The 101719-nt window shown below is 64.4% G+C and carries 83 protein-coding genes and 4 pseudogenes; 35 read left to right on the forward strand and 52 right to left on the reverse strand.

Annotated elements, in window-relative coordinates; translation table 11 throughout:
• Positions 1–19 precede the first annotated feature (19 nt).
• Positions 20–1411, reverse strand: a complete 1392-nt coding sequence (hpnO, locus tag ASG57_RS28745) for an aminobacteriohopanetriol synthase HpnO (RefSeq protein WP_024339755.1) — start codon at positions 1409–1411, stop codon at positions 20–22.
• Positions 1412–1552: 141 nt separating this feature from the next.
• Between hpnO and ASG57_RS28750 the strand changes: the two genes are divergently transcribed.
• Positions 1553–2209 carry a DUF2147 domain-containing protein gene (locus ASG57_RS28750; protein ID WP_024339754.1) on the forward strand — a complete coding sequence of 219 codons (657 nt, stop codon included), beginning with the start codon at positions 1553–1555 and terminating at the stop codon, positions 2207–2209.
• On the opposite strand, the gene hpnN is transcribed toward ASG57_RS28750, so the two are convergent.
• On the reverse strand, positions 2177–4765 hold the full coding sequence (gene hpnN / locus ASG57_RS28755; protein WP_024339753.1) for a hopanoid transporter HpnN: 2589 nt from the start codon (positions 4763–4765) through the stop codon (positions 2177–2179). The genes ASG57_RS28750 and hpnN overlap by 33 nt on opposite strands.
• Positions 4766–5233: 468 nt before the next feature.
• Between hpnN and ispH the strand changes: the two genes are divergently transcribed.
• A complete protein-coding gene (ispH, locus tag ASG57_RS28760) occupies positions 5234–6160 on the forward strand; it encodes a 4-hydroxy-3-methylbut-2-enyl diphosphate reductase (protein ID WP_024339752.1) in 927 nt (308 codons plus the stop codon).
• 35 nt (positions 6161–6195) lie between these two features.
• Positions 6196–7356, forward strand: coding sequence for an adenosyl-hopene transferase HpnH (hpnH, locus tag ASG57_RS28765; RefSeq protein WP_024339751.1), 1161 nt, complete (start codon positions 6196–6198; stop codon positions 7354–7356).
• Positions 7357–7458: 102 nt separating this feature from the next.
• Here hpnH and ASG57_RS28770 read toward each other — a convergent pair whose 3' ends face one another.
• From ASG57_RS28770 to ASG57_RS28795, 6 genes are all read right to left on the reverse strand, one after another.
• Positions 7459–8208 carry a phosphorylase gene (locus ASG57_RS28770; protein WP_024339750.1) on the reverse strand — a complete coding sequence of 250 codons (750 nt, stop codon included), beginning with the start codon at positions 8206–8208 and terminating at the stop codon, positions 7459–7461.
• A complete protein-coding gene (gene shc / locus ASG57_RS28775; RefSeq protein WP_024339749.1) occupies positions 8205–10187 on the reverse strand; it encodes a squalene--hopene cyclase in 1983 nt (660 codons plus the stop codon). The genes ASG57_RS28770 and shc overlap by 4 nt, the downstream gene beginning before the upstream one ends.
• A 64-nt stretch (positions 10188–10251) precedes the next feature.
• Positions 10252–11508, reverse strand: coding sequence for a hydroxysqualene dehydroxylase HpnE (gene hpnE, locus ASG57_RS28780; protein ID WP_024339748.1), 1257 nt, complete (start codon positions 11506–11508; stop codon positions 10252–10254).
• The gene (gene hpnD / locus ASG57_RS28785; protein WP_024339747.1) at positions 11508–12347 is read right to left on the reverse strand and encodes a presqualene diphosphate synthase HpnD; all 840 of its coding nucleotides are present in this window, start codon (positions 12345–12347) and stop codon (positions 11508–11510) included. Before hpnD ends, hpnE begins: the two co-directional genes overlap by 1 nt.
• Entirely contained in the window at positions 12337–13221 is an 885-nt protein-coding gene (hpnC, locus tag ASG57_RS28790) for a squalene synthase HpnC (RefSeq protein ID WP_024339746.1), read from the reverse strand. Before hpnC ends, hpnD begins: the two co-directional genes overlap by 11 nt.
• A 187-nt stretch (positions 13222–13408) precedes the next feature.
• Complete coding sequence (locus ASG57_RS28795; RefSeq protein WP_057198524.1) at positions 13409–13642, reverse strand: hypothetical protein; 234 nt, start codon at positions 13640–13642, stop codon at positions 13409–13411.
• 458 nt (positions 13643–14100) lie between these two features.
• On the opposite strand from ASG57_RS28795, the gene ASG57_RS28800 reads away from it, so the two are divergent.
• Positions 14101–14598 carry a hypothetical protein gene (locus ASG57_RS28800; RefSeq protein WP_024339744.1) on the forward strand — a complete coding sequence of 166 codons (498 nt, stop codon included), beginning with the start codon at positions 14101–14103 and terminating at the stop codon, positions 14596–14598.
• A 217-nt stretch (positions 14599–14815) separates the two neighbouring features.
• On the forward strand, positions 14816–14995 hold the full coding sequence (locus ASG57_RS38870) for a hypothetical protein (protein WP_024339743.1): 180 nt from the start codon (positions 14816–14818) through the stop codon (positions 14993–14995).
• Between the two features lie 31 nt (positions 14996–15026).
• On the opposite strand, the gene ASG57_RS28810 is transcribed toward ASG57_RS38870, so the two are convergent.
• The 4 genes from ASG57_RS28810 to ASG57_RS28825 form a co-directional block, all read right to left on the reverse strand.
• A complete protein-coding gene (locus ASG57_RS28810) occupies positions 15027–17393 on the reverse strand; it encodes an efflux RND transporter permease subunit (RefSeq protein WP_024339742.1) in 2367 nt (788 codons plus the stop codon).
• Positions 17394–17599: 206 nt separating this feature from the next.
• Positions 17600–18385 (reverse strand): ethanolamine ammonia-lyase subunit EutC, encoded by a 786-nt coding sequence (eutC, locus tag ASG57_RS28815; protein WP_024339741.1) that lies wholly within the window; start codon positions 18383–18385, stop codon positions 17600–17602.
• A 6-nt stretch (positions 18386–18391) separates the two neighbouring features.
• Positions 18392–19978 (reverse strand): B12-binding domain-containing radical SAM protein, encoded by a 1587-nt coding sequence (locus ASG57_RS28820; RefSeq protein WP_024339740.1) that lies wholly within the window; start codon positions 19976–19978, stop codon positions 18392–18394.
• A 143-nt stretch (positions 19979–20121) separates the two neighbouring features.
• Complete coding sequence (locus tag ASG57_RS28825; RefSeq protein WP_024339739.1) at positions 20122–21504, reverse strand: ethanolamine ammonia-lyase subunit EutB; 1383 nt, start codon at positions 21502–21504, stop codon at positions 20122–20124.
• A 309-nt stretch (positions 21505–21813) separates the two neighbouring features.
• On the opposite strand from ASG57_RS28825, the gene ASG57_RS28830 reads away from it, so the two are divergent.
• The 3 genes from ASG57_RS28830 to ASG57_RS28840 all read left to right on the forward strand — a co-directional run bounded on the left by ASG57_RS28830 (position 21814) and on the right by ASG57_RS28840 (position 25723).
• On the forward strand, positions 21814–23553 hold the full coding sequence (locus ASG57_RS28830; RefSeq protein WP_024339738.1) for a methyl-accepting chemotaxis protein: 1740 nt from the start codon (positions 21814–21816) through the stop codon (positions 23551–23553).
• Between the two features lie 453 nt (positions 23554–24006).
• Positions 24007–25452 (forward strand): permease, encoded by a 1446-nt coding sequence (locus tag ASG57_RS28835; RefSeq protein WP_024339737.1) that lies wholly within the window; start codon positions 24007–24009, stop codon positions 25450–25452.
• A 31-nt stretch (positions 25453–25483) separates the two neighbouring features.
• Positions 25484–25723, forward strand: a complete 240-nt coding sequence (locus ASG57_RS28840) for a thioredoxin family protein (RefSeq protein WP_024339736.1) — start codon at positions 25484–25486, stop codon at positions 25721–25723.
• 80 nt (positions 25724–25803) lie between these two features.
• Here ASG57_RS28840 and ASG57_RS39750 read toward each other — a convergent pair.
• The 8 genes and pseudogenes from ASG57_RS39750 to ASG57_RS28885 form a co-directional block, all read right to left on the reverse strand.
• Positions 25804–26823, reverse strand: a pseudogene (locus ASG57_RS39750) (SDR family NAD(P)-dependent oxidoreductase).
• 464 nt (positions 26824–27287) lie between these two features.
• Complete coding sequence (locus ASG57_RS28855) at positions 27288–28502, reverse strand: acyl-CoA dehydrogenase family protein (protein ID WP_024339735.1); 1215 nt, start codon at positions 28500–28502, stop codon at positions 27288–27290.
• A gap of 57 nt (positions 28503–28559) precedes the next feature.
• Complete coding sequence (locus ASG57_RS28860; protein WP_024339734.1) at positions 28560–29771, reverse strand: ABC transporter substrate-binding protein; 1212 nt, start codon at positions 29769–29771, stop codon at positions 28560–28562.
• 81 nt (positions 29772–29852) lie between these two features.
• The gene (locus tag ASG57_RS28865; protein ID WP_024339733.1) at positions 29853–30464 is read right to left on the reverse strand and encodes an HdeD family acid-resistance protein; all 612 of its coding nucleotides are present in this window, start codon (positions 30462–30464) and stop codon (positions 29853–29855) included.
• Positions 30465–30652: 188 nt separating this feature from the next.
• Positions 30653–31279 (reverse strand): GTP cyclohydrolase I FolE, encoded by a 627-nt coding sequence (gene folE / locus ASG57_RS28870; RefSeq protein ID WP_057198526.1) that lies wholly within the window; start codon positions 31277–31279, stop codon positions 30653–30655.
• Between the two features lie 119 nt (positions 31280–31398).
• Entirely contained in the window at positions 31399–32289 is an 891-nt protein-coding gene (locus ASG57_RS28875) for an alpha/beta fold hydrolase (protein ID WP_057198528.1), read from the reverse strand.
• Positions 32290–32396: 107 nt separating this feature from the next.
• On the reverse strand, positions 32397–33224 hold the full coding sequence (locus ASG57_RS28880) for an HD domain-containing protein (protein ID WP_024339731.1): 828 nt from the start codon (positions 33222–33224) through the stop codon (positions 32397–32399).
• Between the two features lie 210 nt (positions 33225–33434).
• Entirely contained in the window at positions 33435–34334 is a 900-nt protein-coding gene (locus ASG57_RS28885) for a LysR substrate-binding domain-containing protein (RefSeq protein WP_024339730.1), read from the reverse strand.
• Positions 34335–34484: 150 nt separating this feature from the next.
• On the opposite strand from ASG57_RS28885, the gene ASG57_RS28890 reads away from it, so the two are divergent.
• The 5 genes from ASG57_RS28890 to ASG57_RS28910 all read left to right on the forward strand — a co-directional run bounded on the left by ASG57_RS28890 (position 34485) and on the right by ASG57_RS28910 (position 39608).
• Positions 34485–35636, forward strand: a complete 1152-nt coding sequence (locus ASG57_RS28890) for an ABC transporter ATP-binding protein (RefSeq protein ID WP_024339729.1) — start codon at positions 34485–34487, stop codon at positions 35634–35636.
• Positions 35629–36576 (forward strand): carbohydrate ABC transporter permease, encoded by a 948-nt coding sequence (locus tag ASG57_RS28895; RefSeq protein ID WP_024339728.1) that lies wholly within the window; start codon positions 35629–35631, stop codon positions 36574–36576. The genes ASG57_RS28890 and ASG57_RS28895 overlap by 8 nt, the downstream gene beginning before the upstream one ends.
• On the forward strand, positions 36573–37409 hold the full coding sequence (locus ASG57_RS28900; protein ID WP_024339727.1) for a carbohydrate ABC transporter permease: 837 nt from the start codon (positions 36573–36575) through the stop codon (positions 37407–37409). Before ASG57_RS28895 ends, ASG57_RS28900 begins: the two co-directional genes overlap by 4 nt.
• Before the next feature lie 26 nt (positions 37410–37435).
• Complete coding sequence (locus ASG57_RS28905; protein ID WP_024339726.1) at positions 37436–38716, forward strand: ABC transporter substrate-binding protein; 1281 nt, start codon at positions 37436–37438, stop codon at positions 38714–38716.
• A gap of 67 nt (positions 38717–38783) precedes the next feature.
• The gene (locus ASG57_RS28910; RefSeq protein WP_024339725.1) at positions 38784–39608 is read left to right on the forward strand and encodes a phosphodiesterase; all 825 of its coding nucleotides are present in this window, start codon (positions 38784–38786) and stop codon (positions 39606–39608) included.
• A 165-nt stretch (positions 39609–39773) separates the two neighbouring features.
• Here ASG57_RS28910 and ASG57_RS28915 read toward each other — a convergent pair whose 3' ends face one another.
• The 12 genes from ASG57_RS28915 to hpaR form a co-directional block, all read right to left on the reverse strand.
• Positions 39774–40016 carry a hypothetical protein gene (locus ASG57_RS28915; RefSeq protein WP_024339724.1) on the reverse strand — a complete coding sequence of 81 codons (243 nt, stop codon included), beginning with the start codon at positions 40014–40016 and terminating at the stop codon, positions 39774–39776.
• Positions 40017–40037: 21 nt separating this feature from the next.
• Positions 40038–40370: a hypothetical protein gene (locus tag ASG57_RS28920; protein ID WP_024339723.1), complete on the reverse strand. Its 333-nt coding sequence runs from the start codon at positions 40368–40370 to the stop codon at positions 40038–40040.
• Positions 40371–40792: 422 nt separating this feature from the next.
• On the reverse strand, positions 40793–41059 hold the full coding sequence (locus ASG57_RS28925) for a hypothetical protein (RefSeq protein WP_244490948.1): 267 nt from the start codon (positions 41057–41059) through the stop codon (positions 40793–40795).
• A 219-nt stretch (positions 41060–41278) separates the two neighbouring features.
• On the reverse strand, positions 41279–42091 hold the full coding sequence (locus tag ASG57_RS28930; RefSeq protein WP_024339722.1) for a nickel-binding protein: 813 nt from the start codon (positions 42089–42091) through the stop codon (positions 41279–41281).
• Between the two features lie 179 nt (positions 42092–42270).
• Entirely contained in the window at positions 42271–43149 is an 879-nt protein-coding gene (locus tag ASG57_RS28935) for a transglutaminase family protein (RefSeq protein WP_057198530.1), read from the reverse strand.
• Positions 43146–45671 carry a circularly permuted type 2 ATP-grasp protein gene (locus tag ASG57_RS28940; RefSeq protein ID WP_024339720.1) on the reverse strand — a complete coding sequence of 842 codons (2526 nt, stop codon included), beginning with the start codon at positions 45669–45671 and terminating at the stop codon, positions 43146–43148. The genes ASG57_RS28935 and ASG57_RS28940 overlap by 4 nt, the downstream gene beginning before the upstream one ends.
• 27 nt (positions 45672–45698) lie before the next feature.
• Complete coding sequence (locus tag ASG57_RS28945) at positions 45699–48968, reverse strand: transglutaminase family protein (RefSeq protein WP_024339719.1); 3270 nt, start codon at positions 48966–48968, stop codon at positions 45699–45701.
• A gap of 177 nt (positions 48969–49145) precedes the next feature.
• A complete protein-coding gene (locus tag ASG57_RS28950) occupies positions 49146–50450 on the reverse strand; it encodes a methyl-accepting chemotaxis protein (RefSeq protein WP_024339718.1) in 1305 nt (434 codons plus the stop codon).
• On the reverse strand, positions 50428–50946 hold the full coding sequence (locus tag ASG57_RS28955; RefSeq protein ID WP_024339717.1) for a PAS domain-containing protein: 519 nt from the start codon (positions 50944–50946) through the stop codon (positions 50428–50430). Before ASG57_RS28955 ends, ASG57_RS28950 begins: the two co-directional genes overlap by 23 nt.
• A gap of 244 nt (positions 50947–51190) precedes the next feature.
• On the reverse strand, positions 51191–52714 hold the full coding sequence (locus ASG57_RS28960) for a UxaA family hydrolase (RefSeq protein ID WP_024339716.1): 1524 nt from the start codon (positions 52712–52714) through the stop codon (positions 51191–51193).
• Between the two features lie 92 nt (positions 52715–52806).
• Positions 52807–53583: an HpcH/HpaI aldolase family protein gene (locus ASG57_RS28965; RefSeq protein ID WP_024339715.1), complete on the reverse strand. Its 777-nt coding sequence runs from the start codon at positions 53581–53583 to the stop codon at positions 52807–52809.
• 114 nt (positions 53584–53697) lie between these two features.
• Entirely contained in the window at positions 53698–54216 is a 519-nt protein-coding gene (hpaR, locus tag ASG57_RS28970; RefSeq protein ID WP_024339714.1) for a homoprotocatechuate degradation operon regulator HpaR, read from the reverse strand.
• 110 nt (positions 54217–54326) lie between these two features.
• Here hpaR and hpaH point away from each other — a divergent pair, with 110 nt between their 5' ends.
• The 6 genes from hpaH (at position 54327) to ASG57_RS29000 (ending at position 60722) form a co-directional block, all read left to right on the forward strand.
• Entirely contained in the window at positions 54327–55133 is an 807-nt protein-coding gene (gene hpaH / locus ASG57_RS28975) for a 2-oxo-hept-4-ene-1,7-dioate hydratase (protein WP_024339713.1), read from the forward strand.
• Positions 55134–55163: 30 nt separating this feature from the next.
• Entirely contained in the window at positions 55164–55562 is a 399-nt protein-coding gene (locus tag ASG57_RS28980) for a 5-carboxymethyl-2-hydroxymuconate Delta-isomerase (protein WP_024339712.1), read from the forward strand.
• Positions 55555–57093, forward strand: a complete 1539-nt coding sequence (gene hpaE, locus ASG57_RS28985; protein WP_024339711.1) for a 5-carboxymethyl-2-hydroxymuconate semialdehyde dehydrogenase — start codon at positions 55555–55557, stop codon at positions 57091–57093. The genes ASG57_RS28980 and hpaE overlap by 8 nt, the downstream gene beginning before the upstream one ends.
• Positions 57094–57215: 122 nt before the next feature.
• Entirely contained in the window at positions 57216–58199 is a 984-nt protein-coding gene (hpaD, locus tag ASG57_RS28990) for a 3,4-dihydroxyphenylacetate 2,3-dioxygenase (protein WP_024339710.1), read from the forward strand.
• Entirely contained in the window at positions 58199–59068 is an 870-nt protein-coding gene (locus ASG57_RS28995) for a fumarylacetoacetate hydrolase family protein (RefSeq protein ID WP_024339709.1), read from the forward strand. Before hpaD ends, ASG57_RS28995 begins: the two co-directional genes overlap by 1 nt.
• A 25-nt stretch (positions 59069–59093) precedes the next feature.
• Positions 59094–60722: a thiamine pyrophosphate-dependent enzyme gene (locus tag ASG57_RS29000; protein WP_024339708.1), complete on the forward strand. Its 1629-nt coding sequence runs from the start codon at positions 59094–59096 to the stop codon at positions 60720–60722.
• Here ASG57_RS29000 and ASG57_RS29005 read toward each other — a convergent pair.
• The 5 genes from ASG57_RS29005 to ASG57_RS29025 all read right to left on the reverse strand — a co-directional run bounded on the left by ASG57_RS29005 (position 60700) and on the right by ASG57_RS29025 (position 65714).
• A complete protein-coding gene (locus ASG57_RS29005; RefSeq protein WP_024339707.1) occupies positions 60700–61941 on the reverse strand; it encodes an MFS transporter in 1242 nt (413 codons plus the stop codon). The two genes, ASG57_RS29000 and ASG57_RS29005, sit on opposite strands and share 23 nt — an antisense overlap.
• A 53-nt stretch (positions 61942–61994) precedes the next feature.
• A complete protein-coding gene (gene alkB, locus ASG57_RS29010; RefSeq protein ID WP_024339706.1) occupies positions 61995–62648 on the reverse strand; it encodes a DNA oxidative demethylase AlkB in 654 nt (217 codons plus the stop codon).
• 9 nt (positions 62649–62657) lie between these two features.
• Complete coding sequence (locus ASG57_RS29015; protein ID WP_024339705.1) at positions 62658–63404, reverse strand: 2OG-Fe(II) oxygenase; 747 nt, start codon at positions 63402–63404, stop codon at positions 62658–62660.
• Positions 63405–63685: 281 nt separating this feature from the next.
• Complete coding sequence (locus ASG57_RS29020; protein ID WP_024339704.1) at positions 63686–64372, reverse strand: DUF2848 domain-containing protein; 687 nt, start codon at positions 64370–64372, stop codon at positions 63686–63688.
• Positions 64365–65714 carry an amidase gene (locus ASG57_RS29025; RefSeq protein ID WP_057198532.1) on the reverse strand — a complete coding sequence of 450 codons (1350 nt, stop codon included), beginning with the start codon at positions 65712–65714 and terminating at the stop codon, positions 64365–64367. The genes ASG57_RS29020 and ASG57_RS29025 overlap by 8 nt, the downstream gene beginning before the upstream one ends.
• A 178-nt stretch (positions 65715–65892) precedes the next feature.
• Here ASG57_RS29025 and ASG57_RS29030 point away from each other — a divergent pair, with 178 nt between their 5' ends.
• The 4 genes from ASG57_RS29030 (at position 65893) to ASG57_RS29045 (ending at position 69739) form a co-directional block, all read left to right on the forward strand.
• Complete coding sequence (locus ASG57_RS29030; RefSeq protein WP_024339702.1) at positions 65893–66306, forward strand: Zn-ribbon domain-containing OB-fold protein; 414 nt, start codon at positions 65893–65895, stop codon at positions 66304–66306.
• A 3-nt stretch (positions 66307–66309) separates the two neighbouring features.
• Entirely contained in the window at positions 66310–67449 is a 1140-nt protein-coding gene (locus ASG57_RS29035) for a thiolase C-terminal domain-containing protein (RefSeq protein ID WP_024339701.1), read from the forward strand.
• Positions 67450–67585: 136 nt separating this feature from the next.
• The gene (locus tag ASG57_RS29040) at positions 67586–68500 is read left to right on the forward strand and encodes an SDR family NAD(P)-dependent oxidoreductase (protein ID WP_024339700.1); all 915 of its coding nucleotides are present in this window, start codon (positions 67586–67588) and stop codon (positions 68498–68500) included.
• A gap of 126 nt (positions 68501–68626) precedes the next feature.
• Complete coding sequence (locus ASG57_RS29045; protein ID WP_024339699.1) at positions 68627–69739, forward strand: SMP-30/gluconolactonase/LRE family protein; 1113 nt, start codon at positions 68627–68629, stop codon at positions 69737–69739.
• A 69-nt stretch (positions 69740–69808) separates the two neighbouring features.
• Here the strand turns inward: ASG57_RS29045 and ppc are convergent, their stop codons facing one another.
• From ppc to ASG57_RS29070, 5 genes are all read right to left on the reverse strand, one after another.
• Positions 69809–72607 carry a phosphoenolpyruvate carboxylase gene (ppc, locus tag ASG57_RS29050; RefSeq protein ID WP_024339698.1) on the reverse strand — a complete coding sequence of 933 codons (2799 nt, stop codon included), beginning with the start codon at positions 72605–72607 and terminating at the stop codon, positions 69809–69811.
• A gap of 127 nt (positions 72608–72734) precedes the next feature.
• Positions 72735–73139: a YccF domain-containing protein gene (locus ASG57_RS29055; protein WP_024339697.1), complete on the reverse strand. Its 405-nt coding sequence runs from the start codon at positions 73137–73139 to the stop codon at positions 72735–72737.
• 110 nt (positions 73140–73249) lie between these two features.
• Positions 73250–74044 (reverse strand): enoyl-CoA hydratase/isomerase family protein, encoded by a 795-nt coding sequence (locus tag ASG57_RS29060; RefSeq protein ID WP_024339696.1) that lies wholly within the window; start codon positions 74042–74044, stop codon positions 73250–73252.
• A gap of 110 nt (positions 74045–74154) precedes the next feature.
• Positions 74155–75699 (reverse strand): acyl-CoA synthetase, encoded by a 1545-nt coding sequence (locus ASG57_RS29065; RefSeq protein WP_024339695.1) that lies wholly within the window; start codon positions 75697–75699, stop codon positions 74155–74157.
• A 134-nt stretch (positions 75700–75833) separates the two neighbouring features.
• Complete coding sequence (locus ASG57_RS29070; RefSeq protein ID WP_024339694.1) at positions 75834–76643, reverse strand: crotonase/enoyl-CoA hydratase family protein; 810 nt, start codon at positions 76641–76643, stop codon at positions 75834–75836.
• A 106-nt stretch (positions 76644–76749) separates the two neighbouring features.
• Here ASG57_RS29070 and ASG57_RS29075 point away from each other — a divergent pair, with 106 nt between their 5' ends.
• Together ASG57_RS29075 and ASG57_RS29080 are read left to right on the forward strand one after the other, a co-directional pair.
• A complete protein-coding gene (locus ASG57_RS29075) occupies positions 76750–77622 on the forward strand; it encodes an SDR family oxidoreductase (RefSeq protein WP_024339693.1) in 873 nt (290 codons plus the stop codon).
• Positions 77623–77780: 158 nt separating this feature from the next.
• A complete protein-coding gene (locus ASG57_RS29080; RefSeq protein ID WP_024339692.1) occupies positions 77781–79358 on the forward strand; it encodes a fatty acid--CoA ligase in 1578 nt (525 codons plus the stop codon).
• Positions 79359–79526: 168 nt separating this feature from the next.
• Here ASG57_RS29080 and ASG57_RS29085 read toward each other — a convergent pair whose 3' ends face one another.
• Positions 79527–80801, reverse strand: a complete 1275-nt coding sequence (locus ASG57_RS29085) for an acyl-CoA dehydrogenase family protein (RefSeq protein ID WP_057198533.1) — start codon at positions 80799–80801, stop codon at positions 79527–79529.
• A gap of 211 nt (positions 80802–81012) precedes the next feature.
• Here ASG57_RS29085 and ASG57_RS29090 point away from each other — a divergent pair, with 211 nt between their 5' ends.
• Positions 81013–81792, forward strand: a complete 780-nt coding sequence (locus ASG57_RS29090; protein WP_024339690.1) for an enoyl-CoA hydratase-related protein — start codon at positions 81013–81015, stop codon at positions 81790–81792.
• Positions 81793–81939: 147 nt separating this feature from the next.
• On the opposite strand, the gene ASG57_RS29095 is transcribed toward ASG57_RS29090, so the two are convergent.
• The 3 genes from ASG57_RS29095 to ASG57_RS29105 are packed head-to-tail and all read right to left on the reverse strand — an operon-like array spanning position 81940 to position 84092.
• Positions 81940–82317, reverse strand: a complete 378-nt coding sequence (locus ASG57_RS29095; RefSeq protein ID WP_024339689.1) for a DUF6285 domain-containing protein — start codon at positions 82315–82317, stop codon at positions 81940–81942.
• A 3-nt stretch (positions 82318–82320) separates the two neighbouring features.
• Entirely contained in the window at positions 82321–83307 is a 987-nt protein-coding gene (locus ASG57_RS29100; RefSeq protein ID WP_024339688.1) for a phosphotransferase family protein, read from the reverse strand.
• On the reverse strand, positions 83304–84092 hold the full coding sequence (locus ASG57_RS29105) for an enoyl-CoA hydratase/isomerase (protein ID WP_057198535.1): 789 nt from the start codon (positions 84090–84092) through the stop codon (positions 83304–83306). The genes ASG57_RS29100 and ASG57_RS29105 overlap by 4 nt, the downstream gene beginning before the upstream one ends.
• A gap of 167 nt (positions 84093–84259) precedes the next feature.
• Between ASG57_RS29105 and ASG57_RS29110 the strand changes: the two genes are divergently transcribed.
• From ASG57_RS29110 to ASG57_RS29130, 6 genes and pseudogenes are all read left to right on the forward strand, one after another.
• Positions 84260–85039 (forward strand): SDR family NAD(P)-dependent oxidoreductase, encoded by a 780-nt coding sequence (locus ASG57_RS29110; protein WP_024339686.1) that lies wholly within the window; start codon positions 84260–84262, stop codon positions 85037–85039.
• A gap of 108 nt (positions 85040–85147) precedes the next feature.
• Positions 85148–85528 (forward strand): VOC family protein, encoded by a 381-nt coding sequence (locus ASG57_RS29115; RefSeq protein WP_024339685.1) that lies wholly within the window; start codon positions 85148–85150, stop codon positions 85526–85528.
• 297 nt (positions 85529–85825) lie between these two features.
• Positions 85826–87103, forward strand: a complete 1278-nt coding sequence (locus ASG57_RS29120; protein WP_024339684.1) for an acyl-CoA dehydrogenase family protein — start codon at positions 85826–85828, stop codon at positions 87101–87103.
• Positions 87104–87217: 114 nt separating this feature from the next.
• Positions 87218–87835, forward strand: coding sequence for a flavin reductase family protein (locus ASG57_RS29125; protein WP_024339683.1), 618 nt, complete (start codon positions 87218–87220; stop codon positions 87833–87835).
• A 21-nt stretch (positions 87836–87856) separates the two neighbouring features.
• Positions 87857–88111, forward strand: a pseudogene (locus ASG57_RS39515) (GNAT family N-acetyltransferase); the annotation flags it as partial.
• Positions 88112–88123: 12 nt separating this feature from the next.
• On the forward strand, positions 88124–88582 hold the full coding sequence (locus ASG57_RS29130) for a GFA family protein (protein ID WP_057198542.1): 459 nt from the start codon (positions 88124–88126) through the stop codon (positions 88580–88582).
• Positions 88583–88730: 148 nt separating this feature from the next.
• Here the strand turns inward: ASG57_RS29130 and yghU are convergent, their stop codons facing one another.
• The gene (gene yghU / locus ASG57_RS29135; protein ID WP_024339681.1) at positions 88731–89606 is read right to left on the reverse strand and encodes a glutathione-dependent disulfide-bond oxidoreductase; all 876 of its coding nucleotides are present in this window, start codon (positions 89604–89606) and stop codon (positions 88731–88733) included.
• A 372-nt stretch (positions 89607–89978) separates the two neighbouring features.
• On the opposite strand from yghU, the gene ASG57_RS29140 reads away from it, so the two are divergent.
• Positions 89979–91112, forward strand: a complete 1134-nt coding sequence (locus ASG57_RS29140; RefSeq protein WP_024339680.1) for a nitronate monooxygenase — start codon at positions 89979–89981, stop codon at positions 91110–91112.
• 141 nt (positions 91113–91253) lie between these two features.
• The gene (locus ASG57_RS29145) at positions 91254–92762 is read left to right on the forward strand and encodes an acetyl-CoA acetyltransferase (protein ID WP_024339679.1); all 1509 of its coding nucleotides are present in this window, start codon (positions 91254–91256) and stop codon (positions 92760–92762) included.
• Positions 92763–92891: 129 nt separating this feature from the next.
• Here ASG57_RS29145 and ASG57_RS29150 read toward each other — a convergent pair whose 3' ends face one another.
• The 3 genes from ASG57_RS29150 to ASG57_RS29160 all read right to left on the reverse strand — a co-directional run bounded on the left by ASG57_RS29150 (position 92892) and on the right by ASG57_RS29160 (position 98805).
• A complete protein-coding gene (locus ASG57_RS29150) occupies positions 92892–94988 on the reverse strand; it encodes a methyl-accepting chemotaxis protein (RefSeq protein ID WP_057198537.1) in 2097 nt (698 codons plus the stop codon).
• Positions 94989–95227: 239 nt separating this feature from the next.
• Positions 95228–96922, reverse strand: coding sequence for a methyl-accepting chemotaxis protein (locus ASG57_RS29155; protein WP_024339677.1), 1695 nt, complete (start codon positions 96920–96922; stop codon positions 95228–95230).
• 233 nt (positions 96923–97155) lie between these two features.
• The gene (locus tag ASG57_RS29160) at positions 97156–98805 is read right to left on the reverse strand and encodes a methyl-accepting chemotaxis protein (RefSeq protein WP_156402847.1); all 1650 of its coding nucleotides are present in this window, start codon (positions 98803–98805) and stop codon (positions 97156–97158) included.
• Here ASG57_RS29160 and ASG57_RS38205 point away from each other — a divergent pair.
• Positions 98774–99079: a hypothetical protein gene (locus ASG57_RS38205; RefSeq protein ID WP_155248466.1), complete on the forward strand. Its 306-nt coding sequence runs from the start codon at positions 98774–98776 to the stop codon at positions 99077–99079. The two genes, ASG57_RS29160 and ASG57_RS38205, sit on opposite strands and share 32 nt — an antisense overlap.
• An 18-nt stretch (positions 99080–99097) precedes the next feature.
• On the opposite strand, the pseudogene ASG57_RS29170 reads toward ASG57_RS38205, so the two are convergent.
• A pseudogene (locus ASG57_RS29170) lies at positions 99098–100946 on the reverse strand (methyl-accepting chemotaxis protein).
• 505 nt (positions 100947–101451) lie between these two features.
• Positions 101452–101719 (reverse strand): annotated as a pseudogene (locus ASG57_RS29175) (methyl-accepting chemotaxis protein); the annotation flags it as partial.

Here is a 101719-nt window from a genome sequence, read left to right on the forward strand (position 1 = left end):
GTTCAGCCTCGGCTCGACCTTACGCCGACCTTCGCACGGCGTTGTCCACCAGCGTCTTGCCGAGCGACCAGATCGCACCCGGGACCTTGTGGCTGCCGGCGATCACGTCATCGAAGGCGCGCTCGATCCAGCTGCAGTCTTCCTCGGTGATGGTGAGCGGGGGCAGTAGCTTGATGGTGTGGCTGCCGTGACCGGCCACCTGCGTCAGGATCTTGTGGTCCTTGAACAGCGGCACGGTGATGAGCTGGCAGAACAGGCCCTTATTGGCGGTCTCAAGCACGTTCCAGGAGGCGCGCAGGCGCAACGATTTCGGCGGGCCGAACTCAACGCCGATCATGAGGCCCTTGCCGCGCACTTCCTTCATCAGCTCGTAGCCGGGCACCATGCGCGTCAGCGCGAGGCGCAACTCGGCACCGCGCTTTGCCGCTGATTCGATCAGCTTCTCGGACTCCATGACGTCCAGCGTGGCGATGCCCGCGGCCATGGCGAGGTCGTTCTTGGAGAAGGTGGAGCCGTGCACCACCGCGCGGTCCATCTGGTTGAAGATCTTGTCGAAGATGGCCTTGCGCGTCAGCACGGCGCCGACCGGCACGTGGCCACCCGACAGCGACTTCGACAGCAGCACCATGTCGGGCTCGACGTTCCAGTGCTCGACCGCGAGAAAGCGGCCGGTGCGACCCATGCCGGTCTGGATCTCGTCTGCAACGAACAGCGTGCCATATTTCTTGCAGAGCGCGGCGGCGCCGGGCAGGAACTCGTCCGTCGGCATGTTCACGCCCTTGCCCTGGATCGGCTCGACCACGAAAGCCGCGACCTCACGGGAGGCCAAAGCCTTTTCCAGCGCGGCCAGATCGTTGAAGGGGATCGGGGTGCAGCCCGGCAGCAGCGGCTCGAAGCCGGTCCGAAAATTCGAATCGCCGGTCAGCGACAGCGCGCCATAAGTCAGGCCGTGATAACCGTGGGCACAATAGACGATGCCGGGGCGGCCAGTGGCACCGCGCGCAAATTTGATCGCGGCCTCGACGCATTCGGCGCCGGAATTGGCGAAGAACGCCTTGTCGAGATAGGGCACGTATTTCAGCAGCCGTTCGGCCAGCACGCCGGCCAGCGTCGAGACGTCGAACTGGACCAGATTGGGCAGATCGGCATCGAGCACGCTCTTGAGCGCCTCTCGCATGACGGGATGATTGCGCCCGATGGCGAACACGCCAAAGCCGGACAACAGGTCGAGATAGCGAGCGCCCTCGCGATCGTAGAGGTACTGCCCCTGCCCCTTCTGGAAGCCGACATCGTAGCCGATGGTCTTGAGCACCCGAACGAACTGTTCGTTCAGATACCGGTTATGCAGGGTGCTGCGCTGGGCCTGACGGTCCGCGAAAAGCTGAGACATGTCTGGATTTGGGCTGTGCATCCGCTACATACTTCGATTGAGGGCCGTTTCGTCAACTGAAAACGGACCGCTACAGAAACGGTCTGTGCGGCCTTTTGCCCTTTTTCGGACCATCTTCGCAAGCACAGCTTTTAAATCATGTTGCACTGCCAAGGAACCATCATGCGTTTAGCCCTTTGCACCGGACTAATACTGGCTGGCGGTTACACCTGCCTGACACCCGCGCTCGCTGCTGACCCGACCGGGGACTGGCGGGTCGCCGATGGCGTTGCCAACATTCGGGTCGCCCAATGCTATGGCAGCATGTGGGGCGCGGTTTCCTGGGAAAAGCAGCCCGGTGGGCGCGACGAGAACAATCCGGATGCCTCGAAAAAGAACAGGCCGACGCTGGGCATGGCAACCCTGATCGACATGAAGAAGAAGCCCGGCATCGATCAGTGGGAAGGCCAAGTCTACAACGCCAAGGACGGCCAGCTCTACAGCGCGACCATCACGCCGGCTGGTCCCGATCAACTCGAAATCAAGGGCTGCGTGATGGGCTTCTTGTGCGGCGGCGAGACCTGGACCCGAGTGAGCCCGCCAATCCCCGCCAGTCCGGCTAACGCCATGGCCAAGGGCGCGCCGAAATCCAGCGGCGCTGCACCGAGGGCCCAAGGGGCCCAACAAGGAGCGCAAGCAGCCCAAGCCACGACAGGCGCCACCGCGCCTGCGCCTGCAACTCCGAAGGCCGCCGGTACAGCCAAGTCCGGTCAGAAGAACGCCGCCGACCCGGTCGGCGACATCTGCCTACTCCCGGAGATCGCGCGGTTTGCCCATTAGGGCCGGCTGGAACAGCAGGACAGCGGCGAGCGTCGTAACCAGCGAGAGTGCCAGTAGCTTGCCCATGCTGGACGTGCCGGGATGGCTCGACAGCCACAGGCTGCCAAACGCAGTCGCCGTCGTCAGCGCGCTGAAAAAGATCGCGCGCGTCAGGCTGGTCTGGAGCAGGTTTGTCCTGCCAGAGCGCCAAGCCACGACATAATAGATCTTGAAGGCGACGCCGACGCCGAGCAGCAGCGGAAGCGCGACGATGTTGGCGAAGTTGAGCGGCAGCCCAATCAACACGCAAATCTCGAGTGTCACCGCACCGGCGACCAGCAGCGGCACCAGCGTCATCAGCACGTCGACGAAGCGTCCCAGCGTGATCCACAGCAGGAGCCCGATCACCAGCAGCGCGTAGATGCCGGCGTGGATGAACGCCTTCACCACGGTGTCGCCTGATTTCAGGATCGACACAGGTCCGCCGATCGCGGTCGGCTCGGCCGCGAGCACCGCCGCCGCGAATTTGCGCAGCGTTTCGTTGTCGTTGGGATCTCCCTTGGGCAACGCTTCGACGCGGATGATGCCATCCTTGCTCTTCCACCCGCTGACGAGACCGGGCGGCAAGGATTGCAGGGTGACCGGCTCGGCCTGCATCGCGTTCCTGAGTTGGTTGAACACGATCTTCATCGGCGTGACGAATACATCCTGCGCCCTGTTGCGCGTAGTCTCGTCGCTATTGGCGAGCTTCTCGAGCGCGTCCGCCAATCGGCGCGAGGCAACTGCCCCCGGTCCCTTCGCGTCGCCTGCTGTTCGGCGCAGAGTGTCGACCGAAGATTTCAACGACTCGACGTTTTCCTGGTCCGTCGGTGGCGCGTCGATCTGCTCGGGGTTGAGCGCGGGGTTCAGCACCTTGGCGCCCTGCGCGAGCAGCTTCAGCTTCGGGCCCTGGTCCTGCGGCACGAAGCTGTTGAGCGACATCACCCTGAGCACCTCGGGCACCTTCTCCAGCCTCGCCTCGACTTGCTTTGCCTGCTCCTCAGACGTGACCATCACATTGATGGCATTCGCGCCGGTGTTGGGATCCTTGCGCAGGTCGAGGAAGGTCGCAATCGACTCGGCGTGCGGGTTACGCAGATTCATCGGATTGAAGTCGAACTTCATGAAATAGAGCAGCGGCATGCCGCCAAGCGCCAGCAGCAGCGTGCCCCCGACGATCAGCACGCGGTGCTTCTCCAGGAAGTGATCGAGCGGCGCCAGGAAGGCGTAGCCGACGGGCTCCGGCTCGCCGGGCGGGTTCAACAGCTTCAAGAGCGCCGGCAGCACGGTGATCGAGGAGATGAACGCGACCAGCATGCCGACACCGGCGATCTGGCCGAGTTCCGAAATGCCCTTGTAGTCGGTAGGCATGAAGCAGAGGAAGCCCGCTGCGGTAGCCATCGCCGCCAGCGACAGCGGCACCGCCGAACGCTTGGCCGCCAGCACCAGCGCCCCCGTGAGATCATCGTGCTTGTAGCGCTCGGAGCGATAGCGCACGCTGTACTGAATGCCGAAATCGACGCCGAGGCCTACGAACAGCACCGCGAACGCGATCGACAGCAGATTGAGGGAGCCGACCATCATCAGGCCCGCAGCGGTCGTGATCGCAAGTCCGACGAAGAGGTTGACGAAGACGGCGAAGATGATCTTCGCCGAGTGCAGCGCCAGCCAGAGGATGAGCAGCACGACGAGGATCGTGCCAATGCCGTTGACGACGGCGCCTTCCTGTACGGTGGCGTATTCCTCGTTGGCGATCGGGACCGGGCCGGTCAGCCGCACTCGCGCCTGATACTTGTTTGGAAAATCGAGGTCGGCCGCCGCTTTCCGGATCGCCTCGGTCGCATCCTTGCCGGGCTCCAGTGCGTTGTAGTCGAGGATCGGCTTGAACTCGATGAAGGTGCGCTTGTCCGAATCCTTCAACGGCTCGTCGCTGACGAGTTCGCGCCAGGAGAAGCTGGCATTGCCCTTGTTGAGCACGGTCTCGACCGTCTGCGCGATCAGATTGAAGGGCCGCGCGGTGTTGTCGAGCTTGACCTGGCCGCGCTTGACGCCAGCAAGTCCTGTTTCCAGCGCGCCGGTCAGGCCGCGGATGGAGGGATCGCCGGCCATGATCTCGATCAGCGGCGCGGCGGCTTCGAATTGGCCGGTGATCTTGGCGACTTCTTCCGTCGGCAGGAACAACAACCCATTTTTCTCGAAGAACTCGCCGCCGCCGAGTTGCTGCATCGACTGGAAGTTGGTCTTGTCGTCCTTCAGCCTGGCATAGAGCGCGTCTGTTGCCGCGCTCGCCATTTCCGGCGTCCGGGCCTCGACCACAGCGAGGATCGTTTCGTTCTGATCGAACGCTTTGTCGAATTGCTGGTCGCGCTTGCGCCAGTCGAGATTCTGAGAAATCAGCGAATTGATGTCGGTGTTGATGGCGAAGTGGCGCGCGGCGTAATAGCCCGCTCCGACCGACAGCAGGAGCCCGAGAACGACGACGAGGGAGGCAAACCGGGTGCAAGCCCTGACGATGGCGACGACGACGCTTTGCAGCACTTCTTTTCTTTCTGCGGTTAATAGCTTGCCGGAAACGCCCGCTGTTTATCGGAGTTCCCGGGCGAAACCTATTGCTGTTTTGAGTGGGTCTCGCCGTCGGGAGGTTCGAGGTAAACGGCGGGAGACCGTGGCAAAAAATCATGCGGGGGCGGTCGGTATAGCCCGGCACTTGAGGCGGGAAAGTGACGAAACATTCCGCACGAAACGCCACGCGCTCAAGCGAGCCCCTCTCCTTACTATAATACCGCAAATGCAATCCAGCCACGGTTCTCGGGGTTATCCGACCTTTCCTCATTGCCGATTTTTTGACACAAAGTATTGCGCCTCCATGCGCCGGCGCCCCAAATGAGGTGAAACGCTACCGCCTGCGCGAACCGATGGTGCGGATATTGCTGGTCATTGGTTAGTATTGGGGTGCCGCCGGGACTTTAGGAAAGCAATTGGTGCAACTTGCGTAATGGGCGTCCAATGGAGGTTTATCTGGCGCAACCGCGCGGCTTCTGCGCGGGCGTCGTGCGTGCGATCGAAATCGTGGAGCGGGCGCTGGAGAAGTATGGCCCGCCCGTCTACGTGCGCCATGAGATCGTGCACAACAAATACGTCGTCGAGAACCTGAAGAACAAAGGCGCGATCTTCGTCGAGGAACTCTCTGAGGTTCCACCGAAGGCCGTGACGGTCTTCAGCGCCCATGGTGTGGCCCGCAGCGTCGAGGAAGAGGCGACCGCGCGGGATCTTCCGGTGCTCAATGCCACCTGCCCCCTGGTCACGAAAGTTCACAATCAAGGGAAGCGCTACGTCGCCAAGGGCCGTACCCTGATCCTGATCGGCCATACCGGTCATCCCGAGGTCGAGGGCACGATGGGCCAAGTCCCGGGGCCAGTGCAGCTTGTCCAGAGCGTTGAAGAGGTTGAGGCGCTGACGCTGCCAGCGGATACGCCAGTGGCCTACATCACTCAGACCACCCTGTCGGTCGACGATACCAAAGACATCATCGCGGCCCTTCACGTCCGCTTTACAGACATTCAAGGTCCGGATATCCGGGATATCTGCTATGCGACACAGAACCGCCAATCTGCGGTAAGGGACTTGAGCAAGCTGGTCGACGTGATCTTGGTGGTAGGCGCTGCCAACAGCTCGAATTCGAACCGGCTTCGCGAAATCGGCACCGAGGCCGGCGTCGCGAGTTATTTGATTGCCGATGGCAGTGAGCTCAATCCGGAGTGGTTGAAAAATGCCAGGACCGTCGGCGTCACCGCCGGCGCTTCGGCGCCCGAGGTACTCGTGGATGACGTGATCGAAGCGATGCGGCGGATTGGACCAGTGAAGGTCTCGGTACTGCCGGGCCGCGAGGAAAACATCGAATTCCGGCTTCCGGCCCAGCTGGCCGCGAGCTGACCCACCCGAATTCAAAGCCCAGAAAGAAACCTGTAATGGCTATCCCGTTCTTCAAGGAAATGCGTATCGGCGGCTATTTGCTCAAGCAGAGACTGCTTGGCCGCAAACGCTATCCGCTCGTGCTGATGTTGGAGCCGCTGTTTCGCTGCAACCTTGCCTGCGTCGGCTGCGGCAAGATCGATTATCCGGATGCGATCCTCAACCGCCGCATGACGGCGCAGGAGTGCTGGGACGCGGCCGACGAGTGCGGCGCGCCGATGGTCGCCATTCCCGGTGGCGAGCCGCTGATCCACAAGGAGATCGGCGAGATCGTGCGCGGCCTCGTCGCGCGCAAGAAGTTCGTCTCACTCTGCACCAACGCGCTGCTGCTGGAGAAGAAGCTCGATCTGTTCGAGCCCTCCCCTTACCTGTTCTTCTCGGTGCATCTCGACGGCCTGCGCGACCACCACGACAAGGCGGTGTCGCAGAAGGGCGTGTTCGACCGCGCCGTCTCGGCGATCAAGGCGGCCAAGGCGCGCGGCTTCACCGTCAACGTCAACGCCACCATCTTCGACGGCCATCCGGCCGAGGAGATCGCCAAGTTCCTCGACCTCACGGTCGAGCTCGGCGTCGGCGTCTCCATGTCGCCGGGCTACGCCTACGAGCGCGCGCCGGACCAGGAGCACTTCCTCAACCGCACCAAGACCAAGAAGCTGTTCCGCGACGTCTTCGCCATGGGCAAGGGCAAGAAGTGGAACTTCATGCATTCCGGGCTGTTCCTGGACTTCCTCGCCGGCAACCAGGAGTACGAGTGCACGCCGTGGGGCATGCCCGCGCGCAACATCTTCGGCTGGCAGAAGCCCTGCTACCTGCTCGGTGAAGGCTACGCCAAGACCTTCAAGGAGCTGATGGAGACCACCGACTGGGACTCCTACGGCACCGGCCGTTACGAGAAGTGCGCCGACTGCATGGCCCATTGCGGCTACGAGCCGACGGCGGCGACCGCAGCGCTCAACAACCCGCTGAAGGCAATGTGGGTGGCGCTGCGCGGCGTCAGGACGACCGGCCCGATGGCGCCGGAGATCGACCTCTCCAAGCAGCGCCCGGCGCAGTACATCTTCTCGGAGCAGGTGCAGAAGAAGCTCTCCGAGATCCGCAAGGACGAAGCGGCCGCGGCGCAGGCGAAGACGGCGCAGAAGGCTTCGACTGCGGCCTGAGCGCGGGATGGCATCTAGCCACCCCGGGCTGCGGACACCAAAAGAGAAGGCCCGATCGCCAACGGCGACCGGGCCTCTTCTTTGTGAGCTTGAAAGCGCCGTTCAGGCGGCCTTGGAGACCAGTACTTCGCTCTCGACCAGCTCAGTGCCGATCAGATGGTCGCGGCAGCCGCGCAAAGACCGCAGCGCGCGATTGAAGTCGATGCCGGTCGAGACCAGCGCATGCAGCGTTGCCGGATTGCGGACGACGCCGCGCAGCACGGCCGCGAGGTCGATCTTGCCGTTCGGCTTGATGGCGGCGCGGGCGAGCGCGGGCAGCGCGCGATGGGCGGGGTCGCTGATGACGCGGACCGCGGCGAAAGGCAGCCCGGCCTCGGCGGCGTAGGCGGCCGCGATGTGGCTTTCCATGTCGACGGCGAAGGCACCCGTCTCCGAATGGAGCGCCGCCTTGCAGGACCGGCCCGTGACCACCTCCTCGGCGCCGGCGAGGCTGCCGCGCACGACGCGGCGGCGTCCCGACGTCAGGCGCTCGATGAGGTCGTCGCCGAGCGAGAGCCCGGCCGCCCAGCGGGTGTCGCCGGAGAGCACTTCGGTCGCCAGCACGACGTCGCCGGAGCGCAAGCTCGGGTCGAGGCCGCCGGCCACGCCGAACGAGATCACGCCGCGAATCGTTTCAGGGTCCACCACCGTCAGCAGCGCCCGCAATTGGGCCGGGCTGCTGGATGAGCAGATGACGGCCATTCCAGGCCCCGCCGCGATGCGGGCCTCCTGAACCAGTCCAGTCACAATCAATATTGGCCGCGGATCGATGGAATTACCCGCGGTAAAATAGTCCCCCGTCCCCAAAGTCACATTCCGACCCCTACCACCCTGCTGTTGGTGTTCCGCAAGTTCCGATACCGCGCCAACGCCCACAGCGGAAAGAACTTTGGGTAACCATGATACCGTAGATAGAACACGCGGGGGAAGCCTGTGGCGGTGTACCGCTGCTCGTCCCACAGTCCTTTTTTGTTTTGTGTTGCAATCAGGTACTCCACCCCGCGGGCGACGGCCGGGTGATCAACCTCGCCGGCCGCCATCAAGGCAAGCAAGGCCCATGCCGTTTGCGAGGCGGTTGAGGGGGCGGGCTCCCAGCCGTTGTAGTCCAGCCGGTAGCTGACCGCATCCTCGCCCCAGCCGCCGTCCTCGTTCTGGATCGAGGCCAGCCAATTGGCGGCTTTGCGGATCATGGGGTCCTTGTGATCGACCCCGGCCATGTTGAGCGCGCACAGCACCGACCAGGTTCCGTAAATGAAGTTCATGCCCCAGCGGCCGTACCAGGATCCCTCCGGGTGCTGGGTCTTCCGCAGGTAGGCGATCCCGTCAGCCACGTGCTTGCTGGTCTTCTCGGTCTCGCCGAGCTGGGCCAGCATCGAGATGCAGCGCGCGGTGACGTCCTCGGTCGGCGGGTCGAGCAGCGCGCCGTGGTCCGAGAACGGGATGTTGTTGAGGTAATATTCGAGGTTGTTGACGTCGAAGGCGGCCCAGCCGCCGTCGTCGCTCTGCATGCCCTCGATCCACTCCCGGCCGCGGGCGATCGCGGCGTCATAGCCGGTCGCGCCGTGCTCCCGGCGCATGCGGTCCATCGACATCACCACGACGGCGGTGTCGTCGAGATCGGGATAATGCGCGTTGTTGTACTGGAAGGCCCAGCCGCCAGGGCGGACGTTGGGCCGCTTCACCGCCCAGTCGCCCTTCACCTCGAGTTCCTGTTTCGGGAGCAGCCAGTCGAGGCCCTGCTTGGCCGCCGGCACCGCCTTGTCGCCACCGGCTTCCAGCAGCGCATGAGCGGTCAGCGTGGTGTCCCACACCGGCGAGACGCAGGGCTGGCAATAGGCCTCCTCGCCGTTGATGACGAGCAGCTTGTCGATGCCCCGGCGCGTGATTGCGCGCGGTGGATAGTTCTCGTCCTTGCCGAGCGCGTCGTACATCATCACGATGTTGGCCATCGGCGGATAGATCGCGCCCATGCCGTCCTCGCCGTTGAGGCGCTCTTCGGTGAATGCGAGCGCTGCGTCGATGGCGCGCTTGCGCAGGCTCTTCGGAAACATCGGCTCGACAACACGCAGGATCGCGTCGAGCGAGCGGAACAACAGGAACCAGGCCATGCTCTGGTGCGGTGCCTTCGCGGTCATGCCGATCGAGCGCGGGTCCTGGAGAAACAGCTCGTCGATGCCGACACCCTTCGGATTCCTCGCGCGCGGCTTGAGCGCCGCGATCACCATCAGCGGCACCATGGTGGTGCGCGCCCAATAAGAGATCTTGTTCAGATGGAACGGCGACCAGAACGGCAGCAGCACGATCTCTACCGGCAGCACCGGCACCGCGCGCCAGCTCACGACGCCGTACATCGCCAGCGTGAAGCGGGTGAAGACGTTGCTGTGGATCGCGCCGCCGCGCGCGCGGATCGCCTCGCGCGCGCGCACCATGTGCGGGCTGTCAATGGAATCGCCGATCATCTTCAGCGCGAAATACGCCTTCACGCTGGCGCTCATGTCGAACTCGCCGTCATGCACCAGCGGCCAGCCGCCATGGGCGCCCTGGATGCGGCGGAGATAATTGCCGATCCTGGCCTCGAGCACGGGATCGACCGGCTCGGCGAGATGATGCCGCAACAGAACGTATTCTGCGGGAATCGTGGCATCGGCCTCGAGCTCGAACACCCAATGGCCGTCGGGCTGCTGGAAGCCGAGGACGCCTTCGGCCGCCGATGCAATGCTCGATTCCAATACCTTCGAATCCAAACCCTTCGAGTTCAATGCCTCGCGGCTGGTCGCGTTCACGGAATCCATGTCGCTCGATTGCTCCGATAGTCCATTGAAATTGACCGGGACATTCACCCGTCAGGGCCGCTACTCAGGATCCTTTGGCGGCCAGAACCAGATCGGCGGCGCGATCGCCCGACCGCACCGATCCCTCGATGGTTGCAGGCAATCCCGTAGCAGTCCAGTCGCCGGCAAGAAACAGGTTTTTCAGCGCGGTGACCGGTCCCGGACGCAGGGCGTTCTGCGCCGGCGTCGCCGCAAATGTGGCACGGCGCTCGCGGACGATCTGCCAGGGAGGCAGTTCGCCGGATACACCGCCCGCCTTGCAGACATCATCCCAGATCGCCTGCGCGAGTTCCTCGCGGGGTCTGTCGACCAGACGGTCGCCGTTGCTGATGGTGACGGAGAGCCGGTTCGGGAACGCGAACAGCCATTCCACGACGCCGCCGATCACGCCGAGGATGGGCGGCGCGCCCGGCGGCGGCTCAAAACGGAAGTGCGCGTTGACGATGGCGCGGAATTCGGTCGGCGTCTTCACGCCGGGCAGCAGGCTGGAGGCGGCGCGCGGCGGCACCGCCATCACGACGACATCGCCGTCATCGAGCTGGATCACATCGTCGCCGCCGAAATTCAGCGCACTGGCCTTGCCGTCGCCGGTGGCAAACGAGCGCAGCTCATGGCCGAGTTGAACAGTGTGGCCGCGCTCAGCCAGGAACTTCACCGCGGGCTCGATCAGCACCGCGCTGAGGCCATCGCGCGCAATCAGCGGACGGCAGGCCTGCCCACCCGCAAGCAGCGTCTCGCGCACGATCGCGCCAGCGAGCCCGGCCGAGCCCTCGGGTGGGTCGACGTTGAGCGCCGCCAGCAGCAGCGGCTGCACCAGGCGCTGATAGAGCACGCCTTCTGTCGGAATGCATTTGCCGACCAGCGTCTCCTCCGATGCCCAGACCAGCGGCGCCAGCTTGAGGTAGTCGGTGAGGCCGGTATCGGGAACGCGGCGACTCTCGTCGAGCACCCAGGTCGGCAGCCGGCCATCGCCGAGATCGATCTGCCAGCGCTGTCCGGTCTTGATGTCAACGAAGGGAAACTGCGCACGCTCAGGACCGACAAGGCCCGCCTCGGTGCCGATCGCACGCGCATAGGCGCGGGCATGGTTGTTGCCCGACAGCAGCAGATGATTGCCGTTGTCGATGGTGAGGTTGGTGGCGCCGTCGAAATAGGAACGGCAACGGCCGCCGGCCTGGTGCGTCGCCTCGTGCACGGCGACCTTGAAGCCGGCATTGGCGAGCCGCACGGCGGCGGAGAGGCCGGAAATTCCGGCACCGATGATGTGCGCTGTGTTTTGCATCAGATGAAAGCGTAACGAAGCAGGATCAGGACCCGTGTGACCTTCGACACACGCACCGGCTCGCGCGGCGCGGTGAAACCGCGCGCGATCAGCAGGTCCAGGATGGAATGATAATATTTCGACATAATCCGCGGGGCGCGCACGACGCGGCGCTTGTTGCGGTTCATGATCTCGTCCGCCTTCTCGAAATGCGCCTTGGCCCGCTGCGTCAGCGGCATGCAGACCTTCGGCAGCGCGCGCTCGGCGATGACGCGGTTCGGATCGCTCGAGGTGATGCCGGCATGCAGCAGCGCCTCGCGCGGCAGATAGAGCCGGCCAAGGCCGGCATCCTCGTCGATGTCGCGCAAGATGTTGGTGAGCTGAAGCGCACGGCCCAGATGGTAGGCGAGCTGGATGCCCTCCTCCTCCGGCAGGCCAAAAACCCGCACAGACAGCCGCCCCACGGCGCTGGCGACGCGGTCGCAGTACAGATCCAGCGTCGCCATGTCGGGCGCGCGGATGTCCTGCGGCACGTCCATCTCCATGCCGTCGACGATCGCGAGGAAATCATCGCGCTTGAGGCCGAAGGTCTTCACCGAGGCGACGTAATCCTTCAGCCGCGGCGGCGGATTGCCCCGATAGAGAGCATCGATGTCGTTGCGCCACTCCTGAAGCGCGGCAAGCCGCTCCTCACGCGGGCCGTCGGAATCGGCGATGTCGTCGACCTGCCGGCAGAAGCTGTAGATCTGGAACATCGCTTCGCGCTGATCACGCGGCAGGATTCGCATCGCGGCATAAAACGAGCTGCCGGATGCAGTCGAGCCGTAATTGGCGCCGGGCGTGGTCGCCTCAAGCGTCATGTGCAGTCCCCGGTCTGGAAATGGCCTTGCGTCCGATCGCGCGGCGGCCGACTTCGCCGATCATGCCGGCGAGGCTGAAGGTGAGAAGCTCGAACTTGTTCAAATGCACGCGCTCGCGCAGGGGATCGCGCACTTTCAAGAGGCGCACGATACGATCGGCATAGGCCTGGATCACCGCGACGTCGATGCCGAGGCGAAAATCTCGGATCTCCGTGCTCAGCGACTTGCTCTGCTTGAGCAACGCCTCGTTGCGCGCGGCAAGCCCCTGAAGGCACGCCAGCATCGCCGGCGGCGACTGCGCAAGCCCGAGCTGCTCGACCGAGGCTCCGCTCGCGGCCAGCGCATCGCGCGGCAGGTAGACGCGGTTGAGCTCGCGGAAATCCTTGCCGCAATCCTGGAGGTGGTTGTTGATCTGCAAGCCTGCACAGAGCGCGTCCGATGCCGCCCAGGTCGAGGTGCTCTCGCCATGGACGTCGAGCATGAAGCGGCCGACCGGCATCGCCGAATAGCGGCAATAATGGATGACCTCGTCCCACGTCTCGTAACGCAGCTTGGTCACGTCCATGCGGAAGGCGATGAGCACGTCGAGCGCATGGCGCGGCGCCATGCCGCGCTCGGCCAGCGCGCGGCGCAGGATGACGGCCTCGGCCTGGGTGTCACCCTTGCCGAGCAGTTCCGCCTCAAGCAGATCGAGATAAGCGAGCTTCTGGTCAGGGGGCAGCGTCGCGTGATCGGCGATGTCGTCGGCAGTGCGAACGAAATTGTAATACGCGAGGATCAGAGCACGATGACGCGGATGAATGATCCAGGACGCGACGGGAAAATTCTCGTCGCGGTCACCCTTACCGGATCGCAATTCGCTCGCAGAGGTCATCGAGGGCTGGTTTACAATCGTGGACAGGAAGGCTTTTCGCTCGCGCGGGCTCATGCCGGCGATGCCGCCGCGGCCCCCATATAGGGGAATACGGCCGCAAAACCAATCCTGTCGCTCGATGGCCGCCCTTGCGGATCGTGCCCGGAAAGGCGGCCCCGGGGACCGCCCTTGTGGGCCAGTGGCCGACTTACTGGTTGTGGTTCTTCAGGACTTGGTCGCAGGCCTGCGAGATCTTGCTCCGGTTCTCCTTGAGGCAGGCCAGGATGGTGAAATCGCCCTGATCAATGACCGGGCGGCAGAACTTCTGCACGTCGCGCGTGCAGGCCTTCTGCTCGGCGTCCGTGCCGCGTCCTGCCTGGGCGAATGCCGCCGTCGGAAGGGAGGCCGACAGCAGGGTGAGAGCGACGAGAAGCTTACGCATAGTATTCCTTCATTCTGACGGCAGAATCGCACCAATCCCGGGCTGCACAGGGCGGAGGGCCGGAACGGATTGTTCTGATGGCGAGTCGCCGCGGGAGGTGCGGCCCAGAGAAGTCACAAGCACTGGCAAATGCGGCCAAATTGGTGCCGCGCCCACCGAATCAAGTCTTCCCCGCGCCCTCCTTGGCAGATGTAAGCGATTGATACTACGTCGTAATTCAGAGACATCGCATTTTACTGCACGGCTGTTGCAGAGCTGCATCTCTCGGCGCCCCCGTCCCGGCGGAAACACGTCGAAACACGGTATATCGCCAGGCCCAGGCATGGCGCGAGGCGCCGTGAACCACCATCTCTGGCAGTCCGGCTTTGAACCTGACAATGGCTCGGAGCACTAAACTTTCGATGTGGCGAGACGTTCTCACTGGTAGGCGAACGTCGTTCCAAAATGGGATATTTGCGATGACATTCTTTGGGCGATCTGGACTGGCACTCAGGACGGCCGGCATCGGGGCGGCGCTGCTCTTCTCAGTTTCGGCGAGCCATGCTCAGTCGTCCGGACCGTTTGCCGGTTTCGACGGCGCGTGGACCGGCACCGGCACGGTTTCATTGTCCGACGGCTCCACCGAGCGCATCCGCTGCAAGGCGGACTACAAGGTCGCCGGCAGCGGCCTCAACCTGAAGCAGGCGCTGAATTGCGCATCGGACAGCTACAAGTTCAATCTAACCAGTGACGTGACCAGCCAGGGCGAACGCATTTCCGGCAATTGGAGCGAGTCGAGCCGCAACATCTTCGGCAATCTCCAGGGCACCGCCGGTGGTGGCCAGATCGACGTGTTCGTCGAAGCCAACGGTTTTGCCGCCAACCTGTCGCTGCGCACCAACGGCACCAAGCAGACGGTGCAGATCTCCTCCAAGGGCGAGATCCGCGGCGTCAACATCACGATGACGAAGGGCTGACCTCCTTCTGACGTCGAGGGAATGAGCCTCCGGTTCTCACGAGCCGGGGGCTTTTTGCTGGCGAACAGGCAGCCTTCGTCCGTGAAGCCGTGTCTCGTGCTTTGCCTCTCATGCAAGGACGAAAGCCTGCTGCATCTGCCGGAGGCAGTGACCCAGACTATAGCGACTTCAACTTCGAGATCGACGCACCTACCCGCAAGCCAAACCCGATCCGCACATGGGACGCTCGTTCGGTGTGTGCTGGGACGGCGTGTTTCAGAAAGCCCAGTCCGAAGCGGACAAAATGGCCCTGTTCAACCACACGGGCGTGCTCTACCTGCTGAGCCTGCGGGAGCAGGACTACGCCCCGGGCGACTTCAAGTTCGATCGTTGCGGCATCATTCGGATCGAGGCGTGAGCGCGCTGGGCAGCGTCGGCCGACCCGCCGCTCAAATCGCCGGCTTGTTGGGGCCTTGAAGCTTGTCGTGCAGATTGATCAACCACATTGCCGTCGGCCTGAGGATGAAGAGGTCGGCAACGAGCGCCATGACCATCGAGAAAGCGCTCAGCCAGCCGAACAGCCGCAGCGACGGCAGGTCGGAGAACACGGTGACGACGAGGCCGCAGGCCAGCACCACCGTGGTCAGGATCAGCGCCGGGCCAACCAGCACGGTGGCGCGCTCGACCGCCAGCGCCGAGCCGACGCCCGGCTTGTTCTCCAGCCTCAGCCGGTTGAGGAAGTGGATGGTGGCACTCAATCCGAGGCCGAACGAGACGGTGAGCGCGACGACGCTGGCGAATTGCAGCCCCTCGCCCATAGCCCACAGCACCGCTCCCGACATCACCACCGGGAAGATGCCCGGCAGGATGCAGGCGAGCGTCACCACCCAGGAGCGGAACGCGAGACCAATGAAGATCGCGACCAGTGCGAACTCGATCGTGAGGCCGTGATTCAGCTTCTCGATCATGTTCGCCGAGTTACGCGCAGCGATGGCGGCAAGACCCGTCACCGCGATCTCGTAGCCCGGATGCTTCTTGCGCACGGCGTCGAGCTCGGAATCGAGCTTGTCGACAATCGGCAGCAATTGGCTGGAGTCCTTGTCCGGCACTCGGCCGGCCACAACGACGGCGTCCTGCTCGGCGTCGATGAAGCGTCGAACCAGATGCTCTGGAATGACGTTGACATATTCCTTCAGTGTCGCGACATCGGCGCTCCCCGCCTTCTCCGCCAGCCAGCGACGCAGCGTCTCAAGTGACCAGACGTTGCCGACACCAGCCGTCTTCTCCACGGTCGAATGCACGTCGGCGATGGTCTGAAGGGTCTCCGGGGAGTAGAGCGACTCGCCCTTGGGAAATGCGATCAGCACGTTGACGGGATTGGCGCCGGTGAGCTTGGCGTCGAGCCGGTCGCTTGCGGCAACCGCCTGGCGCTTGTCCGGCACCTGGTCGGCGAGCCGGTAGCGCGGCTCCAGATTGGCGTAGATGACGCCGAGGCCGCCGACGAAGAGCACCGCGATCAGGCTGAACAGGCCGGGCCGGCCGACCATGCGCACCGCGATCCAGTAGCAGAAATTTCGCAGGGCCTGGACGCCGGCATCGGCGCCCTGGAACTTGACCGCGAAGACCTTCTCGTTGCGCACGAGCAGCACGCCGAACACCGGTACGAGCGAGAGCACCGCGAACAGCGCGATGATGGTGGCGGCAAGGCCCGCCTCGCCGAATTTGCGGATCAGGTCGGAGTCTGAGAATTGCAGCGCGATGAAGGAAATGCCGGCGGTGCCGTGCGTCAACACGCAGGCCGGGCCCACCACCAGCACCGCATTCTTGAACGCGGTGAACTTGTCCTGGCCTGCGATCAGCCGGTCGCGCGCGGCGAAGGTGAGCTGCATCGAGTCCGAGAAGCTGATGACCATGATGAGCGGCGTCATCACGTTCAGGAACATGTTGAGATTGAAGTTGGCCCAGCCGAGCGCACCGAGAGCCAGCAGGATCGCAATCATCGGCGGGAATGCCGCCGCGATCATGAACGATATCTTGCGGAAGAAGATGATGGCGATGATACAGCCGGCGAGGATGCCAAGAACATTGTAGGTGAGCCCATCCCGCTCGACCGCGTTGCGGATCTCAAGCTGCATCACCGGCACGCCGGAGAGCTGCACGTTGAGCCCGGTGTCGCCGAGGTCCTCCTTCACCAGGTCGCGGATGTCGGCAACGGTCTTGGTCAGCTTGTTGGAAGCGACCACCTTCGGATCGAGCGAGAGCACGACCAGCGCCAGGGTGCCGTCTTCCGACAGCAGCTTGCCGCGGATGATCTCGTTGTTCTTTACGGTCTCGATGAACTTGTTGTACGCGTCGCCCTCTGGCAACTCAGCCGGGAACAGCGCCGCCGGCAGCTTACCCGGGGCCGGCGCCTGACGCGCCGAGAACAGCGAGACCAGTCCACGCGTGCCTTCGACCAGTTGCAGGTCAGTGACGAAATCGCGCAGCTTCTCCAGGTTGCTCCGTTCCAGAAGGGTCTTGCCCTCGACCACGACGAGAACGTCGAACTCCTCCGCAGGGAACTTCTTCGTGACCTCTTCGTACTGGCGGAATTCGCGGGTGTCGGAGCGGAAGAGCTGCGACAGCGAATCGTCGATCTTGATGCGGTAGATGCCGAAAACGGCGCCGACCATCAGGGCAAGCAGGACGATGCAGGACACAATCGGGGCGCGGACGGCGATCAGCCCGAGCCGCTCCAGCCCGAAGGCGATCGAGGACGTAGGTCCCTGCTCGACCTTGTCGACATGAACCTCATTCTCGCTGTGCTTTTCGAGCATGCCTTGTCCAGTTCCTAAATCATCGGTCTTGAGAGCTTATCGCGCTCCGCGAACGGCTTGAAAACGCCATACCAATGGGAGGCTTGCCCTTTGAAAATGCGCGGAAAATCGCCGCGAGGGGTTTAGCAGGTCAACAGGTCTTCTCGCAAGCAGGCCGAGCGTGTCCGAATCGATCAAGAAGCGGCGATCCGGGCCGCAGATGCCGGTCAGCCGGACGAGAATGTGCCGATTCGACGCGGCGCGCGCTCCGCGCTCTCATCCTTCAGTGCCACCCCGGTCACCTCCCGGGCGAGTCCCTCGCGGATCAGCCAGGCGATCTTGAAGGCGGCCTCGTCATGGCTCAACCCGGCATGATGGATGTTCGACACGCAATTGCGCTCGGCATCGGTGCGACCGGGCTGGGGCGCGAAGGTCAGATAGGCGCCGAGGCTGTCGGGCGCGGAGAGACCAGGCCGTTCGCCGATCAGCATGACGACCATGCGCGCGCCGAGAATGGCACCGATCTCGTCGCCGAGCGCGACGCGCGCGCCCGACGCGACGACGACATGGTCGATCGCGACAGCCTCGTCCTCGGCAAGCGAAGGCAACAGGCGCCTCACGACGTCGGCCGCATGACTGTGGACCGCCGCCGCGGACAGGCCGTCTGCGACCACGACCGCCAGCTGGCATGGCGCCGAGGCGCTTCGTGCCAGAAGCTGCGCCGAGCCGGGTTCGAGCCGGCGTCCCAGATCCGGCCGCCGCAGATAGTCGCTGCGGTCGAGCGCCTGGCTCCTGACTTCGGTCACGGCAAGTCCAAGCGGGCCGAGGTCGGCGATCAAGCGCGCCGCATCGAAGTCGGCATGCACGGCATCCCGGGCGCGGGCATGGTCCAGCGTGAAATCGAGCAGCGCCTTGGTCGGCAGGCTCGCACCGCTGCGCCCGAGCGCCACCCGCGCGGGCGTGAAGGTCCGCAAGTCAAGCGTCGAACGGCGCGGGACAGCCGGATCAGACATGTCGCATCATTCGGCGGGAACGGCCGCCTCGCGCAGGCGGATCGAATAGTTCGAGGCGTTCTGCTCGCCACTGGAGGCGGCACGCGCAAAGGTGATGAGATGGTGCGCGATCAGCGTGCAGCCGATAAGGCCTTCGATATCGCCGCGCTTGATGCGTCCCAGTGCGAATTTCCAGAACACGCGCCTGTAGTCGCCGAGCACACCGACCTTCCAGAAGATATTGCGCAGCATGACGAGACCGCGCCTGATGTTGCGCCAGGTCTTCATCTCGTCCGGCACCGGCATCTTGAGGCGGCGGGCGTAGACATTGTCGCACTGATATTGGTAGCGCGCGTAGACCTTTTCGGGCGCATAAGCGGCCGCCATCGCGTGCTTCCAGGACGCGACGACCTCATCATAGGGCAACAGGAAATCGACATTGGAGTCCCGGCCGTCGTCGTGGACCAGGCGTCCCTCGCGCTCCAGGCGATCCCACAGCGGAGTCTTCGGCAAGGCCTGGAGCAGGTTGATGGTGAGCAGCGGAATCCGGGACTCCTCGACGAAAGCGAGCAGCGCTTCCGAGGTGTTCGGCTTGTCGGTGTCGAGCCCCATGATAATGCCGGAGACGACCTCCATGCCGTAGGAGTTGATGGTACGCACCCCCTCCAGGATCGGGACCATCATGTTGTGGTCCTTCTGCATCGCTTTCAGCGCATCAGGATCGGGCGTCTCGATGCCGCAGAAGATGGTGACGAAGTAGGCCTCGCGCATCTTCTCGAGGATCTCGGGCCGCTTGGCGATGTTGAGCGTCGCCTCGCAGGCGAGCCGCACCACATAGCCCGTCCTCTTCTGCCATTCGATCAAATGCGGCAACAGGTCGAGCGCCGCTTTGCGATTGCCGATGAAATTGTCGTCGACGAAATAGACCGTGTCGGTCATGCCGCATTCGCGCAGGCGGTCGAGCTCGGCGATGATCTGCTGCGGCGCCTTGATGCGCGGATTGCGGCCATAGAGACCGGGGATGTCGCAGAACTCGCACTGATACGGACAGCCGCTGGAATACTGGATGCTGCCGAGGAAATATTTCTTCACGTCGGCCAGCTCATAGGCCGGAATCGGAAATTCCGTCATGGGCACGCGGTCTTTGGTCGTGAGCACGACCTGCTGCTCCGGGCGCGAGGTGTCGCGCGACAGGATCTCGATCAGCTGGTTGGTGGCATCACCGAGCTCGCCGACATGCAGATAGTCGAAGGACGGATAATAGTCCGGGCAGGCGCTGACCGAGGGCCCGCCGAGCGCGACCGGCAGGTCGAAATCATGGGCGCGGCGGCAGATGTCGTTCATCTGCTGGCGTTGGATATGCATGCCGCTGACGAAGACCGCTTCGGCCCATTCGAACTCCTCCTTCGTCGTGCGGCGCAGATTCTCGTCGACGAATTTGACCTGCCACTCCTGCGGAAGGTAGGCGGAAATCAGCAGCAGCCCCTGCGGCGGCATGAAGGCGCGGACGCCATCGGTCAGCGGATAGGAATGCTCGAACGTGCCGAATGATGAAGTGTAGCGCGGAAACACACAGAGGATCCGCCGGGACGTTCCGTTACTTTCAGCTCGCATCAAAGCTCCCCCGCCACGACCTGGTTGCGGAAATTGCCAGCCAGACACATAGCGTAATGCTGCGGCCGGAATTTCTCAATATTGTGGCGGAAGCATAATCCCCAGAGGGACCAATGGTTTCCTGAGCGAGCTCGCGCTCCGCCTCAGGCGATCAGCCGCGCGGCAAAATCCGGCAGCAGGCCTGCATCGCTTGCAAGTCGGGAATCGGCTCCCGCGATGCCCGAGCGTGCCAGCCAAGCGTCGAATTCCGGTGCGCGGCGCAAGCCGAAGACGTCGCGGACATAGAGCGCGTCGTGAAAAGACGTCGACTGGTAGTTCAGCATGACGTCGTCGGCACCCGGGACGCCCATGATGAAGGTGACGCCGGCGGCGGCGAGCAGCGTCAGCAGATTGTCCATGTCGTCCTGGTCCGCTTCGGCGTGGTTGGTGTAGCAGATGTCGACCCCGAGCGGCAGGCCAAGCAACTTGCCGCAGAAATGATCTTCCAGCCCGGCCCGGATGATCTCCTTGCCGTCATAGAGATATTCCGGGCCGATGAAGCCAACCACGCTATTGACCAGCAGCGGCGCAAAGGCGCGGGCGACCGCATAGGCCCGCGCCTCGCAGGTCTGCTGGTCGACGCCGTGATGGGCGCCGGCCGACAGCGCCGAGCCCTGGCCGGTCTCGAAATACATCACGTTCTGTCCGACCGTGCCGCGCCTGAGCGACAGCCCGGCCTGCTGCACCTCCTTCAGAAGCGCGAGATCGATGCCGAAACTACGGTTGGCGGCCTCCGTGCCGGCGACCGACTGGAAAACCAGATCGACCGGCACGCCCTTCCCGATCAGCGACAGCGTCGTCGTGACATGGGTGAGGACGCAGCCTTGCGTCGGGATCTGCAGCCGCGCGATGATCTCGTCGAGCAGCCGTAGCAATTGCCCGATGACGGCGGGATCGTCGCTCGCGGGATTGATGCCGATGCAGGCATCGCCGGCACCCAACAAGATGCCGTCCAGGATTGAGGCAGTGATGCCTTTGGCATCGTCGAACGGATGGTTCGGCTGCAGCCGCGTGCTCATCCGCCCCTTCAATCCGATGGTGTTGCGGAAGGCGGTTGTGACCTCGCATTTCCGCGCCGCCAGGATCAGATCCTGGTTCCGCATCAGTTTCGAGACCGCCGCCGCCATCTCCGGGGTGATGCCGGGCGCGAGCGTCTTCAACACCTCCGGCGTTGCGGAGTCCGACAGCAGCCAGTCGCGAAAAGCTCCGACCGTCAAGGAGGCGACCGGCGCGAAGGCCTTGGCATCATGGCTGTCGATGACGAGGCGGGTGACCTCATCGGCCTCGTAGGGGATGACCGCTTCCTGAAGGAACTGCCCGAGCGGGACGTCTGCAAGCGCCATCCGCGCCGCGATCATCTGCGCCGCAGTCTCGGCGGCGACCGCGGCCAGCCGGTCGCCGGAGCGCGGCGGCGTCGCCTTGGCCAGGAGATCGCGCAGGTCCGGGAACGTGTAGCTCGTGGCGTCGATGGTGTGGCGGTAGACCAAGGGCCTCTCCGGAGTTCGTCGGCCAATGGCCGAGGGCAGATCGATCTTGAAGGCGATCCCGGCCGCAGGGAATACGCCCTTGGCGGCCGGTGTGCACGCCGATGTTCGCGGCATCCCGCTGCTGCAGCCGGCCGAAACCGACGATGCTCCGTCAACGCACTGAAATACCTCGACTTCCTAGCGCGGGGCGCTCGCCTGCCGGACCAACGGCGTTAACGTCACGTCCACCTTCCTCCTGCAAAGTTCTGCATCAGTTCCAACCAACCCCGCTCACCGGCCATTTCAGGCCATTCCGGGCCGCTGAACACCATGACATCCGACCGATCTGGGAATGCCACGAAGCTGGCAGGCCGATTCACGCTTGCCACCAAGCTGTACGCGATCTTTGGGCTGTTCGCGCTGCTCACGGCGGCGATCGCACTGCTGTCCGACTACAACAGCCGCCGCAGCGCCGACCTCGCCAACGCGATCGAGACGGCGAACGCCGCCGCGCTGAACGTCGAACGCGTCAACTCGCTCGTTTATGCCGTCGTGATGGAATCGCGCGGCGTCTACATGTCGACCGAGCCGGCGGTGGTGAAGAAATACGGAGACGGGCTGCTCAAGTTCAACGCCCAGATCCTCGACGTCGTGAAGCGCTGGGAGACCATCGTCAAAGCCGACGATGCCGAACAGTTCGCCACCTTCAGGAAGCGCATCGAGCAGTTCGTCGAGTTCCGCAAGGAACTGGTGCGCCGCGGCGTCGAGATCAATGCAGCCGCAGGCCGCGAATGGGGCGACAACGACGCCAACCGCGCCGTGCGTTCCGCGCTGAACAAGGATCTCGAGGCGCTGTCCAAGGTCTATGCCGAGCGGGCCAAACAGATCGCGCAGCAGACCGAGACCAGTCGCGAGCTGTCTTTCGTGCTGACCTGTCTCGGCGGCGTGGCGCTGGCCCTGGTCGTGCTCGGCATCGTCATCATCGCCCGCTCGATCGCCCGGCCGCTCGCCGCGATCACCGGCACCATCAAGCAGGTCGCCGACGGCGCCGAAAACGTCGCGGTGCCGTACTCCGAACGCGCCGACGAGATCGGCGCACTGGCCCGCGCGATCCAGGTCTTTCAGGAGGCGATGGGCCGCAATCGCGACCTCGCCTCGCAGGTCTCGCAGGACTCGGCTGCGCGCGAGGAGCGTGCCCGCCATATCGAACGATCCGTCGAAACGTTCCGCGAGGCGATCGGCGCGGTCATGCGCGGCCTCAGCGACAACGCCTCCACCATGCGCGAGACCGCACAGACCATCACGCGTGTCACCGCGGACGCGAGCAGCCGTGCCGGCACCGCGGCGAACGCCACCGAACAGGCCTCGCACAACGTCACGGCGGTCGCGGGCGCGGCAGAGGAACTGTCTGCCTCGGTGGTGGAGATCGGCCGCCAGGTGCGGCAGAGTGCCGGGGCGGTCGAGCAGACCGGCCAGCGCACAGAGAAATCGATCTCCGAGATCGAGAGCCTCGCCGCGGCCACCCAGCGCATCGACGGCGTGCTCAACCTGATCCAGGCGATCGCCGAGCAGACCAACCTGCTTGCGCTGAACGCAACAATCGAGGCCGCGCGCGCCGGCGATGCCGGCCGCGGCTTTGCCGTGGTCGCTCACGAGGTGAAGGCGCTGGCAGGACAGACCGCCAAGGCCACCGCCGAGATCAGCGAGAACGTCTCGATGATCCAGGCCTCGACGCGCAACGCGGTCGACGCTGTCCGCGAGATCGGCGGGGCGGTGCGCGAGATCAACGAGGTCACCTCGGCGATCGCGGGCGCCGTCAGTCAACAGGACGCCGCCACCCGCGAGATCTCCTCGAACGCGCAAAGCGCAGCCCAAGGCAACGAGACGCTTGTGGCAAACATCACCTCGCTGCGCGATGCCATCGGCGAGACGGACACGGCGGCTGCCTCGGTGCTGACGGCGGCGAGCAGCGTGACGGAGACGGCGCAGACGCTGTCGCGGGAGGTGGAGAAGTTCTTCCAGAACTTGCGCGGAGGATCGGCGGACAGCCGGATCGCCAAGGCGGGATGATTGTGGGTTTCGCCCGCCCCGCACTCGGCGATCGAGTCGCTCAACAAAAACCAGAAAACAACCCCATGCACAGTAGCAATCGCCAGCATCTTCAATGCCTGGCGGGCAATTTCTGATTTGGCGAAATCTATTTGACACGTCGGGCAAAACATCGACATGATGCAACGATGGCGACCGGCGGCCCGAGCCGGGACGAGGTCTGGCCAAGGCCTGGAGCCTTTGCTGGAATCGAGAGATGCCGACCTCTGGCGGTGAGCTTTGCAGACCTTCGTCCTCAATGGCGACGAAGCAGAAGCTTCCGAGCGCACAGCGGCTCCGGATCCGGCCATCCGCAATGGGATCACAGCAGTCACCTGAGCAATTCATTGGCATGAACTCGGCATTCACCGGGGGACGGTTTGTGTTGACCCAGGTCAATGCTGCAATTTCGCGTTCCGGTCTGATGGCATCACCATGGAACTCGCGATCAAATTGCTCATCGGCGGCACGGGCAGCCTCGCCTCCTATCTGGCGGCGCATGTCCTGCTGTGCTTGCTGCCGGCCTTCTTCATTGCCGGGGCAATGGTGGCACTGATCCCCAAGGCCAGCATTACACGCTGGCTTGGACGCAACACCCCGGCCTATGTGTCTTACCCCGCGGCAGCCGCAGCCGGCTCCGTGCTCGCCGTGTGCTCATGCACCGTCGTGCCATTGTTTGCAGGCATCTACCGGAAAGGGGCAGGCATCGGACCGGCTATCGCCTTCCTGTTCTTCGCGCCTGCCGGCAACATTATGGCACTCACCTACACCGGCAGCATCCTGGGACTGGAATTTGCCGTCGCCAGGGTGGTGATGTGCTTGCTGTTTGGCATTGGCATTGGCCTTCTGATGGCGCTGCTGTTCTGGCGCGATGACATCGGCCATGACACCCAAACTGACGCCCTCTTCAGCGAGCAGGCCGACATTTCACCCGCAGCCTTGGGCGTTCTGCTGTCGCTGATAGCGGTGCTGATTGCTGGCACCATAAAGTTGTGGCCGTTCACGGCTATCATGGCCACCGTCCACCTGCCCTTGCCATGGGCCGCTGCGTGGCAGGCCGCGCTGTTCGAGTGGATGCCATTCGATGTCGCCAAAGGCGAGGAGGGCATCGGCTTTCACGGATCGGTTCTGATTGCCCTGCTGTTGCTCATTGCTGCAACCGCCTGGAGGGGGCTGGAGAACATCATCGAAGGCGCAAACGTCTGGACCTGGCTCGCACTCGGCCTCTCGGCCACCACCTTGTTGGTGGCCGCCGCGCGTCTGACCCCGCAGCCCGGCGGATTGGAAGTGGCCCTGACTGGCCGAGTCCTGGCCGTAGCGCTCGCCATGTGGGCGGTATGGTACTTCGCGAGCATGCTCGCTCAAGATGACTGGCGGTCATGGCTATGGGAGTCCTGGCGCTTCGTGACGCAAATCTTCGTACTGCTTCTAGTGGGCGTATTCGTGGTGGGCATGGTCCGTCAGGTCATTCGGCCCGAATGGATTGAGAGCCTCGCCGGCAGCAACACTCTGCTCGCCAATGCACTGGGGGTCGGCTTTGGCATCTTCATGTACTTTCCTACTCTTGTGGAAGTACCGGTGGCACGCATGTTCCTCGATCTCGGCATGCATCGCGGTCCGCTGCTGGCCTACCTCATGGCGGACCCGGAGCTGAGTCTTCAAAGCGTGTTGATGGTGGCCGTCGTGATCGGCCGTGCGAAGACCGCAGCCTATGTGGGAGCGGTGGCCTTGTTCAGCATCAGCGCCGGCCTGATTTACGGCGCCTGGGTGGATGGCATGAGCTGGGCATCGCTGGCTCTCACGCTGGTCTCCATCATGGCTGCAATATCCGGCTCCCTGGCCTGGCTGCGGCAGCGCCAGCGCGCGGCCGCTACCGCCTAGTCCGTTCACACAATTGAAGGAGACGACGACCATGGTGACCATCAAGATCCTCGGCTCCGGCTGCGCCAACTGCAAGAAGCTGGAAACTGTTGCGCGCGAAGCTGCCGGCCGCGCCAACGTTCCAGCCGAATTCGTCAAGATCACCGATTTCAAGGACATCATGGCCTATGACCTGTTGTCCACGCCGGGTCTCGTGATCAACGAGAAGCTGGTCAGCAGCGGACGCATTCCGACAGTCGCCGAAGTGCAGAAGCTGCTGGCGACGGCTTGAGAGCGAGAGTCCGCTTGCGCGAGAGAGGCCCCCGGATCCGATCGGAAGGTCCGAGTGCCAGCAGCTGGAGCCCGCCTCGCCTAGTCTGCCTCCGCGCGACCTTCCGGGCGTGAAGGGCGCTTCGGCGGAGTATCCTGCGTCTGGACGTTCGCGGAGGCCGGACGGAAGAGGCGCGTTGCGCGCTCGGCCCAGTAGCTTTTCCATCCACCACCCACGCTGTATGGCCCTATCGGAGTGAAGAGGTTTCCCATCGTGGGCGGCTGCGGATCTGGCTTGAACTGGAGCACCGGCGCCACGCGCGCAACAATGCGCTCCACCAGCATGGGTGCAAGCTTCAGCGCGATGCCCAGCATGTAACCTGAGATCCCGACGATGACCTCGCGACGAGGCCGCTCCGAGAGACCTACTATGGCCCGTGCCACGCGCCCGGCCGCAATCACCGGGAAGATCGAGCGCGCCTGCCGCCCGAATACGTTGCCCATTTTGCTGTAGACGGGTGTGTCCACTGCCCATGGCATGACCAGGCAGACATGGATGTCGGCCGCCCGCTCAAATTCCTGCCGCAGGCAGGCCGTGAAGCCTCGAACGGCGAACTTGGTCGCAACATAAGGGCTGAGCAGAGGCTCTCCCGTCATACCCAGAAGAGAGCTGGTGTTTATGAGAACACCGCGATCACCTTACGTCCGAAACTGTGACAGTGCCACCCGGGAGCCGTTGACACATCCCATGAGATTGACGTCGATCACGCGCCGGAAGGCCTCGATCGGCATGTCTTCGAATCGACCAACCATGAGAACCGCCGCGCAGTTCACCCAAACATCGATCCGGCCATACGCCGCGACCGCCGCGTCACGGATGCGCTCGACTGCAGCTGGGTCGGTCAGATCGGCCGCGCATGCGACCGCTTCGGCACCGTGCTCATGGCACGCGCGAACCACCACCTCCAATGCTCCGGTGTCCCGACCCACAAGAACAAGGCTCGCCCGTCGTGCGGCGAAAGCGAGCGCGGTCGCCTGGCCGATTCCGCTGGATGCTCCTGCAATGACGATTGCGCGCGTGCCGGGCCAACGGTTCACGGCCGCACCGCTACACGCGGACACAGTCGGCGACCGCTCGCCGTACAGCCGTTGCGGCTGGTTCTCGTGGTTCGGGCTTGGGCGGCCGCCGCGCGCCTGGTGAGATTGGTGTGAGCCATCATCAGCCTCGCCCGAATTGAACGTCGCGAGGGCAACCAGCGGGAGCTATGCTTGTTCCTCCTGCGACCTCCGGCGCGCAGCGATCGACGTTCCTGTCGCCATGGCCAGGTCCGCGTCGATGAGGATCGAACGAATCCGCCGGATGATGGGACCTCACTCGGCACCGAAAGACGCAGCGGGGATCTTCGGACGGTGTGCGCCCAACTTGCCGTCTACAATCACCTCATGCTGATCGACGATGGCGTCAACGGCCTCCGGCCATACGAGAGCTCATCGGCCCGGCCCAGCAGGACTACGACGGCGCGTTCGTCGTCGGTGAGGATCTCATAGCCGTCTGCCCGCGCGCTTCGGCGAACCGCCCTACAGCCCTACAGCATCACCCCGCCCCGCTTGATCAATTCCTTCCCGACCGCCGCCAGGTGCACCTGGTCCGGGCCGTCGCCGATGCGGATGAAGCGGGCGTAAACGTAGGCGCGCGCGAGGAACGTGTCCTGGGAGACGCCAGCGGCGCCGTGGATCTGGATGGCGCGGTCGATGACACGGGCGGCCATGCTGGGCACCACGATTTTCGCGGCGGCGATCAGGTCGCGCGCGGCCTTGTTTCCTTCGCGGTCCATCTTGTCGGCGGCCTGCAATGTCAGCAGACGCGCCTGCGCGATCTCGCAGAAGGAGTGCGCGATATCCTCTCGCACCGAGCCCTGCTCGGCCAGCGGCTTGCCGAAGGCTATACGCGACACCGCACGCTGGCACATCAACTCCAGCGCGCGCTGGGCGCAGCCGATCAGGCGCATGCAATGATGGATACGGCCGGGGCCGAGCCGGCCTTGCGCGATCTCGAAGCCGCGGCCTTCGCCGAGCAGGATGTTTTCGGCAGGCAGGCGAACGTTGTCGTAGACGATTTCGGGGTGGCCGACCGGGGCGTCGTCATAGCCGTAGGTGAGCATGTCGCGGACGATGCGGACGCCGGGCGTGTTCCTGGGCACCAGGATCATGGATTGCTGGCGGTGGCGGTCGGGATCATCGGGCGCCGTCTTGCCCATCACGATCAGGATCTCGCAATCCTCGTTCATCGCGCCCGAGGTGAACCACTTGCGGCCGTTGATGACGTAGTCGTCGCCGTCGCGCCTGATCTCGCACTGGATGTTGGTGGCGTCGCTGGAGGCGACCTGGGGTTCCGTCATCGAGAAACCGGAGCGGATGCGCCCATCCAATAACGGCTTCAGCCAGCGCTCCTGCTGCGCGCTGGTGCCGTAATTGGCGAGCACCTCCATGTTGCCGACATCAGGAGCGGAGCAATTGAACACTTCGGGCGCCCAGAGGATGCGGCCCATGATCTCCTTCACCGGCGCGTATTCGAGATTGGTGAGCCCCGGTCCGTGCTCGCCGGACAGAAACAGGTTCCAGAGCCCCTGCTCCCGCGCCAGCTTCTTCAGGTCCTGAAGCACAGGCGGCGTCCTGTAGCGCACCGCCTCCGGCTTGACCTGCTCGTAATAGAGATCCTCGACCGGCTCGACGTGCGTGCGCATGAACCGGCGGACGCGGTCCTGCAGCTCCAGCGAACGGGCGGAGTGGTGAAAATCCATGGCGGTCTCCTGTTCATGCCGAGCGTGGAGCGCACGCCTCGCCCTTCGAGACGCCCCTCACGTCCCGCGCAACAGCTCGCTAGCGACAACCCAGTCGTTGCCGTCGAACTGGAGCATGTAGCCGTCCTTGATCGGGCGGAAATCCTGCGGCGTCGTGTTGAGGGTAATGCCGGGCATCAAGAGCGACAGCGGCACGTTCTTCAGGTTTGCCGCCTGCGCCATGATGTTTTCGCGCGTCAGATTGTCCTTGCACTGCTTCAGCAGGACCACGAGTGCCTCGGCGACGGTGTAGCCATAGAGTCCCGCGACGTTGTTGACGTCGGCGTTCGGCAGCCGCTTCTTCATGAAATCGATATAGGCCGTCATCGCCGGGTCGCTCTTGGGCTCGGCCACAAAGGGCTTGAGCGAGCCGAGCGAGAGCACGCCCTTGCCGGCATCGAGCCCCGCCGGCACCATCACGGTCGCCTTGTTGGCGCAACCGCTCGCGATAAAGCGCATCGGCTGCCAGCCGACCTCATGCGCTTTCCGGATCGCCTGCGCGCAGGCGCGCGGCGTCACCGAATAGATCAGGAAGACGTCGGCCTTGGTGTTGGCCAGCGTCAGCACCTGGGAATCCACGGTGGGGTCCGCGACCTCGAAGCTCGAGGCCATCGCGATCGCCTTGTCGGCGTCGGCGCCGAGGGCTTCCTTGACGCCGCGCAGATATTCCTTGCCGGCGTCGTCGTTCTGATAGAGCACCGCAAAACGTGCATTCGGATTCTTGGCGCGCGCGTAAGCGACGTCGATCGCGGCCTCGCTGGTGTAGTTCGGCGCCCAGGGCAACGCGATCGACCAGGGCATGTTGGCGGGATCGTTCCATTTCGAAGCCGAGCTGATCAGGAAGATCTGCGGCACCTTGTTGCTATTGAGATACTTTGCGATCGCCGAGCTCGGCGCGGTGCCCATCGTCGCGAAGATGAAGGCGACGCCCTCGCCTTCGACCAGCCGCCGCGCGGCCTCCATGGTCTTCGGAGGCGAGAAGGCGTCGTCCAGCGAGATCAGATTGAGCTTGCGACCATTGACGCCGCCCTTCTCGTTGATCTCGTCGAAATAAGCGGAGATCACCCTGCCCGTGATACTGAGCGGCGATGCCGGGCCGCTATAGGGCATGGTATTGCCGATCTTGATCTCGGTGTCGGTGACTCCAGGGCCGTAGGATTTTTGCGCAGCGACGGGCGTGGACAGACAAGCGGCAGCGAGCGCTGCAGCCAGGGCCAAAGCGGCTTTCATGGTTTCTCCCCGATGATCATCGCCGCGAGTCGGTCGCGCGGCGCGCTGCTTCTCGTCAGCGCGTCAGATCAGCGGAGTTCATCAAGATGGTCTTGCGTCGAGTTGCTGATGGCTCGCCTGGCCGCGCCGCTTCAAGGCAAAGCCCAAGCTGATCCAGCCGGCGCCGGCCATGATCAGGTCGATCCCGAGGAACAGGCCGAGGATGTAGACGCTGTTCACCGGCCAGCGCGCCACGATGAGGAGGCCGAGCAGCAGCGTGATTGCGCCCGACAGCGCCACCCAGCCCCACGGACTTTCGCGCTTCATGCTGAAGGCGAGATATAGCCTCACCGCGCCGGACGCGAGCAGCGCCGCGCCGAGAAAGAGCGTCAGCACAACTGCGGCCAATAACGGGTTCTGGAAGGTGAGGAAGCCGGCAATGATGTAGAGCACCCCGAGCAAGGCCCAGATCAAGAACTTCCCCCAGCTCTTCAGCTGGAATGCGCCGATCACCTCGGTCACGCCGGCGACGATCATCATCGCGCCGACCACGATCACGCTCGCCACCGTTGCCATCACCATGCTGCCGAGCGCGACGAAGCCGGCAATGAGGTAGACGACGCCGAGCGCGACGATCCACCCCCATTTGGCATGTAGCGCAGAGATACTTGAGCCGAGACTGGAATGATGAGACGCGTCTGAAGCAGTTGTCATGGCGGCCACTCCTGCATGCAAGGCCCGCGGGCACACGCGACGATAGCACGCATCGCAACGGGACGATAGCCAGCGGAGCAGCCCTCACCTGCAGCAACATTGACGCAAATCAACATCGAATGCGTCGTCGGATCGCGAAGGCGCAACTTCCTGCCCTCGGTCATTGCACGTCGCTTTACAGGCGCGGATCAGCTGTCCGAGTTGGCGAGCCCTAACAGCTCCTGCCGCGTCACCGCATTGTCGCGGAACACGCCGAGCATGCGGCTGGTGACGAGATCCGTCCCCGGCTTGTGCGCGCCGCGCGTGGTCATGCAGTGATGCGTCGCCTTGATGATGACGCCGACGCCTTGAGGCTCCAGCACGTCGTTGATCGTGTTGGCGATCTGGGCCGTCATCTTCTCCTGGATCTGAAGGCGCTTGGCATAGACGTCCACGAGCCGCGCAAGCTTGCTGATGCCGACCACGCGCCCTTGCGGAATATAGGCGACCCAGGCGCGGCCGACGATCGGCGCCATGTGGTGTTCGCAATGGCTCTCGAAGCGAACTCCGCGCAATACGATCATCTCGTCGTAACCTTCAATCTCCTCGAAGGTCTTCTGCAGGATCTCCGTCGGGTCCTGGGCATAGCCGGAAAAATACTCCTCGAAGGCACGAGCAACACGATCAGGCGTGTCGCGCAGGCCGTCGCGCGCGGGATCATCACCGGCCCAGCGGATCATGGTCCGGATCGCCTGCTCGACCTCCGCCCGATCGGGCCGCTCGCTTGGCGCCTGCGCAACCGCGACCCGCTCCAACTTGCGCGCTCGTGACGTCATCAATGGTCTCCCCTTCCGGCGGCCACATGAACAAGCGGCCCTCAGCTTGGACGGCGCCAATCGGAAAAGGTTCCCGAGGTCCGGGAAAATAGGCGGATCGGCAGCACGCCAGACCGGGCCTAAGCCACCGCCTTGCGCACATCGAGCACCGCCCGCGCCCATTCGGCCGGCCGCTCCTGAGGCAGGTTGTGACCGGCATTGGTGAAGACGCGCCGCTCGAAAAACCCCGCGAACTTGTGCGCGTGGTGGGCGGTGCCGGGATTGACGCCGTCGCTGTCGCCGTCGATCGCAATTGTCGGGACACGGATCGGCGGCTGCGCGGCGAGCCGGGCCTCGATCGCGGCGTAGGCGGGGTCGCCATCAACCAGCGCATAGCGATGGCGATAGGAGTGGATCACGACGTCGACGAAATCGGGATTGTCGAAGGCTTCGGCGCTCGCCTCGAAGGTCGCGTCATCGAACGCCCATTTGGGCGACCACATCGCCCAGAGCTGGCGGGCAAAGCCGCGGCGGTTGCGCTCGAGCGCGCGGCGGCCGCGCTCGTTGTGAAAGAGATATTGATACCAGAGAGCTGCCTCCTCCGGCGGCGAAGCCGGCTCCATGGCGCGGGCGATGTTCTGGATGTTGTAGGAATTGCCGGACACAAGGGCGATCACGCGCTCCGGATAGAGCGCCGAGACGACACAGGCCGCGCGCCCGCCCCAATCATAACCGCCGACGAGTGCCCGCTCGATGCCGAGCGCATCCATGAAGGCCAGCAGATCGGCGCCAAGCGCTGCCTGCTCGCCGGAGCGCAGCGTCCCGGCGGAGCGAAACCGCGTCGGCCCATAACCGCGCAGCCAGGGCACCAGCACCCGCGCGCCCGCTTCGGCAATGATCGGCGCGGTCTCGGCATAGGCGTTCACATCATAGGGAAAGCCGTGGCCAAGGATGCAGGGCCAGCCATCCGCCGCGCCGTATTCGCGATAGGCAATATCGAGGATGTCCGTGCTGACTGTTTTTTGTTGCATGGCTGGCTCACTGGGAATGGTATCGTGGCTTGGATAACCGAAGCATCCGGACGTTGCGCCACCGGTCCCGGGCATCGCTTCGCTCATCCGGGCTACAAGGGCCCGACCTATCTCTGCGGGCCGGACAGCGAAATGTCGCGCTCGGCGCGGAACACGTTGCTGTAGAGATTGGCGATCCACTGCCGGCCGATCTCCGTCTTGTTGAGATAACCGATCTCGGTCTGGATGTGCGGGGCGACGCTGTTCCAATAGAACTGCGGATAGCGGTTCACGATGTCGGCCGGCGAGTCGTAGCCGAGCTGGCGGTTGATGCCGACCTCCTCGAACTCGTAGTAGAGCGCGTTGGCCTTGCGCAGATAGTTGGGATCGCCGAGCTGGCCGATGAAGTCTGCCGCGCGCAGGATCGAGGCTTCCTCGTCGTATTCCTGCCCTTCACGGGCGGGAAAGCGCGTGCCTTCGATGGCGCTGGCAATGCGGTCCGGATCCAGGCCGGGAATATGCCGGAGCCGCCGCGTCACGTAGAGCTTCGACCTGTCGACGTGATACATCATCAGGCTCGCATCCGAGGCACCGCGCGGCAACGAGATCTTGGTGTCGGCCGCATCGATGATGAAGCCTTCGGCGTCGTCCTCCTCGAACAGGCCGCGGACATAGCCGATGTCGTGGGCGAGGCAGGCGATCAGGACATGGACGTAGTCCTCGGCCGACAGATGCGTATGAAGACTTCGGCCGCGGAGGATCGCCTGGGCCGCCAGCGTCACCAGCATCGTATGCTCGATGTTGTGGTAGAGCGCATCGCTGTTGCCGATGCATTCCATCGCGGTGCGGGTCGCGCTCTCGACGATACTTGCAGAAGTCTCATCGTACCGGCGGCGCATGAACCTGCCGAGGAATTCCTCCAGGGATTCAGCCGCCAGTCTCGGTAAGGTCATCATGGATGCAGCCCCGTCCGCCGCTGGTGTGCCATCTCCCGTCGTCTCATTCTTGTTGTCGACGCATCGGGGAGCATAGCCCATCTTGGGCCGGGTAACCAAACGCGGGAGGAAAAATACGCAAATATCCTGCCGTTCCGCTGCGCAGCATCACGGTTGCCGTCACACTTCACTACAACCGCTGGGGCGAATAGCCGAGGGACGCCCGGCGCTTCAAGGAGCGGACAGGATGGCGGCGCCTTCAGCCGAGCGCGACAGGCTTCTGGCCAGATAGAACAGCTCGACCAGCTTGCCGCGTTTGCCGGCCAGCGAGAAAATGTACTCGGGCGAGTCCGCCTCGATTTCGGCGATCGCCACCTTCGCGATCCGATCGATGCGGCTCGAGCCGTGCTCCCACACAAAGCCGACACCAAGCCGATTGGCAACCGCCTCCAGCATCCCCTCGCGCGTATTGACGATGATCGCCGGACTGGCGCGCAGGTTGACGGCGCGAAACGCCCTGTCCACGGCGCGTTGGGTCGCGGAATCCCGGGTGCGAAACACCAGCGGATATCGCACGAGGTCGGCGATGGACACGCGCGATTGGCGACTGAGCTCGTGAACGGGATGGCAGATCGCAACGACGCGCTGCTGGACGCAGGACTCGCGCCGGAAGCGATTGTCCTGCGGCACCTCGGGCAATACTGCGACGTCAACACGCTGGTCGACCACCGCGGCCATGATCGCCGACCAGCTGCCGATCTCGATGTTGATCTGGATCTTCGGATACAGATTGCGGAACGCCGCAATCAGCGCCATGCCCGGCATGGCATTGCCAAGCCCGATGCGCAGCTCGCCCCCCGTGAGCTCATCGCGCTGCTGCAGGATCGCCAGCGCATCCGCCTCGATGGCTTGCATGCGGTTCGTTGCAGCGTAGAGCCGCCGGCACAGCGGCGTCGGGATCAGAGTCTGTCCGTGCCGGTCGAACAGCGCCACTGCGAACTCGGCCTCGAGGTCGCGCACGAGCTGCGCAACGGCCGGCTGTGATACCCCGAGCCGCCTTGCTGCGGCCGCGAAGCTGCCGGTCTCGAACACCGCATTGACCGCCCGGACACGCGAGGACGTCAACGCCACGACAACACTCTCACGATCGAGATTCCCCGTCTGCCGGACCGAAAGCAAAACCTGGGATGACCATAAGCATGGCCATTGACCGTTATGTGAATGTCAGACGCGCTCCCTACTCCTCGTGCGCCGCAACCGGCCAGCAGGGGACCAGCGCGCATGGCGCAGATCGAACTTTCCGCAATCCGCAAATCCTTTGACGGTACCGACGTCCTGAAGGGCATCGATTTCCGGATCGAGGACGGCGAGTTCATCTCGCTGGTCGGTCCCTCCGGCTGCGGCAAGTCGACCCTGCTCCGGGTCATTGCCGGGCTGGAGCCGCAGAATTCCGGCGAGGTCCGCATCGACGGCCGCCCGGTGGACGGCATTCGCCCGAGCGCGCGCAATCTTGCGATGGTTTTTCAATCCTACGCGCTCTATCCGCACCTAAATACCTTCGACAACATTGCGGTGCCGCTGCGGATGCGTCGCCTCTCGGCGATCGAGCGCCTGCCGCTCCTAGGTGCGGTGCTGCCGGGCCGGCGCGCCAAGGAACGGCACATTCGCAATGACGTCGAAGCCATCGCCGAGCAGCTCGACATTGCTCCGTTGCTGCGGCGCAAGCCGGGGCAATTGTCCGGCGGACAGCGGCAACGCGTCGCGGTCGGACGTGCCATGGTGCGCGAGCCGCGGGCCTTCCTGTTCGACGAACCGCTCTCCAATCTCGACGCAAAGCTGCGCGTCCACATGCGCGCGGAGCTCGCCGAGCTGCACCGCCGCCTCAAGGCAACGTTCGTCTATGTCACGCACGACCAGGCCGAGGCGATGACCATGTCGAGCCGGATCGCCGTCATGATGGACGGCGAATTGATCCAGGCCGGCACGCCTGCGGAGATCTACAACGATCCCGAGGACATCCGTGTTGCCGAATTCATCGGCAGCCCCAAGATCAACATCCTTCCAGGCCGGATCCGGAAGGACGGCGGCGTCGATGTGCTGGGGACTGCCCTGAAATTATCCTGCCGGGCTGCGGCCGGCGACTGTCGGGTCGGCGTCCGCCCGGAGCGGATCGACCTCGGCGCCGGGCCGTTCTCCGGAACGGTCGTCCATCTCGAGAATCTCGGCGCCGAGGCATTCGTGCACCTTGCGATCGAAGGCTCCGGGTTGCGCCTGATCGCGCGGCTGGCGGACGTCCGGCATCTGCCCGGGATGGCCAGCTCCGTCACCTTCGGTTTCGCCCCCGACGCGGTACGGATTTTCGATCCGGCCGGGAAGCGGATCGAGCTCAAGGTGGAGCAGCCCGAGCGCGTTCGTGAGCCCGCCCATGTCTGACGGCTCGATGACAATGGACGCCGCGATCGCGCCTGCCAGCGCGGCAAGGCGCGCGGTGCCGGTCCACGGCAGCCGACGCACGTATTCCGCCTACGCCTTGGTGACGCCGGCGGCGGCGCTGATGCTGATCATGCTGCTCGGTCCGCTTGCCGGCGTGATCGCCCTCTCCTTCACAGATTACCAGCTCGGCGCGCCGCATTTCTCCTGGATCGGTCTCGCCAACTACCAGGACCTGTTCGCCGACAAGGTGTTCTGGACTGCGCTGCGCAATACGCTGACCTACGTCGTGATCGTGGTGCCCGGCGCCGTGATCGCCGGCCTTGCGATCGCGCTCCTGATCCAGAGCGGCACCAGCCTGCGCAGCCTCTACCGGACGATCTATTTCCTGCCCGTGATGGCGACCCTGATCGCCATGGCCGTGGTCTGGGAGTTCATGCTGCATCCGCAATTCGGCCTGGTGAACGGGATGTTGCGCGGCGCGGGCCTGCCGGCATTTGCCTGGCTGCAGGACCGCAACACCGCGCTCTATGCGCTGTGCGCGATCGGCATCTGGCAGGCGGTCGGCTTCAACATGGTGCTGTTTCTCGCCGGCCTCGTCTCCATTCCCAAGCAGCTCTACGAGGCGGCTGAAATCGACGGTGCGTCGAGCGGCTGGGCGCGGTTCCGGCTCGTGACCTGGCCGATGCTGGGACCGGTCACGACCTTCGTCGTCGTGATCTCCGGCATTCGCTCCTTCCAGGTGTTCGACACCGTCCACGTGTTGACCAAGGGCGGCCCGTCGAAATCAACCGAGGTCCTGATCCACACCATGTACACGGAAGGATTCGAGTTCTTCCGCTCGGGCTACGCCGCGGCGATCACCGTTGTTTTCCTGGTCTTCGTTCTGCTGCTCACGCTGATCAAATCGAGACTCGCCGATCGCGGGGTGCACTACACATGAGCAATGCACATCCCATCCCATTCCGGGCGATCCTCCGCCACGTGCTGCTGATCGCCGGCGCGGCAATCATGCTGGCGCCCTTCATCTGGATGATCTCGACCGCGTCCAAGCCGCAAACCGAGATCTTCTCAAGCGAACTGCACCTGATCCCACACCAGTTCGCGCTGGCGGAGAATCTGCGCGAGGCATTCGCCAAGGCCAATCTGCTGCGCTTCCTGCTCAACGGCGTCATCGTCACGGTCTCGATCTTCCTGCTGCAGGTCATGGTGGCGCTGCCGGCGGCCTATGCGCTGGCAAAGCTTCGCTTCCTCGGCCGGGAGACGATGTTCGCGCTGGTGCTGTTCGGGATACTGATCCCGCCGCAGGCGACCGCGGTCCCCGTCTTCCTGCTGCTGCACAAGGCGGGGCTGCTCGACAGCTATGCCGCGCTCGTCCTTCCCTTCACGATCTCGGTGTTCGGCATCTTCCTGATGCGCCAGTTCTTCAAGACCGTGCCCGACGATCTCGTCGACGCCGCGCGCATGGACGGCATCTCGGAATTCGGCATCGTCTGGCGGGTGATGCTGCCGGCCGCGATCCCGGCCGTCACCGCCTTCGGCATCTTCTCGGTGGTCGCGCATTGGAACGATTATTTCTGGCCGCTGATCGTCCTCAACAGCGAGCACTTGCGCACGCCGCCGCTTGCGGTCGCCCATTTCCGCAACAACGAGGCCGGCACGAGCTACGGCCCGCTGATGGCCGCGGCGATGGTGATCATCGCACCGCTCGTCATCGCTTTCCTTTTCGCCCAGCGCCGCTTCATCGAGGGCATCACCCTCACCGGCATCAAGTAACCGACCAACCCAACAGGAGTCTATCCATGCTGAAGACCATCATCGCCGCAGCGGCTCTGTCGCTCGTGGCCGGATCTGCGCTCGCGCAGACCCAGACCGAGATCGTGATGCAGTATCCCTATCCGGAGCTGTTCACCGAGACCCACAAGCGCATCGCCGAGGAATTCGCCAAGATACACCCGGAGATCAAGGTCACGATGCGGGCGCCTTACGAATCCTACGAGGACGGCACCCAGAAGGTGCTGCGCGAGGCCGTGACCAACCAGATGCCGGACGTGTCCTTCCAGGGCCTGAACCGCATCCGCGTCCTGGTCGACAAGAACATCCCGGCCGCGCTCGACGGTTACATCGCCGCCGAGAAGGATTTCGACAAGCAGGGCTTTCATCAGGCGATGTTCGACATCGGCACCGCGAGCGGCAAGGTCTACGCCCTGCCCTTCGCGATCTCCCTGCCAATCGTCTACGTCAATCTCGATCTGGTGAAGCAGGCCGGCGGCGACGTGAACAACCTGCCCAAGACCTGGGACGACCTGATCGCGCTCGCCAAGAAGATCAAGGCGCTCGGCAACGACACCAACGGCGTCACCTACGCCTGGGACATCACCGGCAACTGGCTGTGGCAGGCGCCGGTCTTCGCGCGCGGCGGCACCATGCTCAACGCCGACGAGACCAAGGTCGCGTTCGACGGAGCGGAAGGCAAGTTCGCCATCAACACGATTGCGCGGCTCGTCAACGAGGCCGGCATGCCCAATCTCGACCAGCCGTCGATGCGCGCGACGTTCGCTGCCGGCAAGACCGGTTTCCACATCACTTCGACCTCCGACCTCAACAAGGTCACGCAGATGACCGGCGGCAAGTTCGCGCTGAAGACGATTCCGTTCCCGGACGTCGCGTCCCCGAACGGCAGGCTCCCGGCCGGCGGCAATGTCGTGCTGATCCTCGCCAAGGACAAGGCCAAGCGCGACGCCGCCTGGGAAGCTGTGAAGTTCTGGACTGGCCCGAAGGGCGCCGCGATCATGGCGGAGACCACCGGTTACATGCCTCCGAACAAGGTAGCCAACGACGTCTATCTGAAGGACTTCTACGTCAAGAACCCCAACAATTACACCGCGGTCAGCCAGCTCGCGCTGCTCACCAAGTGGTACGCCTTCCCCGGCGACAACGGCCTGAAGATCACGGACGTCATCAAGGATCATCTCAACTCGATCATCTCGGGCGCCCGCACCAAGGAGCCTGAGGCCGTCCTCGCCGACATGACCGCGGACGTGCAGAAGCTGCTGCCGAAGACCACCGGCGCGGCGCGCTGACCATCCTCACATCACCGGCACGGGACGCCCTCGGCGCCCCGTGCCGCCCCAATGACCGGAGATTGCGATGAAGCTGCTGCATCTGAGCGACATTCACCTGACGGCGCCTGGCTCGACCATCGGGGGCCGCGACCCGCGCATCAATTTCGAACGGGCGCTCGCGCATGCGCTGAATGATCATCACGACGCCGAATTGATGGTGATCACCGGCGATCTCTCGGACTGGGGCGACCTCGCCGACTATCAATGGCTCAAGCAGCGCCTCGACGCATATCCGCTGCCGGTGCGGCTGTGCATCGGCAACCACGACCGGCGCACCGCCTTCCTGAGCGTGTTCCCCGACCTCGCCGACGACAACGGCTTCGTTCAAGGCATCCACGACACCGTCGCCGGCCGCTGCCTGTTCCTCGACACCGCCCATCCGGAAACGCACGCCGGCCGCTATTGCAGCGATCGTCTCGGCTGGCTCGAGGCGCGGCTTTCCGAGCATGACGGGCCGTTCCTGCTCTTCATGCACCATAACCCGATGCCGGTGCATCTCGTCCCGTTCGACCAGATCGGCCTGCTCGACGATGCTCCATTCCGGCATCTCATCAGCCGCCATCGGGCGAAGATCCGCCACGTGTTCTTCGGGCATTGTCACTTGCCTCTTGCCGGCTCGATTGCGGGCGTCCCGGTCTCGTCGCTGCGCGGTACCAACCATGCGAGCTTTCCGCTGTTCTCCGAGACGAGCCTGCTGAGCGCTTGCGATCTGCCGCAATCCTATGGCGTCGCATTTCTTGGGGAAGATTATGTGACCGTGCACATGGTGGAGTACGGCTACGACGGTCCCATCCGCATCCAGGGTTCGCCTGATTACAAGGCCTGGGATCGCGAGACCATGGTTCGGTGACCGGCAAGCGCCGACCTTTGCCATCGGCGAGTACCCGTAAGCCTGCGCTGCACTTTTGGAGAGTCCGCTCTACCTCTATGGCGGCCTTGGCCTGCCTCACGGTAGGTCGGAGATGGGCCACAAGTAACATTCAGTAGCGGCCCGCACTCCTCGGGCCGCGGAGCCCTAGTTGCGATAACCTTTGCACTTCGTCGCCTCCTTGTACTCGCCGTGCTTGCCCCACTTGCGCTCGATCTTGCAGGGGCCTCGGCGGTACTCTTGCTTGTATTCGCGGTCGTAGTTGTAAGCGCGGTAATGACCACGGTCGTAGCCCCAGCGCCCCTTACCGCTTTCATCTTTCCAGTGATCGGCAAGCGCGGGCGACGTGAGCACTCCCAGGAGGCTGACGATTGTCAGAATGAATCTCATGGAATGCCTCCGGTCAGAGATTTAGGGCCGCGGATTTGGTTGAGGGGCTGGCGAGGGTGACGTCGCGGGAGCAGAGGGATTGGGAGACGCGACGGGCTTCTGATCATCGGCCCCATGGGGCACACAGGTCCCGATATTGCTGAGAAGTCTCTTGGCCTGCAGTTCTCGCGCTTTCGAGTATTCGCGCCGGCGCTCAATGTTGGCCGCCGCCCAACGGTCCCAGGCCTCGAACGCGTCGGAATAGTGCTTGCGCATCTGCTCTTCGGCCGAAAGGCAATCCGCGAACTTGTCGAACACCAGGTCAGTGTTCACGGGTGTGATGCCGCCAACCAAGACCACGAGCATCCATTTCATAGCTGCCTACGAAACATGAAGTTCGCTCCACCTAGCACCAAAAAGGCGCCAGTTCGCGGGCAATGGGATGCGAGCTGGCGCCTCTCCACCGAAACGCGGTCAGCCGCGCCCGGGAAAACGTGGCAACAACTCTATGGTTCCGAAATGTTTGATCGGTGCGCGGAGCGAGAGCCGTTCGGCCCGAGGCTCGTATGCTCACAGTCCGCTTCGGGTCGACACGCGGCCTCGGCAGTCCATCACGCGCTAGTCTCCACCACGCCAACCGGACGTCTGCGCGCTCGTCACGCAGGGCCGCAACGGGCCAAGAGGCGACGGAGCACGGTTGGTCATATATGTAGGACGCGGCAACTCAGGGCCGTACGACGCTCCCATCCGATCGCCGAAATTCAACCGTCTCGTCCGGAGCGCGTAGTTCTGCCAGCTCACCACTTCTTCGGCAGGACATCAGTTAACCAACCATCGCTTGGAACACCAGAAAATCGCCTGAGAGCAATAACGCTGACGTTGCCGATGACGTCAGCGAGATAGCGTTCGACTGCGGTGAGCTCATCGAGACCAGACAGATCAGCAAGGATGCTCCCATACGTGTGGGCGGGACATCCGTCGAAGCCCAGCGTCCAATCGCCGTCCGCCCAGGTCACAAGAAATTTCAGCTGATCATCTGGGCTGATGTATTCGCAGGTTAGCATCGCATGGGTTTTGCACCATACTTGTGCAAGGTGAGAAGGAGATGAGACCTATGGTTGATGTCCCATGCATCCACCTCAACGCCGCTGGCGCTGCACTGCCTCTGCCAGCGGCACAGTCTGCCGCGATCGAATTTATGCGTGAGGAGTTCCGTCTTGGCCCCCACTGGGCCGCTGAGAAAGTCAGTGAGAAGATCGCCGGGCGCCAGGAAGGCGCGACAGTTAACGCCATTCGATTCGGTATGCATCAATGGGCTGCTGAAAGCCTTTGAGATGGTGGGCACCCAAGCTTGACACTTGCACGCGATCCCGGATGCAATCCTGTACAGCCTTTGACACCAGAATGGCATCGGGGTCGGCCAACTGACACAAACGAGCGGCCAGTTGAACGGTCGCACCGAAGAGGTCGTTGCTGTCAGCAATCGGCTCGCCGACATCGATGCCAATCCGCACCTGAAGCTTCTCCTTGCTCGCCAGATTGAAGGCTTCAAATGCGCGCTGGATGGCGCGGGCGCATTGCACGGAGGCAGAGGCGTCGGCAAAGGATGCCATGATACCATCGCCGGTGTGCTTCACCACATGTCCGCCCTCGTCCTTCAACGCCCGGCGCACCAGCGCGTCATGAGCCCGAACCATCTCCACTGAACGGGCATCGCCAAGACGCTCCGTCATGCTGGTAGAGCCAACGATGTCGGTGAACATGATAGCTCGCAGCGCAGAATCGAATTTGATGTCGTCTGCCGCGCCGCCAGGTGCCGGGTCGGACACCCTCCCCAGAAACGCCTGGACCGCCGAGAGGTCCACTTCGATGACATCCTTCGCTACGTCGCCGTGAGCTTCGTCATGAACCCTCATCGCCGTTCGGATATCCGGTGCGTCAATGAGACAGAAGCCCGTACCGCGGGATTCATCAAACCAGTACGTTAGAAAACGAACGCCGTATCGATCTTGCACTTCCAGATCTTTGCGATGCGCCTCGGCGATATCGGCGGCGGTCAGCCCCGAGAGATCGTGCCGGTCAAGGAAAATTGGCATCGGCAGCACCCTATCCAATCCTTCGAAATATGACCTGAAGTTTGCACCAAGCTTGAAGTTCGCGAAAGGGCCGATCCCTGCGTCCTGATGTCAGTTCCGGGTCACAAAGCTGCCAATGACATTCTAGATGGCAGACTTCCGCTTCGCGTTGGTAAGCCGAACGCTTATGAGTACACGCCCTACTCCACAAGCAGCACGTCGACGGCGACATTGAGCTTCTGCCTGGGCGAGCCGACGATGATGCCGTCGACCGGCGAGACGTCGGAAAAATCGCGCCCCACGGCAAGCACGATGTGATCGTTGCCGATCAGGAGATCGTTGGTCGGATCGAGATCGACCCAGCCAAGCTCCGCCCCGCACCACAGCGACACCCAGGCATGGGTGGCGTCGGCGCCCTGCAGACGCCGCTGGCCCGGCGGCGGAATGGTGCGCAGGTAGCCGCTGACATAGGCTGCGGGCAGGCCTAGCCCACGCAGCCCCGCGATCATCACATGGGCAAAGTCCTGGCAGACGCCATGGCGTTTGTCGAAGACCTCCTCGAGCGGCGTCGTGATCACCGTCGCCTTCGGGTCGTAGCGAAATTCGCTGCGGATGCGGTGCATCAGGTCGACCGCGCCCTCGAGAATGCCGGTGCCGGATGCAAAGCTTTCCGCGGCGTAGGCGCTGACCGGGCGCAGCACCGGTACCAGCGGACTCGCGAAGACATAGCCGACGGGCGAGGACGGCCCGAGGCTCGTCGCCTCGATGGCGATGTCCCGAATGCTCTCCCAGGACGGGCCGGCCGCACTACGGGCGGGAGGCTGGCGTGACACCGAGACACGCGAGCGCGAGTCGATGCGCAGACTGCGATGGGCGGCTTCGATCGTGACGCTTTCCGTCAGTGTGCCGAAGAAATCGCGCCGCTGGTTGCGCTCGGCCGGCCGTGGATGGATCTCGACATCGTGCGAGATCAGTTCCTGGCCGCCTCCGCTTCTCGGCTCGAGCCGCAGCGTGCAGCGAGCGAAGCTGACCGGATTTTCGTACTCGTAGGTGGTGACGTGACGGATGTCGTAGATCACGCCAGCCCCGTCAGCTTTTCCGGCCGGCTGGCGTTGGGACCGTGTGGGAAATAGTGCTGCCCGATCGCGTCCGCGAGGCTGAGCAGATCCTGCTCCAGCGCGAACAGCGTCTTGACCTCGAGCTTCTCGGCCTCCGCCGTCGCAAGCATCGCCTGCATCGCCACCGCGAGCCGCTGCGGCTTCTCGATCAGGCCGTGCTCCCTCAGGCTCGGCAGCGCGGCGATGTGCTCGTTCAACGTCGTCACCTGGAACGCCACCGACCGTGGATTGTAGCCGTCGAGCACGGCGAGGTCGCGCACCGGGGCCAGGATCGGCGCCAGCAGATAACGGGAGCGGTAGGTGATCTGGCAGTCCACCAGCGTCAGCAGGATGTCGAGATCCTCGTCGCCGGCCTCATCATAGGCGAACTGGCGCGTGAAGCGGGTGGTGTTGATGGCGCGCTCGATGCGGCGTCCGATGTCCAGGAAACGCCAGCCGGCGGCGCGGTTCATGTTCTCCTGCGCAAGCCCCGCAAAGCTCGCCAGCTCCTGCAACGTGAGCTCGGCGGCGCTTAACACGCTGTCGTCGTCCTCGACCTCCAGGGCGAGACGCTCGACCATCTCGGTGATGACCTGCCAGGCATCGGGCGACAGCCGCTCGCGCAGCGAGGTCGCCGTGCGCTGGGCCGCGCGCACCAGCGACAGTGCCGAGCCGAAACGCTCCGCACTCTGCAGCGCTTCTGCCGTGATGCGGCCCGAGGCGGTGCGCGATGTCTGCGAGATCGCGCCCCAGGCCACCAGCAGGCGCTGGATGCGTTCAGCCGATTGCACCGAGGCCGCGGTGCCCTTGTTGGGCCCGCTCGGCGAGCCCAAAGCGCGCACCAGCCGCAGCGTCGCCTCGGCGCGTTCGAGGTAGCGGCCGAGCCAGAACAGATTGTCGGCGGCACGGCTCGGCAGCACGCCGGCGATGCGGCGGATGCGCACCTTGTCGGTCGCGGGCAGCAGCGTCGCGGTCGAGACCTGCTTGTCCGAGACCACCCAGACGTCGGCGGCGCGGGCGCCGTCACCCATCGACACCGCGCGGGCGTCCGGCTGCTCGGCGATCCGGCAGAAGCCGCCGGGCATGATCGCCCAGCCGTCGGGCGTGGCGGCCGCGAACACGCGCAGCACGAAGGGGCGCGGCGTGAGTTGCCCCTTCTCCCAGACCGGCATGGTCGAGAGCCGCACCACCTCCTGGCCGACATAGTCCATGCCGCGCGCGGTGATGGCGTCGATGAGGCGCTGGCGGTCGGCGGCATCGAGCTCGCTCGCGAGCACGGGACCATTGCTGTCGAAACCGGGAACGTCGCGCCGGTAGGCACCTTCGATCGCGACCTCGTCGAGCCGCGCCAGCACCTCGTCGCGCGCCGCGCGCTGGCCGCACCACCACGTCGCGATATGCGGCATCTTCAGGTCTTCGCCGAGCAAGCGGCGGCTGAGCGCCGGCAGGAAGCCGAGCAGCGCCCGCGCCTCGAGGACACCCGAGCCCGGCATGTTGGCGACGACGACGCCATCCTTGCGCAGCACGTCGATCAGGCCGGGTACACCGAGCCGCGAGGAGGCATCGAGCTCGAGCGGATCGAGCGAATTCGAATCGACGCGGCGAAGCAGCACGTCCAGCCGCTTGAGGCCGGCGACAGTGCGGATGTGGACGCGGTTGTCGCTGACCGCGAGATCTTCGCCCTCGACCAGAAGGAAACCGAGATAGCGCGCCAGCGTCGCATGCTCGAAATAGGTCTCGCTGAAGCTGCCGGGAGTGAGCACGCCGATCCTGGGCTCGTCGCGGTCGGCGCGCGCGCGCAAGGAATCGCGGAAGGCCTCGAAGAACGGCGCAACCCGCGGCACGTTCATCGACTTGTAAAGATCGGAGAAGGCGCGCGAGAGCACGAGACGATTCTCCAGCGCGTAGCCCGCGCCCGACGGCGCCTGGGTGCGGTCGCCGAGCACCCACCAGCGACCGTCGGGCCCGCGTCCGACATCGGCGGCATAGAGCGAGAGATAGCGTCCGCCCGGCGGCGGCACACCGCACACGGGACGAAGATATTCGGGGCTGCCGGCGATCGCGGCCGCCGGCAGCGCGCCTTCGGCCACGAGCCGGCCTTCGCCATAGATATCGCGCAGCACGCGCTCGAGCAGCTCGGCGCGCTGGGTGATGCCGGCGCAGAGCTGCTGCCAGTCGGCCTCGTCGATCAAAAGCGGCAGATGGCTGATCGACCAGGGCCGGTCGGCGCTATCGCCCGGCGCGCGATAGGTGACGCCGGCCTCGCGCAAGTGACGGTCGGCCATGCCGAAGCGCCGCTCGATCTCGTCGGGCGCGAGCGCACCAAATGCGTCAAAGAAGCGGCTCCACACGGCGCGCGGCGTGCCGTTCGGGCCCAAGAACTCGTCGGGAATACCGGGGAGCCGGCTATAGTCGCGCACCCATTGTGCGAGCCGGCGCTGGCCCTCGCGCTGGCTCTGCGCCCTGCCCGCCTTGTCGTCCTGTTCGGCTGCGCCCTCGCCCATGCGCGTCTCCATGCCCCCGCATCATACTCATTGCAGGAGCGGGGTCCGCAAGTCGAGGGTCAGCGGAAACTCATTTGTGCGTTCCTCCGGCGGCGGCTGCACCGGACCGGGGGTGTGGCCATGGTCCTGGAAGCGCGCCAGCCGCCGCGCCTCGGCCTCATAGGTATTGACCGGCTTGGTGTCGTAATTGCGCCCGCCGGGATGGGCGACGTGGTAGACGCAGCCGCCAAGCGAGCGTCCGTTCCAGGTATCGATCAGATCGAACGTCAGGGGCGCGTGAACGGGGATGGTCGGGTGCAGACCGGAGGCCGGCTGCCAGGCCTTGAAGCGGACCCCGGCCACAGCTTCCGTCGAGCGGCCGGTTGAGGTCATCGGCAGGCGGCGTCCATTGCAGGTCACGATGTGGCGGCCTTCGACGAAGCCCTCGGCCTTGACCTGGAGCCGCTCGACGGATGAATCGACATAACGCACGGTGCCGCCGGCCGAGCCCTCCTCGCCGAGCACATGCCAGGGCTCCAGCGCCTGGCGCAGTTCCAGGGTCACTCCGCCATGATGCACGCGGCCGAAGGCGGGAAAGCGGAATTCGAGCTGGGCCAGGTACCATTCCGGCTCGAACGGATAGCCGAACTGCTTCAGCTCGGTGAGTACGTCGAGGAAATCTTCCCAGATGAAATGCGGCAGCATGTAGCGGTCGTGCAGCGCGGTGCCCCAGCGCACGAACTTGCCCGCCAGCGGCTCGCGCCAGAACTTCGCGATCAGCGCGCGGATCAGGAGCTGCTGCGCCAGCGACATACGCGGATCGGGCGGCATTTCGAGAGCGCGGAATTCGACGAGGCCGAGCCGGCCGGTCGGGCCCTCCGGCGAATAGAGCTTGTCGATGCAAATCTCGGCGCGGTGGGTGTTGCCGGTGATGTCGACGAGCAGATGCCGGAACAGCCGGTCGACCAGCCACAGCGGCGTCTGGGTGCCCGGCGGCGGCACGTGCGAGAGCGCGATCTCGAGCTCGTAGATGCTGTCATGGCGGGCTTCGTCGATGCGCGGCGCCTGGCTGGTCGGGCCGATGAAGAGGCCGGAGAAGAAGTAGGACAGCGATGGATGCCGCTGCCAGTACAGCACGAGGCTCTTCAAGAGATCCGGCCGGCGCAGGAAAGGCGAATCCTGCGGGCTCGAGCCGCCGACCACGACGTGATTGCCGCCGCCGGTGCCGGTGTGGCGGCCGTCGACCAGGAAGCGGTTGGCGCCGAGGCGCACCTTCGCCGCGTCCTCATAGAGTCCGGAGGTGATCTCCACCGCGTCGCGCCAGCTCCTCGCCGGCTGGATGTTGATCTCGATGACACCTGGGTCGGGCGTCACCTTAATCACCTCGATGCGCGGGTCGAACGGCGGCGGGTAGCCCTCGACATGGACGGGAAGCTGCATCTCTTCGGCGGTATCTTCCAGCGCCGAGACCAGCTCGAGATAATCCTCGATGCGCTCGACCGGCGGCATGAAGGCGCAGATCACGCCGTCGCGAATCTCGATCGCCAACGCGGTGCGCACAGGAATTGCCGTGTTGAGATGCTCGGGAGCCGTACGCGGCGGCGCTGGCGGCCGGGCCATGCGCGTGAAGACGGGCAGCTTGCCCCGGGGCTCCATCGGGTCCTGCTCGACGATGTAGGGATACTGGTTGGGCGGGACGTGAGCGAGCGAACCGATCGGCAGGCGCAGGCCGAGCGGAGAATCACCCGGCGTCAGGAATAGATGATTGCGCCGCAGCGACCAGCGCTCGCTGCGCCAGCGCGGCGGCGCATTCCAGCGTTGGACCGGCAACACGAAGCCGCGCGGCGTGGTCAGGCCCTGGTCAAACACGCGCGCCATGCGTGCGCGCGCCTCCGGATCCGACAGTTTGGAATCGGTGGGGTCGACGTTGACCGGGAGCTCGGCCTCCTTCTGCAGCCAATAGGCGGGATCCTCATAGGCCGGCATGATGTAGCCGAGATCGAGGCCGAGCCGCGCCGCTGTGCCTTCCATGAAGGCCTCGGCATCCCGGACCTCGGGACGCCGTGGATTCTCGATCTTCGCGATGAGGTCGGCGTTCCTCCAGATCGGCACGCCGTCCTTGCGCCAGTACAGGCCGAAGGCCCAGCGCGGCAGGCTCTCGCCCGGATACCACTTGCCCTGGCCGTAGTGCAGGAGGCCGCCGGGCGCAAAGCGCGTGCGCAGCCGGCGGATCAGATCGTCGCCGAGCGCGCGCTTGGTCGGGCCGACGGCTTCCGTATTCCACTCCCCAGCTTCGGGATCGTCGACCGAGACGAAGGTCGGCTCGCCGCCCATGGTGAGACGCACGTCCGCGCTGGCGAGATCGCCATCGACCTGCTCGCCGAGATCGTCGAGGCGGGCCCAGGATTCGTCCGAGAACGGCTTTGTGATGCGCGGCGCCTCGCGGATACGCTTCACGCTCATGTCGAAGCTGAATTCGACCTCGGCAAAGCCGGCCCCGCCGGAGATCGGCGCCGCCGAGCGATAGTGCGGCGTGGCAGCGACGGGAATATGCCCCTCGCCGGCAAGCATGCCCGAGGTCGCGTCGAATCCGATCCAGCCTGCGCCCGGCAGATAGACTTCGGCCCAGGCGTGCAGATCCGTGAAATCGTTCTCGACTTCCGGCGGTCCCTCGATCGGATCGATGTCGGGACGGATCTGGATCAGATAGCCGGAGACGAAGCGCGCGGCCAGCCCGAGATGGCGCAGCGTCTGGATCAGAAGCCAGGCGGAGTCGCGGCATGATCCTGCGCCGGAGGCAAGCGTCTCCTCCGGCGTCTGCACGCCCGGTTCCATCCGGATGATGTAGCGGACTTTCTTCTGAAGCTCGCGATTGAGCTCGACCAGGAAGTTGACGGTGTTCGGGGCCTCGTGCGGGATCGAGTCGAGAAACCTGGCGAACAGGCGATCGGGCTTGATGGTCTCGAGATAAGGCGCAAGCTCGGTCTTGAGATCATCGGGATATTCGAACGGAAAGCTGTCGGCGTAAGGCTCGACGAAAAAGTCGAACGGGTTGACCACGGTCATCCGCGCCGTGAAATCGACCTCGAACTTCAGCTCGGTGGCCTTCTCGGGAAAGACATAACGCGCGACCCAGTTGCCTTGAGGATCCTGCTGCCAGTTCACGAAATGATTGGAGGGCGTGACCTTGAGCGAATAGCTCAAAATCGGGGTACGCGTGTGCGGAGCCGGCCGCAGCCGGATAGTCTGCGGGCCAAGATCGATCGGACGGTCGTATTTGTAGTGCGTGACGTGGTGTAGCGCGACGTAGATCGACACGGGGTGCGGTGCTCCAGCAGCTTTTTTGAGCAGAACACCTGAGGTGGGTGCGATCAAGCACTAACAACGGGCAGAGCGTGCCTATGGCACGGGCGAATGGCGGCAATGATGCCATTCGCCATTCGCTATCTCCTGTTCGCTCGCTGCAAACGTCGCGACAAGGAGACGCCGGGCAGCCTACGCCGCCGACGTCAGCCGCTGCAGGAACTGCGTCACCTCGCGCCGGAGCGTCTCGACTTCGCCATAGACGCGCTCGGAGGCGCTGTTGACGCGGCCGGCGACGCGGCCGGTATCGGCGGCAGCTTCGCTGATGCCCGTCACGTTGGAGGAAACTTGCGACGTGCCGACCGAGGCTTCTTGGACGTTGCGGGCAATTTCGCGCGTCGCGGCGCCCTGCTGCTCGATCGATGCTGCAATGCTGGCCGTGATGCCGTTGATCTCGGAGATGGTCTGCGCGATCGCCTCGACGGCCGCGACCGAATTGGTCGTCGAATGCTGCATCTCGCCGACCTTGGCGCTGATCTCCTCGGTCGCCTTCGCGGTCTGGTTGGCGAGGCTCTTGACTTCGGAGGCCACCACCGCGAAGCCGCGGCCGGCCTCGCCAGCGCGGGCCGCCTCGATCGTGGCGTTGAGCGCGAGGAGGTTGGTCTGCGAGGCGATCTCGCTGATCAGCTTGACGACGTCGCCGATCTGCATCGCGGCATCCGCAAGCGTGCGGATCTCGCTGCCGGCCCGATTGGCCTCGTTCACCGCCCGCCCCGTGCTCGCGGTCGAGCCGGCCACCTGGCGGTTGATCTCGGCGATCGATGATGCGAGCTGCTCCGCGGCGCTGGCGACGGTGGCGACGTTGCGCGAGGCCTGGTCGGACGCACTGAGCACGCCGGAGGTCTGCCGGCTGGTCTTCTCCGCCGCCGCGGCCATCTGACCGGCGTCGGATTCGAGATCGGTCGCGGCGCACATGAGGCCGCCCGCGACTGCGTCGAGATGCGTACCGAACTCTCGCGCGAGGCCGGCGATCTCCACAACGCGGCGGCCGAGGCTGTCGGTGCCGGCATTGATGACGACCGCCGAGCGACGGAACGAGCCGGGCAATCCGCGCGCGAGGATCTTGCGGAAATACCTGCCGCGGCTTGCATAGTCCATCGACGCCGAAGCCTCGCGGACGAAGGCGTCGGTGATGTCGAGCATGTCGTTGACGGACTTCTGGATCGCACCGATCCGCCCGGCCTGGCGCTCGGTCATGATCCGGGCCTCGAGATCGCCGCGCGCCGCCTTGCGGCACACGTCGGCGACCTCATCGACGTCTACCGCCGTGCGATGCTGGCACCAGACGGCATAGCCAAGCAGAACGAACGTCGCGCCAGGCAGAGCGGCACTGGCGATTCCGGTCACACCGAGAAATGAAAGAAGGAATGCAACGAGGGCAAGAACACACGCGAGCGCGGTCGCTCCCTGCGCCTTAGAGAGAGAGCACAAATTCATCGTAACCGACACCCTGTTGCTTGAGCAGCCCGACCATCGCCTCGAAGCTCGCATGCATGCCTTCCTTGGCATTGGCATGCCGCGCTTCCTCCGCGCATAGCGTCTTGTAGATCGGCTTGATGCGATCGATCTGCGCGGGGTCGGGCTTGCGACGGTTGGAGTGATAGCCGACGACATTACCACGCTCGTCGAATGTCGGCGTGACGTGGGCCAACACCCAGTAATGGCTGCCGTCCTTCGCCAGATTGACCACGTAGGCGAAGATTTCCTGCTTGGACTGGAGCGTGTCCCACAACAGCTTGAACACGGCACGCGGCATGTCGGGATGGCGGATCAGGCTGTGGGGCGCGCCCATCAGTTCCTTCCACGAGTACTTCGCCATCCGGATGAAGACATCATTGGCATAGGTGATGCGCCCCTTCAGATCGGTCTTCGATACGATCAACTCCTCCTCACCGAGGAGATTCTCCACCCCAGTGGGACGTATCGCTTGCATCTGTTGGACCCTCACGCAAAGGCCGGCCCCACAACGCTGTGGAGCCGCATCATACCCTCGTCTACGACAACAATGTTAACCGAATGTAAGCTCGGGAATCTTGCAAGCGGCGCCCGACTCCGTAGCACTACGTAGCGAGCCGTCGTTGCATCTCGTTGAACCACACGCGAGTGCGGGGATCGGCGTGGAGCAACGACTGCCGGTGTGACTGCGTGGGTCCCGCGACGGCGCTCGCGCAACGCGACTACATCGTCGCGCCCAGCACCCAGGGCGCGAACTCGGCACCGCCGAAGTCGAAGCTCTCGCTCTTGGTCGGCTTTCCCGAGGCGGTCTTGAGGATGAGATCGAAGATGCGCTGTCCGCACTGCTCGACGCTCTCCTCGCCTTCGAGGATGGTGCCGCAATTGACGTCCATGTCCTCTTCCATGCGCTTGTACATCGGCGTGTTGGTGGCGAGCTTGATCGAAGGCGCCGGCTTGCAGCCGAACACGCTGCCGCGACCGGTGGTGAAGCACACGAGATTGGCGCCGCCGGCGACCTGACCGGTGGCTGCAACGGGGTCGTAGCCAGGTGTGTCCATGAACACAAAGCCCTTCTTGGTGACGGGCTCGGCATAGCGCAGCACTTCGACGAGGTTGGTTGTGCCGGCCTTCGCCATCGCGCCGAGCGATTTTTCCAGGATGGTGGTGAGCCCGCCGGCCTTGTTGCCGGGACTCGGATTGGCGTTCATCTCGGCGCCTTCGCGCGTCGTGTATTCGTCCCACCAGCGCATGAGGTCGACCAGCTTCTCGCCGACCTCACGGCTGACGGCGCGGCGCGTCAGCAGGTGCTCCGCCCCGTAGGTCTCCGGCGTCTCCGACAGGATCACGGTGCCGCCGTGGCGGACGACGAGATCGCTCGCGGCGCCGAGCGCCGGATTGGCTGACACCCCGGAATAGCCGTCCGAGCCGCCGCATTGCAGCGCTACGGTAAGCTCGCTCGCCGGCACCGTCTCACGCTTCACTGTGTTGGCATCGGCGAGCGCCTCGCGGACGAAGGCGATGCCCGCCTCCACGGTCTTGCGGGTGCCGCCGACCTCCTGGATGTCCATTGCGCGCAGGCGGCCGGCGAGCTTCTGCTCTTCCATCAGGCCGCCGATCTGGTTCACCTCGCAGCCGAGGCCGAGCACGATGACATGCGAGAAATTGACGTGCCGCGCATAGCCTCCGAGCGTGCGACGGAGCAGCGCCAGCGGCTCGTTCTGCGTCATGCCGCAACCGGTCTTGTGGGTCAGCGCGACCACGCCGTCGACATTAGGGAAGTCGGCCAACGGATTGTCGCCGCTGAAGGGGTTCTTCTTGAAGACGTCGGCGACGAGGCTTGCGACATGCGCGCTGCAATTCACCGAGGTGAGGATGCCGATATAGTTGCGGGTGGCGACGCGGCCGTCCGGGCGGCGGATGCCTTCGAACGTCGCCGGCAGGTCGAAGTTCGGCGTCGGCTTGACGTCCGCGCAATAGGCGTAGTCCTTGGCGAAGTCGCCCATGCCGCAATTCTGCACGTGCACGTGCTGGCCCGGCGTAATGGCCTGGGTCGCAAAGCCGATGATCTGGCCATAGCGCTTGATCGGTTCGCCCAATGCGATCGGCTTGATCGCGACCTTGTGGCCGGAGGGAATGCGATCGACCGTGGTCACGCCGTCGGCGACCACCGTTCCCGGCGGCAGGCTCGCGCGTGCGATCACCACACCATCATCTGGATGCAGGCGGATGACGGGGCTGATGGCCATGGCGAGTCTCCTTCGGAGGCGAATGGTGAGTGGCGAATGGAAAATGGGGAGTAGCACTATTCGCTACTCCCCATGCGCCATTCGCGCGTTTCTTAAGCCTTGCCGCCGGAATCCTTGCGGGTCGCGTTGACCTGCATCCTGGCGTAGGTCGTCATCAGGCCGACTTCGTTCGACAACGTCACCAGCTTGAAGCCCATGTTGATGGCGCGCGCCGCGCCTTCGGCGCCGCTGCAGTGGATGCCCGGATTGAGGCCGCGCTTGCCGCACTCCTTGATGATCTTCTCATAGATGGCGAGGATCTCGGGCTCGGTCCGGTCAAGCTTGGGCTCGAGGCCGTAGGAGAAGCCGAGATCGGACGGACCGATATAAACGCCGTCGATGCCTTCGACGTCGAGGATCGCTTCCATGTTCTCGACTGCCGTCCTGGTCTCCATCATCGGCAGCAGCACGATCTCATCGTTGGCCGTCTTCTGGTATGAGCCCGCGCTGCCGTACATGCCGGCGCGGATTGGACCGTTGGAGCGGACGCCCTTCGGGGGGTACTTCGAATAAGAGACCAGGTTCCGGGCTTCCTGCGGCGTGTTGACCATTGGGCAGATCACGCCATAGGCGCCGCCATCGAGCACCTTGCCGATGATCCCCGGCTCGTTCCAGGGCACGCGGACCATCGGCGTGACCGGATGCTTGTCCATGGCCTGGAAGCACTGCACCATGGACAGATAGTCCTGCACGCCGTGCTGCATGTCGACGGTGACACTGTCAAAGCCGCATTGCGCGATCATCTCGGCCGAGAAGCCGGAGGGGATTGCCAGCCAAGCGTTGACGACCGCCTTGCCCGACTTCCAGATTTCCTTGACCTTGTTCGCCACGTTGCCTTCCTTCCCTGTTGCTCGCACTCGCCGCGGATCGCGTTGGGCCGCACTTTGAGCGAAAAAAAGCGTGAATGTCCATGGCTCTTGCCGCGCACGCACGCATATCTGGGTTCACCCCTCGGCTATTGTCTCATCCGCGCTTCCGCGCCCCGCCAGACTCTGTTCGAGTTCGCCGAGCATCTCCTGCAATTCGACGAGCTTGCGCGCCCCAAAGCGGCGCGTGATCTCGGCATAGATTGCCTCCGACGTCGGCGCCACGGCGGCCATCAGCTTCACGCCCTCTTTCGAGATCGAGACCATGCTGCGGCGCTGGTCCGCTTTCGCTGTCTTCCGTTCGATCAGATTGCGGGCCTCAAGGTCGCGCAAAATGCGCGACAGGCTCGGTCCGAGCAGGAATGCGGTGCGGGCAAGTTCCGTGACCTCCACCGCCTCGATGGCCGCAAGCGCCCGCAGGATGCGCCATTGCTGCTCGGTCAGACCGTGCTCGCGCAGCGAGGGACGAAACTGCCGCATCACCGCCTCCCGGGCCCGCAGCAACGACATGGGCAACGAACGCGAGAAGTCGCGCATCGGCACGTGCCGGGCGGCAGGCGCGTTTCCGTCGGCGGGATCAGCAAGTTTCTTCGTCATGACGCCCTTTCAAGCCGCAAAACGTTTGCAGTGCAGCAAGTCGAAATCGTGTTGACGCATTCACTTAACATGTTAAGTATCGTTCAGCACCACGATTTGTAAGATCACAAATGGCGCTTTCCAGCGACGATATCCAAGCTTGCGCGAGGCGTCTGCACCAGGCGGAGAAGACCCGCACGCAGATCCGGCAGCTCTCGCAGGACTTTCCCGACATCACCATCGCTGACGCCTACGCGATTCAGAAGGCCTGGGTCGACGTCAAGATCGCCGAGGGCCGCGTGGTGAAGGGCCACAAGATCGGCCTGACCTCGAAGGCGATGCAGAGCGCGCTCGACATCGACGAGCCGGATTCCGGCGTGTTGCTCGACGACATGTTCTTTACCGACGGCGGGATCATCCCGACCGAACGCTTCATCGCGACGCGCGTCGAGGCCGAGCTCGCTTTCGTCATGACCAAGCGACTCTCCGGGCCTAGTTGCACGATGTTCGACGTGCTCAATGCCACCGATTTCGTCGTGCCGGCGCTGGAGATTTTGGACACGCGTATCGAGCGCGTCGATCCCAGGACCAAAACGACGCGAAAGATCTATGACACCATCGCCGACAATGCGGCGAATGCCGGCATCGTGCTCGGGGGACGGCCGATCCGTCCGCTCGACACGGACCTGCGCTGGATCGGCGCTCTGTGCTTCAAGAACGGCCAGCTCGAGGAGACCGGTCTTGCCGCCGGCGTGCTCAATCATCCCGCCACGGCCGTGGCCTGGCTCGCCAACAAGATCGCGCCGCTTGGGCTCGCGCTGGAGCCAGGCCAGGTCGTACTGGCCGGCTCTTTCATCCGTCCGATCGAGACCCGCAAGGGCGACACAATCCAGGCCGATTATGGCGCCTACGGCTCGGTGAGCTGCTACTTCGCTTAGGCGAACAAGAAGGCAGGGAGTGAAACCGCGATGCCGCATTTCACGATCGAATATTCAGCCAATCTCGACGGCCGTCTCGACATCGCGGCGGTGTGCGAGGTCGTGCGCAAGGCCGCGGTCGAAACCGGCATCTTCCCGATCGGCGGCATCCGCGTTCGCGCCATCCGCTGCGAGCACTATGCGATTGCCGACGCAAGGCACGATTACGGCTTTCTCGATATGGTGCTGCGCATCGGCGAGGGCCGCGATCTCGAGACGCGTCAGAAGGCCGGCAGGCATGTCTTTCAGGCGCTCTCGAAACACCTCGATCCTGTCTTTGCCGCCAGCAAGTTCGCTCTATCGTTCGACATGCAGATCAACGACAAGGACACCAGCTGGAAACGCAACAACATCCACGACGCCCTGAAAGCGGAGGCCGCCCATGGATAAGCCCGCTCCGAAAACCGATGTGTTCCAGGCCAACCGCGACCGCGTCGCGCCGTTGATGAAGAAGCTGCGTGCCGACGGCATCGGCCACATGATCGACGGCAAGACCGTTGCCTCCATCTCAGGCGAGACGTTCGAGACCAAATCGCCCGTCGATGGCACGACACTGGCGAGCGTCGCGCGCGGCACCGCCGAAGACGTCGATCGCGCCGCAACGGCCGCCGCGCTGGCCTTCAGATCCTGGCGCGACATGGGCCCGGCGATGCGGAAGAAGCTGCTGCACCGCGTTGCAGATGCCATCGAGGACAATGCCGAGGACATCGCGGTGCTCGAATGCATCGATACCGGCCAGGCCTATCGCTTCATGGCCAAGGCGGCGATCCGCGCCGCGGAGAATTTCCGCTTCTTCGCCGACAAATGCGCGGAGGCGCGCGACGGGCTCAACACGCCGAGCGACGAGCACTGGAACGTCTCGACCCGCGTGCCGATCGGCCCGGTGGGCGTGATCACGCCGTGGAACACGCCGTTCATGCTCTCGACCTGGAAGATCGCACCGGCGCTGGCCGCGGGCTGCACCGTCGTGCACAAGCCAGCGGAATGGTCGCCGGTGACGGCGTCCATCCTGGCTGAGCTCGTCAAGGAGGCCGGCGTCCCCGACGGCGTGCTCAACACCGTGCACGGTTTCGGCGAAGAGGCCGGCAAGGCGCTGACCGAGCATCCCGCCATCAAGGCGATCGGCTTCGTCGGCGAGAGCGCGACCGGTTCTGCAATCATGATGCAGGGCGCGCCGACCCTCAAACGCGTGCATTTCGAGCTCGGCGGCAAGAACCCCGTGATCGTGTTCGACGACGCCGATCTCGACCGCGCGCTCGATGCCGTCGTGTTCATGATCTACTCGCTCAACGGCGAGCGCTGCACGTCGTCGAGCCGCCTGCTGATCCAGCAAACCATCGCGGATAAATTCGTGGAGAGGCTGACCTCGCGCGTGAAGGCGCTGAAGGTCGGCCATCCCCTCGATCCCGCAACCGAGATCGGGCCGCTGATCCACGAGCGGCACCTCGCCAAGGTCTGCTCCTACTTCGACGTCGCGCGGCAGGACGGTGCTGTGATCGCCGTCGGCGGCAAAACCCATGACGGCCCGGGCGGCGGGCACTATGTCGAGCCGACGCTGGTGACCGGCGCGCACGGCAAGATGCGGGTTGCGCAGGAGGAGGTGTTCGGTCCCTTCCTCACCGTGCTGCCGTTCAAGGAAGAAGCAGACGCGATCGAGATCGCCAACGACATCCGCTACGGCCTCACCGGCTATGTCTGGACCAACGACATGGGCCGGGCGCTGCGCGTCGCCGACGCGCTGGAGGCCGGCATGATCTGGCTGAATTCGGAGAACGTCCGCCATCTGCCGACGCCGTTCGGCGGCATGAAGGCCAGCGGTATCGGCCGCGACGGCGGCGACTATTCGTTCGACTTCTACATGGAAACCAAGCACGTCTCGCTGGCGCGGGGCACGCACAAGATTCAGAAACTGGGGATCTGAGTCATTCCGGGGTGCGACGTAGTCGTGGGCCGGAATCCATTCGTCGACCGACTCTGTTGCACGATGGATTTCCGGGTTCGGCTCTACGAGCCGCCCGGAATGACAAAATTGGGGAAACGCCGATGCCGGTACCGCAGCACATCTTCGAGCCGCCGTTCAACATCATCCGTTCCAGTCACGTCGTACTCGACGTGACCGACCTGCAGTTGAGCCGCGCGTTCTACGAGACCACGGTCGGGCTGCATGTCGAAGATGCGGACGATCAGGTCGTCTATCTGCGCGCCGCCGAGGAGCATCAGCATCATTCGCTGGTGTTGCGCAAAGCCGCCGCTCCGGCCTGCGCGCGACTTGGCTTCAAGGTGGGCAATGATGGCGATCTCGACAAGGCCGCCAAGTTCCTCTCCGAGAACGGCCTCTCCTATTCGTTCGCCGACCAGCCCTTCCAGGGCCGCACGCTGCAGTTTACCGATCCGTTCGGCTTCCAGATCGAGCTCTACGCGTCGATGGACCGGCGGCCGCATCTCTTGCGTCGCTACGATCTCTACCGGGGCTGCCACCCCCAGCGGCTCGATCATTTCAACGTGTTCGCTGCCGAAGTGCAGGACACGATGGAATTCTACGCCAAACTCGGCTTCCGTCTCACCGAGTACGCCGAGGAGGATGGACCCAGCGGGCGCATCGCCGCAGCCTGGATGCATCGCAAGGGCAACGTTCACGACTTCGCCATGACCAACGGCAGGGGCCCACGCCTGCACCATTTCGCCTATTGGACGCCGACCGCGATGAACATCATCCATCTCTGTGACGTCATGGCCTCGCAAGGCTTCGTGAAGAACATCGAGCGAGGGCCAGGACGCCACGGCATCTCGAATGCGTTCTTCCTCTATGTGCGCGACCCCGACGGGCACCGCCTCGAACTCTACACCAGCGACTACTTCACGGGCGATCACGATCACGAGCCGCTGCGCTGGTCGCTGCGCGATCCGCGCCGCCAGACGCTGTGGGGCGCCCCTGCCCCGCGCTCCTGGTTCGAGCAGGGCTCGCCGTTCACGGGCCAGGCGGTGCGCGAGCCGAAATTCGTCGCCGACGTGCTGGTGGCGGATTGATGATGCTGCCTCGCTTCGCGACCTATTCCGTCAATGGTGCAACCAGGTATGGCGCCGTCGTGGACGGCGGCCTCGTCGATCTCTCTGCGCGTCACGCCAAGGACTATCCCACACTGCGCGAGGTGATCGCGGCCGGCAAGCTCGTGAGCCTTGCGGAGGAAGCCGGCGGCCGCGCGCCGGATCATGCGTTCGCCGACATCGCCTGGCTGCCGCCGGTGCCCGCGCCGGAGAAGATCATCTGCATCGGCGTCAACTATCCCGACCGCAATGCCGAGTACAAGGATGGCCAAGACGCGCCGAGATATCCGAGCATGTTCATGCGCTCGCCCCGCTCGTTCGTCGGCCACGACACGCCGCTGGTGCGCCCGCGCGCGTCCGCGCAGCTCGACTATGAGGGCGAGATCGTGCTCGTGATCGGCAAGCAAGGCCGGCACATTCCGGAAAGCGCCGCGCTCGACCACGTCGCTGCGCTCACGCTCTGCAACGAAGGCTCGGTACGCGACTGGCTGCGCCACGCCAAGTTCAATGTGACCCAGGGCAAGAATTTCGATTCCAGCGGCAGCTTGGGTCCGTGGCTCGTGCCCTACACTCAGGAATCGCAGATTGCGGACGTCAGGCTCACCACGCGTGTCAACGGCGAGCTGCGGCAGGACGACCGCACCAGCCGGTTGATGTTTCCGGTCCGCTATCTCCTGAACTATATCTCGACCTTCGCGACGCTCGTTCCCGGCGATATCATCGTCACGGGCACGCCGACCGGCGCGGGTGCCCGGTTCGATCCGCCGCGCTACCTGAAGCCCGGCGACGTCGTCGAGGTCGAGGCCGAGGGCATCGGACTCTTGCGCAACGGTGTCGTCGACGAAGCCTGACCAACCATCGAAGTGGAATGATGCAATGACCACCCTCACCGGCGGCGAAGCGATCGTAAGCGGGCTTGTTGCTCACGGCGTCGACACCGTATTCGGCCTGCCCGGCGCGCAGGTCTACGGCCTGTTCGACGCTTTCCACCAGGCCGAGCTCAAGGTGATCGGCGCGCGGCACGAGCAGGCCTGCGGCTACATGGCATTCGGCTATGCGCGTTCCAGCGGCCGGCCCGGCGTGTTCAGTGTCGTGCCCGGCCCCGGCGTGCTCAATGCCAGCGCGGCGCTGCTCACCGCGTTCGGCTGCAACGAACCGGTGCTCTGCGTCACCGGCCAGGTACCGACGCAGTTCCTCGGCAAGGGCCGCGGCCATCTGCACGAGATGCCGGACCAGCTCGCGACTTTGCGCACCTATGTCAAATGGGCCGAGCGGATCGAATATCCCGGCAATGCGCCGACGATCGTCGCGCGCGCCTTCCAGGAGATGATGTCTGGCCGGCGCGGACCCGCCTCGGTCGAGATGCCCTGGGACGTCTTCACACAGCGCGCCGATACGGCGGCAGCCCAAATGCTGGAGCCGCTGCCCGCGCCGCAGCCAGACCCGGACTTGATCAAGCAGGCGGCCACGCTCATCAAGAACAGCAAGGCGCCGATGATCTTCGTCGGCAGCGGTGCGATCGAAGCAGGCGAGGAGATCCTCGAGCTTGCCGAGATGATCGATGCGCCTGTCGTCGCCTTCCGCAGCGGCCGCGGCATCGTCTCCAACGCGCATGAGCTCGGACTCACCATGGCCGCCGCCTACAAGCTCTGGCCCACGACTGACCTGATGATCGCCATCGGTACCCGAGCAGAATTGCCGGCATCTGGCTTCCGCTGGCCGTATCAGCCCACGGGACTGAAATCCATTCGGATCGACATTGATCCGGCCGAGATGCGCCGGATTATCTCCGATGCCGCTATTGTGGCCGACGCCAAGGCAGGCACGGCCGATCTCGTGACGGCCGTGAAGAAGGCGGGCTATGTGAGGAGCAGCGACCGACGGGAGAAAATCCGGGAGGCGACGGCGTCAGCGCAAGCCGAAATCCAGCGCATCCAGCCGCAGATGGCGTACCTCAAAATCCTTCGCGATGTGTTGCCCGCGAATGCGATCGTCACCGATGAGCTGTCGCAGGTCGGCTTCGCCTCCTGGTACGGCTTCCCGGTTTACCAGCCGCGCACCTTCATCACGTCGGGCTATCAGGGTACGCTCGGCTCGGGCTTTCCGACCGCGCTTGGCGCCAAGGTTGCGAACCCCGACAAGCCGGTGGTGGCGATCACCGGCGACGGCGGGTTCATGTTCGGCGTGCAGGAGCTTTCGACCGCGGTGCAGTTCAACATCGGCGTGGTCACCCTGGTGTTCAACAACAACGCCTATGGCAATGTTCGCCGCGACCAGCGCGAACGTTTCGACGGCCGCGTGGTGGCATCGGACCTCGTCAATCCGGATTTCGTCAAGCTCGCGGAGTCCTTTGGCGTCGCCGCTGCGCGCGTCACCGCGCCGGATCAGTTCAAGGCCGTGCTAGAGAAGGCCCTCAACCACAATGGGCCGTCTCTGATTGCGGTCGAGGTGCCCAGGGATTCGGAAGTGAGCCCCTGGGCGTTCATCCACCCGCCGAAGCCTTGATATGAGCAGCGCCCTGCAAGCGCGCGGCTGCAATCACCAGCAAGCCGGCGCCTGCGACTGACCAGCAGGCGATCGGCGCCCAATGCAGCAGCGGCGCGTATTCCGGCATCTTCTGCAGGCCGCCGGCAACCGCTGCCATCCGCGCGAAGGTTCCGAGCGCGAGCGCAGAGAAGACGAGGCCCGTCACCTTGCCTTCTGCGCCGGTGGAGCCGATGGCGAGCGCCGCCGAGACCGCGCTTATCAGCATGCAGCCCCACGCGGCGCCGGCGAGGAATTGTGCGGCGATCAGAACATTGAGGCTGCCGGCGAATTCGGCCGCTGCGATCGCCGCGGCGCCGAACAGGCCGGCAGCACCCATCACGATAAGGCCGCCGCGATGCTTGACCACGAGGCTCGCCGGAAACATCGCGATGTTGAAGCCTATCCAGAATACCGGCATCAGCCATTGCAGCTCGTCGGGCTTGGCAAAGCGCAGATAGGACGGTCCGCTGTTCATGGCAAAGTGCAGTTGATACCCGAACGCCAGGGCCACCATCGCGACGATGAAGGCGATCGGCACCAAGCCAAGCGGCTTGGCCGCCTCGGCCGGCGTCGGCGGCGGCGTATCCTGCGCGACATCGGACTCGATCCGTGACAGCGCCAGCGCGGTGAGCAGCAGCACGAAGCTGGAGATGACGAAGGGCAACCTTGCGTCGTGCTCGCGCAGCACCACGCCGAGATAGGGCGAGACCGCGCCGGCGACGCCGTAGCCCAGCATCGCCAGCGCCGCGAGGAACGGCACCTGGGGCTTGGCGCGGTATTTTCCGAGAAGAGTGAGCGGCGGCGCGCGCAGCGCAGAGGACGTGATCGACCAGATCACGATCAGTGCAATGAACCAGACTTGCGCGGCCGGACCGGCGCCGGCAACGAAGGGGAGCGCGACGAAGGCGCCGCAGGAGATCGCAGCCATGAGCCCGACGAACAGGCCGAGTCGCCCGACATGGGGCGTCAGCTTGTCCGCCGCGATACCCATCGCCGTGTCGGCAATGGTGAAGATGCCTTGGTCCAGCATGAGGATGAGGATGACGGCGCTCGGAGCGATGCCAACCTCGGCCGCGAGTCTCGGCAGATAAACGACATAGGTCGTCCACCCCAGCGTGAACATCAGTTGCAGCGCAGCGAGATAGAGGCCTGTCCGATTCGCCGCGCCCGTGCCGGCCGAGAGCTGTGTGGTTGTCATGTCGCCGCCTCCCCGTCTCCAGCTTAGACGAGCAAGGGCTGCGAGGAAACGGATCAGCGCGTCCTGCGGAAGGTCAGATTAAGCCGCTTCCGCCCCAGCAGCGAATGCTCGCCATCGGCAAGAGGGGCCACGCCGTGATAGGAGAGCCTGCTGGCGCCGCCCCAGACCACCACGTCGCCATGCACCAGGCGAAAGCGGCGCGGCTTGTCGCTGCGCGCCGGGCCGCCGAACAGGAAGGTCGCGGGCAGGCCGAGCGAGACCGAGACGATCGGCGCCGAATAATCCAGCTCGTCCTTGTCCTGATGCAAGGACAGCCGCGCGCCGGGCTCGTAGCGGTTGACGAGGCAGGCATCGGGCGCAAAGTCGGCGAAACCGCCCTGCTCCGCGGCGCGGCGGGCGAGATCGCGGAACAAAGGCGGCATCGCCGGCCATGGCGCGCCGGTGCGCGGATCGACCGGGTCGTAACGATAGCCGGTGTGATCGGTGATCCAGCCGCGCTCGCCGCAATTGGTCATCGCCACCGACATCTGGTGGCCGCCGGGCGTGGTCATGCGCCGGAACGGAGACTGCGCCACGATGGCGCGCACCGCTTCGATCAGCTCGCTCTCGATCGGCGTGACGAAGCCGCGCAGCAGCACGGCGCCGTCGGCGATCTCCTCGCGCGACGGCTGCGCCTCGGCAACACTGTCGAACAGATCACCTGTCAATCGCAGCGCTCATTTCGCATCGTGAAAGATCATCCCCAGCGTATGGCGCTGGCCGGACCTGATACGGCTGACGCCATGGCGCAGATTAACGCGGTAGGTGCCGCGTGTCCCCTGCACCGGGCGGTGATGCACGGCGAAGGCGACCGCATCGCCCTGCCCCAGCGGCACGACCTCCGCACGCGATTGCATGCGGGGCCGCTGCTCGGTCAGCACGAACTCGCCGCCCGTGAAATCGCGCCCGGGTTCGGACAGCAGGATCGCGACCTGGAGCGGGAACACGTGCTCGCCATAGAGGTCCTGATGCAGGCAATTGTAGTCGCCGGCCTCATATTGCAACAGCAGCGGCGTCGGCCGCGCCTGCCCGGCGTCGTGGCAGCGCTTCAGGAATGCGGCGGGCGTGACGGGATAGCGGATGTCGATCCCCATCGCCTCGTTCCAGCGATTAGCGACGCCTTGCAGATGCGCATAGAGCGCCGGGCGGAGCTGCGCGATCAGCTCGGGCAGCGGATAGGAGAAGTACTTGTACTCGCCGCGGCCAAAACCATGGCGGCCCATGACGATACGGCTGCGGAAGTGCGTGTCCTGCGGGTAAAGTGCGGCGACGGCGCGGCACTGGTCCGGCGTGAGCAAGCCCTTCAAGACCGCGCAGCCTTGGACGTCGAGTTCGCCGGTGATCCGGGACCAGTCGAGGGTGTCGACGTGGGCGGTGATGTCAGTCGCCGCATCGGCAGCGGGAACACGTTTCGCAATTGCCATGGCGACGACCTTCTCCACTTCCGTCATTCCGCGACGCGACGATGCGCGAACACGAAATCCATTCATCCACCGAGTGTGCGTTCGATGGAGTCCGGGTCCGCGCCCAAGGGGCGCGCCCCGGAATGACGGATGGGGGTGTGGCAGATACCGAGGGCAACAACCACCCGATTTCCGATGCCCCTCGCCGTCATAGCGAGCGCAGCGAAGCAACCCAGTATCCGCTGCGCCACCGGTCCGGATTGCTTGGTCGCTGCGCTCCTCGCAATGACGGGTGAAACGGCTCAGCCCCGCACCGGGAGCGTCACCACGTCGTAGCCGTGCCTGATCGTGCGCCTCAGCACGGGGTCTTCCAGCTCGAAGTCGAATCGGTCGGCGGGACGGATGCCGCCTTTCGCCGCGAAGGTGCCGCCGAACATGGCGCAGCCATCGGGCAGCTTGCCGCCGTCAAAGCCGCGCGCGATGAGATCGTCGACCGGCAGCATCGCGTCCAGCGTGCCCTCCTGGTAGAGCACGCGCTCGCCATTGATTGTGGCGTAGGACCGCAGGATCATCTTGTCCCAATGGGTGATGACGTCTTCGATCTCCCACAGCGTCGAGGCGATCGGCTTGTCGCACATCTGCTTGGAGACCGTGACGTTGTAGGCCTCGACCTTGCGGTCGGTGTGATCGGAGCCGCAACCGACGAAAATGCGGCCCTGCCAGCCGATCAGCACGAACTCGACCTCGCCGGAGGAATCGCCGCCGCAGACCTCGATGACGTCCTCCTGGGTTAGCCGCCGCGCCGAGCAGCGGTAGTAGATCGGCGTCGAGGCCGGACGTGCGATGCCGACGGCTTCGAGTTCAGCGATGTGCTTGTCGCGGGCCACGGGATCGCGTCCGGTCCAACCCGCTATGACGGCCTGGTCGATCGCCAGCGTCAGCGGCGTGGTGGTGCCCTGCGCGTCGATGGTGAAGGTGAGATCAAACACGGATGACGGTCTCCATGCCGGCAGCAAGTTCGAAGATGCGGCGGTCGGAGCCGCCGGCGCCGGCCAGCATCAGTCCGACGGGAACATCGCCGTCGCGATGACAGGGCAGCGAGATGGCGCAGCCGTCGATCAGATTGATCAGGCTGCAATTGCGCAAGGCGCGGATATTTTCGCGGGTGAATGCCTGATCGTCGGCGAGGTCGGCGATTTTCGGCGGCGTGTTGGGTGTGGTCGGCAGCACCAGCGCGTCATAGGGCGCGACGCGCGCGTTGACGCGGGCGATCAGAGAACGGCGCTCATTGAGGAGATCAATGTAGTCGGCGGCGCTCTGTGCCTCGCCGCGCATGATCCGCACCGAGACCCTGGGATCGTAGACGTCGCCCTTAGACGTGATGAGATAGCGATGCCAGGCATAGCTCTCGGACGCCGCGAAGCCGCCCTTGGCGTTCATCGGGCCGATGTCGTGGAATTCGGCCATCTCGATGCGCTCGATGATCGCACCGTGATCGGCGAGCGATTTCAGCGCGCGTTCGAAGGTCGCGGCGACCTCAGTATCGAGGTCGTCGAGCGCGATCGTGGTCGGGACCGCAAGCCGCATGCCTTTCACCGGCCGCGGCCTGAGCGCGCTGATCGGCTCGTTCGCGAGGACGGCATCCAAAATGGCACAGCAGCTGACCGATCGCGCCAGCGGCCCGATGCTGTCGAGCGAAAACGAGAGCGGCACGGAGCCATCGAGCGGCACGCGGCGCTGCGTCGGCTTGTAGCCGACAATCCCGTTGAAGGCGGCGGGAATCCGGCAGGAGCCGCCGGTATCGGTGCCGAGCGAAGCATGCGCCATGCCGTCGAGCACGGACACCGCCGCGCCCGAGGACGAGCCGCCGGGCACATGGCCCTCGGCCCGGTTCCAGACCCCCTTCGGCGTGCCATAATGCGGGTTGATGCCGATGCCGGAATAGGCGAACTCGGTCATGTTGGTGCGGCCGATCACGACGAAGCCGGCCCGGCGCAGCCGCGCCACCGTCGCGGCATCCTGCTCGGCCGGCGGGGAATCGTCGAGGGCGCGGGACCCCGCGCGTGTCACCTGCCCCTTGATGTCGAAGAGATCCTTGATCGAGATCGGAATCCCGGCATAGGGCGACGGCGCCGCCTTGGCCCTCCGCAAGGCGTCCATCGCGTCGGCGGCCGCAAGGGCGGCGTCGTTGTCGACATGGATGAAGGTGCGCTGCCCTTCGCCGGCGGGGTCGGCGATCCTGGCGATGCACGCCTCGACCAGCTTGCGTGCGGTCGTGCGGCCGCTTTCGAGGTCTTCGGCGAGCTTCGCCAGTGTCGGAAAATCGGGCATGTCTGTCTCACGGAATATTGGCGCGCGCAATCTATAGCGCTGCCTCAGTTCGACACAAGCATTGTGCGCATGATGGCATGCATGCGCATTGCTGGACCGTTGACGCGCGATGGTCGATTGTCGCATCAAGTTCGAAACAGGCGGGCGCGAGGCCTGTCCTTTGGGAGGAGACGCCAATATGGCCGAACCGCAGCGCGCGCGACCGAAACCGACGCCGGAGACCCAGCATTTCTGGGATGGCACGAAAGCTGGCGAATTGCGCCTGCAGCGCTGCGACGCCTGCGCGCATGTGTACTTCCCGCCGCGTCCGTTCTGCCCATCCTGCGCCTCGCGCAAGGTCTCGGTCTTCAAGGCGAGCGGCAAGGGTTTTCTCTACAGTTACGTGATCAACCACCGCCCCGCCGCGCCCGGCTTCACGCCGCCTTACGCGATCGCGGTGGTCGAGCTCGAGGAGGGTCCGCGAATGATGAGCAACATCATCGACTGTCCGCAGACGCCGGAGGCGCTCGAGCTCGACATGAAGCTCGAGGTCGCGTTCCAGGAGCTCGACGACAAGATCACCCTGCCCGTCTTCCGTCCGGCCAAGGGATAAGCCATGCGCAAGAACCAGGTTGCCGTCGTCGGCGCGGCCGAGACCACCGAGCTCGGCGTCATTCCGAACGCCTCGCAGCTCCAGCTCCATGCGGACGCCGCGCTCAACGCCATTGCCGACGCCGGGCTGAAACTGTCCGACATCGACGGCTTTGCCACTGCGGTCGAGACGCCGCAGCAGGTCTGCCACTATCTCGGCATCAAGCCGACCTGGGTGGACGGCACCTCGGTCGGCGGCTGCTCGTTCATGCTGCACGTCCGCCATGCCGCAGCGGCAATCGAGGCGGGCCTGTGCAAGACCGTGCTGATCACCCATGCCGAGAGTGGCAAGTCGATGATCGGCAAGGCGCCGCGCTCGATCCCTGCCGACAGCCTGCAAGGTCAGTTCGAGGCGCCCTACGGCGTCTACGGCCCGCCCAGCATGTTCCCGATTCCCGTGCTGCGCTTCATGAAGACCTACGGGATTACGCACGAGCAGCTGGCGTCAGTGGCGGTGGTGCAGCGGGAATGGGCCGCGAAAAATCCGCGCGCGATGATGAAGGACCCGATCACGGTCGCCGACGTGCTCAACTCGCGCATGATCGCCTATCCATTCCGGCTCCTGCAGTGCTGCCTCGTCACTGACGGCGGCGGCGCGCTGATCCTGACCTCGGCCGACCGCGCCAAGGACTTTCCGCGCAAGCCCGTCTACATCATGGGCACCGGCGAGAGCGTGGAGACGCCGATGGTCAGCCAGATGGAGACCTTCAATTCCTCGCGCGCGTTCAAGGTCGCAGGGCCTTTGGCATTCAAGGAGGCCGGCATCGCGCACAAGGACGTCGATCATCTCATGATCTACGATGCGTTTGCGCATCTGCCGCTGTTCGGCCTCGGGGATCTCGGCTTCATGCCGTATGAAGAGACCGGCCAGTTCATCGCCGACGGCAATACGCGGCCCGGGGCTAAGCTGCCGCTCAACACCAATGGCGGGGGCTTGAGCTACATGCATTCGGGCATGTACGGCATGTACGCGCTGCAGGAGAGCGTGCGCCAGATGCGCGGCATCGCGCCCGCGCAGGTGCCGAATGCGAAGATTTCGGTGTGCCACGGCGTAGGCGGCATGTTCGCCGCGAGTGGCACGATCGTGTTTACGAACGAGAGGTAAGCGGCGCCAACAACACATGCTTGTCATTGCCGGGCTTGACCCGGCAATCCATCTTCTGAAGATGGATACGCGGGTCAAGCCCGCGCGTGACGGACTGGGTTGGCCGCGGCCGCGAAGACAACATTGAGAGGCTAGCATGTCGAAATCACTGCAAGACAAGGTCATCATCGTCACCGGCGCGGGCCGCGGCATCGGGCGCGAGATCGCGCTGCTTTGCGCAGGCGAAGGCGCCAAGGTCGTGGTCAACGATCCCGGCGGCGCGGCCGACGGTGCCGGCGCGAACGCAGCGCCCGCCGAAGAGGTGGTCGAGGAGATCAGGAAGCGCGGCGGCATGGCCGTCGCCAACTTCGAGTCGGTGGCGGAAGCGGTTCCTGCGAGCAAGATCGTGAAGACCGCCACCGATCATTTCGGCCGGCTCGACGGAGTCGTCAACAATGCCGGCATCCTGCGCGACATGATTTTCCACAAGATGAGCGTGGAGGCGTTCGAAGCGGTCATCAAGGTGCACCTGATGGGCTCGTTCTATGTCAGCCATGCCGCGGCACGTATCTTCCGGGAGCAGGAGTCGGGCTCGTTCGTGCACTTCACCTCGACCTCGGGCCTGATCGGCAATTTCGGCCAGGCCAACTACGCCGCCGCCAAGCTCGGTATTGTCGGTCTCTCCAAGTCGATCGCGCTTGACATGGGCCGCTTCAACGTCCGCTCCAACTGCGTCTCGCCCTTCGCCTGGACGCGCATGATCGGCACCATCCCGACCGAGACGGAAGCGGAGAAGGCCCGCGTCGAGAAGATCAAGCAGATGGGGCCGGAGAAGATCGCTCCGCTCTGCGGCTATCTGCTCGGCGATTCCGCCAAGGACGTCACCGGCCAGATCTTCGGCGTGCGCATGAACGAGATCTTCCTGTTCAGCCAGAACCGCCCGATCCGCTCGGTGCAGCGGAGCGAAGGCTGGACGCCGCAATCGATCGCGGAACACGGCATGCCGGCGCTGAAGGGTTCGTTCTACAAGCTGGATCGTTCGGCCGACATCTTCACCTGGGATCCCGTGTAAGGATCTCGTCCAGCCGCATTTCAGACATTCCTGCCTTGCGATCTCCGGTTGTCTTCACCGGAGATTGCTCCGCTTTATGCCCGATTGCGGGCGGATGGTGGCCTCCCAACGAAATGGGAGGAAACCATGACAAGAATACTGACCAACCCCAAGGACATCCGTGCGACCGGCGGCCTCGGCCGTCGCGACCTCCTCAAGGGCGCGGCAACACTCGCCGCCTCCTCTGTCCTGGCATCACAGGCCAATGCCCGCGACTTCGGCGCCCATGCCGAGCCGCAACGCTATCCCGACCCCGACATCGTCGTCATCGACCCCAAACGCTTCAAGGCCAAGGTCGGCAACACCGCGATCAAGCGGCTCTACACCGGCTGCCTTTGGGCGGAAGGGCCGGCGTGGAACGCGCAGGGACAATATCTCGTCTGGAGCGACATCCCCGCCAACCGGCAACTCCGCTATCTCGACGACGACGGCCACATCTCCGAGCAGTTCCGTAAACCGTCGAATGAGTCCAACGGCAACTCGTTCGATACCGAGGGCCGTCAGCTCACCGCCGAGCGCACCCGCCTCGTCCGCTTCGAGCATGACGGCTCGGTGACCCCGCTCGCCGAGCAGGCGAACGGCAAGCCGCTCAACGGGCCGAACGACATGGTGGTGCATCCCAACGACAAGGCGATCTGGTTCACCGATCCTGGATATGGAGCGATCAGCATCTATGAAGGCAAGCTCGCCAAGACCGGCTCGCCCCAGCCCCATCAGAAGGAAGCCGTCTATCGCCTGGACACGCAGACCGGGCAGGTCGCGAAGGTCGCGGACGAGCCATTCAAGCCGAATGGCATCGCCTTCAGCCACGATTACAGGAAGCTCTATGTCTGTGACACCGGCGTCACGCATTATCCGCAAGCGGAGAACGTGGTGTGGTCCTATGACGTCGACGGCCCGAAGCTGTCGAACGCGAAGAAGTTGATCGACATGAAGCTCGACGGCAAATCAGGCTTTCCGGACGGCCTTCGCGTCGACACGGAGGGCAATATCTGGGTCGGCGCCGGTTGGGTCGGACCCGGCTACGACGGCGTGCAGGTGTTCGCGCCGACCGACGGAGCGCGGATCGGGCAGATCCTGTTGCCGGAGACCTGCGCCAATGTCTGCTTCGGCGGCAAGAAGCGCAACCGCCTGTTCATGACCGCGAGCCAGTCGCTCTACGCGGTCTATGTGGAGACGCAGGGCGCGCATTTCTGTTGAGACAAGCGAATAGTGGGTGGCGAATGGCGAACAGAGCTCTATTCGCTACTCACTATTTGCAACTCGCTCCTAACCCGTATTCCTGAGCCCCGCCGAAATGCCGTTGATCGTCAGCTGGATCCCGCGCAGCACCTGCTCGTCCGGGTTCTGGGCGCGATGCTCTTTCAAGAGCTCGACCTGAACGTGGTTGAGCGGGTCGAGATAAGGGAAGCGGTGGCGCACCGAGCGCTCCAGCAGCGGGTTGCTCTGAAGCAGGCGGTCCTGCCCCATGATGTCGAGCAGGCTCTCGATCGAGGCGTGCCATTCGCGGCGGATGCGGCCGAAGATCTTTTCGCGCAACGCCTCGTCGGGCACCAGCTCGGCATAGCGCGAGGCGATCGCGATCGAGCTTTTGGCCAGCACCATGTCCATGTTCGACAGCAGCATGCGGAAGAACGGCCACTCCCTGTAGAGTTCCTTGAGGAACGGCATGCCCTGTTGCGGATGTTCCGCGATCCACTGCTCGACCGCGCTGCCGAAGCCATACCAGCCCGGCAGCATCAATCGGCATTGCGCCCAGGAGAACACCCAGGGAATCGCGCGCAGATCCTCGATCGCGCGGGTCTTCTTGCGCGAGGCCGGACGGCTGCCGATGTTGAGCGTCGCGATTTCGTTGATGACGGTCGATGACCAGAAATAATCGACGAAGCCGTCTGTCTCGTAGACGAGACTTCGATAGGCCTTGAAAGCAAGGTTCGACAACTCGTCCATGGCGGTCAGATATTCGCTGCGCGGCGCGCTTTGGCGCGGATGCAGCAAACTTGCCTCCAACGTGGCAGCCGCGAGGATCTCCAGATTGTTGCGCCCGACCTCGGCGTTGGAATATTTCGACGAGATGATCTCGCCCTGTTCGGTGATGCGGATCTGGCCGTTCACCGCGCCGCCGGGCTGCGCGATGATAGCGTCATAGCTGGGCCCGCCGCCGCGTCCGACCGAGCCGCCACGGCCATGGAACAGGCGCAGCCGCACGTGATGGCGCTCGAACACTTCGACGAGGTTGATCTCGGCCTTGTACAGCTCCCAGCCCGAGGTGACGAAGCCGCCGTCCTTGTTCGAGTCGGAATAGCCGAGCATGACCTCCTGCACGCTGCCGCGGCTGTCCACGAGGCGGCGGTAATCGTGCAGCGACAGCATGCGGTCCATGATGCCACTGGACGCCTGCAGATCCTCGATGGTCTCAAACAGCGGCACGATGTTGATGGCGCTACGCCCGGAGGGATGGACGAGGCCGACCTCCTTCAAGAGCACGGCCACCTCGAGCATGTCCGACATGCCCTTGCACATCGAGATGATGCATTGGGGAATGGCGTCCGAGCCGAACTTCGCATGCGCTTCCGCGGCGGCATGGAACACATTGAGCTCGCCCATGGTCTCGTCGCTGTATTTGACGAAAGGCGACACCAGCGCGCGGGTCGAGCGCAGCTCGTTGGTGAGCAGCGAAATGCGCGCGTCCTCGCCGAGCGCGAGATAGGACATGCCGGGATTGGCGGCGTCCATCAGCTCGGCGATGGTGCGTTCGTGCACCGCCGAATTCTGGCGGATGTCGAGCCGCGCCAGATGGAAGCCGAAGCAGTCCACCGCGCGCCGCAGCAGCCGCAGCCGGCCCCGAGCGATGACGCGTGCGTTGTTGGAAATCAGCGAACGGTGCAGCACATCGAGATCAGCCTGCAACTCCTTGACGCTTTCATAGGGCTTGGCCTTGCCGACCGGCCGGCGCGTGATCTCGACCTCCAGCTTTTCGGCCGTCGCGGTCAGGCGCGCATAGATGCCCGACACGGCGAGACGATAGGGCTCGCCGCTCCGGTGCGGCGAGGTGTCCGGCGAGCGCTCCGCCAGCGTGCGCAGCTCTTCGGAGACATCGGCGAGATGGGCCGCAATCGACAGTTCCGAGCCGAGCACGTGAAGCTCTTCCAGGTAGAACTGCATCACCCGGCTCGACTGCAGCCGCAGCGTGCCGCGCATGACGTCGGCGGTGACGAAGGGATTGCCGTCGCGGTCGCCGCCGATCCAGCTGCCCATGCGCAGGAACGAGGCGAGCTCACCGGCCGCCTGCTCGCCGCCCTCCTCCAGACGGTCCTCCAGCGTATTGATGAGCCGCGGCACCTCGCGCAGGAAAGTGTAGTCGTAGAACGACAGGCCGTTGGCGACCTCGTCGAGCACGGTGAGCTTGGTCCGGCGGAGCAGGTTGGTCTGCCACAGCGTCAGCACCTCGCGGCGAAGCTGCTCATCGCTGGCATCAAGCTCCTCCGCGGTCAGCGCCACGCGCTCGCGGCGGTCGAGCAGGCGGGCGACCTCCATTTCGCGATCCATGGTGCTCTTGCGGCGGACTTCGGTCGGGTGCGCAGTCAGGACCGGGCTGACCAGCGCGGACTTGAAGAAGCTGCGCAGCGCATCCGCGCCGATGCCGGCGTCCCTGGCGTGGGCCAGCGTTTCCGCGAGCACGCCGGAGCCGCCGTTCTTGCCGGCACCGCGGGCGCGCATCTGGCGGATGTTGTTCTGGTCCTCGGCAATGTTGGCGAGGTGGGAAAAGTAACTGAAGGCACGGACGATGCGCACCGTCTCGGAGATCGACATGCTGTCCAGGATCTGCTCGAGCTCGCGGCGGGCAAGTCGATCCTCGTCGCGGTGGAACCGAATCGAGGTCTGGCGGATGCGCTCGACGAGATCGAACACGTCCGCACCCTCCTGGTCGCGCACGGTGTCGCCGAGGATGCGCCCGAGCAGGCGGATGTCGTCCCGCAGCCGCGCATCGGCCTCCATCGCCTGAACATCTTCGGGGCGGTTAGGGCGAGGCTCGGCGGTGTCGGAAGGTATGGTCTGGAGGGACATGGCTCGCTCCCCTGGTAGCGCCCTTGCGGCCCGGCCCGAAGGAGTGTGCGATATTTTTCTACCGCAGTGCAAGATGAACTTGGTGGCGGCGCACAGTGGGTGTGGGCTCTCGCCGGAGCACTCGTCGTCAAGCCGGCACGATCACCTTTCCGATCGGCCAGAGCGCGATGCCCGCGAGCTTCAGATGGGCCCAAGCGAAAGGAATGCCGATGATGGTCACGGCAAGCGCCAGCGCCGTCAGGACATGACCGAGCGCCAGCCACCAGCCTGCCAGCACGAACCAGATGATGTTGCCGATCACCCCCAGCGGGCCGGTGCCGATATCCTCGACGCCGGTCACCTCGTAGCGGTTGACCGCCCGCGAGCCGAACGGCAGCAGCGTGTAGACGGCGATGTTGAACGCCGCCCGGGCCCAGGGCAGGCCGATGATGGTGATGGCCATGATGACCGCGGCGATCACCCAGCCGAACGCCATCCAGGCGCCGCCGAAGAGGATCCAGAGCAGGTTGAGCAGGATGGAGACGGGAGCCATGGGATGATCCGGAAGTCAGTGACGCCGCTCATATAGGCACGAAATCTGTCTCTGCTAAGATGGCAAGGTAGCCTGGATTTCGCGTTCGCTCTTCCGAGCGACGGTCACGATTACCGCCCCTCGAACTTCGGCTCACGCTTCTCCATGAAGGCCTTCATGCCTTCGGCCATGTCCTGGGTTTTGAACAGCGGCAGGAGCTGGAGATAGACGTGGTGGACATGGTCGTGGAAATTCTCATTGAGGCCCATGCGCATCATGCGCTTGGAGGCCTGCACCGCGAGCGGCGCGTTCGCAGCGATTTCGCGGGCGATCGCAGTGGTGCGGCTCATCAGCTCGGCATCCGGCACGACCTCGTTGGCGAGGCCCCAGTCGAGGCACTCGCGGGCGCTCAGCGTGCGCCCGGTGAAGATCAGCTCGGAGGCCTTGGCCCAGCCGAGCATGCGCGGCAGCAGCCAGGTGCCGCCGGATTCCGGCACCACGCCGCGCTTGACGAAGGCGGCGGCGAGCTTGGCGGATTCCGCCATGATGCGGATGTCGCAGCCGAGCGCGGTATCCATTCCATAGCCGGCGGCGCCGCCGTTGACGGCGCAGATGGTCGGCTTGTCCATGGCCTGCAACACCGTCGGCGGCGTGTTCCGGAGGTTGATCGTGGTCGACGAAGACGCCGCGCTGAGGCCGTTGCCGTCGCGCTCCTTGCGCAGATCGAGCCCGGCGCAAAACGCCCTGCCCTTGCCGGTGAGGATCACGACGCGAACGTTCTGGTCCTCATTGGCTTCAGTGAGTAACCGCGCCAGATCGTTCAGCATCGGGCCGGAAATAGTATTCATCCGCTCCGGCGCATTGAGCGTGATGGTCGCGATGTGGTCGGCGACGGTGTAGAGGACTTCGTTGGCGGCGTCGGTCATGATCATTCCATCCCTGTGCACGTAGCCCGGATGGAGCGAAGCGCAATCCGGGGTTCTCACCGCAAGCACCGCCCCGGATTTCGCTTCGCTCCATCCAGGCTACAAGGCCGTCAAATCTTCCGCCCCGCCTGCTCCCAATAGGGATCGCGCAGGCGACGCTTGAAGATCTTGCCGGAATCCTCGCGGGGCAGTCCTGAGCGGATCTCGATGTGCTTGGGTATCTTGTAATCCGCCAGATGCGCCTTGAGCGCGGCACGGACGCCGGCGGCGTCGAGCGTGACACCCACTTGCGGCTCCACCACGGCCATCAGCGCCTCGCCGAACTCGGCATCGGGGATGCCGAACACCGCGCAATCATGCACGCCGGGCACCGCATGCAGCACGGATTCGATCTCCGCCGGATAAATGTTGACGCCGCCTGATATCACCATGTCGCGCTTGCGGTCGCAGATGAAGACGTAGCCGTCTTCGTCGATATAGCCGACATCACCGGAGGTGATGAAGCCGTCGCGCTCGATCTCGGCGCGTTTCTCCGGCTTGTTGTGGTAGGTGAAATCGGCAAGCTCGCCCATGCGGGAATAGATCTCGCCGATCTCGCCGACCCCCAGCACGCGGCCATCCTCGCCGATGAACCGCAGCTCGGCGCCCGGCGAAATCTTGCCGACGGTGCCGGGCTTCTTCAGCGCGTCCTCTGAGGTGGCGAAGGTGACGGCGCTGGATTCGGTCGAGCCGTAGAACTCGTAGATCACCGGCCCCCACCATTCGATCATGGCGCGCTTGACGTCGGCCGGGCATGGCGCGGCGGCATGGATGACGTGGCGCAGCGAAGAGACGTCGTATTTCTTGCGGACCGCTTCCGGCAGCTTCATCAGGCGGATGAACATGGTCGGCACCATGAAGATGGTGTCGATCCTGTAACGCTCGATCGCTTGCAGAAATTCCTCGGCCTCGAAGCGCGGCATCAGCACCAGCGCGCCGCCGAGCTTGCCGGCGCGGATGCCGAAGGAGTTCGGCGCGGAGTGATAGAGCGGACCCGGCAGCAGCGCGCGGGCGCCGGGCTTTAGCCCATAGATCATCGCGCGCATGCGCTCGCCGGCGGCCTGCTGCTCCGGCGTCGGCGCGTTGCGGCGAACGCCCTTGGGATGCCCAGTCGTGCCCGAGGTGTAGATCATGTTCATCGGCTGCGGCACGACCGGACCGTCATAGGGCTGGTGCTGCGCAAGCCAGGATTCGAGGTCGATCGCAAAGTCCGGCGTCGCCAAATGACCGGGATCGATCTTGTAGTTGGCCAGGATCTCCGGCGGCGTCGGAACGCTGAGCACGGTGACGCCGTTGGGAATCGCATCACGCAGGGCATGCAGCATGTCGGCGTGTCCGATCAGCACGGACGTGCCGGTATCGCCGAGGATGTAGCTGATCTCCTCAGGCTTGAAGTGCCAGTTGATCGGAACGCCATAGGCCCCGAGCCGCATTGCGGCGTAGGCGGCTTCCAGGAACGCGATGTCGTTGCGCATCAGCATACAGACGCAACCGCCCGGCTTGACGCCGAGCTTGGCGAGGCCGGCGGCGATGCGGTCAGCGCGGTCGGCGACCTCTGAATGGCTGCGGCGGCGGTCGCCGGAGACGATGCCGAGGAAGGGGGACGTTTCGCTCATTGTTGTTTTTCTTTGTTGTTGTGTTCGTCATTCCGGATGGCCGAAGGACCAGACCTCAGGTGCGCAATTGCGCACCGGGGAATATCGAGGTTCCGGGTTCGATGCTTCGCATCGCCCCGGAACGACGGCAGCTGCTAATCCGCAAAATTCGGCGCGCGCTTCTCCAGGTTGGCGCGCACCGCTTCGGTCTGGTTCGGGCTGCCGATCAGTTTCTGCTGCTCGACGGACTCGGCGAGCAACGCCGGCCCCGGATCGACCGAGAGGTTGTTCAGCATCCGCTTGACCGCGCGGATCGCATCGGGGCTCTTGCCGGCGATCTCGCGCGCGACTTCCAGCGCCGCAGCGCGCGGGTCGTCGCAGATGCGGGTGGCGAGGCCGTACGTCATCGCCTCCTGCGCGGAAAAGATGCGCCCTGTGTAGGTCAGATCGCGCAGGATGTCGTCGCGCACGAGCGAGGCAAGGATTGGCGTGCCCGCCATATCAGGGACTAGGCCCCATTTGATCTCCATGATCGACATCCGCGCATCTGAACTGAGGAAGCGCATGTCGGCGCCGAGCGAGAGCTGGAAGCCGCCGCCGAAGGCGACGCCGTGCACGGCCGCGATGACCGGCACCGGGAGCTGGCGCCAGCCCCATACCGCCTGTTGCGGGAAGTTGGCCTGGCCGTGCGTGCGCTTGGTGAGATCGCGATTTTCGCCGCCCGGAATTCCGTTGCCGCCCTTCTCCTTCATGGCGGCAAAACGCCCCATGTCGAGCCCGGCACAGAAGGCGCGGCCCTCGCCCGACAGGACGACGGCGCGCACGCCTTTTTCCTTCGAAAGCCGGTCCGTTGCAGCGACGAGGGCTTCGAACATGGCCTGATCCAGCGCGTTCATCTTGTCCGCGCGCATCAGGCGCACGTCGGCGACGCCTTCCGAGATCGAGATCGAGACGCGATCTTCCATGGACGAATTCTCCCCTGTTCTTGACCAGTTGCCGCTTTACAGGACGCTGACAGCCGGATTTAGTCAATCGACCAATTAACTGACAATCCCTACGGGGGAAACAGCCATGTTCAAGGAAAATCTTCTCGCCGGCCGGCGCATTCTCGTGACCGGCGGCGGCACCGGGCTCGGCAAGTCGATGGCGGCGCGCTTTCTCCAGCTCGGCGCCGAGGTGCACATCTGCGGCCGGCGCAAGGTCGTCTGCGACGAGACCGCGATCGAGCTGATGGACCTCTACGGCGGCCGCGTTACCAGCCACGGCGTCGACATCCGCAACGCGCTCGCGGTCGAGGAGATGGTCGAGAACATCTTTCGCGAGGGTCCCCTCACCGATCTCATCAACAATGCGGCCGGCAATTTCATCTCTCGCACCGAAGAGCTGTCGCCGCGCGGCTTCGATGCGGTCGCCAACATCGTCATGCACGGCACGTTCTACGTGACGCACGCGATCGGCAAGCGGTGGATCGCCTTGAAGCAGCCTGGCAATGTCGTTTCGATCACGGTGACCTGGGTGCGCAACGGCTCGCCTTACGTGGTGCCGTCGGCGATGAGCAAGTCGGCGATCCACGCGATGACGATGTCGCTCGCGACCGAATGGGGCCGCTACGGCATCCGCCTCAACACTATCGCGCCGGGCGAGATCCCGACAGAAGGCATGAGCAAGCGCATCAAGCCGGGAGACGAAGCTGGCGCGCGCACCAAGGCGATGAATCCGATGGGCCGGGTCGGCACGATGGAGGAACTGCAGAACCTCGCAGTGTTCCTGATCTCCGGCGGCTGCGACTGGATCAACGGCGAGACCGTTGCCATGGACGGCGCCCAAGCGCTCGCCATGGGCGGAAATTTCTACCAGCTCCGCGACTGGAGCGACGACGACTGGAAGACCGCGCGCGACAGCATCATGGCGCAGAACGAGAAGGACCGGGCGAAGCGGGGATAATTGCTGCCGCGTGCCCCGGACGGAGTGCAGCGCGCCGCACTTGCGGCGTGGTGCGCCGCATCCGGGCCACGAAGCCACGGCATCGCCCTCCCGTCTTGTCTTCACCCGCGGATGACGCCACACTCCCAAGCATAAAAACAAGTCGTCACGGGAGAAACATGTCCATACAGCCATTGGCGAATCTAGCCGATATGGTGCGCGAGCGCGCGAAGAGCCGCGGCAACGCAATCGCCTACGAGTTCGAAGGCCGCACCACCAGCTTTGCCGAATTCGATATCAAGACCAACAAGGTCGCCAACGCGCTGCTTGCGATGGGCGTGAAGAAGGGCGATCGCATCGCCTATCTCGGCAAGAACAGCGACACCTATTTCGAGCTCCTGATGGGCGCAATGAAGGCTGGCGTCGTGATGGCGCCGGTGAACTGGCGGCTCGCCGGGCCGGAGGTCGCCTTCATCGTTTCGGACTGCAGGGCGCCTGTGTTGTTCGTCGGGCCGGAGTTCATCACGCTCGTCCGCCAGATCAAGGACCAGCTCCCCGGCGTTCACACCATCATCACCACGGAAGGCGGCGCGCCGGAATGGCAGGATTTCACGGCCTGGCGCGATGCGCAGAGCGGTGACGACCCGAAGGTGCCGATCGACACCAGGGACATCGCGATCCAGCTCTACACCTCCGGCACGACAGGCAAGCCGAAGGGCGCGATGCTGAGCCACGCGAACTTCCTCAACCTGGTGCAGACGGGCAACGCCGAAGACAAACCGGAGTGGAACCGGTGGTCGACCGGCGACGTCTCGCTGGTCGCGATGCCGATCTTCCACATCGGCGGCTCCGGCTGGGGCGTGATGGGCCTCTATCACGGCGCCCGCGGCGTCATCGCGCGCGAGTTCGATCCGACCAAGGTGCTGGATTTCTTCGAGCAGTCGGGCATCACGAAACTGTTCATGGTGCCGGCGGCGATGCAGTTCGTGGTGCGGCAGCCGCGCGCGAAGACGGTCGATTTCTCGCGGCTGAAGTACATGCTCTACGGCGCCTCGCCGATCCCCGCGGCGCTGCTGAAGGAGTGCATCGAGGTCTTCAAATGCGGCTTTGTGCAGATGTACGGCATGACCGAGACCACGGGCACGATCGTCGCGCTGCCGCCGGAGGATCACGTCGAGGGGCTGGAGCGGATGCGCTCGGCCGGCAAGGCGCTTCCGGGCGTCGAGATCGCGATTCTGGATGTCGACGGCAAACCGCTGCCGCCGCGGCAGGTCGGCGAGATCGCGACGCGCTCTGGCTCCAACATGGCGGGCTATTGGAACCTGCCGGAGGCAACTGCCGCGACGCTGCGCGGCGACGGCTGGCTGCGCACGGGCGATGCCGGCTACATGGACGAGGACGGCTATCTCTACATCCACGACCGCATCAAGGACATGATCATCTCGGGCGGCGAGAACATCTATCCTGCGGAGGTCGAGAGCGCGCTGTGCGACCATCCTGATGTCGCCGAGGCCGCCGTCATCGGCGTGCCCGACGACAAATGGGGCGAGGCGGTGAAGGCCGTCGTGGTGATGAAGCCGGGCAAGCAAGCGACGGCCACCGACATCATCAACTTCACCCGCGAGCGCATCGCCGGCTACAAGACGCCGAAGAGCGTCGAGTTCTTGCCGGCGCTGCCGCGGAATCCTTCAGGAAAGATCCTGAGAAGGCAGCTGCGTGAGCCGTACTGGGCGGGGAAGGATCGGCGGGTGAACTAGCCTCGAGGCGCAGCCATCGAGACTACCTTCCTTGAGAGATGCCGGATTGCTTCGCTGATCTCGCGATGACGGAGGAGAGAGGCGTTGCTCTCCGCGCGTCGTTGCGAGGAGCCGTTGCGACGAGACAATCCAGATTGCCTCCATACGACGATTTGGATTGTTGCCCAGTCAATGCTTCCCCGGTCCCATATACCCGAACAGGAACCCCGCCACCTTGCGCATCTGGATCTCCTCGCTGCCTTCGGTGATGCGGTAGCGGCGGTGATGGCGATAGATGTGCTCGAACGGCTTGTGGCGTGAATAGCCCATGCCGCCGTGGACCTGCATGGCGCGGTCGGCGGATTCGCAGCAGAGGCGGTTCGCCCAGTAATTGCACATAGAGACCCGGTCGGACAGCGTACGCTCGATCTGCTCCTCGGTGAGCTGGTCCATCTCCCAGGCGGTCTTGCGGATCAGAAGGCGCAGCATTTCCGCTTGCGTGGCGAGCTCGACCAGCGGGAACTGGATCGCCTGGTTCTCGGCGAGGGCCTTGCCGAACGGCTTGCGCTCGCGCGCGTATTTCACGCTCTCGTTGATGCAGTACACGGCCGCGCCGAGCGAACTCGCCGCCTGGCGGATGCGGTTCTGGTGCACGAAGCACTGCGCCAGCGAGAGGCCGCGGCCCACCTCGCCGAATAGCGCATCCTCAGGCACGAACACGTCCGTGAAGCTGACGCGCGGATGATCGGTCGGCATGTTGAAGGTCCACATGTATTCCTCGACCTTAACACCGGGGCTCTTGGCCGGGACCAGGAAGCAGGTGATGCCGCGGGCATCGCCGTCATTGCCGCTGGTGCGCGCGAACAGCGCGCAATGCGTTGCGACGTGCATCCCGGTGGTCCACATCTTCTCGCCGTTGATGATCCACCCCTTGACGTTATCGCGGGTGGCCGGCACCGCGCGCGTCTCCATGTGGGTGGCGTCCGAGCCGTGATGCGGCTCGGTCAGGCCAAAGGTGATGCGGTACTTGCCCCTGATCGAACCGTCGATCATCGCCTTCTGGTCGTCGCGACCGTAGCGGTCGAGCATGGTGACGACGGGGAAGTTGCCGACGACGGAATGCTCGTTCTGGAGATCGTTGTGCAGGCCGAGACCCTTTGCGGCGAAGTGCTCGCGGATCACCGCCATCCAGAGGTTGGAGCCGTCCTTCCCGCCATATTGCTTCGGCACCGGAAAGCGGAGATGCCCGGCGGCATCGGCAAGATCCTTCGCCTTGCGCAGCAGCGCCTCCCATTCATGCCGCGGGAGGCCGCCATTCTCGAAATCGGTGCGCGCCCATTCGCGGCGGTGATCGAAGAAGCGGATGTTGTCGTCGGCCTGTTCCAACGGCTTGATCTCGCGTTCGATGAAACGGTCGAGCTCTCCGAGATAGGCGACGAGATCGGCAGGCAGTGAGAAATCCAAGGGTTCTCTCCCGAGAATGATTTGTCGTTTTGCGTTAAGGCGCTAGGCGCATTCTTGCTTCGCATGATTAAGCGGAGAAGAGCTCGCGCAAGTCAAGCAAGCCGAGGCGTGACAGCTGCGCAAAGCGCATTGCGTAATTCGGTGGTGCTCCGTCGCCAACGCGCGCTACTATGGCATCAATATTCCTTCAGGAGAAAATGCGGGAGCGACCATGGAGCTGAAGTTTTCCAGAGTGGAACGCAAGGGGCCGATCACAATCGTCACGCTGTCGCGGCCCGAGGTCTACAACGCGCTGCACACCGATGCGCACTTCGAACTGCAGAAGGTGTTCGACGATTTCTCGGGGGATCCCGAGCAGTGGATCGCGATCGTCACCGGCGCCGGCGACAAGGCGTTCTGCGCCGGCAACGATCTGAAGTGGCAAGCTGCCGGCGGCAAGCGCGGCTGGGACAAGGGCGGCTTTGCCGGTCTCACCTCGCGCTTCGACTGCGACAAGCCGATCATCGCAGCCGTGAACGGCGTCGCGATGGGCGGTGGCTTCGAGATCGCGCTGGCCTGCGACCTCATCATCGCCTCGGAGAACGCCACCTTCGCCCTGCCCGAGCCGCGCGTCGGCCTTGCCGCGCTTGCCGGTGGCCTGCACCGGCTGCCGCGGCAGATCGGTCTGAAGCGCGCCATGGGCATGATCCTCACCGCACGCCATGTCAGCGCCAAGGAGGGGCTCGAGCTCGGCTTCGTTAACGAGGTGGTGCCGCAGGGCGAGGCCCTCAACGCCGCGCTGCGCTGGGCCGACATGATCGCCAAGAATTCGCCGATGTCGATCCGCGCCTCGAAGCAGGCGATCCAGAAGGGGCTCGCCGTCTCGCTGGAACAGGCGATCGAGGAGCAGCGCGAGTATCCGGCGGTCAAGGCGATGGTGGCCTCGCAGGATTATATCGAGGGCCCGAAGGCGTTCTCGGAGAAGCGGCCGCCGAAATGGGTGGGGAAGTAGACAGGTCCTTTCGCTCGCCATTGCGCGGAGCTCTTGCGACGAAGCAATCCAGACTGCCCGTGCCGAAAGACCCTGGATTGCTTCGCGGAGCCTGTCATCGGGCCGCGCTCTGCGCGGACCCGTCGGCTCGCAATGACGGGAAGAGGCCTAGCTGTCGCGCGACAGCTCCCGCTTGTACGAGGCGTAATTCGGCTGATCGACCGCAAGCTTGTCCATCGTGGTCGCCCACAGATGCTCGGCGAGACCTGGAGTCGCGAGATCCACCTCGCCTTTGGCGATGCGCCCGGCGAGTGCGCGGTTGAGTTCGGTGACCGAGCCTTCGATGCCGAGCAGCACGCGGAGGCGCTCGACCTCCCTGGCATCGCCCTCGTCCTCCCGGATCAGCTGCCGCGTCACGAGATCGAGGATGTTGATGGCCACGCGCAGCTTGAAGGCCTGGTGGCCGGAGATCAGCGGCGTGATGTCATTGCGGAGGAAATCAGCGACCGCCTTGGTCAGCTCGATCGGGGTCGGCTCGTCCTGCATGTGTCAGCTCCCGCGCGGCGCCAAGAGCCGCAACAGATCGATCTCGGTCTCGGAGGCGCGGCGGCCGATCATGGCGCGCTCCATGGAATGATCCGGCCCCTCGCGAAAGCGCTGCATCATGCCGCCGCACATGATGCCCCAGCGCAGCGTGCCCATCACTTCCCAGAATTTGACGCGCGCTACATCGACTTTGCGGCCGGCGGCCTCGTAGCCGGCGAACAGTTCCTCGCGCGAGCCAAAGCCGCCGACGGGCTTGTCGATCTCGCCGAAACGCCAGGAATTGACGCAGACCCAGCCGAGATCCTCCATGGGATCGCCGAGATGGGCGAGCTCCCAGTCGAGCACGGCACGGACGCCGTCGGCGCCGATGATCAGATTGCCGTTGCGGAAATCGCCGTGCACCAGCGTGGTCTCGGCTGATGGGCCCGGGTCGTGGTCACGCAGCCAACGCAGCGCCAGCTCGAACACCGGCTTGGGCCAGTCCAGGCTGCGGTAGTCGCGCTCGAATTCGGAGATTTCCTGGGTCGCGCCACGGCTGCGCAGCTCGGGCAGCTTGTCCTTCGGCAGTCGATGGAGACCAGCGAGAATACCGCCGATCTGCCGCGCCAGAATCGGGCGCGCCGCCGCGTATTCGTCGTCGCGCAGGATCTTGCGCGCGATGGTCTCGCCCTCGACCCGCTGCATGATGAAGCCGGTGCCGAGATCGTCCTCCGGCGTGAGCACGTGCATCACGCGCGGCGACGGCACGCCGCCCTCATAGGCCAGCTGCATCAGCTGTGCTTCGGCACCCAGACCGGCCGCGCGCGTTGGAGCCGCTCCGTAGCCTTTGGGCGAACGACGCAGGATGGCACCGATCGGCCCATTGGGGTGCAGGATGTCAAAGCGCCAAGTCTCCTGGCTGGCGCCGCCCGACAGCTTTGCTGCGCCGGTGACGCCAGTCGCGCCCGGGCACCAGCGCCTAACGCTGCGCGAGAGCTCCGCTTCGATCATTTGCCTTTGAACTGCGCGGGCCGCTTCTCCAGGAATGCGCCGACGCCTTCACGGAAGTCCTGGGTATCGCCGGCTCGGAGCTGGCACTGGAACTCGAGATTGAGCTGATCCTCGAAGGAATTTTCCGGGCTGTCCCAATACAGCTTGCGGATCAGAGAGAGCGCGACCGTCGGGCCGCTGGCGAGTTCGCGCGCCAGCTTCATCGCCTCTTCCATCAGCACGCCGTCGTCATAGACGCGGTTGACCAGGCCCCATTCCAGGGCCTTCTCGGCCGGGAGGCGCTCGCCCATCAGCGACAGCTCGATCGAGCGCGCTCGACCGATGAGGCGCGGCAGGAGCCAGGTCGAGCCGCAGTCCGGCACGAGACCGATGCGGCGGAACGCCTGCAGGAAATACGACGAGCGCGCGCACAGGATCATGTCGCCGAGCAACGCGAAGCTCATGCCGGCGCCGGCCGCCGGGCCGTTCACCGCGGTGACGATCGGGCAGTGCAGGTTGCGAATACGGCGCAGGAAGGGGTGGAAGCCGGTCTCCAGCGTCAGGCCGGCCTTGGTCTTCTTCGACTGGTTGTTGCGGCCCTGGAGGTTCGCTCCCGTGCAGAACGCCCGCCCCGCGCCGGTCAGCACCACGCAGCGCACCTCGTCCTTCTTCTCCTCGATCGCATCGAGCGCCTCGGAAAGACCGCTCAACATGTCGACGGAAACCGCGTTCATCACCTCCTGATGGTCGAGCTTGAGGATCGCGACGGCGCCATCGAAATCGAGCGCGACGTGTTTGAACTGCATGGCTTCCCTCGTCAGTTGCGGCCTGCGACAGTTTCGCAGACCGGAATTACTTTTGCTGGGGCGCATATTTGATTTTTGGCGCGGTCTTGTCCATGGTGATCGCAGCATAGCAAGCAATCTTGTGCGCAGCGGCTGATACGCGCCACACGAACTACAGGAAACGCGCCATGAACCTTTTCGACCTCTCCGGCCGCGTCGCCGTGATCACCGGCGGCAATGGCGGCATCGGCCTCGGCATCGCGCAGGCGCTCGCGGCCCAAGGCTGCAACGTGTCGATCTGGGGCCGCAATGCGGACAAGAACAAGGCTGCGGCCGCGAGCCTGGCCGGTCTTCCCGGCAAGGTCGACACCCGCGTTTGCGACGTCACCGACCCGGCCTCGGTCAATGCCGCGATGAAGGCGACGCTCGACACGTTCGACCGGATCGACGGCTGCTTCGCCAATGCCGGCATCGGCGGCGGCGGCCGGCGCTCATTCATCGAGCGAACCGAGGAAGAATGGCGCACGATGTTCGCGACCAATCTCGACGGCGTGTTCCATGCCTTCCAGGCTGCGGCCAAGCACATGACGGATCGCGCCAATGCCGGCGATCCCTTCGGCCGGCTCGTCGCGACCTCCAGCCTTGCCTCGATCTTCGGCACCGCGCGCAACGAGCATTATGCCGCGACCAAGGCCGCCATCAACGCCCTGGTGCGCGCGCTCGGCGTCGAGCTGGCGCGCTACGGTGTCACCGCAAATGCGATCCTGCCGGGCTGGATCAAGAGTGACATGACCGCGGGACTCATGGCCAACGACAAGTTTGTCGCCAACGTCATGCCGCGGATTCCGATGCGCCGCTTCGGCGAAGCATCCGATTTCGGCGGCATCGCCGTGTATCTGATGAGCAAGGCGTCGTCCTATCACACGGCGGATACGTTCGTGATCGACGGCGGCTACACGGCTTTTTGATCTCTCGCGTTCGTAACCCGGATGGAGCGAAGCGTAGTCCGGGACTGCCAAGAACAAACAGACCCGGATTTCGCTTCGCTCCATCCGGGCTACAAAGGGAATGGGCAAATGTTCTCGCACGTCATGATCGGCACCAACGACCTCGACAAGGCAAAGGCGTTCTACGACAAGCTGCTCGGCACGCTCGAGGTGCGACCGGCGAAAGTGGACGGCCATCGCATCTTCTACATCACCAAGACCGGCGTTTTCTCGGTGTCGAAGCCGATCAACGGCGAGCCGGCGACCTGCGCGAACGGCGGCACGATCGGCTTTGCCTGCAACTCGCCGGAGCAGGTCGACCAATGGCACGCAGCCGGTGTCGCAGCAGGTGGGACATCGATCGAAGATCCGCCCGGCGTGCGCCAGGGCCCTGGCGGCAAGCTCTATCTGGCTTACCTGCGCGACCTCGACGGCAACAAGATCTGCGCGATGCACCGGATGCCTGCTTGATCTAGCCACACCCACAGCTGTATGCCCCGGCCTGGACCGGAGCATACAGTGCGCCGCGGCCCTCTCGTTCATCACTGTCGCCTCTGGGATACTGTATCGCCCGATTGAATCGGGCGATGACAGCGACGTGGGAGGCGGGCGCCTGCCGCCTCCCTCAGTCGGCGTTCAAACAACATTTCAAACGCATTCGCGAATTCCATCGCATGGCATGCCTGCGCGTGAAAATGCGCGCTCGCGCTTTGGCCGCGCTGCGACTATTCTCGCGTCCAGCATGATCTCAGCGATACGGGAGGAACAATGACAAAACACACCTACATTCCCCGCACCACCAACTACACCCTCAATCCCGGCGACGACCTCAACGACCTCCGCATGTCGGATCAGGTCAGGCCGCTCTATGACCACGTCAAGAAGTTCATCCGCGACACCGTCGAGCCGATGTCGATCGAGTTTGCCAAGGCCGGCGAAGGCAAGGAGGATCGCTGGAGCTTCACGCCAAAGCAGCTCGAGGTGCTGGAGAAGGCGAAGAACAAGGCCAAGCAGGAAGGCCTCTGGAACTTCTTCCTGCCCGACGACGAGACCGGTCAGGGCCTGAAGAATCTCGACTACGCCTATATCGCCGCCGAGCTCGGCAAGAGCCCGCTGGCGTCCGAGACGATGAACTGCTCGGCGCCCGACACCGGCAACATGGAGGTGCTGGAGCGCGTCGGCACCAAAGAGCAGAAGGAGAAGTGGCTGAAGCCACTGCTCAACGGCGAGATCCGCTCGGCCTACGTCATGACCGAGCCGAATGTCGCCTCCTCCGACGCCAAGAACATCTCGACCACGGCCAAGCTCGTCGGCGACGAATGGGTCATCAACGGCGAGAAGTATTACATCTCCGGCGTCGGCGATCCCCGCTGCAAAATCCTCATCGTGATGGTGAAGACCAATCCGGACGCGGCGCCGAGCAAGCAGCAGTCGCAGATCCTGGTGCCGCGCGACACGCCCGGCGTCGAGGTGCTCGGACCGATGTACGTGTTCGGCCAGGATCACGCGCCGCGGGGCCACATGCATATGCGCTTCAACAATGTGCGCGTGCCCAAGGAGAATATCCTGCTCGGCGAAGGCCGCGGCTTCGAGATCTCGCAGCTGCGCCTCGGACCCGGCCGTATCCATCACTGCATGCGCACCATCGGCAAGGCCGAAAAGGCGCTAGACCTGATGGTGCAGCGTGGCCTCACCCGCGAGGCCTTCGGCAAGAAGATCGCTCATCTGGGCGGCAACATGCAGATCATCGCGCAGGCGCGCTGCGAGATCGAAGCGATGCGGCTGATGGTGCTGAAGGCCGCCAAGGCCATGGACGTGCTCGGCAACAAGGAGGCCCGCGTCTGGGTCTCGATGGTAAAAGCCATGGTGCCGGAGCGCGCCTGCAAGATCATCGACCAGGCGATCCAGATGCACGGTGCCACGGGCATCTCGCACTGGACCCCGCTAGCGGAGATGTACCAGGATGTGCGTCACCTGCGCTTCGCCGACGGTCCGGACGAGGTGCACTGGATGGTGGTCGGCCGGCACGAGCTGAGCATGGCTTGATCTCAACGCGTGATGCGCGGGCTTGACCCGCGCATCCATCGAATGGAACATTGCTTCAGGATTGATGGATTGCCGGGCCCAAACCCGGCAATGACGGCTTGCCCCGGAGCTAGCATGGAATACGCCGCCAGCGACCTGACGCCACGCGAGCGTTACAAGGTGCTGACCTCCTTCATTCTGCCGCGTCCGATCGCGTGGGTGACCACACTCGGACCGACCGGCGTCGTCAACGCTGCACCATTCAGCTTCTTCAACGCCTTCTGCGAAGATCCGCCGCTCTGCATGTTCGCGGCCAACCGCAAGCCGAACGGCGAGGACAAGGATACGTTTCTCAACATCCAGCGAACCGGCCAATTCGTGGTCAACATTGCCGACGAGCCGCTGGCGCGGGCGATGCACGAGTCCAGCGGCGACTTTCCGCCTGAGATCGGCGAGCCGGACTATCTCGGCCTGAAGCTCGCGCCCTCGACGAAAATTGCCGTGCCCCGGCTGGCCGACACACCCTGGGCCATGGAGTGCAAGCTCTGGAAGCTGATCGACGTGAACGACGATCGTCGCCTGATCATGGGTGAAGGCATCCACTTTCACATCCGCGACGAACTCTGGGATCCCGAGGCGATGCGGGTGCATATGGACCGCTATCATCCGATCGGCCGCATGTTCGCCGACCGCTACTGCCGCACGGACGACCGCGTGGCGTTTCCGGCGGCGGAGGGCGTGAAGAGCAAATAGCCGCAGAAAAGGAGCGAGACGATGCCGGAAGCCTTTCGAGACAACGAAGAACGCAACCGGTTCGAGCTCGACGTCGACGGGCCTGTCGCCTTCGTGACTTACCGGAAGAGCGACGGTGCGATCACCCTCGTGCACACCGAAGTGCCGCCGGAGCTCGGCGGCCGCGGCATCGGCTCAAAGCTCGGCCGCGCCACACTGGACGCGGTGCGAGCGCAAGGGCGTAAGCTTTCGGTCGAATGCGATTTCATCCGCAATTTCATGCGCAAGGATCCCGGCTATAACGACCTCCTGGCGGATGACGGCGATGCGCAGGCCGAACCGCAGGCGAGCTATCGCGCCGGCTGCTTCTGTGGAGCCGTCGAGGTCGAGGCCACCGGCAAACCGATATTTGCAGGCTATTGCCATTGCGCCGACTGCCAAGCGTGGTCGGCCGCTCCAATCAATGCTTTCAGCCTGTGGAAGTCGGACGATGTGCGCATCACCAAGGGCGAGGCAGAGCTCGGAACGTTCAACAAGACCGAGCATTCCTATCGAAAGTTCTGCAAACGCTGCGGCGGCCATGTCATGACCGAGCATCCGCGGATGCGGCTGATCGACGTCTACGCCAACCTGCTCAAGGGATACCAGCACCGGCCGACCCTGCACGCGAACTACGCGAGCAAGATGGTGTCGGTCAGGGACGGCTTGCCGAAATATGCCGACCTGCCGGCGGACTTCGGCGGGTCCGGAGAGATGCTGCCGGATTGAGGCGCGAGGCCATGCTTCGGGCTCAGCGTCGCCTGACAAGGATCGTCATGCCCGGGGTTGTCGGGGCCGTCCACGCTCTTCGTAGCGGCCACAAAGGACATGGATGGCCGGCACAAGTGTTCAGCCCGGCCATGACGTCGAAAGTCTCCTAGGTCGCCGGCGCGATCTTATCCTGCGTCTTCGTCTCGAAATCGCTGGCATCATGACGTTCGTGGAGCTGGCTGGCGGGATCGCCGGAGACGCGGTTGACCATGCGGCCGCGCTTCACGGCTGGGCGCTTGGCGATCTCGTCGGTCCAGCGCTGCACGTTCTTGTAGTCCTGGACCGACAGGAATTCCCCGGCGCCATAGACCAGTCCCTTGGCGAGTGCGCCATACCACGGCCACACCGCCATGTCCGCGATTGTGTACTCCTTGCCCGCGAGATACTCGTTATCGGCGAGGCGCCGGTCGAGCACGTCGAGCTGGCGCTTGACCTCCATCGCGAAGCGATCGATGGCGTATTCTATCTTGAACGGTGCGTAGGCGTAGAAGTGGCCGAAGCCGCCGCCGAGATAGGGAGCGCTGCCCATCTGCCAGAACAGCCAGGACATGGTCTCGGTGCGGGCGTTGATGTCTTTCGGCAGGAAGGCGCCGAACTTCTCGGCGAGGTAGAGCAGGATCGAGCCGGACTCGAACACCCGGATCGGCTCCCGACCGGACCGATCCATCAGTGCCGGGATTTTCGAGTTCGGATTGATGTCGACGAAGCCGCTGCCGAACTGGTCACCATTGCCGATCTTGATCAGCCAGGCATCGTATTCGGCTCCCTCGTGACCAAGCGCCAGGAGCTCCTCCAACATCACCGTGACCTTCACCCCGTTCGGGGTCGCCAGCGAATAGAGCTGAAGCGGATGCCTGCCGACCGGCAGCTCCCTCTCGTGGGTTGGGCCGGCGATCGGGCGGTTGATGCTGGCGAACTGCCCGCCGTTCTCCTTGTTCCAGGTCCAGACTTTGGGCGGCACGTAGGCAGGGGCGTCGGTCATGCGGGGGCTCCGGCGGAAAGATGCGCCTGCATTAATTAGACCGCGATTGGCCGATGGCAAGCCCTCCGAGACGCATTGCCGGCCGTGGCATCTCACCGTTTCGTCATGGCAAGCTCGCTCCCCGTCATTCCGGGGCCCCCGCAGGGCGAGCCCGGAATCCATCGCGCCGCCAGAATGCTCTGCAAAATCGATTCCGGGTTCTCGCTGACGCGAGCCCCGGAGTGGCGGGTCGCAGCGGCCCTGCGGGAAGAGCGCGACGCCTACACACAAGATGCCTTGCCCAATTCGGCATGTCATCGTGAGTGACGATCGGCTAGCGTCGCTTTGCTTCGCGAGCGAGAGTACGAGACGCGAAGGCGCCGGGAGAGAGTCATGAAATCGCCGATCTGCGACATGCTGGGCATTGAATTCCCGCTGCTCGCCTTCAGCCATTGCCGCGATGTCGTCGCGGCCGTCAGTCGCGCCGGCGGCTTCGGCGTGCTCGGCGCGACCGTGCACACGCCTGACACGCTCGAACGCGAGTTGAAGTGGATCGACGATCACGTCGATGGCAAGCCCTATGGCATCGATGTCCTGATTCCCGAGAACATCTCGACTGCGGGCGAGAAGGACGTCACCTGGAAGAGCCTGGAAACGCGCGTGCCGCAGGAGCATCGCAACTACACGCGCGATCTCCTGAAGAAATACGACATCGAGCTCACCACCACGGAGGTCGCAGCCGACCAGCCGCAGCCGTTTGATGCGAAAACTGCGCTTCGGCTGCTCGAGGTCTCCTTCAATCACCCGATCCGCCTGATTGCCAATGCGCTGGGCGTGCCGCCGAAGGCGATGATCGAGATGGGCAAGAAGCACGGCGTCCCCGTTGCGGCGCTGGTCGGTGCCAAGGAGCACGCACTGCGTCAGGTTGCGGCCGGTGTCGATATTCTCGTGGTGCAGGGCACCGAGGCCGGCGGCCATTGCGGCGAAGTCTCGACCATGGTGCTGGTGCCCGAGGTGATCAAAGCGATCAAGCCCATCCGCGACGTGCCGGTGCTCGCCGCCGGCGGCATCATGACGGGGCGGCAGATGGCGGCCTGCATGGCGATGGGCGCGGCCGGCGCCTGGACCGGCTCGGTTTGGCTTGCGACCGTCGAGGCCGAGACCACGGAAATCTTTCGCGAAAAGATGATCACCGCGTCGTCGCGCGATGCGGTGCGCTCGAAGGGCCGCACCGGCAAGCCGGCTCGGCAGCTCCGCTCGGTCTGGACCGATGCCTGGGACCGCGCTCCCGACAGCCCCGGGGCGCTGCCGATGCCGTTGCAAAGCATCATCAGCCGCGACGCTTTCAGTTCGATCGACCGAGCTGCCGCCAGTGGCAACGCCAAAGCGCGCGATCTCGTCAGCTATTTCGTCGGCCAGGGCGTCGGTCTGATCGACAGCGTGAAATCGGCGGGCGCGGTGGTGCAGGAGTTCAAGGAAGAGTTCGCCGAAGCCGTCGAGCACATGAATGCGCTGGTGGCGGAGTAATGGTGTAGACCCTCATGATGACGAGGCGCGCAGGCGCTGTCTCGAACCATGAGAACCCGCGGCCGATCCTTCGAGGCGCCTGCTTCGCAGGCTCCTCAGGATGAGGTCGGAGATGTCTGAGAGAGTGAAGAAGCAAAAACAATGACGACTGTTTCCCCTGACCGTATACCCGTCATCGTCGGCGTCGGCGAGATCGTCGACCGTCCCAAGGAGATCGCCGACGGCCTCGAGCCACTCGATCTGCTCGAGCAGGCCCTGCGGCGCGCCGAGCAGGACGCCGGCGCAAGCCTGCTCGGCGACGTCCAGTCGCTCGACGTGGTGAACTTCCTGAGCTGGCGCTATCGCGATCCGGAAAAACTTCTGGCGCAGCGGCTCGGCATCTCGCCCGCGCATTGCTATTACGGCCCCGTCGGCGGAGAGAGCCCGATCCGCTACATCCACGAGGCGGCAAAGCGCATCGCGCGCGGGGAGTGCACAGTGGCGGCGGTCTGCGGCGCGGAAGCGCAGTCAACTGCCACCAAGGCGGAGCGCGCGGGCGTCAAACTGCCATGGACCCCGTTTGCGCACGACGTCGAGGAGCCCAAGCGCGGCGCGGCGTTCCAGAAACCGCTCGCGGTGGAACTCGGCGTGTTCCGGCCCGTGACGGTCTATCCGTTCTATGAGGCGGCCTCCTCTGCACATTGGGGCCAGACGCCGCGCGAGGCGATGACGGAGTCGGGGACGCTGTGGTCGCGCTATTCCGAAGCGGCCGCACAGAATCCGAATGCCTGGCTCAAACGGCGTTATGCACCTGAAGAGATCACGACGCCGACCGCCGAAAACCGCCTGATCGCCTGGCCCTACAACAAGCTCATGGTGGCAAACCCCAGCGTCAACATGGGCGGCGCGCTGCTGCTCACGAGCCTTGCCAGGGCGCGGGCAGCCGGGATTGCCGAGGACAAGCTGGTCTACCCGCTCGGCGGCGCCTCGGCTGAGGAGCCGCGCGACTATCTCCTGCGCGACCAGTTTTACGAGAGCCACCCGCAGAACGCGGTGCTGAAGGCCGTGATGGACCTCGTAGGCGGAAACGGCAGGAAGTTCGATGCGATCGAGCTCTACAGCTGTTTCCCCTGCGTGCCCAAGATGGCGCGGCGGACGCTGGGCTTAGGCGCCGACGTGCAGCCGACCGTGACCGGCGGCCTCACCTTCTTCGGCGCGCCGCTCAACACCTACATGACGCACGCGGCCTGCGCGATGGTGCGGCGTGTCCGCGACGGCGCAAAGCTCGGCCTGCTCTACGGCCAGGGCGGCTTCGTCACCAAGCACCACGCGCTGGTGGTATCGAAAACCCCGCCGCGCGAGGCGCTGGCTCAGGAGACGAGCGTGCAAGCGGAGGCGGACCGCAACAAGCACGCCGTGCCCGAGTTTGTGACGGAGGCCACGGGAAAAGGCAAGGTCGAGAGCTTCACCGTGCTCTACGGCCGCGGCGGCGATGTCGAGCACGGCGTGGTGATGCTGCGCACGACCGACGACCGGCGCACGCTGGCGCGGATTCCGGCGAGCGATAGTGCGACGCTGGAGCATCTGCTCGACATGGAGCGCACGCCGGTGGGGTCGCTCGGGGATATCGCGATGGCCGCCGACGGCGTACCGGAGTGGCGGGTAGCGTAGCCAGCTCTCGCGTCCCGGACGCGATGCGCGCGCGACATGGCCTGGCCCGAGTTGACGACGGCGGCTAACCGGCATTCACTTCCCTGCTATCGCGCTGCGGATCGACATCGCAGCCATGCGGCAGGCATGTCAGGCGGCGCGGACTGTCTCCAGGAACTTGCCGACTTCGAGCTTGAGGCGGTTGGAGTCGCGTGACAGCGTCTGCGCCGCCGACAGCACCTGCGACGACGCCGAACCGGTCTCCGTGGCGCCGCGCTGGACGTCGCCGACATTGGCGGTCACCTGCTGCGTTCCCTGCGCCGCCAGTTGCACGTTGCGCGCGATCTCCTGGGTTGCGGCGCCCTGCTCTTCGACGGCTGCGGCGATCGCCGAGGCAATCTCCGACAGGCCGGCAATGGAGCCGCCGATTTCCCGGATGGCACTGACCGAGTCCTGAGTGGCCGCTTGAATGCCGGTGATGTGCTGGGAGATCTCGCCGGTGGCTTTGGCCGTCTGCTCGGCCAGCGCCTTGACCTCGGAAGCGACCACCGCGAAGCCGCGGCCCGCCTCGCCCGCCCGCGCGGCCTCGATGGTGGCGTTCAGAGCCAGGAGGTTGGTCTGCCCTGCAATCTGATCGATCAGTTCGATGACATCGCCAATTCTGGCGGCGGCCTTCGACAACTCGCCGATCCTGTCGTTGGTCTGGCCGGCCTGTCCGACGGCTTCGTTGGCCATCCGGGCCTGATCCTGCACTCGCCGGCTGATCTCGTTGACGGAGGACGAAAGCTGCTCGGTCGCCGATGCGACGGATTGCACGTTGGAGGACGCTTCGTCCGATGCCGATGCAACCACGACCGCCAGCTCCTGGGCGCGCTCGGCAGTGGTGTTCAGCGTGCCGGCCGAAGCTTCGAGCTCCGTCGAGGCCGATGACACCGTGTCGACGATCTCGCCGATGGCGGCCTCGAACGCGCCGGCGAGCCTGTGCATGTCAGCTTTGCGCTGCTCAGCGGCAATCTGGTCCTGCCTGACCTTTTCGTCGACCTCCAGGCGCGCCTTCTCTTCAGCCTTGACCTTGAACGCCTCGACGGCATGCGCCATGTCGCCGATCTCGTCCTTGCGACCAAGGCCGGGTAGAACGATGGAGAAATTGCCCGCGGCAAGCTCGCCCATCGCAGTGGTCAATGCGGACAGCGGCCGCAAGATCCGCGAGAACGCGACCCAGAAGCTGAGCAGTGCAAGAGCAATGCTCGCAAGGAGAACCCCGCCGCTGACCACCAGATGAGAGGTGCTTCTTGAGGCAAGCCCGGCGGCTTCCCGATCAGCGTCCGCGGCGATAGCCTCACCAAGCTGCAGAATCGCGTTGATGCCGCTGGTCGCTCCCGCGAAGTAATCGTTGCTCGAGATCTTGTATTCGCCCGCGTTGCCGTCCCGGATCACGTCCGTGCGCAGCGAACCGTAGCTGTCAAAGTATTTCTGTTCGACGTCCTTGATGGCCCGGCCGAGGCCGACCGAAACATCGGCGCGTTGGGCGACAGGCGAGATGGTCGTCCAGGCTAGATCGACATGACCGCGGAGGCCGGATATCTGGCCGATGCCATCTGCGGTGAGCTTCGTACGGCCGCTGATCAAGCCCGCGAGAAAGGCCCGCTCCCGGCCGGCATTTTCGGCCATCTCAGCGGTGAGGTGGCGAAGCCCTACGAGCCGGGTCATCGCCGCCGATGGCGAATCGGTCAATGTCTCCAGAGTGAGGCGCAGCCGATTGGCGGCGATCTCGATCAGCTCGGTCATGGCCGGAACGATCGCGCCGAGGACGGCAGGATCACGCTCGGCCTTTTGCCTGGTCAGATCCGCATCGACCTTGCGACGCAGGCTGTCGATGCCCTGAAGTACGCGTTCTGCCTCCGCAACGCGGGACTCGGCGGATTTCATCACAGGCAGGCTGCGCAGGCGCTGAGCGGCATCGCGGAACGCGCGATCGGAATCTGCGCGGATCCTGTCAATCTCGGCGCGGCGGTCTGCGGTGATGGTCTCCGGCGCGTTCAGCGCCGCGTTGGTCATCCCCCGTTCCAGGGCCCATTGTCCGGCACTGTGCAGCAGTTGTTGCGAGATGGCATTGAGCTCGACAAAAGCGTGCGCCTCCTGTCGGTCGCGATAGGCGCCAAGCGCCGCAAAACCGGTGGCGGCCACGCCCATCAGGGCGAGCGCCGAGACAATCAGAGGCAGGATCGTTCCAATTCGCGCGTGCACGGCTCGCTTCCCTCTTGTGAGCACTGTCCCGAAACAAGGACGATTCCGCGCAACCAATAACCGCTTCCGACAACGCTGGATTGTCTCACATCAAAGTTCGTCACAAACTTCATCGGGACACGCGCTGTATCGGACCGTATGATTATCGAATGGTTGCCCACCCTGTGCCGAGCAACCCGCAACGGGCGAAACGATCGGAGCAACTCCGACCGCCGTCGCGCGATGCGAATGAGGTGCCGCTAGGCGGCACGGACCGAGTTGAGGAACTTGCCGACCTCGAGCTTGAGGCGGTTGGAGTCGCGAGACAGCATCTGCGCCGCGGAAAGTACCTGCGAGGACGCCGATCCGGTTTCGGAGGCGCCGCGCTGTACGTCGCCGACGTTGGACGAGACCTGCTGGGTGCCGTTGGCCGCCTGCTGCACGTTGCGGGCGATCTCTTGCGTAGCCGCGCCCTGCTGCTCCACGGCCGCGGCGATTGCCGAAGCGATCTCGGACAAGCGGGCGATGGTGCCGCTGATCTCGCCGATGGCATTGACGGAATCCTGCGTCGCCGCCTGAATGCCGCCGATCTGCTGCCCGATCTCGCCGGTGGCTTTGGCCGTTTGCTCGGCAAGCGCCTTGACCTCGGACGCCACCACCGCGAATCCGCGACCGGCCTCACCCGCCCGCGCCGCCTCGATGGTGGCATTGAGCGCCAGCAGGTTGGTCTGGCCCGCAATCGCATTGATAAGCTCGACGACGTCGCCGATCCGCGAAGCGGCCCGAGATAATTCGCTGACACGGTCCGTGGTGGCTTGTGCCTGGCTGACGGCCTCGCTGGCGATGCGGGAGGAATCCTGCACCTGCCGGCCGATCTCGCGCACCGAGGAGGACATCTCCTCGGCGGCCGAAGCCACCGAATGGACATTGGTCGACGCTTCCTCCGAGCCGGCTGCGACCGCCGTCGCCAATTGCTGCGCCCGGCCCGCAGTCGAGGACAGCGTCGAGGCCGAGGCCTCGAGCTCGGTTGCGGCTGAGGACACGGTCTCGACGATTTCGCCGATCGCGGCCTCGAAGCCGTCAGCAAGCTTCGTCATGTCGGCTTTGCGCTGTCTTTCGGCTCGGCGCTGCACTGCCTGCACCTCGTCGCGGCTGAAGCGGATAATGGTTTGCACGGTCTGGAGGTTGCGCAGCGCCTCCCCGATCTCGTCGTCGCGCTCGATCACGATGCGATTGTCGAGCTTGTCCTGCACGAGGTTGAGCAAAGTGTCGTTGAGCTGCTGCATCGGGCCGCGGATCGCATGCATCGTTGCAAGGCCGGCAAAGCCGACGATGGCGGCACCGAAGACAGCCAGAGACGCCAGCATCAGGCTGACCGAACCGCCGGTGGAGAGCGCGCCGCCGATGCCGAGCGCCAGCATGAACAGCGCCTGGAGCGCCATCGTCGTGACCAACCGCGCCTTCAGCGTCCCGGTGAAGATGCTGAACCGATCAAGCCACGAGCGTCGGCGGATGATGCCGGCGTCGATACGATAGCCATGCGGCTTCTTCTCGCGGATCGCGGCGTAGACCTCTTCCGCGAGCCTGCGCTGGTCGGCCGGCAGCTTGGTGCGGATCGAGGTGTAGCCCTTGACCTGCCCGTTCTCACGGATCGGAGAGGCCGTCGCCAGCACCCAGTAGAAGTCGCCGTTCTTGCGACGGTTCTTTACGGCGCCAAGCCAGGGCTTGCCCGCCTTCAGCGTGTCCCAGAGATTGTCGAACGCCTCCGGCGGCATGTCGGGGTGGCGGACGATGTTGTGCGGCTGGCCCATGAGTTCCGCCGACGTGAAGCCGGCGGCGGCAACGAAATCCTCGTTGAAGTAGGTGAGCTTGCCCTTGAGGTCGGTCCGCGAGACGATCAACGTCTCGTCGCTGACCGGATATTCGATCTCGGTGATAGGAAAATTCTTGCGCATCGTTCTACCCCGGAAACTGGATCAAAATGAAAAACTCCAACGAGATCGTCTCCCGCACGAATCCGCCCTCACTCACATTGTCATAAATGCGATTTAACCATCGGTGAAACCGGCCGCCCGTAACAACACGGTGGGCACTCGGTATTCTACCGCTCCGGGAGTTTCTACCTCCGCCAAACGCAACGAGCGGCGCATTGTGCGCCGCTCGCCATTTAATTCATTTCTCGAGCGGTCTACGCCGCGCGGACGTTGGTCAGGAACCTGCTAACTTCGTTCTTCAAGCGGCTCGAATCGTTCGACAGCATCTGGGCCGCCGACAGCACCTGCGAGGAGGCCGTGCCGGTCTCGGTCGCGCCGCGCTGCACGTCGGTGATGTTGGAGGACACCTGCTGGGTGCCTTGCGCGGCCTGCTGCACGTTGCGGGCGATCTCCTGGGTCGCGGCGCCCTGCTCTTCCACCGCAGCGGCAATGGCCGACGAGATCTCCGACAGGCGCTCGATGGTCGAGGACTGGATGCCGGAGATCTGCTGGCCGATCTCACCGGTAGCCTTTGCGGTCTGCTCGGCCAGCGCCTTCACCTCGGACGCCACCACTGCAAAGCCACGACCGGCTTCACCGGCACGTGCGGCTTCGATGGTCGCATTCAGCGCCAGCAAGTTGGTCTGGCCGGCGATGGTGTTGATCAGCTCGACGACGTCGCCGATGCGAGCGGCGGCCTTGGAGAGCTCGCTGACACGCTCGGTGGTGGCGCGGGCCTGGCCGACGGCATCGCCGGCCATCCGCGCGGACTCTTGGACCTGGCGGCTGATCTCGCCGACCGAGGACGCCATCTCTTCCGTCGCCGAGGCTACCGATTGCACGTTGGTCGAGGCTTCCTCCGAAGCTCCGGCAACCGTGGTCGCCAGTTTCTGGGAGCGCTCGGCTGTTCCCGTGAGGGTGGTGGCGGACGCCTCCAGCTGTGTCGAAGCAGAGGACACCGTTCCGATGATCTCGCCGACCGCGCTCTCAAAGTCATCCGCAAGCCTGATCATGTCACGTTTGCGCTGCTCGACATTGCGACGCTCGGTTTCAGCCTGTTCCGCCTTCAGCCGCTCGACCTCGATCGCATTGGTCTTGAAGACCTGAACGGCCTGGGCCATTGCGCCGATCTCGTCCTTGCGTTCTGTGCCCGACACCACCACGGACGTGTCGCCCCTCGCAAGAATCTCCATCTCGGTCGTGATGTGCTGGATGGGGCGAGTGACCGCGAAGGCCACGCCGAAGGCGCCCGCAAGCGACAGCAGCAGCGTGACGAGGCCTCCGATCAACATGGACAGTGTTGCGTTGCCGGAAGCAGCGTTGGCAGCCTCGGCCCGCACCGACAACAGCGATCGTTCTTCCTTGTCCATCTCCTGCACCACCGCGCGCAAGCCATCCATCGCTTTCTTGCCGGCGCCGGATGCTTCGAGTTCGCGGGCCTTCGCCTGAGTTGCCGGATCCTTCATCAGTGCGATTTCGCGCTGCGCGATGCTGGTCGCCCAGTCGCTGGCGAATGCCTTGACTTGCTCAAGCCGCTTCTGTTGCGCCGCGTTGTCCGAGGTCAGGCTGCCGACCTTGGCCGCCGCCGCCTGAAACTGCTTCTGCCCGGCCTCATAGGGGGCCAGAAAGCCGGCATCGCCCGAGACGAGATAGCCGCGAACACCGGTTTCCTGGTTGACCATAGCGGCGACAAGGCCGGAAAGCTGCTCGAGCACCTCGTAGGTATGAACTGTCATTCTCGACGTCGAATTCATTACGCTCAGGGAATGGTAGATCGCCCCGGTGCTGCCGGCGACGATCAGGCAGATCGCGACGAACACCGCAGAAACCTTGATGGAAATGCGCAAATTATTGATCCAGGACATCAGATACCCCCAAGCTTGCCGGCGCACCTATTGCTCATCGAGCGCACAATTCCCCGAGTTGCGCACGAAGTTCGGCCCTGTTTTTATGCGCACGATGTATGATGAAAACATTAGCCATACTCCGCAGTCCTACGGAGGTGATGCGGACCAGCGCGCCGCATTCTTGCCGGCCTATCGGAAAATGGAAGATGAGCCGCTCGGACGCGGCCTCGGGCCGATATGCAGCCCGTGCCAAGCCGTGAGCGGCGCCGAACAGGCGGCGCCGCTCTTGTAGCCGCAGAGTTCTGACCGATTAGGCCGCGCGGACGTTGGCGAGGAACTTGCTGACCTCGTTCTTCAACCGTCCGGAATCRTTCGACAGCATCTGCGCCGCCGACAGCACCTGCGAGGAGGCSGTGCCGGTCTCGGTCGCGCCGCGCTGCACGTCGGTGATGTTGGAAGACACCTGCTGGGTRCCTTGCGCGGCCTGTTGCACGTTGCGGGCGATCTCCTGGGTCGCGGCGCCCTGCTCTTCCACCGCAGCGGCAATGGCCGACGAGATCTCCGACAGGCGCTCGATGTTGCACGTTGCGGGCGATCTCCTGGGTCGCGGCGCCCTGCTCTTCCACCGCAGCGGCAATGGCCGACGAGATCTCCGACAGGCGCTCGATGGTCGAGGAGATCTCCTTGATCGCGCCGACGGAATCGTTGGTCGCGGCCTGGATGCCGGAGATCTGYTGGCCGATCTCGCCGGTAGCCTTCGCGGTCTGCTCGGCGAGCGCTTTCACTTCGGACGCCACGACGGCAAAGCCACGACCGGCTTCACCGGCACGTGCGGCTTCGATGGTCGCATTCAGCGCCAGCAAGTTGGTCTGGCCGGCGATGGTGTTGATCAACTCGACGACGTCGCCGATGCGAGCGGCGGCCTTGGACAGCTCGCTGACACCGGCGATGGTGTTGATCAACTCGACGACGTCGCCGATGCGAGCGGCGGCCTTGGACAGCTCGCTGACGCGGTCGGTGGTGGCGCGGGCCTGGCCGACGGCGTCGCCCGCCATCCGTGCGGACTCTTGCACCTGACGGCTGATCTCGCCGACCGAGGACGCCATCTCTTCCGTCGCCGAAGCCACCGATTGCACGTTGGTCGAGGCTTCCTCCGAAGCGGCGGCGACCGTGGTCGCCAGTTGTTGCGAGCGTTCGGCCGTGCCGGTAAGGGTGGTGGCCGACGCCTCGAGCTGCGTCGAGGCGGACGAGACCGTTCCGATGATCTGGCCGACAGCACCTTCGAAATCGTCTGCAAGCCTGGTCATGTCCTGCTTGCGTTGCTCCGCATTCCGTCGCTCAGCCTCGACCTGCTCCGCCTTGAGCCGCTCGACCTCGATCGCATTGGTCTTGAACACCTGGACCGCCTGGGCCATCTCGCCAATCTCGTCCCTGCGCTCCGTTCCGGACACGACTACCGACGTATCGCCATTTGCCAGAATGCCCATCTCGCTGGTGATACGCTGAATGGGACGGGTGACGGCCATGGCGACGCCGAAGGCACCCACCAGTGAGAGCAACAGCGTCAGGAAGCCGCCGATCATCATGGAGATGGTCGCGTTGGCGGATGCGGCCTCGGCAGATGCAGCGCGCACCGACAGGAGCGATCGTTCTTCTGCATCCATCTCCTGCACGACGGCGCGCAATCCATCCATAGACTTCTTGCCGGCGCCGGAGGCCTCTAATTCCCGCGCCTTGGACTGAGTTGCAGGGTCCTTCATCATCGCTATCTCGCGCTGCGCGACGTTGGTCATCCAGTCGCTGGCGAACGCCTTCACGCGCTCAAGGCGCTTCTGCTGAGCCGGGTTGTCAGAGGTCAGACTGCCTACCTTGGCCGCAGCGGCCTGAAACTGCTTCTGGCCGGATTCGTAAGGTCCGAGAAACGCCGGGTCCGCCGAAACGAGATAGCCGCGGACGCCTGTTTCCGCATTGACCATGGCCCCGACGAGCTCGGAGAGCTGCTCCAACACCTCATAGGTATGCACGGTCATTTTCGCCGTCGAGTTCATCACGTTCAGCGAATTGTGGATCGCTGCGGTGCTGCCGGCGACGACGAGACAGATCGCCGCAAACACTGCGGAAACCTTGATGGAGATGCGAACGTTGTTTATCCAAGACATAAAGAGCTTCCCAGTGCTGACGATCAGGAGTTTCTCGTCGGATGACCGGCTCCAACCGTGCTATGACTTCCGACACGATCTTACCGTCGCTGGAGATCATTCACCTTAACGGCACTCCGTAGTCATACTGATGCATCAGCATGAAATAGCCCGGGCTTTTGCGGGACTATCCAAGAGGATGCGACTCAACGGATGAGCGTTCCGCAGCTTGCAGCTGCTGATTGCCGGCCTCTCATATCGTGGCCGGCATGGCTCGGAACGAAGCCTTTCCTTCCTTCAGCGGAAGCTTGAAAAAAGTGAGCGGCGCAAGGCGCCGCTCACTTCCCACGAAAGACGCGCGCTCGCCTCTACGCCGCGCGGACGTTGGCGAGGAACTTGCTGACCTCGTTCTTCAACCGTCCGGAATCATTCGACAGCATCTGCGCCGCCGACAGCACCTGCGAGGAGGCNTAGCGTGTTGGGCAGGACCCGACAGCGCCGCCCTTGGAAATCAAGCGAGCGCGAACTACGCCGCGCGGACGTTGGCGAGGAACTTGCTGACCTCGTTCTTCAACCGTCCGGAATCATTCGACAGCATCTGCGCCGCCGACAGCACCTGCGAGGAGGCCGTGCCGGTCTCGGTCGCGCCGCGCTGCACGTCGGTGATGTTGGAAGACACCTGCTGGGTGCCTTGCGCGGCCTGTTGCACGTTGCGGGCGATCTCCTGGGTCGCGGCGCCCTGCTCTTCCACCGCAGCGGCAATGGCCGACGAGATCTCCGACAGGCGCTCGATG

The sequence above is a fragment of the Bradyrhizobium sp. Leaf396 genome, from assembly GCF_001424605.1.
GTDB lineage: Bacteria > Pseudomonadota > Alphaproteobacteria > Rhizobiales > Xanthobacteraceae > Bradyrhizobium > Bradyrhizobium japonicum_C.

What these genes read in the sequence shown, in the direction of transcription:
- ASG57_RS28920 (WP_024339723.1), bottom strand. Translation starts at nt 40,370, where the DNA reads ATGAAATGGATGCTCGTGGTCTTGGTTGGCGGCATCACACCCGTGAAC.
- ASG57_RS29080 (WP_024339692.1), top strand. Translation starts at nt 77,781, where the DNA reads ATGTCCATACAGCCATTGGCGAATCTAGCCGATATGGTGCGCGAGCGC.
- ASG57_RS29145 (WP_024339679.1), top strand. Translation starts at nt 91,254, where the DNA reads ATGACGACTGTTTCCCCTGACCGTATACCCGTCATCGTCGGCGTCGGC.
- shc (WP_024339749.1), bottom strand. Translation starts at nt 10,187, where the DNA reads ATGGATTCCGTGAACGCGACCAGCCGCGAGGCATTGAACTCGAAGGGT.
- ASG57_RS28800 (WP_024339744.1), top strand. Translation starts at nt 14,101, where the DNA reads ATGACATTCTTTGGGCGATCTGGACTGGCACTCAGGACGGCCGGCATC.
- hpnE (WP_024339748.1), bottom strand. Translation starts at nt 11,508, where the DNA reads ATGCAAAACACAGCGCACATCATCGGTGCCGGAATTTCCGGCCTCTCC.
- ASG57_RS29065 (WP_024339695.1), bottom strand. Translation starts at nt 75,699, where the DNA reads ATGAGCGAAACGTCCCCCTTCCTCGGCATCGTCTCCGGCGACCGCCGC.
- ASG57_RS29120 (WP_024339684.1), top strand. Translation starts at nt 85,826, where the DNA reads ATGACAAAACACACCTACATTCCCCGCACCACCAACTACACCCTCAAT.
- ASG57_RS28840 (WP_024339736.1), top strand. Translation starts at nt 25,484, where the DNA reads ATGGTGACCATCAAGATCCTCGGCTCCGGCTGCGCCAACTGCAAGAAG.
- ASG57_RS29115 (WP_024339685.1), top strand. Translation starts at nt 85,148, where the DNA reads ATGTTCTCGCACGTCATGATCGGCACCAACGACCTCGACAAGGCAAAG.
- ASG57_RS29005 (WP_024339707.1), bottom strand. Translation starts at nt 61,941, where the DNA reads ATGACAACCACACAGCTCTCGGCCGGCACGGGCGCGGCGAATCGGACA.
- ASG57_RS29100 (WP_024339688.1), bottom strand. Translation starts at nt 83,307, where the DNA reads ATGATCGAAGCGGAGCTCTCGCGCAGCGTTAGGCGCTGGTGCCCGGGC.
- ASG57_RS29075 (WP_024339693.1), top strand. Translation starts at nt 76,750, where the DNA reads ATGTTCAAGGAAAATCTTCTCGCCGGCCGGCGCATTCTCGTGACCGGC.
- ASG57_RS28860 (WP_024339734.1), bottom strand. Translation starts at nt 29,771, where the DNA reads ATGAAAGCCGCTTTGGCCCTGGCTGCAGCGCTCGCTGCCGCTTGTCTG.
- ASG57_RS29060 (WP_024339696.1), bottom strand. Translation starts at nt 74,044, where the DNA reads ATGACCGACGCCGCCAACGAAGTCCTCTACACCGTCGCCGACCACATC.
- ASG57_RS38870 (WP_024339743.1), top strand. Translation starts at nt 14,816, where the DNA reads ATGGGACGCTCGTTCGGTGTGTGCTGGGACGGCGTGTTTCAGAAAGCC.
- ppc (WP_024339698.1), bottom strand. Translation starts at nt 72,607, where the DNA reads ATGTCCCTCCAGACCATACCTTCCGACACCGCCGAGCCTCGCCCTAAC.
- ASG57_RS29045 (WP_024339699.1), top strand. Translation starts at nt 68,627, where the DNA reads ATGACAAGAATACTGACCAACCCCAAGGACATCCGTGCGACCGGCGGC.
- ASG57_RS28795 (WP_057198524.1), bottom strand. Translation starts at nt 13,642, where the DNA reads ATGCGTAAGCTTCTCGTCGCTCTCACCCTGCTGTCGGCCTCCCTTCCG.
- ASG57_RS28930 (WP_024339722.1), bottom strand. Translation starts at nt 42,091, where the DNA reads ATGCCAATTTTCCTTGACCGGCACGATCTCTCGGGGCTGACCGCCGCC.
- hpnO (WP_024339755.1), bottom strand. Translation starts at nt 1,411, where the DNA reads ATGCACAGCCCAAATCCAGACATGTCTCAGCTTTTCGCGGACCGTCAG.
- yghU (WP_024339681.1), bottom strand. Translation starts at nt 89,606, where the DNA reads ATGACCGACGCCCCTGCCTACGTGCCGCCCAAAGTCTGGACCTGGAAC.
- ASG57_RS28820 (WP_024339740.1), bottom strand. Translation starts at nt 19,978, where the DNA reads ATGCGAGCTGAAAGTAACGGAACGTCCCGGCGGATCCTCTGTGTGTTT.
- ASG57_RS28995 (WP_024339709.1), top strand. Translation starts at nt 58,199, where the DNA reads ATGATGCTGCCTCGCTTCGCGACCTATTCCGTCAATGGTGCAACCAGG.
- ASG57_RS28905 (WP_024339726.1), top strand. Translation starts at nt 37,436, where the DNA reads ATGCTGAAGACCATCATCGCCGCAGCGGCTCTGTCGCTCGTGGCCGGA.
- ASG57_RS28980 (WP_024339712.1), top strand. Translation starts at nt 55,164, where the DNA reads ATGCCGCATTTCACGATCGAATATTCAGCCAATCTCGACGGCCGTCTC.
- ASG57_RS29040 (WP_024339700.1), top strand. Translation starts at nt 67,586, where the DNA reads ATGTCGAAATCACTGCAAGACAAGGTCATCATCGTCACCGGCGCGGGC.
- ASG57_RS28910 (WP_024339725.1), top strand. Translation starts at nt 38,784, where the DNA reads ATGAAGCTGCTGCATCTGAGCGACATTCACCTGACGGCGCCTGGCTCG.
- ASG57_RS29015 (WP_024339705.1), bottom strand. Translation starts at nt 63,404, where the DNA reads ATGGCAATTGCGAAACGTGTTCCCGCTGCCGATGCGGCGACTGACATC.
- ASG57_RS29055 (WP_024339697.1), bottom strand. Translation starts at nt 73,139, where the DNA reads ATGGCTCCCGTCTCCATCCTGCTCAACCTGCTCTGGATCCTCTTCGGC.
- ASG57_RS28950 (WP_024339718.1), bottom strand. Translation starts at nt 50,450, where the DNA reads ATGAATTTGTGCTCTCTCTCTAAGGCGCAGGGAGCGACCGCGCTCGCG.
- ASG57_RS28875 (WP_057198528.1), bottom strand. Translation starts at nt 32,289, where the DNA reads ATGCAACAAAAAACAGTCAGCACGGACATCCTCGATATTGCCTATCGC.
- ASG57_RS29000 (WP_024339708.1), top strand. Translation starts at nt 59,094, where the DNA reads ATGACCACCCTCACCGGCGGCGAAGCGATCGTAAGCGGGCTTGTTGCT.
- ASG57_RS29125 (WP_024339683.1), top strand. Translation starts at nt 87,218, where the DNA reads ATGGAATACGCCGCCAGCGACCTGACGCCACGCGAGCGTTACAAGGTG.
- ASG57_RS29105 (WP_057198535.1), bottom strand. Translation starts at nt 84,092, where the DNA reads ATGCAGTTCAAACACGTCGCGCTCGATTTCGATGGCGCCGTCGCGATC.
- hpaR (WP_024339714.1), bottom strand. Translation starts at nt 54,216, where the DNA reads ATGACGAAGAAACTTGCTGATCCCGCCGACGGAAACGCGCCTGCCGCC.
- ASG57_RS28880 (WP_024339731.1), bottom strand. Translation starts at nt 33,224, where the DNA reads ATGATGACCTTACCGAGACTGGCGGCTGAATCCCTGGAGGAATTCCTC.
- ASG57_RS28750 (WP_024339754.1), top strand. Translation starts at nt 1,553, where the DNA reads ATGCGTTTAGCCCTTTGCACCGGACTAATACTGGCTGGCGGTTACACC.
- ASG57_RS28835 (WP_024339737.1), top strand. Translation starts at nt 24,007, where the DNA reads ATGGAACTCGCGATCAAATTGCTCATCGGCGGCACGGGCAGCCTCGCC.
- ASG57_RS28960 (WP_024339716.1), bottom strand. Translation starts at nt 52,714, where the DNA reads ATGGCCATCAGCCCCGTCATCCGCCTGCATCCAGATGATGGTGTGGTG.
- ASG57_RS29160 (WP_156402847.1), bottom strand. Translation starts at nt 98,805, where the DNA reads ATGTCCTGGATCAATAATTTGCGCATTTCCATCAAGGTTTCTGCGGTG.
- ASG57_RS38205 (WP_155248466.1), top strand. Translation starts at nt 98,774, where the DNA reads ATGGAAATGCGCAAATTATTGATCCAGGACATCAGATACCCCCAAGCT.
- ASG57_RS28855 (WP_024339735.1), bottom strand. Translation starts at nt 28,502, where the DNA reads ATGGATTTTCACCACTCCGCCCGTTCGCTGGAGCTGCAGGACCGCGTC.
- eutC (WP_024339741.1), bottom strand. Translation starts at nt 18,385, where the DNA reads ATGTCTGATCCGGCTGTCCCGCGCCGTTCGACGCTTGACTTGCGGACC.
- ASG57_RS28915 (WP_024339724.1), bottom strand. Translation starts at nt 40,016, where the DNA reads ATGAGATTCATTCTGACAATCGTCAGCCTCCTGGGAGTGCTCACGTCG.
- hpnH (WP_024339751.1), top strand. Translation starts at nt 6,196, where the DNA reads ATGGCTATCCCGTTCTTCAAGGAAATGCGTATCGGCGGCTATTTGCTC.
- hpaD (WP_024339710.1), top strand. Translation starts at nt 57,216, where the DNA reads ATGCCGGTACCGCAGCACATCTTCGAGCCGCCGTTCAACATCATCCGT.
- ASG57_RS29030 (WP_024339702.1), top strand. Translation starts at nt 65,893, where the DNA reads ATGGCCGAACCGCAGCGCGCGCGACCGAAACCGACGCCGGAGACCCAG.
- ASG57_RS28900 (WP_024339727.1), top strand. Translation starts at nt 36,573, where the DNA reads ATGAGCAATGCACATCCCATCCCATTCCGGGCGATCCTCCGCCACGTG.
- folE (WP_057198526.1), bottom strand. Translation starts at nt 31,279, where the DNA reads ATGACGTCACGAGCGCGCAAGTTGGAGCGGGTCGCGGTTGCGCAGGCG.
- ASG57_RS28830 (WP_024339738.1), top strand. Translation starts at nt 21,814, where the DNA reads ATGACATCCGACCGATCTGGGAATGCCACGAAGCTGGCAGGCCGATTC.
- ASG57_RS28955 (WP_024339717.1), bottom strand. Translation starts at nt 50,946, where the DNA reads ATGCAAGCGATACGTCCCACTGGGGTGGAGAATCTCCTCGGTGAGGAG.
- ispH (WP_024339752.1), top strand. Translation starts at nt 5,234, where the DNA reads ATGGAGGTTTATCTGGCGCAACCGCGCGGCTTCTGCGCGGGCGTCGTG.
- ASG57_RS29090 (WP_024339690.1), top strand. Translation starts at nt 81,013, where the DNA reads ATGGAGCTGAAGTTTTCCAGAGTGGAACGCAAGGGGCCGATCACAATC.
- ASG57_RS28895 (WP_024339728.1), top strand. Translation starts at nt 35,629, where the DNA reads ATGTCTGACGGCTCGATGACAATGGACGCCGCGATCGCGCCTGCCAGC.
- ASG57_RS28890 (WP_024339729.1), top strand. Translation starts at nt 34,485, where the DNA reads ATGGCGCAGATCGAACTTTCCGCAATCCGCAAATCCTTTGACGGTACC.
- hpnD (WP_024339747.1), bottom strand. Translation starts at nt 12,347, where the DNA reads ATGACGCTTGAGGCGACCACGCCCGGCGCCAATTACGGCTCGACTGCA.
- ASG57_RS29095 (WP_024339689.1), bottom strand. Translation starts at nt 82,317, where the DNA reads ATGCAGGACGAGCCGACCCCGATCGAGCTGACCAAGGCGGTCGCTGAT.
- ASG57_RS29070 (WP_024339694.1), bottom strand. Translation starts at nt 76,643, where the DNA reads ATGGAAGATCGCGTCTCGATCTCGATCTCGGAAGGCGTCGCCGACGTG.
- ASG57_RS28925 (WP_244490948.1), bottom strand. Translation starts at nt 41,059, where the DNA reads ATGCTAACCTGCGAATACATCAGCCCAGATGATCAGCTGAAATTTCTT.
- ASG57_RS29035 (WP_024339701.1), top strand. Translation starts at nt 66,310, where the DNA reads ATGCGCAAGAACCAGGTTGCCGTCGTCGGCGCGGCCGAGACCACCGAG.
- hpnC (WP_024339746.1), bottom strand. Translation starts at nt 13,221, where the DNA reads ATGACCTCTGCGAGCGAATTGCGATCCGGTAAGGGTGACCGCGACGAG.
- ASG57_RS28810 (WP_024339742.1), bottom strand. Translation starts at nt 17,393, where the DNA reads ATGCTCGAAAAGCACAGCGAGAATGAGGTTCATGTCGACAAGGTCGAG.
- hpaH (WP_024339713.1), top strand. Translation starts at nt 54,327, where the DNA reads ATGGCGCTTTCCAGCGACGATATCCAAGCTTGCGCGAGGCGTCTGCAC.
- ASG57_RS29140 (WP_024339680.1), top strand. Translation starts at nt 89,979, where the DNA reads ATGAAATCGCCGATCTGCGACATGCTGGGCATTGAATTCCCGCTGCTC.
- ASG57_RS29025 (WP_057198532.1), bottom strand. Translation starts at nt 65,714, where the DNA reads ATGCCCGATTTTCCGACACTGGCGAAGCTCGCCGAAGACCTCGAAAGC.
- ASG57_RS29155 (WP_024339677.1), bottom strand. Translation starts at nt 96,922, where the DNA reads ATGCGCAAGAATTTTCCTATCACCGAGATCGAATATCCGGTCAGCGAC.
- ASG57_RS29110 (WP_024339686.1), top strand. Translation starts at nt 84,260, where the DNA reads ATGAACCTTTTCGACCTCTCCGGCCGCGTCGCCGTGATCACCGGCGGC.
- ASG57_RS28865 (WP_024339733.1), bottom strand. Translation starts at nt 30,464, where the DNA reads ATGACAACTGCTTCAGACGCGTCTCATCATTCCAGTCTCGGCTCAAGT.
- ASG57_RS28940 (WP_024339720.1), bottom strand. Translation starts at nt 45,671, where the DNA reads ATGGGCGAGGGCGCAGCCGAACAGGACGACAAGGCGGGCAGGGCGCAG.
- hpaE (WP_024339711.1), top strand. Translation starts at nt 55,555, where the DNA reads ATGGATAAGCCCGCTCCGAAAACCGATGTGTTCCAGGCCAACCGCGAC.